This window comes from Aminobacter sp. UC22_36 (assembly GCF_044056035.1).
In the GTDB taxonomy this organism is placed as follows: domain Bacteria; phylum Pseudomonadota; class Alphaproteobacteria; order Rhizobiales; family Rhizobiaceae; genus Aminobacter.
Window position 1 is genome coordinate 624,366 of the sequence record NZ_CP171996.1, and the last position, 114,295, is coordinate 738,660.

The 114,295-nt window shown below is 62.8% G+C and carries 100 protein-coding genes, 2 tRNA genes and 4 pseudogenes (2 of these 106 only partly in view); 65 read left to right on the forward strand and 41 right to left on the reverse strand.

Annotation, left to right across the window (positions count from 1 at the left end; genetic code table 11):
• The 4 genes and pseudogenes from ACHMW7_RS06115 to ACHMW7_RS06130 form a co-directional block, all read right to left on the reverse strand.
• Window positions 1-1,457, reverse strand: the 5' portion of a protein-coding gene (locus ACHMW7_RS06115; protein ID WP_395449430.1) for a hypothetical protein. Its footprint begins 739 nt before the window's first position; 1,457 of the gene's 2,196 nt are visible here — the first part of the coding sequence; its start codon is at window positions 1,455-1,457; its stop codon lies off the left edge, out of view.
• A gap of 300 nt (window positions 1,458-1,757) precedes the next feature.
• Window positions 1,758-3,542 carry a DUF262 domain-containing protein gene (locus tag ACHMW7_RS06120; protein ID WP_182575972.1) on the reverse strand — a complete coding sequence of 595 codons (1,785 nt, stop codon included), beginning with the start codon at window positions 3,540-3,542 and terminating at the stop codon, window positions 1,758-1,760.
• Between the two features lie 227 nt (window positions 3,543-3,769).
• Window positions 3,770-4,733 (reverse strand): annotated as a pseudogene (locus ACHMW7_RS06125) (IS481 family transposase).
• A 365-nt stretch (window positions 4,734-5,098) separates the two neighbouring features.
• A complete protein-coding gene (locus ACHMW7_RS06130) occupies window positions 5,099-5,566 on the reverse strand; it encodes a MucR family transcriptional regulator (protein ID WP_182575973.1) in 468 nt (155 codons plus the stop codon).
• A gap of 313 nt (window positions 5,567-5,879) precedes the next feature.
• Between ACHMW7_RS06130 and ACHMW7_RS06135 the strand changes: the two genes are divergently transcribed.
• From ACHMW7_RS06135 to ACHMW7_RS06150, 4 genes are all read left to right on the forward strand, one after another.
• Window positions 5,880-6,146 (forward strand): hypothetical protein, encoded by a 267-nt coding sequence (locus ACHMW7_RS06135; protein ID WP_154387441.1) that lies wholly within the window; start codon window positions 5,880-5,882, stop codon window positions 6,144-6,146.
• A gap of 165 nt (window positions 6,147-6,311) precedes the next feature.
• Window positions 6,312-6,752 (forward strand): DUF3489 domain-containing protein, encoded by a 441-nt coding sequence (locus tag ACHMW7_RS06140; RefSeq protein WP_246341055.1) that lies wholly within the window; start codon window positions 6,312-6,314, stop codon window positions 6,750-6,752.
• A 22-nt stretch (window positions 6,753-6,774) separates the two neighbouring features.
• Window positions 6,775-7,317 carry a DUF2924 domain-containing protein gene (locus ACHMW7_RS06145; protein WP_395449431.1) on the forward strand — a complete coding sequence of 181 codons (543 nt, stop codon included), beginning with the start codon at window positions 6,775-6,777 and terminating at the stop codon, window positions 7,315-7,317.
• A 74-nt stretch (window positions 7,318-7,391) separates the two neighbouring features.
• Window positions 7,392-9,098 carry a recombinase family protein gene (locus ACHMW7_RS06150; RefSeq protein ID WP_395449432.1) on the forward strand — a complete coding sequence of 569 codons (1,707 nt, stop codon included), beginning with the start codon at window positions 7,392-7,394 and terminating at the stop codon, window positions 9,096-9,098.
• A 240-nt stretch (window positions 9,099-9,338) separates the two neighbouring features.
• Here ACHMW7_RS06150 and ACHMW7_RS06155 read toward each other — a convergent pair.
• A tRNA-Ala gene (locus tag ACHMW7_RS06155) sits at window positions 9,339-9,414 on the reverse strand.
• A 246-nt stretch (window positions 9,415-9,660) separates the two neighbouring features.
• Between ACHMW7_RS06155 and ACHMW7_RS06160 the strand changes: the two genes are divergently transcribed.
• Complete coding sequence (locus ACHMW7_RS06160; protein ID WP_395449433.1) at window positions 9,661-9,951, forward strand: YggT family protein; 291 nt, start codon at window positions 9,661-9,663, stop codon at window positions 9,949-9,951.
• 420 nt (window positions 9,952-10,371) lie between these two features.
• Window positions 10,372-10,965 (forward strand): hypothetical protein, encoded by a 594-nt coding sequence (locus ACHMW7_RS06165; RefSeq protein ID WP_395449434.1) that lies wholly within the window; start codon window positions 10,372-10,374, stop codon window positions 10,963-10,965.
• A gap of 63 nt (window positions 10,966-11,028) precedes the next feature.
• Here ACHMW7_RS06165 and ppa read toward each other — a convergent pair whose 3' ends face one another.
• The 5 genes from ppa to ACHMW7_RS06190 all read right to left on the reverse strand — a co-directional run bounded on the left by ppa (window position 11,029) and on the right by ACHMW7_RS06190 (window position 14,657).
• Window positions 11,029-11,565, reverse strand: coding sequence for an inorganic diphosphatase (gene ppa, locus ACHMW7_RS06170; RefSeq protein ID WP_395449435.1), 537 nt, complete (start codon window positions 11,563-11,565; stop codon window positions 11,029-11,031).
• A 106-nt stretch (window positions 11,566-11,671) separates the two neighbouring features.
• Window positions 11,672-12,178, reverse strand: coding sequence for a GNAT family N-acetyltransferase (locus tag ACHMW7_RS06175; protein WP_395449436.1), 507 nt, complete (start codon window positions 12,176-12,178; stop codon window positions 11,672-11,674).
• Window positions 12,179-12,326: 148 nt separating this feature from the next.
• Complete coding sequence (locus tag ACHMW7_RS06180) at window positions 12,327-12,965, reverse strand: TPM domain-containing protein (protein ID WP_395449437.1); 639 nt, start codon at window positions 12,963-12,965, stop codon at window positions 12,327-12,329.
• Window positions 12,966-12,971: 6 nt separating this feature from the next.
• On the reverse strand, window positions 12,972-13,796 hold the full coding sequence (locus tag ACHMW7_RS06185) for a TPM domain-containing protein (protein WP_395451275.1): 825 nt from the start codon (window positions 13,794-13,796) through the stop codon (window positions 12,972-12,974).
• Between the two features lie 225 nt (window positions 13,797-14,021).
• The gene (locus ACHMW7_RS06190; RefSeq protein WP_395449438.1) at window positions 14,022-14,657 is read right to left on the reverse strand and encodes a LemA family protein; all 636 of its coding nucleotides are present in this window, start codon (window positions 14,655-14,657) and stop codon (window positions 14,022-14,024) included.
• 102 nt (window positions 14,658-14,759) lie between these two features.
• Between ACHMW7_RS06190 and ACHMW7_RS06195 the strand changes: the two genes are divergently transcribed.
• Genes ACHMW7_RS06195 through ACHMW7_RS06210 form a run of 4 tightly spaced genes read left to right on the forward strand, consistent with a single transcriptional unit; the run spans window position 14,760 to window position 17,108 of the window.
• Complete coding sequence (locus ACHMW7_RS06195) at window positions 14,760-15,017, forward strand: hypothetical protein (protein WP_395449439.1); 258 nt, start codon at window positions 14,760-14,762, stop codon at window positions 15,015-15,017.
• A gap of 5 nt (window positions 15,018-15,022) precedes the next feature.
• Window positions 15,023-15,928, forward strand: a complete 906-nt coding sequence (gene pdxY, locus ACHMW7_RS06200) for a pyridoxal kinase PdxY (protein WP_395449440.1) — start codon at window positions 15,023-15,025, stop codon at window positions 15,926-15,928.
• Window positions 15,925-16,677: a DUF429 domain-containing protein gene (locus ACHMW7_RS06205; protein ID WP_395449441.1), complete on the forward strand. Its 753-nt coding sequence runs from the start codon at window positions 15,925-15,927 to the stop codon at window positions 16,675-16,677. Before pdxY ends, ACHMW7_RS06205 begins: the two co-directional genes overlap by 4 nt.
• 26 nt (window positions 16,678-16,703) lie before the next feature.
• Window positions 16,704-17,108, forward strand: coding sequence for a nuclear transport factor 2 family protein (locus ACHMW7_RS06210; protein WP_395449442.1), 405 nt, complete (start codon window positions 16,704-16,706; stop codon window positions 17,106-17,108).
• Between the two features lie 2 nt (window positions 17,109-17,110).
• Here ACHMW7_RS06210 and ACHMW7_RS06215 read toward each other — a convergent pair whose 3' ends face one another.
• Both ACHMW7_RS06215 and ACHMW7_RS06220 read right to left on the reverse strand, forming a co-directional pair.
• The gene (locus ACHMW7_RS06215) at window positions 17,111-18,361 is read right to left on the reverse strand and encodes a multidrug effflux MFS transporter (protein ID WP_395449443.1); all 1,251 of its coding nucleotides are present in this window, start codon (window positions 18,359-18,361) and stop codon (window positions 17,111-17,113) included.
• Window positions 18,358-18,834 (reverse strand): MarR family winged helix-turn-helix transcriptional regulator, encoded by a 477-nt coding sequence (locus ACHMW7_RS06220; RefSeq protein WP_395449444.1) that lies wholly within the window; start codon window positions 18,832-18,834, stop codon window positions 18,358-18,360. The genes ACHMW7_RS06215 and ACHMW7_RS06220 overlap by 4 nt, the downstream gene beginning before the upstream one ends.
• Before the next feature lie 133 nt (window positions 18,835-18,967).
• On the opposite strand from ACHMW7_RS06220, the gene ACHMW7_RS06225 reads away from it, so the two are divergent.
• The 3 genes from ACHMW7_RS06225 (at window position 18,968) to typA (ending at window position 24,085) form a co-directional block, all read left to right on the forward strand.
• Window positions 18,968-21,022 carry a M3 family metallopeptidase gene (locus ACHMW7_RS06225; protein ID WP_395449445.1) on the forward strand — a complete coding sequence of 685 codons (2,055 nt, stop codon included), beginning with the start codon at window positions 18,968-18,970 and terminating at the stop codon, window positions 21,020-21,022.
• A 141-nt stretch (window positions 21,023-21,163) separates the two neighbouring features.
• On the forward strand, window positions 21,164-22,123 hold the full coding sequence (locus tag ACHMW7_RS06230) for a small ribosomal subunit Rsm22 family protein (RefSeq protein WP_395449446.1): 960 nt from the start codon (window positions 21,164-21,166) through the stop codon (window positions 22,121-22,123).
• A 132-nt stretch (window positions 22,124-22,255) separates the two neighbouring features.
• The gene (gene typA, locus ACHMW7_RS06235; RefSeq protein WP_395449447.1) at window positions 22,256-24,085 is read left to right on the forward strand and encodes a translational GTPase TypA; all 1,830 of its coding nucleotides are present in this window, start codon (window positions 22,256-22,258) and stop codon (window positions 24,083-24,085) included.
• A gap of 70 nt (window positions 24,086-24,155) precedes the next feature.
• Here the strand turns inward: typA and ACHMW7_RS06240 are convergent, their stop codons facing one another.
• A complete protein-coding gene (locus ACHMW7_RS06240; protein ID WP_395449448.1) occupies window positions 24,156-24,470 on the reverse strand; it encodes a YciI family protein in 315 nt (104 codons plus the stop codon).
• 207 nt (window positions 24,471-24,677) lie between these two features.
• Between ACHMW7_RS06240 and ACHMW7_RS06245 the strand changes: the two genes are divergently transcribed.
• The 3 genes and pseudogenes from ACHMW7_RS06245 to ACHMW7_RS06255 all read left to right on the forward strand — a co-directional run bounded on the left by ACHMW7_RS06245 (window position 24,678) and on the right by ACHMW7_RS06255 (window position 31,866).
• The gene (locus tag ACHMW7_RS06245) at window positions 24,678-25,289 is read left to right on the forward strand and encodes a LysE family translocator (protein WP_395449449.1); all 612 of its coding nucleotides are present in this window, start codon (window positions 24,678-24,680) and stop codon (window positions 25,287-25,289) included.
• Between the two features lie 188 nt (window positions 25,290-25,477).
• A pseudogene (locus ACHMW7_RS06250) lies at window positions 25,478-30,273 on the forward strand (NAD-glutamate dehydrogenase).
• 216 nt (window positions 30,274-30,489) lie between these two features.
• The gene (locus ACHMW7_RS06255; protein ID WP_395449450.1) at window positions 30,490-31,866 is read left to right on the forward strand and encodes an MFS transporter; all 1,377 of its coding nucleotides are present in this window, start codon (window positions 30,490-30,492) and stop codon (window positions 31,864-31,866) included.
• 101 nt (window positions 31,867-31,967) lie between these two features.
• On the opposite strand, the gene purH is transcribed toward ACHMW7_RS06255, so the two are convergent.
• From purH to htpX, 4 genes are all read right to left on the reverse strand, one after another.
• Window positions 31,968-33,584, reverse strand: coding sequence for a bifunctional phosphoribosylaminoimidazolecarboxamide formyltransferase/IMP cyclohydrolase (gene purH, locus ACHMW7_RS06260; RefSeq protein ID WP_395449451.1), 1,617 nt, complete (start codon window positions 33,582-33,584; stop codon window positions 31,968-31,970).
• Window positions 33,585-33,681: 97 nt separating this feature from the next.
• The gene (locus ACHMW7_RS06265; protein ID WP_395449452.1) at window positions 33,682-35,424 is read right to left on the reverse strand and encodes a heparinase II/III family protein; all 1,743 of its coding nucleotides are present in this window, start codon (window positions 35,422-35,424) and stop codon (window positions 33,682-33,684) included.
• A 91-nt stretch (window positions 35,425-35,515) separates the two neighbouring features.
• Complete coding sequence (locus ACHMW7_RS06270) at window positions 35,516-36,919, reverse strand: RsmB/NOP family class I SAM-dependent RNA methyltransferase (protein WP_395449453.1); 1,404 nt, start codon at window positions 36,917-36,919, stop codon at window positions 35,516-35,518.
• A complete protein-coding gene (htpX, locus tag ACHMW7_RS06275; RefSeq protein ID WP_395449454.1) occupies window positions 36,916-37,932 on the reverse strand; it encodes a zinc metalloprotease HtpX in 1,017 nt (338 codons plus the stop codon). The genes ACHMW7_RS06270 and htpX overlap by 4 nt, the downstream gene beginning before the upstream one ends.
• A gap of 106 nt (window positions 37,933-38,038) precedes the next feature.
• On the opposite strand from htpX, the gene ACHMW7_RS06280 reads away from it, so the two are divergent.
• The 4 genes from ACHMW7_RS06280 to ACHMW7_RS06295 all read left to right on the forward strand — a co-directional run bounded on the left by ACHMW7_RS06280 (window position 38,039) and on the right by ACHMW7_RS06295 (window position 40,784).
• Window positions 38,039-38,251, forward strand: a complete 213-nt coding sequence (locus ACHMW7_RS06280; RefSeq protein ID WP_395449455.1) for a DUF1674 domain-containing protein — start codon at window positions 38,039-38,041, stop codon at window positions 38,249-38,251.
• A 90-nt stretch (window positions 38,252-38,341) separates the two neighbouring features.
• Window positions 38,342-38,611 carry a PepSY domain-containing protein gene (locus ACHMW7_RS06285; protein WP_395449456.1) on the forward strand — a complete coding sequence of 90 codons (270 nt, stop codon included), beginning with the start codon at window positions 38,342-38,344 and terminating at the stop codon, window positions 38,609-38,611.
• 61 nt (window positions 38,612-38,672) lie between these two features.
• Entirely contained in the window at window positions 38,673-39,131 is a 459-nt protein-coding gene (locus tag ACHMW7_RS06290; RefSeq protein ID WP_395449457.1) for a thermonuclease family protein, read from the forward strand.
• Window positions 39,132-39,626: 495 nt separating this feature from the next.
• Window positions 39,627-40,784 carry a hypothetical protein gene (locus tag ACHMW7_RS06295; protein WP_395449458.1) on the forward strand — a complete coding sequence of 386 codons (1,158 nt, stop codon included), beginning with the start codon at window positions 39,627-39,629 and terminating at the stop codon, window positions 40,782-40,784.
• Window positions 40,785-41,070: 286 nt separating this feature from the next.
• On the opposite strand, the gene ACHMW7_RS06300 is transcribed toward ACHMW7_RS06295, so the two are convergent.
• From ACHMW7_RS06300 to acs, 5 genes and pseudogenes are all read right to left on the reverse strand, one after another.
• A complete protein-coding gene (locus ACHMW7_RS06300) occupies window positions 41,071-41,466 on the reverse strand; it encodes a carboxymuconolactone decarboxylase family protein (protein ID WP_395449459.1) in 396 nt (131 codons plus the stop codon).
• Window positions 41,414-41,833, reverse strand: a complete 420-nt coding sequence (locus ACHMW7_RS06305; protein ID WP_395451276.1) for a MerR family transcriptional regulator — start codon at window positions 41,831-41,833, stop codon at window positions 41,414-41,416. Before ACHMW7_RS06305 ends, ACHMW7_RS06300 begins: the two co-directional genes overlap by 53 nt.
• Before the next feature lie 146 nt (window positions 41,834-41,979).
• Window positions 41,980-43,328: pseudogene (locus tag ACHMW7_RS06310) on the reverse strand (ABC transporter substrate-binding protein).
• 323 nt (window positions 43,329-43,651) lie between these two features.
• Window positions 43,652-44,404, reverse strand: coding sequence for a creatininase family protein (locus tag ACHMW7_RS06315; RefSeq protein ID WP_395449460.1), 753 nt, complete (start codon window positions 44,402-44,404; stop codon window positions 43,652-43,654).
• A gap of 595 nt (window positions 44,405-44,999) precedes the next feature.
• A complete protein-coding gene (gene acs, locus ACHMW7_RS06320; protein ID WP_395449461.1) occupies window positions 45,000-46,955 on the reverse strand; it encodes an acetate--CoA ligase in 1,956 nt (651 codons plus the stop codon).
• Window positions 46,956-47,263: 308 nt separating this feature from the next.
• On the opposite strand from acs, the gene ACHMW7_RS06325 reads away from it, so the two are divergent.
• Both ACHMW7_RS06325 and ACHMW7_RS06330 read left to right on the forward strand, forming a co-directional pair.
• Window positions 47,264-47,536, forward strand: coding sequence for an usg protein (locus ACHMW7_RS06325; RefSeq protein ID WP_184768056.1), 273 nt, complete (start codon window positions 47,264-47,266; stop codon window positions 47,534-47,536).
• A 201-nt stretch (window positions 47,537-47,737) separates the two neighbouring features.
• Window positions 47,738-48,844 carry a branched-chain amino acid ABC transporter substrate-binding protein gene (locus ACHMW7_RS06330; protein WP_395449462.1) on the forward strand — a complete coding sequence of 369 codons (1,107 nt, stop codon included), beginning with the start codon at window positions 47,738-47,740 and terminating at the stop codon, window positions 48,842-48,844.
• 111 nt (window positions 48,845-48,955) lie between these two features.
• Here the strand turns inward: ACHMW7_RS06330 and ACHMW7_RS06335 are convergent, their stop codons facing one another.
• On the reverse strand, window positions 48,956-53,578 hold the full coding sequence (locus ACHMW7_RS06335; protein ID WP_395449463.1) for a putative Ig domain-containing protein: 4,623 nt from the start codon (window positions 53,576-53,578) through the stop codon (window positions 48,956-48,958).
• A 546-nt stretch (window positions 53,579-54,124) separates the two neighbouring features.
• Window positions 54,125-54,787 carry a YggS family pyridoxal phosphate-dependent enzyme gene (locus tag ACHMW7_RS06340; RefSeq protein ID WP_395449464.1) on the reverse strand — a complete coding sequence of 221 codons (663 nt, stop codon included), beginning with the start codon at window positions 54,785-54,787 and terminating at the stop codon, window positions 54,125-54,127.
• 140 nt (window positions 54,788-54,927) lie between these two features.
• Between ACHMW7_RS06340 and leuS the strand changes: the two genes are divergently transcribed.
• Genes leuS through ACHMW7_RS06355 form a run of 3 tightly spaced genes read left to right on the forward strand, consistent with a single transcriptional unit; the run spans window position 54,928 to window position 59,263 of the window.
• Window positions 54,928-57,558, forward strand: coding sequence for a leucine--tRNA ligase (gene leuS / locus ACHMW7_RS06345; protein ID WP_395449465.1), 2,631 nt, complete (start codon window positions 54,928-54,930; stop codon window positions 57,556-57,558).
• Window positions 57,545-58,108, forward strand: a complete 564-nt coding sequence (lptE, locus tag ACHMW7_RS06350; RefSeq protein WP_395449466.1) for an LPS assembly lipoprotein LptE — start codon at window positions 57,545-57,547, stop codon at window positions 58,106-58,108. The genes leuS and lptE overlap by 14 nt, the downstream gene beginning before the upstream one ends.
• Window positions 58,109-58,132: 24 nt before the next feature.
• Window positions 58,133-59,263, forward strand: a complete 1,131-nt coding sequence (locus ACHMW7_RS06355) for an AAA family ATPase (protein ID WP_395449467.1) — start codon at window positions 58,133-58,135, stop codon at window positions 59,261-59,263.
• A gap of 6 nt (window positions 59,264-59,269) precedes the next feature.
• Here ACHMW7_RS06355 and ACHMW7_RS06360 read toward each other — a convergent pair.
• Window positions 59,270-60,161 (reverse strand): annotated as a pseudogene (locus ACHMW7_RS06360) (DMT family transporter).
• A gap of 161 nt (window positions 60,162-60,322) precedes the next feature.
• On the opposite strand from ACHMW7_RS06360, the gene ACHMW7_RS06365 reads away from it, so the two are divergent.
• The gene (locus tag ACHMW7_RS06365) at window positions 60,323-60,760 is read left to right on the forward strand and encodes an Lrp/AsnC family transcriptional regulator (protein WP_395449468.1); all 438 of its coding nucleotides are present in this window, start codon (window positions 60,323-60,325) and stop codon (window positions 60,758-60,760) included.
• Between the two features lie 64 nt (window positions 60,761-60,824).
• On the opposite strand, the gene fsa is transcribed toward ACHMW7_RS06365, so the two are convergent.
• Window positions 60,825-61,478 carry a fructose-6-phosphate aldolase gene (gene fsa / locus ACHMW7_RS06370; RefSeq protein WP_280225421.1) on the reverse strand — a complete coding sequence of 218 codons (654 nt, stop codon included), beginning with the start codon at window positions 61,476-61,478 and terminating at the stop codon, window positions 60,825-60,827.
• A gap of 90 nt (window positions 61,479-61,568) precedes the next feature.
• Between fsa and ACHMW7_RS06375 the strand changes: the two genes are divergently transcribed.
• A complete protein-coding gene (locus ACHMW7_RS06375) occupies window positions 61,569-63,752 on the forward strand; it encodes a primosomal protein N' (protein WP_395449469.1) in 2,184 nt (727 codons plus the stop codon).
• Here the strand turns inward: ACHMW7_RS06375 and ACHMW7_RS06380 are convergent.
• Window positions 63,665-64,276 carry an SAM-dependent methyltransferase gene (locus ACHMW7_RS06380; protein ID WP_395449470.1) on the reverse strand — a complete coding sequence of 204 codons (612 nt, stop codon included), beginning with the start codon at window positions 64,274-64,276 and terminating at the stop codon, window positions 63,665-63,667. The two genes, ACHMW7_RS06375 and ACHMW7_RS06380, sit on opposite strands and share 88 nt — an antisense overlap.
• A 123-nt stretch (window positions 64,277-64,399) precedes the next feature.
• Here ACHMW7_RS06380 and ACHMW7_RS06385 point away from each other — a divergent pair, with 123 nt between their 5' ends.
• From ACHMW7_RS06385 to ACHMW7_RS06410, 6 genes are all read left to right on the forward strand, one after another.
• Window positions 64,400-64,795, forward strand: a complete 396-nt coding sequence (locus tag ACHMW7_RS06385) for a DUF4345 family protein (protein WP_395449471.1) — start codon at window positions 64,400-64,402, stop codon at window positions 64,793-64,795.
• A 238-nt stretch (window positions 64,796-65,033) separates the two neighbouring features.
• Complete coding sequence (locus tag ACHMW7_RS06390; RefSeq protein WP_395449472.1) at window positions 65,034-65,594, forward strand: F0F1 ATP synthase subunit delta; 561 nt, start codon at window positions 65,034-65,036, stop codon at window positions 65,592-65,594.
• On the forward strand, window positions 65,594-67,123 hold the full coding sequence (atpA, locus tag ACHMW7_RS06395) for a F0F1 ATP synthase subunit alpha (RefSeq protein WP_108606391.1): 1,530 nt from the start codon (window positions 65,594-65,596) through the stop codon (window positions 67,121-67,123). The genes ACHMW7_RS06390 and atpA overlap by 1 nt, the downstream gene beginning before the upstream one ends.
• A gap of 16 nt (window positions 67,124-67,139) precedes the next feature.
• Window positions 67,140-68,024, forward strand: coding sequence for a F0F1 ATP synthase subunit gamma (locus ACHMW7_RS06400; RefSeq protein WP_395449473.1), 885 nt, complete (start codon window positions 67,140-67,142; stop codon window positions 68,022-68,024).
• Between the two features lie 65 nt (window positions 68,025-68,089).
• The gene (atpD, locus tag ACHMW7_RS06405) at window positions 68,090-69,637 is read left to right on the forward strand and encodes a F0F1 ATP synthase subunit beta (protein ID WP_395449474.1); all 1,548 of its coding nucleotides are present in this window, start codon (window positions 68,090-68,092) and stop codon (window positions 69,635-69,637) included.
• Window positions 69,638-69,741: 104 nt separating this feature from the next.
• Window positions 69,742-70,140, forward strand: coding sequence for a F0F1 ATP synthase subunit epsilon (locus tag ACHMW7_RS06410; protein ID WP_109574319.1), 399 nt, complete (start codon window positions 69,742-69,744; stop codon window positions 70,138-70,140).
• A gap of 103 nt (window positions 70,141-70,243) precedes the next feature.
• Here ACHMW7_RS06410 and ACHMW7_RS06415 read toward each other — a convergent pair whose 3' ends face one another.
• The 3 genes from ACHMW7_RS06415 to ACHMW7_RS06425 form a co-directional block, all read right to left on the reverse strand.
• Window positions 70,244-71,359, reverse strand: a complete 1,116-nt coding sequence (locus ACHMW7_RS06415; RefSeq protein WP_395449475.1) for a CaiB/BaiF CoA transferase family protein — start codon at window positions 71,357-71,359, stop codon at window positions 70,244-70,246.
• A gap of 84 nt (window positions 71,360-71,443) precedes the next feature.
• The gene (locus tag ACHMW7_RS06420) at window positions 71,444-71,914 is read right to left on the reverse strand and encodes a nucleoside deaminase (protein ID WP_395449476.1); all 471 of its coding nucleotides are present in this window, start codon (window positions 71,912-71,914) and stop codon (window positions 71,444-71,446) included.
• 11 nt (window positions 71,915-71,925) lie between these two features.
• Complete coding sequence (locus tag ACHMW7_RS06425) at window positions 71,926-72,519, reverse strand: ankyrin repeat domain-containing protein (RefSeq protein ID WP_395451277.1); 594 nt, start codon at window positions 72,517-72,519, stop codon at window positions 71,926-71,928.
• 275 nt (window positions 72,520-72,794) lie between these two features.
• On the opposite strand from ACHMW7_RS06425, the gene rfbA reads away from it, so the two are divergent.
• From rfbA to ACHMW7_RS06465, 8 genes are all read left to right on the forward strand, one after another.
• The gene (gene rfbA, locus ACHMW7_RS06430) at window positions 72,795-73,676 is read left to right on the forward strand and encodes a glucose-1-phosphate thymidylyltransferase RfbA (protein ID WP_395449477.1); all 882 of its coding nucleotides are present in this window, start codon (window positions 72,795-72,797) and stop codon (window positions 73,674-73,676) included.
• A complete protein-coding gene (gene rfbC, locus ACHMW7_RS06435; protein WP_395449478.1) occupies window positions 73,669-74,232 on the forward strand; it encodes a dTDP-4-dehydrorhamnose 3,5-epimerase in 564 nt (187 codons plus the stop codon). Before rfbA ends, rfbC begins: the two co-directional genes overlap by 8 nt.
• A complete protein-coding gene (rfbB, locus tag ACHMW7_RS06440; RefSeq protein WP_395449479.1) occupies window positions 74,229-75,308 on the forward strand; it encodes a dTDP-glucose 4,6-dehydratase in 1,080 nt (359 codons plus the stop codon). The genes rfbC and rfbB overlap by 4 nt, the downstream gene beginning before the upstream one ends.
• Window positions 75,305-76,189: a dTDP-4-dehydrorhamnose reductase gene (gene rfbD / locus ACHMW7_RS06445; RefSeq protein WP_395449480.1), complete on the forward strand. Its 885-nt coding sequence runs from the start codon at window positions 75,305-75,307 to the stop codon at window positions 76,187-76,189. Before rfbB ends, rfbD begins: the two co-directional genes overlap by 4 nt.
• 154 nt (window positions 76,190-76,343) lie before the next feature.
• Window positions 76,344-77,261, forward strand: a complete 918-nt coding sequence (locus ACHMW7_RS06450) for a glycosyltransferase family 2 protein (protein ID WP_395449481.1) — start codon at window positions 76,344-76,346, stop codon at window positions 77,259-77,261.
• Window positions 77,159-78,544, forward strand: coding sequence for a glycoside hydrolase family 99-like domain-containing protein (locus tag ACHMW7_RS06455; RefSeq protein ID WP_395449482.1), 1,386 nt, complete (start codon window positions 77,159-77,161; stop codon window positions 78,542-78,544). The genes ACHMW7_RS06450 and ACHMW7_RS06455 overlap by 103 nt, the downstream gene beginning before the upstream one ends.
• 82 nt (window positions 78,545-78,626) lie before the next feature.
• Window positions 78,627-79,712 (forward strand): P1 family peptidase, encoded by a 1,086-nt coding sequence (locus tag ACHMW7_RS06460; protein WP_395449483.1) that lies wholly within the window; start codon window positions 78,627-78,629, stop codon window positions 79,710-79,712.
• Window positions 79,713-79,739: 27 nt separating this feature from the next.
• Complete coding sequence (locus ACHMW7_RS06465) at window positions 79,740-80,606, forward strand: D-amino-acid transaminase (RefSeq protein WP_395449484.1); 867 nt, start codon at window positions 79,740-79,742, stop codon at window positions 80,604-80,606.
• 182 nt (window positions 80,607-80,788) lie between these two features.
• Here the strand turns inward: ACHMW7_RS06465 and ACHMW7_RS06470 are convergent, their stop codons facing one another.
• Window positions 80,789-81,583, reverse strand: coding sequence for a helix-turn-helix transcriptional regulator (locus tag ACHMW7_RS06470; RefSeq protein ID WP_395449485.1), 795 nt, complete (start codon window positions 81,581-81,583; stop codon window positions 80,789-80,791).
• Window positions 81,584-81,669: 86 nt separating this feature from the next.
• Between ACHMW7_RS06470 and ACHMW7_RS06475 the strand changes: the two genes are divergently transcribed.
• Window positions 81,670-83,250 (forward strand): MFS transporter, encoded by a 1,581-nt coding sequence (locus ACHMW7_RS06475; RefSeq protein ID WP_395449486.1) that lies wholly within the window; start codon window positions 81,670-81,672, stop codon window positions 83,248-83,250.
• A 228-nt stretch (window positions 83,251-83,478) separates the two neighbouring features.
• On the opposite strand, the gene ACHMW7_RS06480 is transcribed toward ACHMW7_RS06475, so the two are convergent.
• On the reverse strand, window positions 83,479-87,198 hold the full coding sequence (locus ACHMW7_RS06480; RefSeq protein ID WP_395451278.1) for an autotransporter domain-containing protein: 3,720 nt from the start codon (window positions 87,196-87,198) through the stop codon (window positions 83,479-83,481).
• 197 nt (window positions 87,199-87,395) lie between these two features.
• Here ACHMW7_RS06480 and ACHMW7_RS06485 point away from each other — a divergent pair, with 197 nt between their 5' ends.
• Entirely contained in the window at window positions 87,396-87,638 is a 243-nt protein-coding gene (locus tag ACHMW7_RS06485) for a hypothetical protein (RefSeq protein ID WP_395449487.1), read from the forward strand.
• A gap of 109 nt (window positions 87,639-87,747) precedes the next feature.
• Here the strand turns inward: ACHMW7_RS06485 and ACHMW7_RS06490 are convergent.
• Window positions 87,748-87,837 (reverse strand) — tRNA-Ser (locus ACHMW7_RS06490).
• 474 nt (window positions 87,838-88,311) lie between these two features.
• Here ACHMW7_RS06490 and rplU point away from each other — a divergent pair.
• From rplU to ACHMW7_RS06505, 3 genes are all read left to right on the forward strand, one after another.
• Window positions 88,312-88,743, forward strand: a complete 432-nt coding sequence (rplU, locus tag ACHMW7_RS06495) for a 50S ribosomal protein L21 (protein ID WP_395449488.1) — start codon at window positions 88,312-88,314, stop codon at window positions 88,741-88,743.
• Between the two features lie 25 nt (window positions 88,744-88,768).
• Entirely contained in the window at window positions 88,769-89,038 is a 270-nt protein-coding gene (gene rpmA, locus ACHMW7_RS06500) for a 50S ribosomal protein L27 (protein ID WP_055974797.1), read from the forward strand.
• Window positions 89,039-89,161: 123 nt separating this feature from the next.
• A complete protein-coding gene (locus tag ACHMW7_RS06505; RefSeq protein WP_395449489.1) occupies window positions 89,162-89,749 on the forward strand; it encodes a GNAT family N-acetyltransferase in 588 nt (195 codons plus the stop codon).
• Between the two features lie 9 nt (window positions 89,750-89,758).
• Here the strand turns inward: ACHMW7_RS06505 and ACHMW7_RS06510 are convergent, their stop codons facing one another.
• Window positions 89,759-90,652, reverse strand: a complete 894-nt coding sequence (locus tag ACHMW7_RS06510; protein ID WP_395449490.1) for an endonuclease/exonuclease/phosphatase family protein — start codon at window positions 90,650-90,652, stop codon at window positions 89,759-89,761.
• Window positions 90,653-90,733: 81 nt separating this feature from the next.
• Here ACHMW7_RS06510 and obgE point away from each other — a divergent pair, with 81 nt between their 5' ends.
• The 4 genes from obgE to ACHMW7_RS06530 all read left to right on the forward strand — a co-directional run bounded on the left by obgE (window position 90,734) and on the right by ACHMW7_RS06530 (window position 94,962).
• Window positions 90,734-91,771 carry a GTPase ObgE gene (obgE, locus tag ACHMW7_RS06515; protein ID WP_395449491.1) on the forward strand — a complete coding sequence of 346 codons (1,038 nt, stop codon included), beginning with the start codon at window positions 90,734-90,736 and terminating at the stop codon, window positions 91,769-91,771.
• Window positions 91,772-91,787: 16 nt separating this feature from the next.
• Window positions 91,788-92,930, forward strand: coding sequence for a glutamate 5-kinase (proB, locus tag ACHMW7_RS06520; RefSeq protein WP_395451279.1), 1,143 nt, complete (start codon window positions 91,788-91,790; stop codon window positions 92,928-92,930).
• Between the two features lie 3 nt (window positions 92,931-92,933).
• Complete coding sequence (locus tag ACHMW7_RS06525) at window positions 92,934-94,220, forward strand: glutamate-5-semialdehyde dehydrogenase (protein WP_395449492.1); 1,287 nt, start codon at window positions 92,934-92,936, stop codon at window positions 94,218-94,220.
• A gap of 145 nt (window positions 94,221-94,365) precedes the next feature.
• Window positions 94,366-94,962 carry a nicotinate-nucleotide adenylyltransferase gene (locus tag ACHMW7_RS06530; protein ID WP_395449493.1) on the forward strand — a complete coding sequence of 199 codons (597 nt, stop codon included), beginning with the start codon at window positions 94,366-94,368 and terminating at the stop codon, window positions 94,960-94,962.
• 99 nt (window positions 94,963-95,061) lie between these two features.
• Here ACHMW7_RS06530 and ACHMW7_RS06535 read toward each other — a convergent pair whose 3' ends face one another.
• The gene (locus ACHMW7_RS06535) at window positions 95,062-95,892 is read right to left on the reverse strand and encodes a helix-turn-helix domain-containing protein (RefSeq protein ID WP_395449494.1); all 831 of its coding nucleotides are present in this window, start codon (window positions 95,890-95,892) and stop codon (window positions 95,062-95,064) included.
• 337 nt (window positions 95,893-96,229) lie between these two features.
• Here ACHMW7_RS06535 and rsfS point away from each other — a divergent pair, with 337 nt between their 5' ends.
• From rsfS to ACHMW7_RS06580, 9 genes are all read left to right on the forward strand, one after another.
• On the forward strand, window positions 96,230-96,607 hold the full coding sequence (rsfS, locus tag ACHMW7_RS06540; protein WP_395449495.1) for a ribosome silencing factor: 378 nt from the start codon (window positions 96,230-96,232) through the stop codon (window positions 96,605-96,607).
• A gap of 17 nt (window positions 96,608-96,624) precedes the next feature.
• Window positions 96,625-97,107, forward strand: a complete 483-nt coding sequence (gene rlmH / locus ACHMW7_RS06545; RefSeq protein ID WP_395449496.1) for a 23S rRNA (pseudouridine(1915)-N(3))-methyltransferase RlmH — start codon at window positions 96,625-96,627, stop codon at window positions 97,105-97,107.
• A gap of 120 nt (window positions 97,108-97,227) precedes the next feature.
• Complete coding sequence (locus ACHMW7_RS06550) at window positions 97,228-98,547, forward strand: murein hydrolase activator EnvC family protein (protein WP_395449497.1); 1,320 nt, start codon at window positions 97,228-97,230, stop codon at window positions 98,545-98,547.
• Window position 98,548: 1 nt separating this feature from the next.
• Complete coding sequence (locus tag ACHMW7_RS06555; protein ID WP_395449498.1) at window positions 98,549-99,877, forward strand: S41 family peptidase; 1,329 nt, start codon at window positions 98,549-98,551, stop codon at window positions 99,875-99,877.
• Between the two features lie 221 nt (window positions 99,878-100,098).
• Entirely contained in the window at window positions 100,099-101,250 is a 1,152-nt protein-coding gene (locus tag ACHMW7_RS06560) for a divergent polysaccharide deacetylase family protein (RefSeq protein ID WP_395449499.1), read from the forward strand.
• A gap of 6 nt (window positions 101,251-101,256) precedes the next feature.
• Complete coding sequence (locus ACHMW7_RS06565) at window positions 101,257-101,775, forward strand: RNA pyrophosphohydrolase (RefSeq protein ID WP_395449500.1); 519 nt, start codon at window positions 101,257-101,259, stop codon at window positions 101,773-101,775.
• A gap of 293 nt (window positions 101,776-102,068) precedes the next feature.
• Window positions 102,069-102,485: a nucleoside diphosphate kinase regulator gene (rnk, locus tag ACHMW7_RS06570; RefSeq protein WP_395449501.1), complete on the forward strand. Its 417-nt coding sequence runs from the start codon at window positions 102,069-102,071 to the stop codon at window positions 102,483-102,485.
• A 77-nt stretch (window positions 102,486-102,562) separates the two neighbouring features.
• Window positions 102,563-103,105, forward strand: coding sequence for a nucleoside-diphosphate kinase (locus ACHMW7_RS06575; protein WP_395449502.1), 543 nt, complete (start codon window positions 102,563-102,565; stop codon window positions 103,103-103,105).
• 59 nt (window positions 103,106-103,164) lie between these two features.
• Window positions 103,165-104,421 carry a D-amino acid dehydrogenase gene (locus ACHMW7_RS06580; RefSeq protein ID WP_395449503.1) on the forward strand — a complete coding sequence of 419 codons (1,257 nt, stop codon included), beginning with the start codon at window positions 103,165-103,167 and terminating at the stop codon, window positions 104,419-104,421.
• A gap of 2 nt (window positions 104,422-104,423) precedes the next feature.
• Here the strand turns inward: ACHMW7_RS06580 and ACHMW7_RS06585 are convergent, their stop codons facing one another.
• From ACHMW7_RS06585 to ACHMW7_RS06595, 3 genes are all read right to left on the reverse strand, one after another.
• Window positions 104,424-104,825 carry a VOC family protein gene (locus ACHMW7_RS06585; RefSeq protein WP_395449504.1) on the reverse strand — a complete coding sequence of 134 codons (402 nt, stop codon included), beginning with the start codon at window positions 104,823-104,825 and terminating at the stop codon, window positions 104,424-104,426.
• Window positions 104,826-104,829: 4 nt separating this feature from the next.
• Window positions 104,830-105,459 (reverse strand): transcriptional regulator, encoded by a 630-nt coding sequence (locus tag ACHMW7_RS06590; protein ID WP_395449505.1) that lies wholly within the window; start codon window positions 105,457-105,459, stop codon window positions 104,830-104,832.
• 247 nt (window positions 105,460-105,706) lie between these two features.
• A complete protein-coding gene (locus ACHMW7_RS06595; protein ID WP_395449506.1) occupies window positions 105,707-106,588 on the reverse strand; it encodes a LysR family transcriptional regulator in 882 nt (293 codons plus the stop codon).
• A gap of 296 nt (window positions 106,589-106,884) precedes the next feature.
• Here ACHMW7_RS06595 and ACHMW7_RS06600 point away from each other — a divergent pair, with 296 nt between their 5' ends.
• A complete protein-coding gene (locus tag ACHMW7_RS06600) occupies window positions 106,885-108,381 on the forward strand; it encodes a CoA-acylating methylmalonate-semialdehyde dehydrogenase (RefSeq protein ID WP_395449507.1) in 1,497 nt (498 codons plus the stop codon).
• 51 nt (window positions 108,382-108,432) lie between these two features.
• On the opposite strand, the gene ACHMW7_RS06605 is transcribed toward ACHMW7_RS06600, so the two are convergent.
• A complete protein-coding gene (locus tag ACHMW7_RS06605; protein WP_395449508.1) occupies window positions 108,433-108,660 on the reverse strand; it encodes a helix-turn-helix domain-containing protein in 228 nt (75 codons plus the stop codon).
• 1 nt (window position 108,661) lies between these two features.
• Window positions 108,662-109,210: a hypothetical protein gene (locus ACHMW7_RS06610; protein WP_395449509.1), complete on the reverse strand. Its 549-nt coding sequence runs from the start codon at window positions 109,208-109,210 to the stop codon at window positions 108,662-108,664.
• A gap of 81 nt (window positions 109,211-109,291) precedes the next feature.
• Between ACHMW7_RS06610 and ACHMW7_RS06615 the strand changes: the two genes are divergently transcribed.
• The gene (locus tag ACHMW7_RS06615; protein ID WP_395449510.1) at window positions 109,292-109,888 is read left to right on the forward strand and encodes a hypothetical protein; all 597 of its coding nucleotides are present in this window, start codon (window positions 109,292-109,294) and stop codon (window positions 109,886-109,888) included.
• A gap of 173 nt (window positions 109,889-110,061) precedes the next feature.
• On the forward strand, window positions 110,062-110,382 hold the full coding sequence (locus tag ACHMW7_RS06620) for a hypothetical protein (protein ID WP_395449511.1): 321 nt from the start codon (window positions 110,062-110,064) through the stop codon (window positions 110,380-110,382).
• A gap of 16 nt (window positions 110,383-110,398) precedes the next feature.
• Here the strand turns inward: ACHMW7_RS06620 and ACHMW7_RS06625 are convergent, their stop codons facing one another.
• Window positions 110,399-111,046 carry a GntR family transcriptional regulator gene (locus ACHMW7_RS06625; protein WP_395449512.1) on the reverse strand — a complete coding sequence of 216 codons (648 nt, stop codon included), beginning with the start codon at window positions 111,044-111,046 and terminating at the stop codon, window positions 110,399-110,401.
• Between the two features lie 115 nt (window positions 111,047-111,161).
• Between ACHMW7_RS06625 and ACHMW7_RS06630 the strand changes: the two genes are divergently transcribed.
• The 3 genes in view from ACHMW7_RS06630 to ACHMW7_RS06640 are tightly spaced (at most 31 nt apart) and all read left to right on the forward strand, a layout consistent with a single transcriptional unit that may run on beyond the window.
• The gene (locus ACHMW7_RS06630; protein ID WP_395449513.1) at window positions 111,162-112,055 is read left to right on the forward strand and encodes a dihydrodipicolinate synthase family protein; all 894 of its coding nucleotides are present in this window, start codon (window positions 111,162-111,164) and stop codon (window positions 112,053-112,055) included.
• 31 nt (window positions 112,056-112,086) lie between these two features.
• Entirely contained in the window at window positions 112,087-113,340 is a 1,254-nt protein-coding gene (locus tag ACHMW7_RS06635; RefSeq protein WP_395449514.1) for an NAD(P)/FAD-dependent oxidoreductase, read from the forward strand.
• 18 nt (window positions 113,341-113,358) lie between these two features.
• A protein-coding gene (locus ACHMW7_RS06640) for a 4-hydroxyproline epimerase (protein ID WP_395449515.1) crosses the window boundary here: on the forward strand, window positions 113,359-114,295 show its 5' portion. It continues 65 nt past the right edge of the window; the window shows 937 of its 1,002 coding nt (coding positions 1-937); its start codon is at window positions 113,359-113,361; the stop codon falls past the right edge of the window.

The following is a 114,295-nucleotide window of genomic DNA, read 5'->3' on the forward strand; positions in this document are numbered from 1 at the left end:
TCTTCGGCAGACAAATATCGTAGCGCTACCTCCTGCAGTATACCGGCCATATCAACCTCAGCCCAAAATGTACCAGCTTGCAGTAGGCGTTGTTGCTCTGGCTCGGCATCCGCCATCTGGGCGGAGAGTGAGCCAAATCGGCCGAGCAGCAATCCCAATCTGAACAAAGCAGAAAAGGTCCACTGACCGTCGGTCAGCGGTGGCGCCAACGCGATCTCGTCGAGCAGAAGCACGCCGAGGATTGGATGGCGCCAGTCCATGCCTGGCCTGGCGCAGCTCGACATAAAATTCCGCATTCGGTCGACATGGCGAACGGCATCGCGCGCATAGTCACCCAACACGCCCCAGAAATCGACCGAAACCGGCATGATGTGCCGGTCCAGCGTCAGCCCCGGACAACGCCAGCGCTCGATGTTCCTGATGCTTTCCCAACCTGGGGTCAGAGCCCATTTTGGCGAGCCATATCCTTTCAAATACTCGACGGCAGCGCCGCCGTCACATGATAGCCAGGCCCAGGATGCCGATAGTTCGGCCGCACGATCGCCCGCCAGGATGTAAGCCGATATCGGCGAGCCGCTGTCCTCCAGAAACCCTTCGCTTTGCGCCCTCTGTAGAAAACTGAATGGGTTCACGACACCGGCTAGGATTAGATAGGGCGTATCGGCCATCCTCGGATAGAGGTGGTTGTAGGCCATGATCACAAAGCCAGAGCCCCCGGAACGCTCGGCCTCGCGGACCATCAGACTGGCAGCGGTCGAGCAGACCGCATAGACATTTTCTTCGTCCAGTTCCGGTAATGGTGTGAAGGACAGTGTTGCCGTCACAATTCCATTGGCAGTAAGTTTTTTTTGACCGATCGCGCTCCAGGCGGTCGGAACATGTACGACCAGGCGCGGGCCTTCTTCGCGATCCTCGAAGCGCAGACACAGAACGCGGCGCCGGGACCAACTGTTTAGTCCGGTTACGGCATGATCGAGAAGCGTCGAGAAATTGCGCGATACGATCACCATCATGACATCGTTCGCGCTGGAGAAAGGCGTGTGGTTCAGCGCCTCATGCTCATAGGCCATGATTTCCGTCACCGCTTCGCGGGCGCTGCCATCCTGATTCTTTATCTCGAACAGAATGAACTGTGAGGTCTCGCGCGCACAGTAGAGCAGATCGACAAAGAGTCTTTCTCCTTTCTCGCGAGAGATGCTGCGATTATTCTTGCTGACTAGTTCGAGGGTGTGGAGCGCTCCCAGCACATGCAGGGCCGCCCTGAGATTTCCCAGCCGCGTGAGATAATCGATGGGAAAATGCGGTTTAAATGCGGGCGATTCAGATCCGGCCAGCGATTCACGGACATTGTCAGCGCCTATGATAACGTCTGACAATTTGCCCTGCGCAATGACCGATTCAAGCCAGTCCTGAACCTTCTGCTCTTTGTCGAACTTCTGTTTTCCTGCCTGCGCCAACCGGCACCCCTCAACTCAAAATATGAATGCTATGAGGATCATTTCTGGAGGGCAATGTCCCTCAGTGGAGTAACTGTGCTTGGGATGCAGTCAGTCGGCAAAATCCCCCAGTCGGCCACTCGAGGCTGCTCAAAATGTGCATTCGGACCGTTAACAACTTTTCTCTATGACCAATATAAGGCCGTGTGCCGATCATCGGCTGCCCCCGTCTAAATCTGTCGCTCGAACGCAGACTATTGGCACTGATAGATCGATGACTGCCGCACCCCCGAGCGCGCTTCGTACTAAGTTCATGCACGTTCATGGTAAGGGCCAGTACTCGACGGCCAACTCAGCTAACTGCGATGACCGTGTTTCGACTTGTTTGAATCTGAAAGCCGGCATGGATGCCAGATCCTGAGTGACGAGGATGGAGGACTGCTTGTAAACCGCCTTCTTGGCGGCGAAAGGATTGTTCGAAGCCGTAATGTTCAGTTCACCCGCGAAGAGGGTCAGGTTGCCGATTCGGGACACGAGGCGCGGGTGGAGAACATCGATCTTCTCGCCCAGATAAGTGGTCCAGTCACCATGCTCGCGCTTGGATTTGGCCGTCTTTATTTTCTGAGGAATAATGTGCTCAACATGCACGTCTTCTGCTCCAAGCACAGCTAGCTCAGCATGCTTGCCGTGGTGCCTTATTTCGATCTGCTCCAGACAGTACCGCGCACGTTCGATGATGTTGGACGTGAAGTTGGCATTGGTGAATTCGTGTTTAAACTTCTCGTCGGTTGGGCAAGCGTCTCGATAAGCCTTTTTTGTGGCGACCAACGGGTTCGTGGGCTCCACTTCGCAAAGCCGGGCAAAGAGCGTCTCGGTTTCATTCGAGCGCTCACGGCAGATGTGGCGACGGAGAACAAAGCTTTCGGTGAGCTTGAGTATCTGGACAAAGGCCTTATCAGCGATGCCGCCAACGCGCAGGTGCATCAAGAAGCCATAAGTTTGAGCAGACTTTATCATCCTCAGATTGCGTAGATGTCGATCGATCTGCTTGTTTCCGGTTTTCACCAGCACCAACTGGCCAAACACTTTCGAGCTGACGACGAGGCGTTCCATGAACTTGGCGAACGGAATCTGCTCGCCGTCCTGCTCAGGTATCTCAACGTCGTCGATTTCTGCTTCTTCGTTCGGTTCCTCTTCGTCCGTCTGTTCCTCATCTACATAGAGATGCCGGTCGGGTAAGGCCTTGGCCTCAATCACTTCGTTCATGAACAGCGTCTTGAACTCGCGAACGACCTGATTTTTAGTTATCCGCCTTTGAGTGGAGGAAATCAGGAAGTATCTGAAGAAGCCGTCAGCGTCGGTGCCGTCGAGGTAGGAGATAAGTGTAGCCCACTCTTTCCGCGCATGCTGGAGTTGAGAGGCACCAAACCTGGCGGCGTTGCCGAGGACAAAATTCTTAATTATGTCGGTTGGACTTAGCCTTAGCCCGCGATTGTTGATTGTCTCAAAGAGCTTGAAGGCATCCTTCGCGTCGCTCACATCCAAGCGTACAACGAGCGCCTGGTTTTGAAGCTTAAAGGAAAACGCTGTCAGCTCTTCCATGGACTTTTCTGAAAGCCACTGGCGAATATTCAAGAAGGCCTTTGCGAGATGATGGTTCTGGTAGGCGTTGCAATCGATCTCTGTCTTCGTTGCCAGATCACGGAATTCATCACCATCAAGGGTGTTCAGTGCAATTTTGGGTACGGGCGTCCCGCCAGGGGCTTTCGCGGTGAGGAGTCGAATAACATCTCGCGCCTGATCTTCATCCCCGTCTTGAAGGAAGCGCTGTCGAAGACACTCCAGCAGCACGCAGATCGTTGATAGCCGCTGCTGTCCGTCGACGAGCTCCAGCTCATTAATTCCGGGTGTGTGATGTCCTGTCAGACATACAATGCTTCCTAGCAGGTGTACGTCCGCGCCTTCTAAAAGGTCAATGTCCTCAAGAAGCTCATAAACATGACGATCCCGCCAAGAGTACCGGCGTTGGTATGCCGGTATAACAAACTGCTCGTTCGCAGAACCCAGCAGTTGGTCAAGCTTCAACGCCGTAGGCGCAATTTTCATGAACGGCCCCCCAAATCTCTAGCATCAGGTCGTTTGATTGACCACTCTGCAGTGCCAACTAAATCGCTTGTGCCACAACACGTCTAGTGGCTATCGATGATGTAGGCTTGGATCTATTGGTAAGGTCATGCGGCGTTGGTATCCGCATTTACACTGGGAATGATCGGCCGCTTCGCTCGGCCTTGCTGTTTCTGGACTGGAAGCGCTTCAGATGCGTATCCGTTCTGCTAGGTGTTCAGTCCCGAGGTCAAGTGGACCGGGTCGAGCCGGAAGCGATCTGGCTGGTTTGCCCAGGCCGTACAGATGGCTTCGTAGGGTGTAAGACCGCGAAGGGTCTTGAGCCGTCGGGCGAAATTGTAACCGTCGAGGAAGGCGGCAAGGTGATCTTCGAGTTGGCGGTGGGTCTCGTAGTGATACCGCCGAACGGTTGCCTCCTTCAACGTTCGGTTCATCCGTTCGACCTGACCGTTGGTCCATGGGTGATTGGGCTTGGTGAGGCGGTGCTCGATGCCATGGCCCCAGCAGGCCCGGTCGAAGGGATGTCCGCGCCAGCTTGCGGTGGGGCCGTCCCGGTTCTTGGGCAGGTCGGCAAATTGGATGCCGTTGTCGGTGAGCACGGTGTGGATTTTGTAGGGGACGGCTTCGACCAACTCCTCAAGGAAAGTCCTGGCGGTGACGGTGGTCGCCTTCTGCACCAGCCGAGCGAAGGCGAACTTCGAGGTCCGGTCCACCGCCACGAAGAGATGGAGCTTGCCCTCCTCGGTTCGGACCTCGGCGATGTCGATGTGGAAGTAGCCGATCGGGTAGCACTTGAAGGGCCGCTTGGCGGGCTTGTCGCCGGCGACGTCGGGCAGGCGGCTGATCCCGTGGCGCTGCAAGCAACGGTGCAAGGACGATCGCGACAGGTGCGGGATCGTCGCCTGCAGCGCATAGAGGCAGTCATCCAGAGGCAGCAGCGTGCTTACGAAAGGCAACGACCATCGCCTCTTCCTCGGCGGTCAGCACGGTCGAGCGCACGGTCTTCGGACCCATCGGCGCATCGTGGACAAAAGCCCGTTTGCGCCACTTGGCAACGGTCTTCTGATTTAGGCCGTGCTGCACGGCTAGCTCTTTGAGCGAAGCCTTCGATCGCTGTATCGCTGCTCGGATGGCGTGCGTGGTCGTGGCGCTGCCGTGGAGTATCTGTCCCATAGCTTCTGCCGGAATGAAGGATCAGCTTGACTGATTCCCCCACACTCCGGGACCAGACACCTAGCGAATGGCGGTTTTGGGGGACTCGCATAAGTAGCTTGGGCGGGCGGAATGGAGGTGCAAAGCTGTTGTGCAGAACCTGAAGTCTAGTCGCCTCATCCCAGACATGAATCCTGGTTCAACGGAGGTCCAGGTTGGGTGCAGGTCAGCAGGATTGGGATATCCTTCGACTGTAATATGCTCGCTTTAGGGAGTCCGCCGTCGGACACGGACGCTGGTAATCGGCGTCCATTGCCCTAGATAACGGCGCGAAGCATTTCCCGTGCCTAGTAGCCAATACAGATTGCTCGTTGGCCGCGCGCGTATCACTTGCTCTTTGCGGTGCGGCTCGCCTTGGCGGGAGCTTTCTTGTTCTTGGTCGGCTTCCGCCCGAGTCCCAGCTGTTTGGCCAGTTCGGAGCGTGCCGCTGAGTAATTGGGAGCCACCATTGGATAGTCGTTCGGGAGACCCCATTTGGCGCGGTAGTCTGCCGGTGTCATGCCATACTTGGACATCAGATGGCGCTTGATAGATTTGTATTTCTGGCCATCCTCGAGTGAGATCATGTAATCCGGAGTGACCGACTTCTTAATGGGGACAGCGGGCTTCTGGACTTCGGTCGGTCCGGCTGGTTCGGTGCTCGAACCAGCGGACAATGCCTGAACTGAATGATGTACTTGATTGATCAGATCAGCAAGTTCGGTAGCGGGCACCGGATTGTTCGATACGTAAGCAGCAACAATATCTGCAGTTAGGGGCAGCAGCAGCGTGGTTTCGGCAATTTTGTCAGACATGGCCAGCCTTAATGAATAATGTTTGAGGGGTCACCACTGCTGTCTAATAGAAGCTACTGATGTCGGCAACTGAAAATGAGCCAAAGATTTTCTGAATAACACAATATTCTCCGTATGACGGTGTCATTCGCAAAATACAGCTGATGTGAGCTGATGGAGCGTATTTTTGCGCATACTGCTTAACTCCAATATGTGCGACTGAGGGTACCTATCCTTAGGTGTCAGAATTTGTTCTGCACATTTGGTCATCTCCCGCTGGACTTCCAGGCAACAGCAAGCATGTGTGGTGTCGAACGCAATGGCGGAGGCATTCATGCCGAAGGAAGAAGTAAAGACCCAGCTGAAGGATGACGGCGATGCCCGCCTCCGAGCAGTTCTGTCTGGAATCGAGCCGGAACTGCGACGGCTCAATGCGGTGATCTCAAATCTGACGGTCCTGGCGGTTGCACAAGACAACATTGAGCCGACAGCGCTTACCGTGCTGGCAGAGGTCGGCAGCGACGCAATTGGACGGGCATCGAGCAGTTGGCGAGATGCCTTCGACCTTGTGCATGCAGCGCAGCGCCGATCGGCAACCTGAGTGGACTTCCAGACCAAAGCAAGCATGGTTGCTTAAGACGGGGTGAGGCTTTTGCCCCGATGAGATGAGAGGCCACCCCGCCCAAAAGTTCTTCGCCCGCCAGATGCGGGCTTCCGTCAGTACCGGCGCCGAATGGTTCGGCGCTGTGATTTGCGGAGAAAGACTATGGCCATTTCCAAAACTTCGACCTCGGATGCAGTCGAGTTTAAGCGGGCAGAGGCTGCCAGTGACGTTATGATGGGTGAGGCAGGCGCGGGCGCTGCAAGCGACCCGGGCGCCGCTGCGAAACCGGCTCCGAAGAGCAAAGCACAGGTCGTGCGTGGGAAGACGATGCCGAAGGGCGCGCCTACATCCGAGACGTCAGTGACCAAGGTCAAGAAGACTCGGCCAACCGAGACCAAGGCAGAGATGGTGCTGAAGAAGCTACGGCTGACCAAGGGCGCGACGCTCCATCAGCTCATCGACGCCACCGGTTGGCAGGCCCATTCGGTGCGCGGCTTTCTCTCCGGAACCGTGAAGAAGAAACTCGGTCTGAACCTTATCAGCGAGACTAGCAAAGACGGCTTGCGCCGGTATCGCATCAATGACGCCGCCGCGGTGGTCTGACGCCATGAGAGCGGATGGCAACTTGGAGCAGGAGCTTGCGGAACTGGAAACCCTCTCGCGGGACGAACTTAGCGCTCGTTGGCAAAAGCAGTATGGCTCCTTGCCCCCGACCAGTGTGCGCCGCGTGCTCCTGATCCGGTCGGCCGCCTGGCATCTCCAGGCCAAACGTCTCGGCAGCTACTCCGCCGAGACGCGGCGCCGCCTCAAGTTCGCCATGGCGGACGTTAGTAAGACCTTGGCCGATCGCCGCGCCAATCAGCTCGCCCAGAAAACTGATGGTACCCAAGCTACCGTGCCTCTTGCCAGCACAAGTCGCCGTGAACAGCCGTTGGCGGCGGCTGGAGCCAAAACGGGCAGTGGAAGCTTATCGAAACCGAAGCGCCGCGATGCACAGCCGGGCGCAAGGTTGATACGCGACTGGAACGGCCGAACACATGTCGTCGACGTGATCGAAGGTGGTTATGTCTTCGAGGGTAAGCTCTACTCCTCGCTGACCGCAATTACCCGCAAGATCACTGGAACCCACTGGTCGGGACCAAGGTTTTTCGGACTGGTGACACGATGAGTGCGGCTTCAAGACGGTCACACAGTTACGGAAATGGCAGCACCCGGCAGCCATCGGATGAAGCCAGGCTGGGTATGTCGAAGCTGCGCTGTGCGATCTACACCCGCAAATCGAGTGAGGAAGGTCTCGATCAGGAGTTCAACTCACTCGATGCTCAACGTGAAGCATGTGCCGCTTTCATCGCCTCGCAAGTTGGGCTTGGCTGGAAACTGGTCGCTGACCGATATGATGATGGTGGCATCTCGGGCGGTACGATGGAACGACCGGCATTGCAGCGGCTGCTCCAGGATATCCGCGATCGCAAGATAGATGTCGTGGTGGTCTACAAGATCGACCGACTGACCCGCTCTCTGATGGATTTCTCGCGCATCGTCGAAATCTTCGACGACAGCAGTGTCTCGTTCGTCTCCGTCACCCAGCAGTTCAACACGACCACCTCCATGGGCAGGCTCACGCTTAATGTGCTCTTATCCTTTGCCCAGTTCGAACGCGAGGTCACTGCCGAGCGCATCCGTGACAAGATCGCCGCCTCCAAGAAAAAGGGCATGTGGATGGGAGGTACTGTGCCGCTGGGCTATACGGTGCTGCAGAGGAAGTTGGTGATCAAGGAGCCGGAAGCCGGTTTCGTGCGCGGCTTGTTCGAACGCTATGTGCAACTTCGGTCAGTGCCGGCGCTTGTAGCGGAGGTAAACCGGCAGGCAATCAGCATCGGCCAAACGCCCAACGTGGTCGGTGCCTATCCTTTCACCCGCCGGATGCATGCAGGCATGGTCTACAAGATGCTGGCCAATCCGCTCTACATTGGCAAGCTGCGCCATCTCGGCAACATCTACGACGGTGAACACCAACCCATCGTCGACAATGAGTTGTTCAACAAGGTCCAAGAACTGATGGCGCTGGGGGCCGTCCGCGCCAAGGGTTCGTCCGTTCATCCCGATACGCATTTGCTGTCAGGGATTGTCTTTGACGAAACTGGAGACCGGCTGCGGCCAACCCATGCGACCAATCGTGGCAAGCGCTATCGCTACTACATCTCGAGCCGACTCCTGCCGAAGGATCGTCGTGATGAGGGCGGCTGGCGCGTTTCGGCTTCGGAGCTGGAAAACGTCGTCCGCTCCTTCGCAAGGAGGCTACTGTCTGATCAGATCAAGCTCTCGGAGTGGATTGCTGCTGATATCGCGCCAGACATGGTTCTTTCAGGCTTGAGCGGCGCATCACAGATAGCCGACCGCTTGGCGTCCTGCCAAACGAATGTCCAGGCAAAGGCCATTCTGCAGATGTTGTTCAAACGGATCACACTCTCTGCAACGGAGATCTGCTTTGACATCGACCGTGCTGCCTTGATCCGAATGCTGATCGACGTCAGCGTTCAAACTGAATTGGTTGAGGCCAGCGCGACAGATCCCAGTACCGTTACCATAGAAACCATCGTCGTTCCGATCGTATTCAAGCGACGCGGTATTGAAGCGCGACTCATCCTGGATCCCGAAAATGCTCCAGCGCGGCAACCGGCCGCGCCGCTTGTAGCCCTCATTGCCAAGGCCCAACTCTACCTTGCAATGCTCACCGAGCGAGCCGGAATCACGCTCGTCGAAATCGCCGATCACTTCGACGTGCATCCGGCCGAGATTAGTCGCCTATTACCGCTGGCATTCCTCTCGCCGCAGCTTACCAATGAGATCTTGACGGGCTTGCAACCCGTCGAGCTGTCCGCACGTATTTTGGCGCGGCTGGATCTATCGATGGATTGGTCAGCGCAGGCCGCTCAGCTTCGCAGCTAACTCCAGCAACACGCTGTTCAAGCTCACAGTTATGCCTGCATCCTTGGGATGCAGGCATAATCATTTGTCCGGCGAATTGGTCACGGAAAACGGCCACAGAGACGGCGCCCGCAATTGCCCCAGAATTGCCGGTCTCAGGGCCCGGTGAGACCAGCCCTTGGGTCTCTCTCTGCGCTAAGCCACGGAAAAGTCGAGGTAATTCTGAGCGAGGGGAGAAGTGGTGGTTTGCCAATATTCCGCTGGTGGAGCTGAGGAGGATCGAACTCCTGACCTCGTCATTGCGAACGACGCGCTCTCCCAGCTGAGCTACAGCCCCGTCCAGCGGATGGCCGCATTTATTGGCGGTCGAAGCCGTCTGTCAAGCGAGCAGTTGACGTAGGGGCGATATCGTCCATTGGCTAAAGCGCGGGCGCGATACCCGTGCCAGCGTAGATGCGCTGACGAGACGTTGCCGACATAGCCGTGATGCGGTCGACGGATGCGGAAGGAGCCGGTTCGGTCACGCGGGGCTTGCCGCTCAGGCGTGCAATGGCTAAATGTCGGCAATTCATTGGAGAACGGCATGATCGCCTTGATCGCAACCATTGACCTTGCATTGAGCCTCTATTGGTGGGTCATCATCGCTTCGGCGGTCTTCTCTTGGCTCTATGCCTTCAACGTGGTCAATCCGCGCAACCAGGTCGTCGGCACGATTGGCAACATGCTCTACAGGTTGACCGAGCCGGTGCTTCGGCCGATCCGCCGATTGATGCCTGATCTAGGCGGCATCGACATTTCGCCAATCATCCTTTTGCTTGGCATCTATTTCTTACGCGTATTCCTCGCCACCAGTGTACGCCCTCTGTTTGGCTGACCATCGCAGCAGACGTATCCCAGCATCCGACGGCGGATTCTAACTATAGACGGGGCTGGTGGCTAAATCTTCGAGAGACGGCGCCGACCAGACGGCTGACGGGCGCTGCCGTCTGGCGGCCCACGCGTACGCGGTGCCGGAAAAGGGCGGAGCCAACGCTGCCTTTGAGAAGCTGCTTGCCGCCGAATTCGACATTCCCAGGAATCCATAAAAGTGGTCGCCGGTGACACGTCGCGGTTCAAGACCATTCGCAACACCAGCAATACCGGCGAACTGGCCAAGCTCATGATGGGGCTTGCCAGGAGCTGAGCCCGCGCTCTGGATTGCGCGGCTCCGGCGCGACATACTCCGGTTGCATGCGCGCGGGATGTTGCGCGCATCGCCGGCTTGGAGGGGAGGCTCGGAATGCGGAAGCTCGTTTTGGCACTGGCGCTGGCCATGCCGTGGCATCAGGCCGTGGCGGAAGAAATCTCCAGCGTCTATGTCGAGACCAAGGCTGAGACTGACTGCGTGGTCTTCGACAAGGCCGGCGCCGAGGACGGTGATTACGCCAACATGGTCTGCCCGGGATATCACGGCTATCCCGTGCTGATGTTTTCAGCTGATCTCCGGGAATCCGTGTTTTACGGTTTTCCGCCCGCTGATTTCATCGACATCCCCTGGCAGAGCTTCGAGACGTTCAACAGAAGCGCTGGCAAGTCCGAATGGCGCATTTCAAGCCATGACGGGGAGACGATCCCGTTCGCGACCATCCGCCGCTGGTACGTGCAGTCGGAGCCCGCAGAAGGGGACAAGGAAATCGAGGTGCTGGTGGTGGCGAAGGTCGGCCAGCCGGGCAAGGCGGATGGCTGCGTGGTCGCGCTGGTGCTGGCGACGGGCGAGCCCAAGGCCAATGAGCTGGCGCGCAAGATTGCCGACGAACAGGTGCGGGACTTCGCCTGCGGCTCGGACGAGAGGGTGATCGTTGGCGATCCGATGCCGGTGTTCTACTCGGAAGGCAAGACGAAAGACTAGGGCGCGGCCGGCAAAGCCGACCGCGCCCTATATTCATTGAACTGCGCTTAAAGCTGGAAGGCTTCAGGCCTTCAGGGTTTTGGCGCGCTCGATCGCCTCGACGATCATCTTCTTGGCGTAGGCGGCATCGTGCCAGCCGCCGATCTTGACCCACTTGCCGGGCTCGAGATCCTTGTAGTGGCCAAAGAAGTGCTCGATCTGCTGCAGCGTGATCTCGGGCAGGTCGGTGTGGTTGAAGACGTTTTCGTAGCGGCGGGTCAGCTTTGGCGAAGGCACGGCGATGACCTTCTCGTCCTGGCCGGCATTGTCTTCCATCACCAGCACGCCGATGGGGCGCACATTGATGACGCAGCCGGGAATGAGCTGGCGCGTGTTGCAGACCAGAACGTCGATCGGGTCGCCGTCGCCGGAAAGCGTGTGCGGCACGAAACCGTAGTTACCCGGATAGTGCATCGGGGTGTAGAGGAAGCGGTCGACGACGAGCGTGCCGGCTTCCTTGTCCATCTCATACTTGATCGGCTGCCCGCCAACGGGCACCTCGACGATCACGTTGACATCTTCGGGCGGATTGTTGCCGATCGAAATGGCGTCGATGCGCATTGGGAAAGCTCCAGGATTAAAGGTGCCTCCCGATAAACGCCTTGAGCCGCGTGTGCAATGCAATATTGATTCGACCAAAGGCGCGGGAGCCTCGGTCAGCCAGGGCTCATTCCCAGACGAAAGCGACTTTCTTCAGCGCCTTCTGGTCGAAAACCTCGACACCCTCGGCGATGTCGCGGCCGCCGGCGCCGGTGTAGAAGGCCAGCGCGTTGTCGTTTTCCTCGAGCGCCCAGACCACCATGCCCTTGAGGCCGTGGTCGGCAAGGCGCTGGCGGGCAGCGGCGAACAGCCGGCTGCCGAGGCCGATGCCCTGGCATTCGGGACGCAGGTAGAGCTCGTAGATCTCACCTTGCTGCTTGAGCTCGCGGGCGCGATTGCGGCCGAGCGTGGCATAACCGGCGATCTTGCCGCCGATCTCGATGACCAGCACTGTCGCGGCGCGGCGGATGGCATTGGCCCACCATTCGCCGCCGCGGCGGTTGATCATGGTGGTCAGCGCGCGATGCGGGATGATGCCGGAATAGGCACCGCGCCAGGCCTCGTGATGGACCTCGGCGATGGCGTCGGCATCGCGGGGCTCGGCTTTTCTGATGTCTATGGTCAGCGTGTTCATAGTTTCTTAACCATAAACCGCGTCGCGACTGTTGCAAAGAGTTCCGCCGGCATGTGGATCGGTGTTTCACATCATTGGGAATGATGTTCGAGCTAAAGTGTGTCCAAATGGACTCACCAGGACCACGCGATAGCGGTCCGGCAAATAGCTAGATCTCGACGAGGTGATCGTCGAGTTCGTTGGCATCGTGCTCAGACACCGGGAAATGGCGGGAAAGCAAGGCACCAACGGTGGCAATGGCCGCAACGAAGCCGTCGGCGAGGCGGTTTGCGCGGGCTTGCTGGGTGAGGTCGCGAACGATGTCGTCCCAGGCGTCCTGCGGCACCTTGGCGTGGATGCCGGCGTCGGCGACGACCTCGGCATAACGTTCGGCCAGGGAAACGAAGATCAGCACGCCGGTGCGCGCCGTCGTCAGATGAACGTTGCGGGCATAAAACTGCCGCAGCGCATTGGCGTGGGCGGCGCGGTAGAGCAGGCTGCGCGGGACGAGCCAGATGCGCAAACCGGGCATCCACCACAACAATGCGCAGGCGGCGGCAACCGCGAGCAGCTGGACGATGACGAAATGCGGCAACCGGACCGCGACCCACCAATATTCGAGCGCGAAGGCAGCTGCGAGGCTGACCAGCAGGATGCCAAGGGTTACGGCAAAGGCAGCAGTGAAGAAATAGCTGTCGCTGCGATGGGCGACGACGCAGTAGATCTCGCCAGCGGTTTCGGCTTCCGCAGCACGGATGGCGGTGGCGATGCGCTCATGGTCGCCGGCGTTGAGGGTGGTCTGGGTCATGTCGTCCTACCAGCTCCCCGAAGAACCGCCGCCGCCCGACGAGCCGCCGCCGCCGGAGAAGCCGCCGCCGCCTGACGACCATCCGCCGCCGCCACCGCCCGAAGACCAGCCGCCACCACCGGAGGTCCAGCCGCCTGACGACGAGCCGGAGCGCTGATTGTAGTTGAAGGTCATGCCGAGCCAGGTGTAACGGCCGGGGCCGAGCTTGCGGCCATAGATGCGCGGCAGGATCGCCATGGCGATGCCGCCGACGAACAGGGCTGCCCACAGCGCGATGAAGACGAAGAAGATGATGTCGTCTTCGCTCATGCCGGAGATGCCGGTCTGCTCGTTGCGCTTGGCGCGGGCTTCGAGCTCGGCGCCTTCGCCCTCGACGACCATGACGATGTCGTCAACGGCTTTGGAGATGCCGCCGGAAAAATCACCGGCGCGGAAGGCCGGCACCATGGTGTTTTCGATGATCAGCTTGGTGTGCAGGTCGGTCAGAACGCCTTCAAGACCGTAGCCAACCTCGATGCGCATGCGCCGGTCGTTGGGTGCTACGATCAGCAATACGCCATTGTCCTCGCCGGCCTGGCCGAGCTTCCAGGCGCGGAACAGGCGGTTGGCATAGGGCTCGATCTCCTCGCCGTCGAGGCTCGGGATGGTGGCGACGACGATCTGGTCGGAGGATTTCTGCTGGAAGGCCGCAAGCTTCTGGACCAGTTCGGCTTCGGTGGCGTCGTCGATAATGCCGGCATTGTCGACGACGCGGCCGGTAAGCGCGGGGAGTTCGGCGGCGATGGCGGCGAAGGGTAGCGACAGAATCAACAGACATGCACCGATGACCATCAGGCAGTGCTTGAACACCCCCCTCTGGCCTGCCGGCCATCTCCCCCGCAAGGAGGGAGATTGGCAGTGTCGGCCCTGACGCGGGATTTTCAATGCCTGTGATTGGCGCAGGCCGTGCGGCCGACTGATCTCCCCCCTTGCGGAGGAGATGGCCGGCAGGCCAGAGGGGGGTGACCAGAGGCCCACGCTCATTGCTGCACTTCGCTTGAGTCTAAGCCGCGCCGATCACCCGCCCTGCTTGGTGCCGAAATTCACCTTGGGCGCTTCGAGCTTGTCTTCGGCGACGGTGAAGTTCTGGAACGGCTGGTTGCGGAACCACAGCGAGTTCCAGATCATGGCCGGGAAGGTCTTGAGCGAGGTGTTGTAGACGCGCACGGTCTCGATGTAGTCGCGGCGGGCAACGGCGATGCGGTTTTCGGTGCCTTCGAGCTGGGCCTGCAGCGCGAGGAAGCTCTGGTTGGCCTTGAGGTCGGGATAGTTTTCGACGACGGCGAGCAGGCGCGACAGCGCGCTGGTGAGACCCGCCTGGTTGTCCTGGAACGCCTTGAACGCGTTCGGGTCGGTCAGCGTCTCGGGTGTGACCGTAACCTGGGTTGCCTTGGCGCGGGCCTCGACGACGCCTTCGAGCACGTCTTTTTCATGCGATGCGTAACCCTTCACCGTTTCGACGAGGTTGGGAATGAGGTCGGCGCGGCGCTGGTACTGGTTCAGCACTTCGCTCCAGGCTGCCTTGGCCTGCTCTTCCTGTGTCGGGATGGTGTTGTAGCCGCAAGCCGAAAGCAATGGCACGACCAGCGCCAGGAAGACGAAAGCCGGGAGCAGGCGGAAAGCAGGAAGTGCCGACGAAGCTTGCATGCGCATCTGATTGTCCTCGACAAAGCAACTGATGCGACAGCATTATCACAAACATGGCCGGAGAAAACCGGCGTTTGATTTGGCGCTGATGCCGGGAGAACTGTGACGATGGCGTCGCCAAGAGACAGCGACAGCGAAAAGGAATCACGCCGCATCCTCGACCGCATTGCGCGTGAGAGCGAGCCTGGCGGCGCTTCCTTTGTGTCACGCAAGACAGACAAGATGCGCGATCATCTTGCCGCCGCCGACGTCGACAAGGCTGACCCGATCGAGCATATCGGCACACGCATCGGTCGCATCCTTGGCTTCGTTTTGACTGTCGGCCTGCTTTTGTGGCTGATCAACTATCTCGTTCGAGGCGGATAAGTTTCATGACATCTGAAGCCGGGACAGGCGCGCCACGCGCGGTCATCGTCGTGTCGAGCCATGTCGCGCGCGGATCGGTCGGCAACCGCGCCGCGGTGTTCGCGCTGGAGACGCTCGGCCATCCTGTCTGGGCGGTGCCGACGGTGATGCTGCCATGGCATCCCGGCCATGGCCGCGCGACGCGCATCGTGCCGCCGACCGAACAGTTCGCCGCTTTCATGGCGGATCTCGAGCGGGCGCCGTGGCTGGGGGAGGTGGCGGCGGTGCTGTCAGGCTATCTCGGCGAAGCCGGCCAGGTCGAGGCCGTGGCCTCGCTGGTCGAGACGGTGAAGGCGAAGAACCCGAAGGCGCTTTATGTCTGCGACCCGGTGATCGGCGATTCCGGCGGGCTCTACGTTGCCGAGGCTCTCGCTGCTGGCATCCGCGACCGGCTGCTGCCCTTGGCCGATATCGCCACGCCCAACCGCTATGAGCTGGAGTGGCTGTCGGGCGCCAAGGCCGACGACATGCGCTCGACCATGGCGGCAGCGCTCGGGCTCGGGCCGGCAACGATGCTGGTGACGTCGGCGCATGCGATGATGGCCAATGGCACCGGCAACCTGCTGGTTACCCGGACGCAGGCGCTGCTGGCCGAACATCGCACCGTCGAGCGGCCACCGAACGGACTCGGTGATCTCAGCGCCGCGGTCTTCCTGGCGCGGCTGCTTGCCGGCCAGACGCCGGCCAAGGCGCTGCAATCGACCACGGCCGCGGTCTACGAAATCTTGGCGCGCACCTCCAAGCGCGGTGGCGACGAGCTGCAGCTCGAAACCGATGCGCAGAGCCTGTCGCACCCGATGGCGATGGTCGAGCTGCGCACGCTCATCCATCCCTCCCGGAGCCGAAAGCCCGGTCAGGAATCAGGGACGTGACCATCGTCGGTGTCGACGGCTGCAAGGCCGGCTGGATCGCGGTGATCCGCGACGGCACCGGGACGAACGCACGGGTCTTCGGCAGCTTCGCGGGACTTCTGGCGGTTGTGCCTCTCGATGCGGTGGTGGCGGTCGACATGCCGATCGGCCTGCCCGATTTCACGACCAAGGGCGGGCGTGGGCCTGAGATGCTGGTGCGGCCACTGCTCGGCCCACGGCAGTCGAGCGTGTTTTCGATACCGTCGCGGGCGGCGGTTCACGCCGAGACGGCTGATTTCACCGACCTCGAGGCTTGGTACGCGGCGCATCGGCGGTCAAGCGAAGTGGCGATGCAAACGTCGGAGCCGCCGCGCGGCGTGTCGATCCAGGCGTTTGGCATCTTCTCCAAGATCCGCGAGATCGACGCGCTGATGATGGCGCGGCCCGAATTGCGCGAACGGGTGATCGAATCGCACCCCGAAGTGGCGTTCTGGCGACTGAATGGCGGGCAGGCAATGCGCCTGCCGAAGAAGATCAAGGGCAGCATCAATCCCGATGGCATGGAAGAGCGCAGGACGCTGCTGGCACGCTCCGGCCATGACCGCAGCTTTCTCGACCAGCCGCCGCCGCGCGGCGCGGCTGCGGACGATTTCCTCGACGCCTGCGCGATGATGCTGATCGCCGAACGACATCGGCGCGGAGAAACCACAAGTTTTCCGTCGCCGCCGGGGCGCGATATCAATGGTATTCCTGTCGCGATCTGGGTTTAATGCCTCTGTCCGAGAGGAGGCGTGCGATGATGCCCATTCGTACGATGGTTGTGGCCTTGGCGCTGCTGGCGAGCGCCAGCGCCGTTGCGCAGGAGAGCATCGTCGACCGCTGGTATGCGGCCTTGCTCAAGGCGGACGGGCCAGCGCTTTCGGAACTGCTGGCCAACGATGCGACGATACGGCTCGACGACATCGGCGTGACCCAGAGCAAAGCCGAGTTCATAGCCTCGATGGACGAATGGCAGACAGCGGTGAAGGGCGCCAAGATCCGCCACAAGATCGAGGCGGAGATGGGTGATACGATCGCCGTGCGCACCTGCTACGACTTTCCCAACAACGACATGACGACGCGCGAGACCTTCACCACCAAGAACGGCCTCATCATTGCCAACACGCAGATGACCATCGGCGAGAACTGCGACGGGTTCTGAGGCTATTTCAAGCGTGTCATCAACGACGGTTCCGGCAGCCTTCGCCAGGCCAACCATGACAGGATGGCGATCAGGCCCATGATCGGGATGACGGTGGCAAGCGCGTTGACCGGGTCGCCCATCAATGCCGCGGCGGCGCCACCGACCATGCCGGCACCCATCTGGAAGAAGCCCATCATGGCGGACGCCGCACCGGCATTTTCCGGGAAAGGCGCCATCGCCGCCGTCATCATCGCAGGCGAGATCATGGCGATGCCGAAGGCGTAGATGCCGACCGGAACCATGACGAGCAGGAAGGTTGGCTCATACGTCCTGAGCAAAATGGCCATGGCTGTGGAGCCGATGGCCACGAAAACCAGGCCGACGGGCACCATCTTCGCGGCCCCGTAACGCTTCATGAACATGCGCATGACGACTGCACCAGCCATGAAGTTGGCGGTCTGCATCAGCATGCCAATGCCGAACTGGGTGGGCGTGAGGCCGACGCGCTCCATCAAGATGAAGGCGAGCACCGTGGCCTGGGTATAGATCGCGCCCGTGGTGCCGGCGATGACCAGGCAGCAGAGGACGAAATAGGGGCTGCGAAACAGCGAGCCGTATGAGGTGGCCAGTGCGGCCGGGCGGATGCGGCTGAGGTCGCGCGTCACCGTTTCGCGCAGGGCGAAGATCGCCACCAGCATCACGACGACGCCGAGCAGCACCATGACGATGAAGATGGCGTGCCAGCCGAAGAACTCCATGGTCAGACCGCCGAGCGTCGGCGCGATGGCCGGGCCAAGCGCCAGAAGGATGCCGATCATGTTCATGATGCGGGCGGAGCGCTCATGGGTGAAGACGTCGCGGACGACGGCGCGCGCCACCGAGACGCCGACGGCGGCGCCCACGCCCTGGAGGAAACGTGCAATGACCAGCGTTTCGATGTTCGGCGCCATCAGCGCGAGCACGCTTGCGGCGAGATAGATCGCCATGAAGACGAGCGTGATCGGGCGGCGGCCGAAACCGTCGGAGAGCGGGCCGCAGACAAGCTGGGCGAAAGCGAAGCCGCCGAAATAGAGCGACAGCGTCATCTTGACGGCGGCTTCGGTGGTGCCGAAGGCCTGGACGATCTCGGGCATCGCAGGGGTGAACAGCGCCAGCGAGATCGGGCCGATGGCGACCATCAGGCCGCCGATCAGCGACACGCGACGCTCGCTCATGATCGGCGCGGTTTCCAAGAGATCGATCGCCGGGCTTATGTCGGAGCGTATGTTCATGCCGCGGCGTCCTCGCCCGCAAGCGCTTCGGCACGATTGGCGATCAGATTGGCGCGGGCTGCCCGTAGCGAAACGAGAAGGCGCTGCCAGTCATCGGGATCGATGCCATGGGCGGCTTCGCTGCGGATCGCCGTGGCGATGGGCTCGATCTTGGTGACGACGGTCGCGCCGGCTTCGGTGAGGGTGACCAGCTTGGCGCGGCGATCGGCCGGATCGGGCTGGCGTTCGACAAAACCCTTGGCTTCGAGCCGGTCGACAAGACCGCTCAAGGTCATCGCCTCGACGCCGAGGCGCTCGGCCAGGGCCGTCTGGCGGACCGGCCCGGCGCGACGCACATTGAACAGCACGCGACCTTCGCCGGTCGTCAGGCCGAGGCCCGCCTCGGTGGTGCGACGGTCCATCTCGGCGCGGATGAGGCGCGACAGATCGTTGACGATGAAGCCAAAGGTGTCGGTTTCCGGGTTGGCAGGCATAATAGTAAGTAATCCTTATTATATGGCTTGCTTAGTTTAACGGAGGCGACGAGTCAATGCGGTTGCACAGCTTCCGGTCCGGCCCTACATCGAGGCTGTCCGCACATTGAATGCCAATCGAGGAAGCCATCTCATGTCCGCCAGCCAGAACATCGATCTCGCGCGTCATCCGCTGACCCATTGGGCCGGGCCGCTTGGCCTGCCGGATTTCACCAGGATCGAAGACGGAGATTTCGGGCCGGTGTTCGATGCGGCCCTTGCCGCGCACGCCGCCGAGATCGAGGTGATTGCCGCCAATACGGAGCCGGCGACGGTCGCCAATACACTTGAAGCGCTGGAGCTGGCCGGCGAGCCGCTCGACCGCGTGTCGTCGATCTTCTGGTGCCGCGCTGGCGCCCACACCAATGACGCGATCCAGGCGATGGAGCGCGAGATCTCGCCGAAGATGGCGAGGCATTTCTCGGCGATCTCGATGAACGAGAAGCTGTTTGCGCGCATAAATGACCTCTACTCCCGTCGCGACTCGCTCGGTCTCGACCCCGAGACGCTGAGGGTGCTGGAAAAGACCTGGAAGGGCTTCGTCCGTTCGGGTGCCAGGCTCGAGGCTGAAGGCAAGAAGCGACTTGCCGATATCAATGAGGAGCTTGCCTCGCTCGGCGCCAGGTTCGGCCAGAACGTTCTGGCAGACGAAAAGGAATGGGTACTGTTCCTCGACGAAGGCGATCTTGCCGGTCTGCCGGAGTTCGTACGAGGGGCAATGGCCCAGGCCGCGGAGACGCGTGGCCAGAAAGGCAAATATGCCGTTACCCTGTCGCGCTCGATCTACGAGCCGTTCACGACATTTTCCGAGCGGCGCGATCTGCGCGAAAAGGCGTTCAAGGCCTTTGCCGGACGTGGTGAGACCGGCGGCGAGACCGACAATACCGGTGTCGTGCGCGATACGCTCAGCCTGCGCGCCGAAAAAGCCAGGCTGCTCGGCTATGGCAGCTACGCAGCGCTTAAGCTCGATGACACCATGGCCAAGACGCCGAAGGCGGTGATGGAACTGCTTGAGCCGGTGTGGAACAAGGCGCGCGAGAAAGCGGCGGCCGACGAGGCCGACCTGCAGCGGCTGGCGGCCGCCGCCGGCAGCAACGACAAGCTTGCCGCCTGGGACTGGCGTTTCTATCAGGAGAAGCTGCGGGCCGAGAAATACGCCTTCGACGAGGCCGAACTGAAGCCCTATCTCCAACTCGAAAAGATCATCGATGCCTGCTTCGACGTCGCGACCAGGTTGTTTGGCGTAACCTTCAAGGAAAAGGCGGGCATCGCTGCCTGGCATCCCGATGCCAGGGTGTTTGAGGTGTTCAACGCCGACGGCAGCAAGCGCGGGCTTTTCCTCGCCGACTATTTCGCGCGGCAATCGAAGCGCTCGGGCGCCTGGATGAGCGCGCTGCAGTCGGGCTACAAGCTCGGCAAGGGCTCGACGCCTGTGATCTACAACATCATGAACTTCGCCAAGCCTGCGGCAGGCGAGCCGGCGCTCTTGTCGCTCGACGAGGCCAAGACGCTGTTCCACGAATTCGGCCACGCGCTGCACGGCATGCTGACCGACGTCACCTGGCCGTCGGTGGCGGGCACGTCGGTCAGCCGCGACTTCGTCGAGCTGCCATCGCAGCTTTACGAGCACTGGCTGACGGTGCCGGCGGTGCTGGAGAAGCACGCGCTGCACTACAAGACCGGCAAGGCGATGCCGAAGGAATTGCTCGACAAGATGCTGGCAGCCAAGACTTTTGGCGCCGGCTTTGCGACGGTGGAGTTCACCTCGTCGGCGCTTGTCGACATGGCCTATCACGCCCGTCCCGACGCGCCGGCCGAGCCGGCTGCGTTCGAGGCCGAGACGCTGGAGAAGCTCGGCATGCCGGAAGCGATCGTCATGCGCCACCGCACGCCGCATTTCCTGCACGTCTTTTCGGGCGAGGGCTATTCGGCCGGTTATTACTCCTACATGTGGTCGGAGGTGCTCGATGCCGACGCTTTCGCGGCCTTCGAAGAGACGGGCGACGCGTTCAACCCCGATATGGCCGAGAAGCTGCGCAAGCACATCTATGCAGCCGGCGGCTCGGCCGATCCGGAAGAGCTCTACAAGGCTTTCCGCGGCAAGATGCCGTCGCCGGAGGCGATGATGGAAAAGCGCGGTCTGGTGTAAGAGTGAGGCCGGCTTGCAAATGGCGGTTTCCTGCGCTTCCGGTGCTCACGTACCCAAATGTAGCTCCGCTCCGGTTCTCGGAACCCACCATTTTCAGCGCGGCCTGACCTGAATCTTGAAAGAGCTGAGTTCGGATAGTAGATGGAATTGCCAGGAGCATTGCGGGCGGCGGTCGACCGCGCATTGGAGGGCGTGCCGCTTGCCGAGCTGCAGCGTGCCGCCGACATCTTGTCGAGCCGCTATCGCGCCGAAACGCGCGACGGCAAGCTGCACCTCTCGGATGAGATGTTCGCCAGCGCCTATCTGGCGACACGCCTGCCGGCGACGTTTGCCGCTGTCCGGGCCTGCCTCGAAAGTGCCGCCGAGCTCATGCCGGCATTCGCGCCGAAGAGCCTGCTCGACGTCGGTGCCGGTCCTGGCACGGCGCTTTGGGCGGCTTCGGATTGCTGGCCGACGATAGCCGCCGCGACGATGCTGGAAGCGAGCCAGGCGATCCGCAAGGTCGGCGTGGGCCTGGCGGCGCATTCCAGCGTTGCACATGTCGAATGGCGCGCGGCGGATGCGAGCAAGAGTTTTGAGGCTGATAAAGCCGATCTGGTGACGCTTGCCTATGTGCTCGACGAGTTGTCGCCGGCCGAGGGGCTGGCGCTGGTCGAGCGGCTGTGGGCCGCAACTGATAGCCTGCTGGTGGTCGTCGAGCCGGGCACGCCGGCCGGCTGGCGGCGCATGATGGCAGTGCGCTCGCGGCTGCTGGAACTGGGCGCACATCTGGCGGCACCTTGCCCGCACAGCCAGGCCTGCCCGATCGTCGAACCCGACTGGTGCCATTTCTCGCGCCGCGTGGCGCGTTCGCGCCTGCATCGCCTGACCAAGCGCGGCGAGGTGCCGTGGGAAGACGAGAAATACATCTTCCTCGCGGCTTCGCGGCTGCCGGCGGAAACATTTGCCGCCCGGGTGCTGGCGCCGTCGCGCGGCGGATCGGGAAAGATCCACCTCAAGCTATGCCAGGAAAATGGCTCGATCGAAGAAAAGCTATTGACCAAACGCGACGGCGCGCTGTTCAAGACAGCGCGCCGTGCCGACTGGGGCGACATTTTGTAGCCTTGCCGGTCGGCGGAAAATCAGCCGATTTGCCCGCCCCCCTTTCGCATTTGCGAAAAAACCTGTATGAGCCCGCCCACACGAAACGCGGCGCGTCGACAGGCTGTGCCCGCAACGCTCCCGAGTAGACATATGAACCTCCGCAATATCGCGATCATCGCGCACGTCGACCATGGCAAGACCACATTGGTCGATGCACTTCTCAAGCAATCGGGCTCGTTCCGCGAGAACCAGCGCGTCGCCGAACGCGCGATGGATTCGAACGATCTCGAAAAGGAACGCGGCATCACCATCCTGGCCAAGGCGACTTCGGTCGATTGGAAGGAAACCCGCATCAACATCGTCGATACCCCGGGCCACGCCGATTTCGGCGGTGAGGTCGAGCGTATCCTGTCGATGGTCGACAGCGCGATCGTTCTGGTCGACGCCGCCGAAGGCCCGATGCCGCAGACCAAGTTCGTCGTCGGCAAGGCACTCAAGGTCGGCCTCCGTCCGATCGTCGTGATCAACAAGATCGATCGTCCCGACGCGCGTCATCAGGAAGTCATCAACGAGGTGTTCGACCTGTTCGCAGCGCTCGACGCCACCGACGAGCAGCTCGATTTCCCGATCCTCTACGGTTCGGGCCGCGACGGCTGGGTCTCCGAGAATCCGGAAGGCCCGAAGGACCAGGGCCTCGCGCCGCTGTTCGACCTCGTGCTCAAGCACGTTCCGGCGCCGACGGTTCACCCCGGCCCGTTCCGCATGATCGGCACCATTCTCGAGGCAAACCCGTTCCTCGGCCGCATCATCACCGGCCGTATCGAATCCGGCACGCTGAAGTCCAACATGCCGGTCAAGGTGCTGCATCATGACGGCACGCTGCTGGAAACCGGCCGCGTCTCCAAGATCCTGGCCTTCCGTGGCCTCGAGCGTCAGCCGATCGAAGAAGCGCAGGCAGGTGACATCGTCGCCATCGCCGGCCTTTCCAAGGGCACCGTCGCCGACACCTTCTGCGACCCGGCCGTGACCGAGCCGCTGCATGCGCAGCCGATCGATCCGCCGACCGTCACCATGTCCTTCATCGTCAACGATTCGCCGCTGGCCGGCACCGAAGGCGACAAGGTCACCAGCCGCGTCATCCGCGACCGTCTGCTCAAGGAAGCCGAAGGCAACGTCGCCCTCAAGATCGAGGAATCGGCCGACAAGGATTCGTTCTACGTTTCCGGCCGTGGCGAGCTTCAGCTGGCCGTGCTGATCGAAACGATGCGCCGCGAGGGCTTCGAGCTTGCCGTGTCGCGTCCGCGTGTCGTCATGCAGAAAGACGAGAACGGCGAACTGCTTGAGCCGGTCGAGGAAGTCGTCGTCGACGTCGACGAGGAGCATGCCGGCGTCGTCGTGCAGAAGATGTCGGAACGCAAGGCCGAGATGGTCGAGCTGCGTCCTTCGGGCGGCAACCGCCAGCGCCTGGTGTTCCATGCGCCGACGCGCGGCCTGATCGGCTACCAGTCGGAGCTTCTGACCGATACGCGCGGCACGGCGGTGATGAACCGTCTGTTCCACTCCTATCAGCCCTACAAGGGCGAGCTGCCTGGCCGCACCAACGGCGTGCTGATCTCCAACGAGCAGGGCGAGTCGGTGGCATTCGCCATGTGGAATCTTGAAGATCGTGGTCCGATGGTCATCGACGCCGGCGTGAAGGTCTATCAGGGCATGATCATCGGCATCCACAGCCGTGACAACGACCTTGAGGTCAACGTGCTGAAGGGCAAGAAGCTGACCAACATCCGCGCCGCCGGCAAGGATGAAGCAGTGCGCCTGACGCCGCCGATCCGCATGACGCTGGAGCGCGCTTTGGCCTGGATCCAGGACGACGAGCTGGTCGAAGTGACGCCGAAGACCATCCGCCTGCGCAAGCTCTATCTCGACCCGAACGAGCGCAAGCGCTTCGAGAAGTCGTCGAAGACCGCCGGCGCGGCATAAGCCACGCGGCATGAATCAAAAAGGGCGTCTCCGCTGGAGGCGCCTTTTTTGTTTGCGGCGGCTGGAAAACTCACATCTCGATGATCGGGGCAATTTCGACGGAGCCGCCGGCGACAAGGATCGGGCATCCCTTGGCGATGCGGGCGGCGTCGGCAGGATCTTTCGCCTCGAATACCGAGTAGCCACTGACCGGATTGGCGCCGCCGTCATTGCTGACTGCACCGTTGGCGGCAACCGTCTGCGACTTGCCGACCGGATTGCCGCCGTTGACGACGGCTGCCCCCAGCGAACCGAACCAGTCCATCCAGGCCTTCATCACCTTGGCGCCTTCTTCTTCCGACTGCGGCATCGCACCGCCGTGATAGACGAAGAGAAACTTGGCCATGACATCTCCTCCATGGCGTGCCGAGATGCCGGCCACCCGGCATCGTGCCAGCGCGCGGGCTATTCATTCGCCGCCAGTCCGTCATCGGCAACCTGGTTTCACGCCCGATCTCGCAAAATTGATGACGGAGTCCTGCCACTACGACTGTCAGTTGCAAGTTTGGCGGCATGCCGTAAGTTTCCTCGATCACCTATTCAGGAAACGATGATGGAACCGACTTCGCTTCTGATCTTTGCCGGCGCTCTGCTGGTTGCCGCCGGCTCGCCCGGCCCCTCGATCGCGGCCTTGATCGCGCGGGTGATCTCCAAGGGATTTCGCGACGTGTTGCCGTTCCTGGCAGCGATGTGGATCGGCGAGGCGATCTGGCTGTCGCTGGCGGTGTTCGGCCTCGCTTTCGTGGCGCAGTCGTTCCACATGGCCTTTGTGGTCGTGAAATGGGCCGGCGTCGCCTATCTCGTCTTTCTCGCCTGGAGGATGTGGACGGCACCCGTCGAGGCGGGCGAAGGCGAGATGCCGAGCCAGGATTCTCCGCTCAAGCTTTTTGCCGCCGGCATGGCGGTGACGCTGGGCAATCCCAAGATCATGATGTTCTACCTCGCGCTGCTGCCGACGATCATAGATCTCGCATCGGTGTCCATCGTCGGCTGGCTCGAACTGACGCTGACAATGGCGGCGGTGCTGATCGCCATCGACCTGACTTGGGTGTTTGCAGCAGCACAGGCGCGCAAGCTTTTGCGCAGCAAGCGGGCGATGCGAATCGCGAATCGGGTGAGTGCGACGACGATGGCGGGGGCCGCCGCGGCGATTGCCGCGCGGTGAAGGCGAAATTTTTGTCAGCCTGCACCGGCAGTATCCCTTATGGACGCTGCGTCAGCCTATTTTGCAGGCATTTTCTGCCTGCTGACTAGGCGTTTTTCCCAACCTTCCGTCAAACCTTTGTCGCTAAAGGCAGGCCATCTGCTACGATAGTCGTAAAAGCATGTGACGGGACGGGAGATACTAGCGTCATGGCCGCACCAATGAAGTCGAAGGCGAAATCCGCCAAGACTGCATCCGCCTCCAAATCCTCCAACAGACCTCCCCAGCTCCTCGAATTGCTGCTTGCCCGGGCCCCGGCCGAGGATGTGGCCGATTACGAGCCGGGCATGCTCGAACGCGCGGCGCAACTGGCCGAGCAGGCCGTGCTCAAGCACCGCAAGGGCTCTTCGGTGATCGACATCGAGACCGACGCCGGCGTCGTCCGCCACGGCCGGCCGGTGACTGTCGTCACCGTCGTCAACGACAACATGCCGTTCCTGTTCGATTCGGTGCTCGGCGAGATCACCGAGGCCGCCGGCGAACCGGTGCTGGTGACCCACCCGGTCATTTTGGTGCGTCATGGCCGCACCGGCGTCGACGAGATTCTGAGCGACAGCGGCTCGCACAAGGGCGAGGACGCGGCCGACAAGCTCAGCGTCATCCATGTCCACATTCCACCGCTCGGCAAGGACGCCGCCGAAGCACTGCGCGAGCGGCTGAAGAAGCTGCTCGGACAGGTGCGAGCGGCCGTCACCGACTGGAAACCGATGCTGGCCAGGCTCGACCAGGCGATTTCGGAATTCCGTTATGCGCCGATCCCGCTCGACAAGAATGCGGTGACCGAGGGCATCGCCTTCCTCGAATGGCTGCGCGACGACAATTTCACCTTCCTTGGCATGCGCGAATTCAAATATTCGGGCGGCGAAAAGAGTGGCACGCTGGAACGTGCCGACAAGCCGGGTCTCGGCATCCTCGGCGACCCCGACGTTCTGGTGCTGCGCCGCGATACCATCGACGCGACATCGACGACGCCAGAAATCCGCGCTTTCCTGCATGGCCCGGACCCGCTGATCGTCACCAAGGCCAATGCCAAGTCGGCGGTGCACCGCCGTGCCTATCTCGATTACATCGGCATCAAGACCTATGACGCCAAGGGCCAGCTTTCGGGCGAGTTGCGCATCGTCGGTCTGTTCACCTCGACCGCCTACACGCGCTCGGTGATGAAGATCCCGTATTTGCGCTCCAAGGCCGAGACGGTGGTGCACAAGTCGGGCTTCGACCCTGCCGATCATTCCGGCAAGGCGCTGATCAACGTGCTCGAATTCTTATCCGCGCGACGAGCTGTTCCAGATCGCCGTGCCAACGCTGCGCAAGCATGCCGAAGCGATACTCGGCCTTGTCGAGCGGCCACGGGTGCGTGCGCTGGTGCGGGTCGACCAGTTCGACCGCTTCGTTTCGGTGCTGATCTTCGTGCCACGCGACCGCTACGATTCCGTGGTGCGCGAAAAGATCGGCGCCTATCTCAAGAAGGTCTTCGAAGGCCGCTTGTCCGCTTACTACCCGGCCTTCCCGGAAGGCGGGCTGGCACGCGTGCACTTCATCATCGGCCGCTCCGGCGGCAAGACGCCGAAGGTCGAGCAGGCGGCGATCGAGGCCGCCGTCCGCGATATCGTCACGACCTGGGAAGACGGGTTGCGCGAGGCCTCGGCCGAAGCGGGCACGTCGGCAACATTGGTTGGTGTCGCCAACCAGTTCCCGGAAGACTATCGCAACAGCTTCTCGCCGGCGGCGGCCCTGCTTGACGCCGAGCGGATCGCCACGATCAGCCCAACCAATCCGATCGTCATCGACTGCTATCGCGATGCCAGCCAGAAGCCGGAACAGGCGTCGCTGAAAATCTACCACCATGGCGCGCCGGTGGCGTTGTCGCGGCGTGTGCCGCTGCTCGAAAACATGGGCTTCCGGGTCATCAGCGAGCGTACGTTCGAAATCGGCGAGAAGGGCGAAAGCCAGATCTTTATCCACGACATGGAGCTGGAAAACGCCTACGGCCAGCCGATCGACCTTACCGATGGCGGCTTGCTGTTCGAGGAAGTGTTCCTGTCGGTATGGACCGGCGACGCCGACAATGACGGCTACAACGCACTGGCCCAGACGGCGGGGCTCGGCTCCAACGAGATCGTCATCCTGCGCGCCTATGGGCGTTACCTGCAGCAGGCCGGCATCCCGCAAAGCCAGGACTTCATCGCCGCAGCGCTCAACCGCTATCCCGATATTGCGCGCGGCCTGCACGCGCTGTTCGTTGCCCGGCTCGATCCGGCTCAGGAAAAGGACGGCCTGGTCACAGCCAAGCATCTGAAGGCCAAGATCAAGGATGCGCTGGAAGCAGTTCCCAATATTGACGACGACACCATCATCCGGCGCTATGTCAACCTGATCGAGGCGTCGCTGCGCACCAACCACTTCGTCGGTGGCAAGAAGGAGCGTGGCCAGTCACTGGCGATCAAACTCGACTCGCGCAGCGTCGAAGGCCTGCCCGAGCCACGGCCATGGCGCGAGATCTTCGTTTATGGCTCCGAGGTCGAAGGCCTGCACCTGCGTTTCGGCGCGGTGGCGCGCGGCGGCCTGCGCTGGTCGGACCGTGCCCAGGACTACCGCACCGAGGTGCTTGGCCTGGTCAAGGCGCAGCAGGTCAAGAACGCCGTCATCGTGCCGGTCGGCGCCAAGGGCGGCTTCTTCCCCCAAGCGCCTGCCGGTGGGCGGCAGCCGTGATGCGGTGTTCGAGGCCGGCAAGGCGGCCTATGTCAATTTCGTCTCCAGCCTGCTGTCGATCACCGACAATCTCGACGGCGACAAGGTGGTGCCGCCGGCGGGCGTCGTCCGCCGCGACATCGACGACCCGTATTTCGTCGTTGCCGCCGACAAGGGCACGGCGACCTTCTCCGACACGGCCAACGGCATCAGCGACAAGCACGGTTTCTGGCTCGACGATGCCTTCGCTTCGGGTGGCTCGGCCGGCTATGACCACAAGAAGATGGGCATCACCGCGCGTGGCGCCTGGGAAGCGGTGAAGCGGCATTTCCGCGAGATGAACCGCGACATCCAGACGACGCCGTTCAGCGTCGTCGGCGTCGGCGACATGTCGGGCGACGTGTTCGGCAACGGCATGCTGTTGTCGGAACAGACGCGGCTGATCGCTGCCTTCGATCATCGCGACATCTTCATCGATCCCGATCCTGACATGGCGGCATCGTTTGCCGAGCGCAAACGCATGTTCGACCTGCCGCGCTCGAGCTGGCAGGACTACGACAAGTCGAAGCTGTCGGCGGGCGGTGTCATCGTTTCACGTGCCCAGAAGTCGGTGACGCTGCCGCAGGCGGCTGCGACCGCGATCGGGCTCGCCAAGACGACTGTTTCGCCGACCGAGATCATGAACGCCATCCTGCGGGCCCAGGTCGACCTGCTGTGGTTCGGCGGCATCGGCACCTATGTCCGGGCGACTGGCGAGACCAACCAGGAGGTCGGCGACCGCGCCAATGACGCGATCCGTGTCACCGCCACCGACCTCAGGGTCAAGGTGATCGGCGAGGGCGCCAATCTCGGCGCCACCCAGCGGGCGCGCATCGAGTTCGGGCTCAAGGGCGGGTGCTGCAACTCGGACGCCATCGACAATTCGGGCGGCGTCAACTCGTCCGACGTCGAGGTCAACATCAAGATTGCCCTGGCTTCGGCCATGCGCAAGGGCACGCTGGCCAGGCCGGCGCGCAACAAGTTCCTCGCCGAAATGACCGAGGAAGTGGCAGGCCTGGTGCTGGCCAACAACTACGAGCAGACGCTGGCGCTGTCGGTCGCCGCCAAGCGCGGCATCCAGGACATCGCACATCAGGGCCGCTTCATGAGCGCGCTCGAAGCGCGCGGGCTGCTCGACCGCGCGGTGGAGAACCTGCCCTGGCCACCGGCGCTCGCCGAACGCCAGACGCGCGGCGAACCGCTGACCCGGGCTGAACTCGGCGTGCTTTTGGCCTATGCCAAGATCGTGCTGTTTTCCGACATCGTCGCCAGCGACGTACCTGACGAGGCGCATTTTGAACGCGACCTGCTCGGCTATTTCCCCGAGCGCATGGCCAAGAAATATGCCGCCGAGATCGGCGGCCACCGGCTGCGCCGCGAGATCATCGCGCGTGTCGTCGCCAACGATCTCGTCAATCGCGGCGGGCCATCCTTCGTCAACCGTCTGCAGGAAGCGAGCGGCCGTTCGGCAGCGGATGTGGTGCGGGCCTTTGCCGTCGTGCGTGACGGTTTTGCCCTGCCGGCGCTGTATCGCGAGATCGACGCGCTCGACAACGTCGTTGACGGCACCATGCAGCTCGACCTCTACCAGGCAGTGAGCCGGCTGATCTTCGGCACCAGCGGCTGGTATCTCAGGAACGAGCACAGCGACGCGCCATTGGCGAGTCGCATCGCCGAGCTGCAGGAGGCGCGCGCAGCACTCGAGCCCAAGTTCTCCGGCATGCTGCCTGCCTTTACCCGCGACCGCATCCAAAACCGCAAGGCTGGCTTTGCCGCCGCCGGTGCGCCGGAGAAGCTGGCGGAACGGCTGTCATTGCTCGAAGTCGGCGAACTGGTGCCCGACATCGCACTGGTGGCGAAGACGGCAAAAGCCGACATATTGGCGGCTGCCAAGGCGTTCTTCGCCGTCTCCGAGGCGTTCCGCATTCCGCGGATCGAGGACGCGACGCATGCGATTGCCACCTCCGACTATTATGAGGGGCTGGCGCTGTCGCGGGCATCGGACACGATCGGCGCGGCACGGCGCGGCATTGCGGTTGCAGCGCTGGCGAGCTTCGGCACCGCTGCCGATCCCGTCGCGACATGGCTCGAGGCGGGCGGGGAGCGGATCAACCGCACCCGCGAAAGGCTGCAGGCCCTGACCGAGGGCGGCGACATCACCGTGTCGCGGCTGACGGTCGCGGCCGGGCTGATGAGCGATCTGTCGGGTCGATAGAGCCTGTTCCATTCCGATTGAATCGGAATGGGGTCTATTTTTTTGTTGGAGCATGATCTTTTCCGAAAACCGTTTCCACTTTTCGGGATCATGCCTTAGCGGCCCTGCAACATGGCCTGCCACTGACACCGTGGCAGGCATTTTCCTCAAGGACCACGCAAGCGAACTGCGCTATAGCTCCAGACAACGCGCTGATGCGGCGCGCGCGGAGGGATGATGGCTGACACGATGGTGGTTCAACGTACGCCGCGGCGCGGCGTCTGGGGCTGGATGTTTTTCGACTGGGCGGCGCAGCCGTTCTTCACCGTGGTCACCACCTTCATCTTCGGTCCCTATTTCGTCGCACGCATGGCAACCGATCCCGCCATGGGACAAGCGGCCTGGGGCTACGGCATCGCCGCCGCCGGCCTCGTCATCGCCGTCCTGTCGCCGGTGCTCGGCTCGATCGCCGACCAGACCGGCCCGCGCAAACCATGGATCGCCTTCTTCGCCGCGATCAAGATCATCAGCCTGTGCCTGCTGTGGAACGCGGCTCCCGGCTCGCCGCTGATACCGATCGTGCTGTTGTTCTCGCTCGCCTCGGTCGCTGCCGAATTTTCGATCGTCTTCAACGATTCGATGATGCCGCGCCTGGTGTCGAAGGAGGAGATCGGCAAGATCTCGAATATCGCCTGGGGGCTCGGTTATCTCGGCGGCATGATCGTGCTGATCTTCGTCGTCGGCTTGCTGGCGGCCTCTCCCGAGACCGGCAAGACGATCATCGGTGCGGCCCCGTTGTTCGGGCTGGACCCGGTGGCAGGCCAGGATGCCCGAGCGACAGGCCCGATTTCGGCGTTGTGGTACCTGATCTTCATCCTGCCGATGTTCTTCTTCACGCCCGACAGCGGCAAGGGCATCGCGATCCGCCCGGCCGTGCGGCTGGGGCTCAGCGAGCTCAAGTCGACGATCGGGGAAGTGCGTCAGCGCACGGGCATCTTCCGCTTCCTTGTCGCCCGCATGATCTACCAGGACGGCGTCAATGCGCTGCTCGGGCTCGGTGGCGCCTTTGCCGCGGCGATGTTCGGCTGGTCGATCACCGAGATCGGCATCTACGGCATCATCCTCAATGTCGTCGCCATCTTCGGCTGCCTTGCCGCCAGCCGCCTCGACACCAGCTTTGGTTCGAAGGCGGTTGTCGTGGTTTCGCTGGTGCTGTTGACGATCGCGACCATCGGCATCGTTTCGACCGGACCGGGCTATACGCTGTTTGGCCTGTGGCAGATGCCGGGCGTGGATACGAACGGACTGTTCGGCACTCCTGCCGAAAAGGCCTATATCGCCTTCGGCCTGCTGGTCGGCATCGCGTTTGGGCCGGTGCAGGCGTCGTCACGCTCCTACATGGCGCGCAGTGTCTCGGCCGACGAAGCCGGGCGCTATTTCGGGCTCTATGCGCTGTCGGGTCGGGCGACCAGCTTCGTCGCGCCCTTTGCTGTTGCGACCGTCACCGCATTGAGCGGTTCGCCACGCCTCGGCATGGCGATGATCATCGCCTTCTTCGTTGTCGGTCTGGCGGTGCTGCTGCGCACGCCCTATCCCGCCGATGAGGTGAAGTGAGCTTGCCACTCAACCTTTCCATGTAAGGACCGGGGCGTCAGCGTTGCGCCATCCCCTTCTCCCCGCATGTGAGGAGAAGGTCCCGGCGGGGCTTGCCGCCCTCAGTGCCTGAAATGCCTGACGCCGGTGAAGATCATGGCGATGCCATGCGCGTCGGCGGCGGCGATGACGTCGTCGTCGCGCATCGAGCCGCCCGGCTGGATCACGGCGGTGGCGCCGGCCTCGACCGCTGACAGCAAGCCGTCGGCGAAGGGGAAGAAGGCATCGGAGGCAACGACCGAACCCTTGGTCAGCGGCTCGGCAAGGCCGGCAGCTTCAGCTGCGTCCAGCGCCTTGCGGGCGGCGATGCGCGATGAATCGACCCGGCTCATCTGGCCGGCGCCGATGCCGACAGTGGCGAGGTCGCGGGCGTAGACGATGGCATTCGACTTGACGTGCTTGGCGACGCGGAAGGCGAACTTCAGGTCCTCGATCTCGCGCTGGGTCGGCTGACGCTTGGTGACGACGTTGAGGTCGATCGTATCGATGATCGCGTTGTCGCGCGACTGGACGAGCAAGCCGCCGGCAACCGACTTGACCGAAATGCCGGCACTTTCGGGATCGGGCAGGCCGCCGGTGACCAGCAGGCGCAAATTCTTCTTGGCGGCGACGATGGCCTGGGCTTCAGGCGTCGCGGCGGGCGCGATGATGACCTCGGTGAAGATCTTGACGATTTCTTCGGCGGCTTCGGCATCGAGGATGCGGTTGAGCGCGACGATACCGCCGAATGCCGAGACGGGGTCGCAGGCCAGCGCCCTGGCATAGGCTTCGGTGAGCGTGGCGCCTTCGGCGACGCCGCACGGGTTGGCGTGCTTGATGATGGCGACGGCCGCGGTCCGGACGGAATCGAACTCGCCGGCGAGCTCGAAGGCGGCGTCGGTGTCGTTGATGTTGTTGTAGGAGAGCTGCTTGCCCTGAAGCTGGGTCGCGGTGGCGACGCCGGGACGCTTGTCGCCGGTCAGGTAGAAGCCGGCAGACTGGTGCGGGTTTTCGCCGTAACGCATGACGCTTTGCAGCTTGCCGCCGAAGGCGCGCCAGTCGGGCGTTTCGATCTCGAGCGCTTCGGCGAACCAGCCGGAGATCGCCGCATCGTAAGCAGCGGTGCGGGCGAAGGCCTTGGCCGCGAGCTTCTTGCGGAATTCGTAGGACAGGCAGCCATTGTTGGCGACGATGGAGTCGAGCACGTCCTTGTAGTCGGCCGGATCGGTGACGATGGCGACATAGGCGTGGTTTTTGGCCGAGGCGCGGACCATGGCCGGGCCGCCGATGTCGATGTTCTCGACGATCGAGGCGTAATGTGCGCCGGAGTTCCGCACTTCCTCGAACGGATAAAGGTTCACGACCACGAGGTCGATCGGCTCGATGCCGTGTTCGGCCATGGCCGCGACATGCTCGGGATCGTCGCGTACGCCGAGCAGCGCGCCGTGGACGGAGGGATGCAGCGTCTTGACGCGGCCGTCCATGATCTCGGGAAAGCCGGTGAGTTCCGAGACGTCGCGAACCGTGATGCCTTCGGCTGATATGCTCTTGGCGGTGCCGCCGGTGGAGACGAGCTCGACGCCGACATTGGTCAGGCACTTGGCGAATTCGATCAACCCGGTCTTGTCGGAGACCGACAGCAAAGCGCGGCGGATCGGCACGAGGTCAGGTGCGGGGATCTTCTTGGAAACGACGGCCATGGGTGGCGGGCCCTTCAAAGTTGGGAGCGGAAACTTTGCTTGCGCGCGGCCTAGCATATGAGGCCCGGAAATCAAGGCGCGCGGCGGCGCATCGGGCCTATTTCGCTTGGTGATCGCGTTCGCTGTCGAGGCGGTTGATGATGCGGGTGCGCGAGAACTGCCAGTGCACCTCGGAGATTTCCGAGGCCTTGAACGACAGCACGATCTGGCGCGAGCGGCATGGGCCACCGAGACCGGCGAAATAGATCGATTCCTCGACTTCGGCCGGAATATCCGGCGAGATGAAGACCCAGGTGTCGATGTCTGGGCCGGTCAGCACCAGCCGCTCCTTCTGGTCGCGGAACAATTGGACGTCGGGGTGGACATGAAAGCGGATGGTGACGAGGTCGCGGCCATCGTTCTTGATCGGCGTCTTGCCGGCGCGCAGGATGCGGTCGCAACCTGACAGGATGCTGCCGCCGGCCGACAGGCTGAGTTCGCGCTCGTGATGGAGGCCGAAGCGCTGGGCGTAACCATCGTGGCGGGCGACGAAACCGTGGATGCCTGCCTTGTCGAGGCGCTGGGTCGGCACCGATTTCGGCCCGGCGAAAAGTGGGCTGCCGAGCATGCCGCTGACGCGCTGCGAATGGGCGAAACTTGCCGACGAGGTATCGTTGATGGTGACGGTGGAGTGGGCGGCGGTGGCACGCGCCAGGGGCCGGAGCTCGGCGGCGCCATAGGTGTCGATGCCGGCATTGACGATGTAATGCTGGCGGCCCGACGACATTTCGAAAGCCAGGCAGCCGGCATGGGCCTGGTTCGACACCTCGATGGGCGGCGCCGTACCGGTATCGGCGATGACTGTCGTGCCGCCCATGGCGAGGCGCTCGTAGCCGGAATGGGTGGCGTGCAGCGGCGGCGAGCCGGCGGTGTCGTCATGGCGCAGGATCGCCACGATGCGATCGTGGATGGTGGCCCCCATGCCGTTGAAGCGGGCAAGGCTGCCGTCCTGATGGCGGAAGAAGCGCAACGCCGGCAACATGCGCTCGACGGCGTTGATCAGCGCCAGCGGTGGCTGCTCGGCCTGGTTGGCATAGGTATGGCGCAACGGCAGGAGGTCGGCGAGGATTTCCAGCACCGCCATCGGGTTGCGCGAGATGTGGCCGCCGTCGGGCAGGATCTGGCGGTCGAGTTCTTCGGCGAGGTTGCGCGTGGCTGAACGCAGCGCCGAGACGGGTGCTGGCAAGGAGAGCGCGGCGAAGGCAAGCGCGACACGGGCCCTGAGCCGGTCCTTGCCGTCGTGCATTTCGGGCGACATCGACCTGAGGTAGCGGATCTGCATCGCCAGCGAGCGCAGGAAGGAGCGATAGAATGCGAACTCGGCGCCTTGCAGCACGACCGAGGAATGCTGCAGCCAGGCGATGATGCGCTTGGCGGTGGTTGCCGGTTCCCAGGCCGTGCCTGATATACGGTTGCCATGCAGCGTGATCCAGTCGGAGACCAGGGCGCGGGCGTTCGCCGCGGCAAGTTCAGTTCCGGCGGCACGCATGTGGCGCAGCCAGCGGAAGCCGTGCAGGCTGCGCTGCCAGCCGCGGTTGGGCACGTCGATGAGGAAGGGCGACTGGCCGCCGGTCTCGACCAGATGGCCCGAGAGCGGAAAGCGGCCATAGTAGATTTCGAGCGCGATCTGCGGATCGGCAAGGCGCAGGTCGGGCGGCGCGATGAGCACGCGTTCGGGCGTGCGCCCGGAGTAGCGCCAGCTGTAAGCCGGGCCGGCGCGCAAACGCCGGCGCGTCTTGCGCCAGAACTCCTTGGCGACGAGTGCCCAAAGGCGCGTCGTGCTGTCCGCCGCGATCGACAATAGCCCTCCTGACGCAACCCCACGTCGTCACACAAATTAGGTTGTTTCAATGGTGGGCGCGAGGGTGAATTTTCCGTAAACGCCGTTTGGGTCAGGCGGCGCGGCGGAACCTTGCAGCAAAGAAGCCATCGAGGCCGGAAATGACGGGATTGCCGCGGTCTAGGCCGGCAGGCGTGGTGCGCAAGAAGCCCGTCGCAGTGACGAAATCGTCGATGCCGGTAACCTCGCCGACACGAATCGGATCGAGTTCGACCTTGCCCTTGTGGTCGGCGAGGAAGCTGGCGACGAGCGCTTCGCCTTCTTCAGGATCGAGCGAACAGTTGGAAAAGACGATCCGGCCGCCTGGCTTCACCAGCTTGACCGCGCGGTCGAGCAGGGCGCGCTGGACACCCGCGAGCTTGGTGATGTCGGCGGGCGACTTGGTCCATAGCACATCGGGATGGCGGCGGACCGTGCCCGTCGACGAGCACGGCGCGTCGAGCAGCACGGCGTCGAACAGCTCTTCCGGCTCATAGCCAAGGATGTCGGCGTTGACCTTGTCGGCGTCGAGGCCGAGGCGCTCGAGATTGCCGGCAAGACGGGCAAGGCGGTTCTTCGAGGCTTCGACCGCCGTGACCTTGGCGCCGGTGAGCACCAGCTGGGCGGTCTTGCCTCCGGGCGCGGCGCAGAGATCGGCGACGCGCTGGCCGGCGACATCGCCAAACAGCTTGGCGGGCAAAGCGGCGGCGGCATCCTGGACCCACCAGGCGCCTTCGGCGAAGCCCGGCAGTTCGGCGACCGGACCCGCCAGTCGCTCGATGCGTATAGAGCCGGTCGGCAGCACCATGCCGCCCAGCTGCTCGGCCCATTTGGCTGATTCCGACTTGGCGGTGAAATCGACAGGCGCCTCAACGCGATGCGCGGCGAGGATCTTTTGGGCTTCGTTCGCGCCATAGGCGGCGGTCAGCCGCTCGACGAACCAGTCCGGCGCGTCGTTCGTCGCCGCCAGCATGTCGGCAAGTTCGGCCTCCTTGGCGCGGGCAAGGGTGCGCAGCACGCCGTTGACCAGGCCGGAGAAACGCACAGTACGCGGGTCGGCCTTGGCGTGCGTGACGGCAAGGTCGACGGCGGCGCTGTCGGGAATGTCGAGGAACAGGATCTGCGCTGCCGCGACATGCAGGATATGGGTCAGCACAGTGGCGTTGGCCGGCAGCGGCTTTTCCAGCCGGCGCGAGATCAGCTTGGAGATGGTGACGCGATGGCGAAGAGCCGTGGCCAGGATGGCGCGGACCAGGCCGCGATCGCGCATGTCCAGTGCGCGGAACTGCGGGTGGCCGTGCTCGTGATCGGTCAGGCCGTCGAGCGGGGTCCTGGCGTCGATGGTCGCGGCAAGCAGCCGGGCCGCCGCCATGCGCGCGGCGATGCCGGGGACGTCGGGCACGATGGACGGCCGGTTGCCCTTGCCGTCGCTGCTGCGTGCGCGGTTTCGCTTGGGGTCGCGCTGGTCGGCGCTCACGACCTCGGGCCTTTCGGCCCGGTCGGATTGCGGCCCCACGGACCGGACGGACGTGGCTGCTCGGGCGCTGCCTCCTCGGCAGGGCGGCCGCCCCATGGACCCTGCTGGCCGGAAGGCGCTGAACGCTGTGCTGTCGGCTGCGGTGCCGTGCGCTGGGCAGGACGACCGACACCCTCGTTCGCCATCGCCTGAAGGGCGGCAATGCGGTTTTCGGTATTGGGGTGGGTCGAGAAAAGATTGTCCATACGCTCGCCGGATAAAGGATTGATGATGAAGAGGGGAGCCATCGCAGGATTGCGCTCGGCTTCGGGGTTGTGGATGCGTTCGACGTTGCGGGCGATCTTGTCAAGGGCCGAAGCGAGCCAGAGCGGATTGCCGCAGATCTCGGCGCCGCGCCGATCGGCCGAATATTCGCGTGTCCGGCTGATCGCCATCTGCACCAGCATGGCGGCAAAAGGCGCCACGATCATCGCCACCAGCACGCCGATGAAGCCGAGCGGATTGTTGTTGTCGCGGTTGCCACCAAAGAAGAAGGCGAAGTTGCCGAGCATCGAGATGGCGCCGGCAAGGGTCGCGGTAACAGTCATGATCAGCGTGTCGCGGTTTTCAATATGGGCGAGTTCGTGCGCCATGACGGCCGCGACCTCATCGTGGCTGAGGCGCTGCAACAGGCCGGTGGAGGCAGCGACGGCGGCATTCTCAGGGTTGCGGCCAGTGGCAAAGGCGTTGGGCTGCGGATTGTCGATGAGGTAGACTTTCGGCATCGGCAGGCCGGCATTGGCGGCGAGGCCACGCACGATGGCGCAATATTCCGGCGCATTGCGCTCATCGACCTCGACGGCGTGGTTCATGCGCAGAACCATCTTGTCGGAGTTCCAGTAGCTGAACAGGTTCATGCCCGCCGCGATCAGGAAGGCGATGGTCATGCCGCCGGAGCCGCCGATCAGGTAGCCGACGCCCATGAACAGCGCCGTCATCGTCGCCAGAAGCATCGCCGTCCGCATCATGTTCATCGTTCACTCCGTCCTTTTCCGCTGGCGCCAGGGTCGATCCCGGCTCAGCGCTTCGCTATATGATGGGAGAGACGAGGGTGCGTTTCAATCATTTCCGAGGAATCCCATGGACGACACCAAACCGCAAACCGATCTGGAAACGCCTGCGCCAAAGCAACTTTCGCCGGCAGCCAAACGTGCCCTGGCCGAAGCCGAGGCGCGCCGCGAGGCCTATGAGGCTCAGCAGGCCAAGCTGCCGCGCGAGATCGGCGGCCGTGGCGGCAAGGAGCCCGGGCGCTATGGCGACTGGGAGATCAAGGGCCTGACCAGCGACTTCTGACGGCAGTGCGGCTTACGCGCTCCTCGCGTGGCCTGATGGAACCGAAATCGACGACCGTTCGTTTCGCTCCGTATTGCGAAAGGAACGATCATGATGAAGTCGGCGATATCGGGGCTGTTGTTTGCCACCTTGCTTGCTGTCGCGCCAGCTGAGGCGCAGACCAAGGAACCGGCGGTGCCGCCGCAGAATTCGCTCAAGCTGTCCGCGATCATCGCCAAGATCGAGCAGCGCGACCAGTTCCACTACATCTCCGAGATCGATTGGGAAAGCGGAGGCTATTACGACGTGGTCTATTACACGTCTGACAAAGCCAAGGTCGAGATCAAGATCGATCCGGTGAGCGGCGAGCCAAGGATGTAGTTCCACGATCCGCGCTCTCAGACGGGTTGCCCACTCAGCAGGATAGGAATAAATACCTTGAATGGATTCGATCCCGTTCAAGATCGCGGCAATGCTGGCGCTGGTCGGTGCCTTCCACCTCGTGGCGTTTCCGGCGGAGGCCAAGCGACGGGAGAATTTCGCCGGACCGGTCAGCGCACGCGTCGTCGAGGTGATCGACGGCGACACCTTCCTAGCTGAGGCGGAAATCTGGCCCGGCCAGACGCTGCGGGTGAACATCCGCATTCGCGGCATCGATGCGCCGGAGATGAAGAGCCGGTGTGTGGGCGAACGCGCGGCGGCGCTGACGGCGCGTTCGGCCCTTGCCCGGCTTGTTGCGGATCGCCCCGTGTCGCTCTCCAATATCGGCGGTGCCAAATATTATGGCCGCGTGCTTGCCGATGTCAGTTCCGAGACCGGCGAGGCGGTCGCCAAGGCCATGCTCGAGCACGGACTGGTACGTGCCTATGGCGGCGGCAAGCGGGACAGCTGGTGCGGGTGACCCGATCTGGCACAGGCTCGGTGTGCCGAAGTGAGGCGACGCCCGTGGTGCTGCAGCCACTATGGTGAATGAGCGGTAAACAAGCCCATCACCTTGCAAGCGGGTTAACTTTCCATTCACCATGTGGATCGGTGATCTCAATAAAAATCAATGACTTGATGCCGTGATGCCGGTTTGCCGGCCTGAACGGGCAGCCACGGCCAGTTTCCTGCTTTGTCCCTTGCCAGAGGCACAGAGGCGGCGGGGCGGAACATGCGGAAATTTCAGAAGCTGGTACGGTTGGCGCAATGTTTTGCTGGTGATCGCAGCGGCAATTTTGCCATTCTGGGCGGGATCACCATTCCCATGCTTGCCATGGCGGCCGGCTACGGCATCAACGTGGCCCAGCTTCACAATGTCAAATCGGGCCTGTCGCAAGCAGTCGATGCCGCCGTGACCTCGACGGCGCGCGACCTCACCACGGGCAAGATCAAGGCCGAGGACGCGGACCAGACAGTGGCCGCGTTTGTCGAATCCAATGCGGCGAGCCTGCTTGCGCCTGGCGAAAAGGTTGTTGTGGGCAAGACGCTCGTCGACCGCTTGGCGGGCACCGTCCAGGCGACCGCCTATATCGACGTCAACGTGTTCTTTCCGCTGTTTGGCGGTGCCAACAAGCAGCGCATTTCGGCCACGACCGCGTCGCTCTACTCCGACAAGCGCATCGAAGTGGCAATGATGCTCGACGTCACCGGGTCGATGAAAGGCCAGAAGATCTCGGATTTGAAGACCGCCGCCAAGAACGCGGTCAATACTTTTCTGACTGGCCAAGACGCGGCTAATCCGCGGATACGTGTCGCCATCGTGCCCTATGCTGAGGCGGTCAACGCTGGCAATCTTTCCGACGCCGTGTTCGTTGAACAGGAAGGCAAGTCTGACGTGCCGCCTGCGATAGATACACCGCAGGCAGCGTCGGCCAGCAGCGGAGGGGATGGCTGTGCAACTGAGCGCAAGGACAAGGACGGAGCTGCGGATTTCAGTGACGACGGCCCGTACACTGAACGCCAGAACAATAAGGGCAAGACCTACCTGGCAAGGGTAAATCGCGATGATCGGTTGGAGACATGTCCTACTGCGAAGCTTGTTGCGCTTACCACCGATGCGGCAAAGCTGACCGCGACCATCGACGGGTTCAAGGCCAACGGTGTGACGGCGGGCGGTATTGCCGCGCAATGGGGATACTACATGCTGTCGCCAAAATGGCGTACGGCCATCAAGGATGCTGGTCTTGGCGATGGGCCGGCGGACCATGATCCGCAGAAGGTTGCCAAGGTCGCCATCCTGATGACGGATGGCCAGTTCAACACAGCCTTTGCGGGTGTGGGCGACAAATATACTCCGCAAGGGCCGCAGGGTGCCAAGTCCAGCAGCTACGCCGAAAGCATCTGTGCCAACATGAAAAAGGACGGCATCGAGGTCTTCGCTATTGGCTTCGACCTGGACAACAAGGGCACTCCCAAGTCCGAGAGGGAGGCGGCCAAAGCAGTCCTCAAGAATTGTGCCACTGCGGATTCTGGCTCGTTGAAGCGCTATTTCGAGGCTGGGACGGGCGCCGAACTCGATGCGGCGTTTCAGACCATCGCCCGCAACATCGAACGACTGGCGCTGACCAAATGACGAAGCGCCCAAGAAAAAGGCCGCCCTTCTTGCGAAGGAGCGGCCTTTCCGTGTTTCCGTCCATGGCGCGGTCTCTGGCTTATGACCAAGAGGTCACCAGCCGCGCTTCTCGCGCCTTAACGGGAAGACTGCTTCCCGAAAGGGCAATCCGCTGAGGCCACGTTTAGGAAAACGAAATCACTCGACATCGGATCACCTCCTTTCAGTTCGTTGAACACATCAGCAAGGTGGGGCCTTTCCAGCGTTTTGGCAAGTGCGACCATCGCACTAGGCCGTTGGTACGAGATTATGCTGCCAGGCTGTGCTCTTGCTGAAACACCTCTTTGGCGGCGAACAGGCCGTTGAGCGCTGCCGGAAAGCCGGCATAGACCGCCATCTGCATGATGATCTCGACGATCTCGTCACGGCTCAAGCCGACATTCAGCCCGGCCTGGATATGCACCTTGAGCTGCGGGGCGGCATTGCCGAGTGCTGTCAACGCCGCGATCGTTGCGATCTCGCGCGACCTGAGGTCTAGGCCGGGGCGCGAATAGATATCGCCGAACGGAAATTCGATCACGTAGCGGGCGAAGTCGGGGGCAATGTCGGCGAGGGAATCGACGACCTTTTGGCCGCCTTCGCCGTCGATTTCAGAGAGTGCGCGTGCGCCGCGCTCGAAGCGGCTTTCGCTTGATTTGGTCATGTAGCGTCTCGATCCTTTTTTCTGCATCGGCGTAGCCCGATATCTTGGCGTCGAGAACGAGGAGGTTGGCCTGAAGGTCGGCGACATGGTCCCGCACCTTATGGCGATGCGCTTCCAGCAAAGCACGGCGCTCGGCGTCGGTGGCTGGGCCTTTCGCGCGGAGCGCCGCATAACGCAACATTTCGCGGATCGGCATGCCGGTGGCCTTGAGCCGGCCGAGAAATTCGATCCAGGTGAGGATCGACGCGTCGTAGTCGCGCTGGCCCGATGCGTCCTTGTCGGGCACAGGCAAAAGGCCGATCTGCTCGTAGTAGCGGATCGTGTAGGCGGTCAGGCCCGAGCGTTTTGCGAGTTCGCCGATCTTCATGAACAACCTTGTCTCGTTACGACGCTCACGATGCTAGGTGTTCGAGCGCACTCTAAGTCAAGGCCGATTTTTAGAAGGCTTTCGGGCGAAGATAGTTGCCCCTCGCATGGGTGGCGCGAGGGGCAAAGTCGAATGTCCTCGAACGGCTACTCAGCCAGATCGACAGTCTCGAAGCGGTGCGAACCCAGCGGGTCCATGACATAGCCGCTGACCTTCTTCGACATCGGCAAGGACACCGTCGAGTGGTCAAGCGTCGCCCATGGCGCCTGTTCCTTGAAGATCAGCTGCGCCTGTTCGTAGAGCTTGGCGCGTTCAGCCTGGTCGACCGTCGTGCGCGCCTTCTGGAGCAGATCCTCGAATGGCTGGTGGCACCAGTTGGCCATGTTGGCGCCGCCGACGCCTGAGCAGGAGAAGAAGTAGGACAGCAGATTGTCCGGATCGCCATTGTCGCTGGTGCCGCCGAGGATGATCGCACCATCGCGCTGCTTGTCGCGGGCGCGCTTCAGATATTCGGCCCATTCGTAGGAGACGACCTCGACGCTGACGCCGACCTTCTGGAAGTCGGACTGGATCAGTTCGGCAACGCGACGTGCATTGGGCATGTAGGGCCGGCTGACCGGCATCGCCCAGACCTTCATCTTCAGGTCCTTGACGCCGGCACCATCGAGCATCTTCTTCGCCGCCACCGGATCGTATGGATCATCGACGACGGCATTGTTGTATCCCCACATCGCCGGCGGGATCGGGTTCTTGGCGACTTCGCCGAGATCCTGGAACACCGCCTGGAGGATAGCCTTCTTGTCGATCGCCATGTTCAACGCCTTGCGCACCTCGATCTTGTCGAAAGGCGGGGTCAAGGTGTTGTAGGCGAGGTAGGCGACGTTGAGGCCCGGCTTTTCCATGACGACAAGGTTGGGGTCGGCCTTGAGGCCGGAACTTCCGCTGGCGCGGGATAGGCCGCGACCTGGCATTCGCCTGCCTTCAGCCGCTGCATCCGCGTGGTCTGGTCGGCGGTGATGGCGAAAACGAGTTCGTCCAGCTTCGGCTTGGCGCCCCAGTAGGTCGGGTTGGCCTTGAACCGCACCACGGCATCCTGCTGGTAGCCCACGAACTGGAACGGCCCGGTGCCGATCGGCTCCGAATTGAGCTTTTCCGGTGTGTCGGCCGCAGCGAGCTTATCGGCGTATTCCTTGGAGACGATCGAGCCCAGGTCCATTGCGAGGTTGGAGAGAATCGACGCGTTCGGCTGGCTCAGCACAAGCTTGACCGTGAGGTCGTCAACCTTGGAGATGTCCTTGACCGTCGCCTGCATGTCCATGCCGGCATACATTTCGTAGTTCGCACCGGTGACGTACTGATGCCAGGGATTGTCGGTGCGGTACTGACGGTCGAAGGAGAGCACCACGTCGTCGGCGTTCATGTCGCGCGTCGGCGTGAAATAGTCGGTGGTCTGGAACTTCACGCCGGGCCGCAGCTTGAACGTGTAGGTCAGCATGTCGTCGGAGACGCTCCAGCTTTCCGCGAGACCGGGGACAAGGTTCGTCGTGCCGTTTTCGAATTCGACCAGCCGGCTATAGATCGGCTTCGACGACGCATCCCAGGTGCTGTTGGTCGAGTAGAGCGCGGGATCGAAACCTTCCGGCGCCGCCTCGGAACAATAGACAAGCGTTTTGGCCGAGGCCTCGGCACCGAGAAAGCCAAGTGCGGCGGCTGCGACCGAAAGACAAAGGGCAGCCCGAACCGAGCCGCGTTTCAAGGAATTCATCGGGTTTTTCCCCTTCAGGTGTTCTTGGATGCGGACGTGTTGGTGCAATTGCGTCAGTCGGCACGTCCGGCGCGGATGTCGAGCCCACGGCCCGGCCGCCAGACGGCGTCGGGCTGCGTCCACAGGACCGGGTCGACGATCAGCTTGGCGAGTTCGCGGGCCTGAAGTTCGAGGAAACGTTCGCCCTTTTCCGCAGTGCCCTTGGCGGGAACGCCCCATGTGCCGGTGTTGGGCGCGCGCTCGGAAAATGAATAGAAGCGATGCGCGCCATGCGGCGCCTCGTTTCTGCCAGCCTCAATGGTGAAGGCCTCTTCGAACTTGTCTGATTTGACCGTATCGGGCGAGATCGCCAGCATCACCGACGCCTCGCCCTCGCAGGCGTGCTTGGGACCGTTGTCGGTTTCAAACAGCGCCGCCGTTTCCGCCGGCGCCAGCATCCATGGCGTCGTGTAGACGATCGGCATGGCGAACTCGACCGCCAGTTCGCGTGTCGACATCGCCAGCGGGTCGATGTTGCCGCCATGGCCGTTGACGATGAGCAAGCGCGTGAAGCCGATCGCTTTCAGCGACCGGACAATGGACTTCAGCACGTGGAAATAGGCGGTGTAGTCGAGGCTGATCGTGCCGCCGAATGGCAGATGATGTTCGCTCATGCCGAGCCAGAGGCCGGGAAGCACCGCCAGTGGGACATCATTGGCAACCAGGCGCGCGCCGCGCCTGGCGGCGGCCTCGGCACTTGCGGTGTCGGTGATGACAGGCAGATGCGGGCCGTGCTGCTCCAGCGAGCCGACCGGCAGGATGGCCATGGCATTTCCACGCGCGGCGATCTCGCGCAATTCGGGGGGCGGTCATGCGCGCCCACTCAACTTCCCGTGCCATGAAGCCTCCTGCCTCGTATGCGAAAATTATTATTCTATAGGAAAATATTTTTCTTAATTGAGCGAATTGTCAATAGCTGCGGAACGAGGGCGGGTTGGACCAAGGGCCGAAGCCCGCCTGAACGCCGCTTTTGGACGTCGAGATTTGATGCAGCGCTACCGGGATGCAGTCACGGCCCGGGCTTTGGCGGAATGGAATTGGGGCAGGCGTGCATGCGGATCGTTTCGATCCTGGGAATCCCGCTGACAACGTCAGCGGGGCCACGGCGGCATCACGGGGGGAACTTGATGTGAAGATGCCGGTCGAACTGGTGCAGGCCCGGACGTGCAAGCAGGTCAGTTCCTGCGCCGAGGTGGTGGAGCTTTGGTGCGGCGGCTACGGGTGGCCGACGCCGACAAGGACGGCATTCCCTGCGAGAACGTCTGTCCGTCGAAAGAACTGGTCGATGAGTTGCGCCATCAGATCGGCTGCTGAGCCGTAGGGAAATCCCCTCGCATCGTATGATGCGAGGGGATCGCGGACTTACGCCCGCTTGTTCTGCCTGTTGGCGACGAGGTCGTCGACGACAGCCGGATCGGCCAGCGTCGAGGTGTCGCCCAATGCGCCGAAATCGTCCTCGGCGATCTTGCGCAGGATGCGGCGCATGATCTTGCCCGAACGGGTCTTGGGCAGGCCCGGCGCGAACTGGATCTTGTCGGGCGAGGCGATGGCGCCGATCTCCTTGCGGACATGGGCGACGAGTTCCTTGCGCAGGTCGTCGGTGGCCTCGATGCCGGACATCAGCGTGACGTAGCTGTAGATGCCCTGGCCCTTGATGTCGTGCGGGTAGCCGACGACGGCGGCTTCCGAAACCTTGTCGTGGCTGACAAGTGCCGACTCGACTTCGGCGGTGCCCATGCGGTGGCCGGAGACGTTGATGACGTCGTCGACGCGGCCGGTGATCCAGTAATAGCCGTCGGCGTCGCGGCGGCAGCCGTCGCCGGTGAAATACTTGCCCTTGTAGGTGGCGAAGTAGGTCTGGATGAAGCGCTCGTGGTCGCCATACACGGTGCGCATCTGGCCCGGCCAGGAGTCGGTGATGCACAGATTGCCGTCGGCGGCACCCTCGAGCACATTGCCTTCGTTGTCGACCAGCTCCGGCTTGACACCGAAGAACGGCCGCGTCGCCGAACCCGGCTTGAGGTCGGTCGCACCCGGCAGCGGCGTGATCAGGATGCCGCCGGTCTCGGTCTGCCACCATGTGTCGACGATCGGCACCTTCTTGTCGCCGACGACGTTGTAATACCACTCCCAGGCTTCGGGATTGATCGGCTCGCCGACCGAACCCAGAACGCGCAGGCTCTTGCGCGACGTCTTCTTGACGTGGTCATCACCGGCACCCATCAGGGCGCGGATGGCGGTGGGCGCGGTGTAGAAGATGTTGACCTTGTGCTTGTCGACGACGTCCCAGAAACGCGATGCGGATGGATAATTGGGCACGCCCTCGAACATCAGCGTGGTGGCACCATTGGCGAGCGGACCATAGACGATGTAGCTGTGGCCGGTGACCCAGCCGACATCGGCGGTGCACCAGTAGATGTCGCCGTCATGGTAGTCGAAGACATACTGGTGGGTCATCGAGGCGTAGACGAGATAGCCGCCTGTCGTGTGCAGCACGCCCTTGGGCTTGCCGGTCGAACCCGAGGTGTAGAGGATGAACAGCGGATCCTCGGCCTTCATCTTCTCGGGCTTGCATTCGGCTTTCACCGAGCGGACCTCGTCATGGTACCAATGGTCGCGGCCCGGCGCCCAGCCGATCTTGCCGCCGGTGCGGCGCACCACCAGCACGTCCTTGACCATGACATGATGCTTGGCGGCGATGTCGATCGCCTTGTCGGTGTTTTCCTTGAGCGGGATGGCCTTGCCGCCGCGCAGACCTTCATCTGATGTGATGACGAAGGTCGACTCGCAGTCGACGATGCGGCCGGCGAGCGCGTCGGGCGAGAAGCCGCCGAAGACGATCGAATGGATGGCGCCGATGCGCGTGCAGGCGAGCATGGCGTAGGCTGCCTCCGGGATCATCGGCATGTAGATGGTGACGCGGTCGCCCTTCTTGACGCCGTGCTTCTTCATCACGTTGGCGAGGCGGCAGACGTGCTCGTAGAGCTCGTTGTAGGTGATCTTCTTGTCGTCGTAGGGGTTGTCGCCTTCCCAGATGATGGCGGTCTGGTTGCCGCGCTTCTTCAGGTGGCGGTCGATGCAGTTGTAGGAGACGTTGGTCAGGCCGTCCTCGAACCACTTGATCGACACCTTGCCGTCGAAGGAGGTGTTCTTGACCTTGGTGTAGGGCTTGAACCAGTCGATGCGCTTGCCGTGCTTGCCCCAGAACTTGTCGGGGTTCTTGACGCTCTCTCCATACCATTTCAGGTAGGTGTCGTTGTCGATCAGCGCATTCTTCTTCCACGCCGGCTGGACGCGGTGGACACGGACTTCGGACATTTTTCTCCCATCCTCCCGGAAACGATCCGACGGCTCCTTGCGTCCGGCGGACGGCGGCGTTGGAGCCGCGTTGGCGCGCATTATTAGCAATTCGCGCCGCCTCACAATATTAGACCTTGGATTTGGCCACGGTCTTTCCGTAGCGGCAAATCGCCGCCGCTATATAGCTATCAGCAATGCCAGAGGTCGAGTGCTAAAGTGCTGATTTCTTGGAACTATCATATGCGCATTCCGTTGTTTTAGCAGGCGGTTAACCATCACGGTTCAGATTCATGCCGTGGAGGAACTGTTCGACACGGAAGGCCAGCATGCGCGACGCTTCTGAACTTGAACTGATGCTCAAGGGCTACGGCCTGACGACGGCCGAGATCCTCTATCACCTGCCTGATCATCCCCATGTGCTGCAGACTTTCATCTGGCAGGACTACGACCTGGCGCCGAAATTTCCGATCCTGTTCAGCTTCATCGATTTCTGGCGCGCCAAGCTCGATGGACCGCTGCACTCGGTGCATTATACCCACCGCAAGCTGATCGCGCCCAATGAGTGGCGCAAGGTCGACGGCGAGTTCGTGCTGCACTGAGCCTGTTCATGGCGACGGTGCCAACGTCCTGATCGGGCGTGAACTTTCCCGTGTCGCCGCCTCCTGGCGCGCTGGGCTGGCACAAATCAATTGCGGCTTTCGGGACGCTGGGCCGATTGCGGCCAGCTCGCGGGGCGGGTATTCCCGCCACCAGAGCTTCCGCTGCGCCTTCGAGGCCGGCGGGTAAAAGGGAGAACTATGATGAACATGAAGATCCTTGCGGGCGTCTCGCTTGCAGCACTTATGGCCTTCGGCTCCACCGCGCACGCCGATATCACCATCGGCCTCGTTGCCCCGCTGACCGGTCCTGTTGCCGCCTATGGCGATCAGGTCAAGAACGGCGCCCAGGCGGCTGTAGATGCCATCAATGAAAAGGGCGGCATCCTTGGCGAAAAGATCGTGCTGAAGCTTGCCGACGATGCCGGCGATCCCAAGCAGGGCGTTTCGGCGGCCAACCTGCTGGTTGGCGAAGGCGTGAAGTATGTCGTCGGCCCGGTGACTTCGGGTGTGGCGATCCCCGCTTCGGACATCTTTGCCGAAAACGGCATCCTGATGGTGACGCCGACCGCAACCGCGCCGGACCTGACCGCACGCGGCCTGACCAATGTGCTCAGGACCTGCGGCCGTGACGACCAGCAGGCTGAAGTCGCCGCCGCCTATGTGCTCAAGAACATGAAGGACAAGCGCATCGCGGTGATCGACGACAAGGGCACCTACGGCAAGGGCCTGGCCGAAGCCTTCAAGAAGGCGATCAATGCCGGCGGCCTGACCGAAGTCCAGCAGAACTCGCTCAACCCGGGCGAGAAGGATCTGTCGGCGCTGATCACCCGTCTCAAGGCCGACAATGTCGACGTCATCTACTTCGGCGGCTACCACCCTGAGGGTGGCCTTTTGGCGCGCCAGCTGAAGGACGGCGGCGTCAACGCAGTGATCATCGGCGGCGAGGGTCTGTCGAACACCGAGTTCTGGGCGATCGGCAACGAAGCCGCCGCCGGCACGCTGTTCACCAACGCAACCGATGCACTGAAGAACCCGGCCTCGGCCGATGCGGTCAAGGTGCTGAAGGACAAGGGCATCCCGCCGGAAGCCTTCACGCTCAACGCCTATGCCGCGGTTGAAGTGCTCAAGGCTGGCATCGAGAAGGCCGGCAAGGCCGACGACACTGCAGCGGTTACCGCAGCGCTCAAGTCAGGCGAACCGATCGCCACCGCCATCGGCAACCTGACCTACGGCGAAAGCGGCGACCTGACCTCGCCGAGCTTCTCGCTGTTCAAGTGGGAAGGCGGCAAGATCGTCGCTGCGGAGTAATTTCCGGGATAGGTGAAGCAAAAGGCCGGGACGCAAATCCCGGCCTTTTGTATTCTGCTTGGGCAGCTCGTCGCACCTTGGTCACAGGACCGGCTGCAGCCCCAGTTCTTTTCAGAACCGGTGGTCGAAGCGCAGCTTGCCGCCCCAAGACTGGAAGTCCTCGTTGCCGAGACCGTCATAGAAGACCGAGCTGGACACTGACGACGCCGATTGGGACGACGCCGATTGGCCGGCAAGCCTGAAGCCGATCTCGCCGCGGCCGCGCAGGCCGGTTTCGCCGAGGCCGGGCGTGGAGGTTGCCGCCGTTGCGGTGTTTTCCTGCTTGAAGGTCCAGATGCCCTCTAATGTCGCGAAGGGCTCGAACAACATGCCGTTGGCAAGTTCCATTCGGTAGCTCAGGCTCGGGCCGAACTCTAGGGTTCCCGTGGCGATCGCAATCGCCGGGATGTCGAGACCAAGGCCGTCGACATAGGATTCGGTCTCTTCCTCGAAATAGGCGAGCTTGGCTTTTGGGGTGATGCGCCAGCGGTCGATGTCGTACTGGCCGATCAGGGCGAGCGAGACCAGCCAGCGGGTAGCGTCGAGCTTGTCGGTGTAGGTGCCGAATGGCGACACGTCATTGGCCGACTGGCCCCAGGCAGCGCGGCCGTCGAGGAACAGGTTGTCGGTCAGCCGGGCGGTGACATACGGTCCCAGAAGATAGCCGGTGCCCGATATCGTGCTTTCGTCCGATCCGTCCATGTCGGTCCAGTCGAGCTGGGCGCCGAGGCCGATCAGGATGCGTGGCGTCACCAGATAGTCGACGCCGGCATGCATGATGCCGAAGCGGCCGTCGCCACCATTGGCGTCGAAGCGGGCGAGCTTGCCCTCGATCCAGATATCGAAGGGCGCGGCCATCGGGTCGGTCGCAGCACTGGTTTCAGCTACGACACCCTGTTTGGTTTCGAGCGGCCAGGGCCTTGCCGGCGGCTGGGCGTTTTCGCCGAATGCCGTAACTGGCATCGTTTCGGCCATCCCCCTGCGCGGTCCGATGGGCAGGTTGTGTGCGGAGGCGACGCGGGCATCGGCCGTGCCTTGTGCCTGCGCGCGGCGCAGGCTGTAGCCGAAGGAAGCCTCGTTTTCGGAGAAGGACAGCGCAAACGGCATCCGTTCATCGGTGAAGCCGAGGCCGAAGCCCGAAACGCCGCCCTGGCCGGTATAGGCGCCGGTCAGCCGCTCGATGCGGCGGTTGGCGTCGGGCTCGTTGGCGAGGATCAGTTCCGAGCGCGCTTCAAGGAAGCTGCCGATCAGGCCTGTCGTCTGGGCCGGATCGGCACCCGAGATGGTGCAGCTGATGACGGCACCCGCCGTGACCGAAATCGTGCCGGACAGCGTTGATGGGTCGATGCTGCTCGCGGGGTCCGTGCAACTGACAGACGCGATCTCGACGCCCGCCGGCACGGAAACGGCGATGCTGTGATTGCCAACTGGCACCGTCAGTACGCCCGAGGTGCCGCTGCCGGATGCCGTGTTGACCGTGACGTTGAGTGCCGGCTCGCTCGAGGTGAAGCCGAAGGCGCCGTCGGTGGTGCTGCTGATCAGCATCGTTACCTGGCCGGGCAGGCGCTGGGTGACAGTGACGGTGAAGCTGCCTGTCACGGTGTTGTTGGCGACGTCGCGCGCTTCGTAGCTGTTTGTCGTTGTGCCGAGCGGGAAGGTCGCACCCGATGCCAGGCCGGCGGTCTGGGTCACTGTCGTGCCTGCCTGGTTGTCGGTCGCGGTCGGCAAGGTCCAGGTGGCGATGGCGCCGGTGACCGGAAAGTCGACCTCGATGACGATGTTGGCGGGCATGCCGACGAGGGCCGGCGGCAAGGTGTCGGTGACGGTCAGGCTGTAAGCGACAGCTGCGCTGGTGAACGGTCCGCCGGGTGTCGGGCTGGCATCCGTGGCCGTGACGCTGAAGTTGAATGTTCCAGTCGCTGTTGGCGTTCCCGACAGGACACCTGATGTGCTCAGGCCAAGGCCGACTGGCAGCGCCCCGCTGGCAACCACGAAGCTGTGGCTGCCCTGGCCGCCGCTGGCGGTGAAGGTCAACGCGCTGTAGGCGACACCCGGTTCGGCGTTGGGCAAGGCACCGCTCGCCGGCGACGTCACGGTGACGACCGGGTCGGCGACCGTGATCGAGTAGGCCTGGCCGCCGGTGAAGCCGTGCGCGTCGGTGGCCGTGATGGTGAAACTGGACGTACCAGCAGCCGTCGGCGTTCCGGAGATGTCGCCGGTGCCGCCGAGGATCAGGCCATTAGGCAACGTTCCGGCCGAGACCGAATAAGTGTAGGGCGCCGTACCGCCCGAGGCACTGACGCTTGTCGTGGCATAGGCAAGCGCCGTCGTGCCGGCCGGCAGCGTGGTCGGCGACAGCGTGATCGTCGGTGCCGCGACCGTCAGGCTGTAGGCGACCGGCGTGCTGCTGAACGGCCCGCTTGGCCCAGGGCTGGCGTCGGTGGCGGTGACGGTGAAGTTGAAGGTTCCCGCTGCCATCGGCGTGCCGGACAGGACCCCGGCCGGAGACAGGGTGACGCCCGCAGGCAGCGCGCCGGTCTCGACGAAGTTGTGGCTCCCTTGCCCTCCGCTGGCGGTGAAGGTCTGGCTGTAGGCGGTTCCGCCGGTGGCTGGTGGCAACGCACCAGCCACCGGCGAGGTGACGGTGATCACCGGGTCGGAGACCGTAATGGCGTAGGCCCGGGCGCCGGTGAAGCTGAGCGCATCGGTGGCGGTGATCGTGAAGTTGTAGGTCCCCGCTGCCGTCGGCGTGCCCGAAAGCACCCCGGCGCTGGTAAGGGTCGTCCCGGTCGGCTGTGTGCCAGCGGTGATGGCGAAGGTGTGAGGTGTCGTGCCGCCGGTGGCGGTGATCGTCTCGCTATAAGCAAGTGCGGTTGTCGCGTTCGCAAGCGTGGTCGGACTGACGGTGATCGTCGGCGCGTTGATCGTCAGGCTGTAAGCGACGGGCGCGCTGCTGAATGGGCCGCCGCCGATCGCCGGGCTGGCGTCGGTTGCGGTGACGCTGAAATTGAACGTTCCAGCGACAGTCGGCGTGCCGGACAGAACCCCTGCCGGGGAAAGAGTGATGCCGGAAGGGGTGGCTCCGGCGGTCATCGCGAAGGTGTGGGTTCCCTGTCCGCCGCTGGCGGTGAAGGTCTGGCTGTAGGCGACCCCGCCCGTCCCCGCCGGCAAGGCACCGGCCGAGGGCGATGCTATCGTGATAACCGGATCGGAGACCACGAACGTATAGGCGGTGGCGGCCGCGAAGCCGAGCGCGTCGGTGCCGACGATCGTGAAGTTGAAGGTCCCAGCCGCCGTCGGCGTACCCGAAAGCACCCCGGCGCTGGTAAGAGTCAAGCCGGTCGGCAGTGTGCCAAGGGTGGTGAAGCTGTGGGGTGTCGTGCCGCCTGTCGCCGTAACTGTCTCGCTGTAGGCCACGGCCGTCGTACCATTCGGCAATGACGCCGGGATGACGGAAATCACCGGTGCAGTGACGGTCAGGGTGTAGGCGACCGGCGCGCTGTTGAACGGCCCGACCGGTCCAGGACTGGCGTCGGTGGCCTGCACGCTGAATCCGAAGGTTCCCGCCTCCGTTGGCGTACCCGACAATAGCCCGGCGCCGCTGAGGGTCACTCCGGCTGGCAGAGTTCCCATCGTGAGAGCGAAGCTGTGGCTGCCCTGGCCGCCGCTGGCGGTGAAGGTCTGGCTGTAGGCGACGCCGCCAGTCGCCGCCGGCAAGGCACCGGCCGCGGGCGCCGTCACCGAAATGGTCGGAGCCAGGATGGTCACCGTGTAGACTTGTGTGATGGCGAACGGCGCCGAAGGACCGGTGCTCGAATCTTGCGCCCGGACGGTGAAGGTGCTCGCCCCCATGCCAGTGGGCGTTCCCGAGATCAGTCCAGTTCCCGAATCGATGGCGAGGCCGGCCGGCAGCGTGCCGGATGAAATGCCATAGCTGTAAGGTGCTGCGCCGCCCGACGCCGTTGTTGGTTGGCTGTAGGCGACGCCATAGGTCCAGTTGGGCAGGCTGGCTGGGTTTAGCGCCAGGGTGGGCGGGCTGACTGATATCGTCACTGTCGCCGGTGCCGAGGTTCCGGCCACGTTGGTGGCTGTGTAGGGGAAGCTATCCGGGCCGGAGTAGCCCGCTGTCGGCGTGTAGGTGATTGTCGTCCCGGAGGCTGTGGCTGAGCCGTGACTGGCCGCAGTCGCGACCGCAACGCTGGTCGGTACGCCACCCGCTATGTTCAACGTGATCGGGTTGGCGGAACTGCCATAGGCCACGGTTGCGCCGACATCATTGGCAACCGGTGTACTGGGTGCGACGGTGAAGCTGAAGTCCTTGAAACCGCTCAGCGGGACGTTGCTGAGGCTGCGGGTCGAGTCGCTGACGGTGACCCGGAAATTGAATGTTCCCGCCGCGGTCGGCGTGCCGCTCAAAACGCCAGCGGTCGACAGGGTCATACCAGTAGGCAGCGCGCCGCTGGTAATGGCATAGCTATAGGGGCCGTAGCCTTCCGTGGCCGCCAAAGTCTGCTGGCTATAGAGAGTTCCCTGTGTGCCGTTTGGAACATTGGCATTGGTGATGTTGATCGCCTCACCGCCGACGGTCACGGTGACGGTGGCGATCAGGAAATCGTTGCCAGGGCAGTTCGTGACGTTGCAGAACTTCAACGTGAAGGTGTCGGGGCCGGTCCAATCGACGGCGGGCGTGTACACAATTTCATCATAGGTGGATTCTGTGGCCGCCCGAAAAGTGGCGCCACCTGAAGTCCCAGGCCCCGGGAAGCTGTGGGTGGTGGGATTTGGGAGTATTCCACTGCTAATAGCCGGGTAGTTTGGGTCGCACGCTGCGAACGTGGCAGCGTTTTCGGTTGCGCTCATCGTGTAGGTAAAGGCAGCTGATTGATATGGCACCGAGAAGTTGATGGTGCACGTGCCTCCGGCCTGCGCTGCCTTTGGCGAGGCGATCAGCAGCAAAGCTGCAATTGTCAGTGATGCCAGAAAGAAAATGGTCGAAAATGCCAGAAGCGCGCGACCGCACGCAGCAGTTGCCTTCGCAAATCCAGTCATTGCCCCCTCTAACTCCTTCGGGCAGAAGGCGTCAGAACCCATGCTGTATTTTCTAATTTAGGGCATGATTTATTTCAGATATGGAATCAATCGCCAAAGTTGTGGATTTCAGCCTGCTTGGCCGCAAAGCTTCGGCATTCGAGCATTTACTGAGTGGTTGTAGCAAATCGGCAACGACTGCTTGAGTGCTACTCAACGGGTCCCGAAGATCGCCGATCCGACCCGAACGCTGGTGGCGCCGAATGCAACCGCAAGTTCAAAGTCGCCCGACATGCCCATCGACAGCTTTTGCAAGCCGGCTTCGCGCGCCAGTTTTTCCAGCAGGGCGAAATGCGGACCGGGGTTATCGTCGGCGGGCGGGATGCACATCAGGCCTTCGATGGCGAGGCCGTGGACCTCGCGGCAGCGCTTGACGAAGGCAACGGCTTCGCGCGGCTCGATGCCGGCCTTCTGCGGTTCGGAGCCGGTATTGACCTGGACGTAGAGTTTAGGCGACCGGCCCTGGCGTTCGATCTCCCTGGCGAGCTCGGCGGCGATCTTCTCGCGGTCGACAGTCTCGATGACGTCGAACAGGGTGACGGCTTCCTTGGCCTTGTTGGATTGCAGCGGGCCGATGAGATGCAGCTCGATGTCGGGGAATTCGACCTTCAGCTCAGGCCACTTGCCTTGCGCTTCCTGGACGCGGTTTTCGCCGAAGACACGCTGGCCGGCCTCGATGACCGGGCGGATGTGCTCGGCATCGAAGGTCTTGGAGACCGCCACCAGCACTGCCGAACCCTCGGGCCGGTTGGCCTCGCGCTCGGCCGCACCTATCTTATGCTTCACCAGAGTGAGCTGTTCGACCGACTTTTCCATGCCGCTGGCCCTGCTTTTTGCCCGCCCCCTGCCTGCCGGAGTTGACGGGTCCGGGAATCCATGATGAACACCCGGCAACGATTTCCTGAACCGCGGGTTTTCGCCCCGGTCCATGCACGCTTTTAAGTGAAAAACATCCGATGGCAACCGAACGATATAATCCGCGCGCGTCCGAACCCAAATGGCAGAAGGCCTGGGGCGAGGCAAAGCTCTTCGAGACCGAGAACGACGATCCGCGGCCGAAATATTACGTGCTCGAGATGTTCCCCTATCCGTCGGGACGCATCCATGTCGGCCATGTCCGCAACTACGCGATGGGCGATGTCGTTGCGCGGTTCCGCCGGGCCATGGGCTACAACGTGCTGCATCCGATGGGCTGGGATGCCTTCGGCATGCCAGCGGAAAACGCCGCGATGAAGAACAAGGTCCATCCCAAGGATTGGACCTACCAGAACATCGCCACGATGCGCACGCAGCTGAAGTCGATGGGCCTGTCGCTCGACTGGAGCCGCGAGTTCGCCACCTGCGACGTCGATTACTACCACCGCCAGCAGATGCTGTTCATCGACTTCGTCGAAAAGGGTCTGGTGACGCGCAAGTCCTCCAAGGTCAACTGGGACCCCGAAGACATGACCGTGCTCGCCAATGAGCAGGTCATCGACGGGCGCGGCTGGCGTTCGGGCGCCCTGGTTGAACAGCGCGAACTGACGCAGTGGTTCTTCAAGATCACCGATTTCGCGCAGGACCTGTCGGATGCGCTCGATGGCCTCGACGAGTGGCCCGAGAAGGTCAAGCTGATGCAGCGCAACTGGATCGGCCGGTCGGAAGGCCTGCTGATCCGCTGGCCGCTGGCCGCTGGCACCGCGCCCACGGGAGAGAGCGAGCTCGAGGTCTACACGACGCGCCCGGACACGATCTTCGGGGCCTCGTTCATGGCGATCTCGGCCGACCACCCGCTGGCCAAAAAGGCTGCCGAAGACAAGCCCGAGCTTGCCGCCTTCATGGACGACGTGCGCCGCATGGGCACGTCGGTCGCAGCGCTGGAGACGGCCGAGAAGAAGGGCATGGACACCGGCATCCGGGTTGTTCATCCGTTTGACCCGAGCTGGACGCTGCCGGTCTATGTCGCCAATTTTGTGCTGATGGACTACGGCACGGGCGCCATTTTCGGCTGCCCGTCCGGTGACCAGCGCGACCTCGATTTCGCCAACAAGTATGGCTTGCCGGTGGTCCCGGTGGTGATGCCGGAAGGTGGCGATGCCAAGACCTTCCAGATCACCGAAGAGGCCTATACCGACGATGGCGTGATGATCAATTCGCGTTTCCTCGACGGCATGAAGCCCGATGACGCGTTCAACGATGTCGCCAACAGGTTGGAGCAGATCTCGATCGGCAACCGCCCGATGGGCGAGCGCAAGGTGCAGTTCCGCCTGCGCGACTGGGGCATTTCGCGTCAGCGCTATTGGGGCTGCCCGATCCCGATGATCCATTGCGACGATTGCGGCGTGGTTCCGGTGCCGAAGGCCGACCTGCCGGTCAAGCTGCCCGACGACGTCGAATTCGACCGTCCGGGCAACCCGCTCGACCGCCATCCGACCTGGCGCCACGTCAACTGCCCGCAATGCGGCAAGGCGGCACGGCGCGAGACCGACACGATGGACACCTTCGTCGATTCGTCGTGGTATTTCGCGCGCTTCACCGCACCTTGGGAAAACGAGCCGACCGATCCGAAGGCCGCCAATGAGTGGCTGCCGGTCGACCAGTATATCGGTGGCATCGAGCACGCGATCCTGCACCTGCTCTATTCGCGCTTCTTCACCCGCGCGATGAGCAAGGCCGGCCATCTCGACCTGTCCGAGCCGTTCAAGGGGCTGTTCACCCAAGGCATGGTCGTGCACGAGACCTATCGTCTCGGCAGCGGTCCCAACGGTGAGTGGGTTGCGCCGAGCGACGTCAAGGTCGAGGAGATCGACGGCAAGCGGCGGGCGACGCTGCTTGCGACCGGCGAGCCGGTCGAGATCGGCTCGATCGAGAAGATGTCGAAGTCGAAGAAGAACGTTGTCGACCCCGACGACATCATCGCCAGCTATGGCGCCGACACGGCGCGCTGGTTCGTGCTCAGCGATTCGCCGCCCGAGCGCGATGTCGTGTGGACCGAGGCCGGCGTCGAAGGCGCGCATCGTTTTGTCCAGCGCGTCTGGCGCCTGGTGTCCGAATCGGCCGACGTGCTGGCCAAGGCGCAAGCCAGGGCGGCAAGCGAAGGCGATGCCGCTGCAGTCTCCAAGGCTGCGCACAAGGCGTTGAAGTCGGTTGGCGAGGACATTGGCAAGCTCGCCTTCAACAAGGCGGTCGCGCGCATCTACGAACTGACCAACACGCTGCAAGGCCCGCTCGCCGATGCCGCCGCCGGCAAGGCCTCGATGGAGATGGTTTCGGCACTGCGCGAGGCGGTGGACATCCTGATCGTGATGATCGCGCCGATGATGCCGCATCTGGCCGAGGAGTGCTGGGCAGCGCTCGACGGCGACGGCATGGTCGCCGATCGAGCATGGCCGAAATTCGATCCGGCGTTGATCGTCGACAACGAAATCACCTATCCGGTGCAGATCAATGGCAAGAAAAGAGCTGATTTGACAATCGCCCGCGACGCAGATCAATTTACCGTCGAAAAAGCGGCGCTGGCACTGGAAGCAGTGCAGAAGGCGCTGGATGGGAAGTCACCGCGCAAGGTGATTGTTGTGCCGCAGAGGATCGTCAATGTCGTTGCCTGATGCGCGGAATTCTGCCGGTACATTGCGTATTGCTGCACGCCTGGCCCTTCTGGCTTCGCTTGCACTGGCATCTGCCTGTTCGGTGCGTCCGCTTTATTCGGACGGCCCGGTTCAGGCAGGGGTCGAAGCAGGTGCTGCAACGCAACTGGCCTCGATCAACATCAAGCCGGTCAGCACCCGCTACGGCCAGGAAGTCCGCAACCATCTGATCTTCATGTTCAACGGCGGTGCCGGCCAGCAGGCCGCAGCGCCCTACACGATGGATCTGGCGGTGACGGCGTTGAACGAGGCGGCCCTGCTTGCCCAGGTGACCAGCAAGGACGACGAGCCGACCTCAGGCACGATGACCCTGAGCGGTGTCTATGTCATCACCGACATCAAGACCGGCAAGCGCATCACTGCCGGCAAGCGCAGCGTGTCGGCGTCGTTCGACCGGCCACGGCAGGAGTTCGCCCGCTTGCGGGCCGAGCGCGACGCCGAAAACCGCGCGGCGCGCGAGCTTGCCGAACTGCTCAGGCTGGCGATCGCCCAGGACATGTCCAAGGGCTGAGGTCGCTTTCAGGGGGATGGGTCGATGCGGCTGACGTCCTTTTCAGCTGCTGGCTACCGCTCGCTGCGAGCGATCCGGCTCGACATTGGCCAGGTCTCGGTCTTTGTCGGCGAAAACGGGGTCGGCAAGTCCAATCTCTATCGTGCGCTGCAACTGATCAAGGCTTCCGCCGAGGGATCGCTCGCCCGCGAGATCGCCGGCGAGGGTGGCATGAATTCGGCGCTGTGGTCGGGCAAGAGGCGTGTCGGCCAGCCCGTTCGCGTCATCATCGACGCGCATTTCGTCGACGACGAAACAGCAGCGAAGTACACCTACAAGGTCGAGATCGGCCTGCCGCCACCGGTGTCGGCAGGCTTCGCCTTCGAGCCACATGTCAAGGAAGAGACCCTCACCGTCGAAGCCGGGCGGCGTCCGGTCGAGATGCTGACCCGCAAGGGCCAGGCGGTGTTCGCCCGCGACGGCGATGGACGCCGGGTCGAGCACCCCGAACGCATCCTCAACTCGGAAACGGCACTTGCCCTGCTCGGCGGTGCCGGGCGTTATCCCGAGGTCGGCGACCTGCGTGCCGCGGTTGCCGGCTGGCGTTTCTATCATGGCTTTCGCACCGACGCCGAATCGCTGGTGCGCCGCCCGGCCCTGGCGACAACGGCGCCGATGCTCGACGAGGATGGCGCCAATCTGGCCGCCGTCTTTGCCACGCTGCGGCACATCCGGGGCGACACCGTCGATCTCGACCATTGCATTGGCGAAGCTCTCGGCGGAGCACAGCTGGAGGTTCCGGTGCCGAGCGAAACCGCGACGTTCGGACTTGTGCTGCCCGAATTTCCGCAACGGGTGTTTCGGCCGCAGGAGCTGTCCGACGGCCAAATCCGTTTCCTGGCGCTGGCCGGAGCGCTGATGTCCTACCGTCTGCCGCGGCTGATCGCGCTCAACGAGCCGGAGGCGAGCCTGCATGTGCGCATGCTGCCGTCGCTGGCCGATATGATCGCGCGCGCCGCCGAGCGCACGCAGGTCTGGGTGGTGACGCATTCGCGCGAACTTGCCGATCTGGTGCACGACCGCACCGGTTCGCGGGCACTGACTGTCGTGCGTCTCGAAGGCGCGACAATGATTGAAGGCATGCGCTCGACAGGACTGATGCCCGACGACGACTGACGACGTTCAGGCCTGCGCGATGCGTGGCTTCACCAGGCTCCAGCCCAGCGTCATGCCAGCGGCGGCGATCAGGATCGCGGCGGCGCCGACCATTTGCAGCGGCTGCAGGCGATGGCCGAAGGCCAGGAAGTCGGCGAGGATCGCAACGACCGGATAGATGAAGGATAACGAACCCACGAGGTTGGTCGGCAGCTTCTGGATGGCGCCATAAAGCAGGATGTACATCACGCCGGTATGGACGACGCCGACGGCGACGAGCAGGGCCCAGGTGTATGCGTCTGTGGGAAGCTGTGCGAAGTTGGCGAAGGGCGCGAGCATCGCGATGCCGACCGCCACCTGGATCAGCGCGATCAGATGTGGCGGCACGCCCTTGAGCTTCTTGGTGATGATCGCGGCAATCGCGTAGAAGAACGCCGCTCCCAGAGCCAGCAGAATGCCCGAGAGATAGTCGGTTCCAACAGCACCGGCGCCGGGCCTGGACTGGACGATCAGCAGCATGCCGCCAAAGGCGATGCCGAGCCATGTCAGTTTGGTCAGCGTCAGGCGCTCGCCGAACAACATTGCCCCCAGCGCCACCAGCATGAAGGGCTGGGTGTTGTAGACGGCAGTGGCGATCGAGATCGAGGCGCGCGGGAAGGCGGCGAACAGCAGGATCCAGTTCGACACGATGGCAACGCCACCCCACAGCCGCCCAGGCGATCTGCCGGCGGGTCATCACCTCTGGTCGAAACAGTCCAAGTGCAGCGCAGACGATCAAAAGCGTGATCGCGCCGAAGGCGCAGCGCCAGAACACCACTGACATGACCGGCTGGCCGGACAGGACGACGAACAGCCCGATCGTTCCCGAAATTACCATTGCAGCGGTCATTTCGACCGTGCCGCGCATCTTGTCCGACATTGCCACACCTCTTTGGCCACGCCTCTTTGGGCCACGCCCATTTGGTTCAGGGCTGTATTTGTACGCGTGCGATCGGCGGGAATATATGGATATTGGAAGGAGATTGCCGCGTTCTGGCTAATCTTGTAAGGTAATCGGATTAGAATACCTAAGAGGTTCGCATGCTGGACGACCTGGACAGGCGCATCGTCGGAATTCTCGTCGATGATGCCCGGATTTCGCTGAAGGATCTGGCGCAGCGGGTGAACCTGTCGTCGCCAAGCACGTCGGAGCGTCTCAGGCGGCTGGAGGAGCGGGGTGTCATCCGCGCCTTCACTGTCGACATCGATCCGGCTGCGCTCGGCTACACCTTGCAGGCGATCGTGCGCATCCGGCCACTGCCCGGCAAGCTGCATCAGGTGCAGAGGCTGATCGAAGACATTGCGCAGTTCTCGGAATGCGACAAGGTGACGGGCGACGACTGCTTCATCGCCAGGCTGCACATCCGCTCGATCGACGAGCTCGACAAGATCCTCGACCAGATCACCGACAAGGCCGAGACAAACAGCTCGATCGTCAAGGCGCAGCCGGTGAAGCGGCGCTTGCCGCCGCTGGCGTGAGATTCCATCAGACACAAAAAAGCCGGCGCTTGTGGCGCCGGCTTTGAGTTTGGGCTGAAGAAGATCAGCCGATCTTCTGGCCGGTCTTGGCCCAATCGGACAGGAACATCTCGAGGCCCTTGTCGGTCAGCGGATGCTTGACCAGTGCCTTGAGCGTTGCCGGCGGGATGGTGGCGACGTCAGCGCCGATCATTGCAGCGCGCTTGACGTGATCGACGGTGCGGATCGACGCCGCGAGGATCTCGGTGTCGAAGCCATAATTGTCATAGATGTGGCGGATCTCGGCGATCAGTTCCATGCCGTCGACACCCATGTCGTCGAGACGGCCGATGAACGGCGAAATGAAGGTCGCGCCCGCCTTGGCGGCGAGCAGGGCCTGGTTGGCGGAGAAGCACAAGGTGACATTGACCATGCGACCTTCCGAGGTCAGCGCGCGGCAGGCCTTGAGGCCGTCGAGGGTGAGCGGCACCTTGATGCAGATGTTGTCGGCGATCTTCGACAGCACGGCCGCTTCCTTCATCATCTCGGCATATTCGGTGGCGGCGACTTCCGCCGAAACAGGGCCTTCGACGATGTCGCAGATTTCCTTGGTCACTTCGGCGATGTTGCGGCCGGACTTGAGGATCAGCGACGGATTGGTGGTGACGCCGTCGAGAAGGCCGAGCTCATTGAGTTCGCGGATGTCCTTCACGTCGGCGGTGTCGACGAAAAACTTCATGGTGGTCTCCTTGGCAATGAAAGGGTGCCCCTGGGACACCGCATGTCTCGGCCTTTGCTCTAAACCAAGTTCGGGGCAAGGTCACGCGTCATGACCGCCGATTCGCCAAGAACCAGGGCCGCACCCGTGCTGGTGCCGATGCCGGCCGAGCGCGCCTATTCCTATGCCGTCCCCGATGGCATGCAGGTGGTGCCGGGCTCGATCGTGCGCGTGCCGCTGGGGCCGCGCGAAGTGGCAGGCATCGTCTGGGACGGACCGGTCGAAGCTGTCGACCCAAAGAAGCTCCGCCCCATCGCCCATGTCTTCGATTGTCCCCCCGTTACCGATCACATGCGGCGCCTGGTCGACTGGATCGCGCAATACACCTTGTCGCCGCCCGGCATGGTGGCGCGGATGATCCTGCGGGCGCCCGAGGCCTTCGACCCGGAGCCGTGGACCGAAGGCATCAAGCGCAGCGATGGCGAGCCCGACCGGATGACGGCGGCGCGCGCCCGTGTGCTCGAGATGGCCAATGACGGCATGGCCTGGACGCGCTCGGGGCTGGCGCATGCCGCCGGCGTTTCATCCACCGTCGTCGACGGGCTGAGAGCGCAAGGCGTCTTCGAGACGGTGATGATCCCGCCACGTCCGGTGGTGGCGGCGCCAGACACGTCCTACGCCACTGCCGAATTGACGGGCGACCAGGTAGCGGCGGCGGCAGGCCTGCGCGACCAAGTCGAAGCCGACCGATTCGGCGTCACCCTGGTCGACGGCGTCACCGGTTCGGGCAAGACCGAGGTCTATTTCGAGGCTGTTGCGGCAGCCCTCGACAAGGGCAAGCAGGTGCTGATCCTGCTGCCTGAAATCGCGCTGACCCAGGCCTTTCTCGAACGCTTCCAGAATCGCTTCGGCGCAAAACCCGCCGAGTGGCATTCGGACCTGCCGCCGAGGATGCGCGAGCGCGTCTGGCGCCAGGTGGCGGAGGGTGGCGTGCGCGTGGTGGCCGGCGCACGCTCGGCGCTGTTTTTGCCGTTCAACAATCTCGGCCTGATCGTTGTCGACGAGGAGCATGACCCTGCCTACAAGCAGGAGGACCGTGTCTTCTACAATGCCCGCGACATGGCCGTGGTGCGCGCCCATATCGGCGGCTTCCCGGTGGTGCTGGCTTCCGCCACGCCTTCCGTCGAAAGCCGGGTCAACGCCGAGCAGGGCAAGTATGCGCGCTCCGTGCTGTCGGCGCGTTTCGCCGAAGCGGCACTGCCCAAACTTGCCACCATCGACATGCGACGCTCGCCGCCGGCGCGCGGTGGTTTCCTGTCGCCGGTGCTGATCGGCAAGATGCGCGAGACGCTTGGCCGCCAGGAGCAGTCGCTGCTGTTCCTCAATCGTCGTGGTTATGCGCCGCTGACTTTGTGCCGGGTCTGCGGCCATCGCTTCGGCTGCCCTGTCTGTTCGGCATGGCTGGTCGAGCACCGCTTTCGCGGCCAACTCGTCTGCCACCATTGCGGCCACAATGAAAAGCGCCCCGAAGCCTGCCCGGAATGCGGCACGTTCGATCATCTGGTCGCCTGCGGTCCCGGCGTCGAGCGAATCGCCGAGGAGGTGGTTTCGCATTTCCCCGACGCGCGAACGATCGTGCTGTCGTCGGACATGCTGGGTGGGGTGAAGCGGCTGAGGCTCGAGCTGGAGGCGATCGCCAATGGCGACGCCGACATCGTCATCGGCACCCAGCTTGTCGCCAAGGGGCACAACTTCCCCAACATGACGCTGGTCGGTGTGGTCGACGCCGATCTCGGCCTCGCCAATGGTGACCCACGCGCCGCCGAGCGCACCTACCAGTTGCTGTCGCAGGTGACCGGGCGGGCAGGGCGCACCGGCAAGAAGAGCCTTGGCCTGCTGCAGACCTTCCAGCCCGACCATCCTGTCATGCGGGCGATTGTCTCGGGCGATTCGGAGGCCTTCTACGACCGCGAGATTTCCGAACGCGAGAAGGCAGCCTTGCCACCCTTCGGTCGGCTCGCAGGCATCATCGTCAGCGCCGCGACAAGGCCTGAGGCTGAGAGCCATGCACGTGGGCTCAGGCGTGCGGCGCAGGTGGCGCAGGACGTCCACGTGCTCGGCCCCGCCGAAGCGCCGCTGGCGCTGATCGGCGGTCGCCACCGCTTCCGGTTGCTGGTACAGGCCGACCGCAAGGCGGATATCCAGGGCTACATCCGCGCGCTGCTCGCCGCCGGACCTAAGGTACGCGGCTCGGTGCGCGTGCAGGTCGACATCGACCCGCAAAGCTTTTTGTGACCGGTTAGCTCAACGGCCTGGCGACCATGCCGAGCAGCGGCGGCTTTGGACCTGTTCCGTGCATCGTCTTTTCCAGCGTGTATTTGGCCGCTGCCAGGCGCACGGTAATGGCGTGCTCGATAGTCGGAATCTGACCAGCACTTGGCGGCTCGAAGAACAGGAACATCCGGCCCTCGGGGGCGAGCAGGGGAACGGATCAGCTTGAGCTCGCGCGCCGCCTCGAGCCAGAACAGGTTGACGTTGATGGCGAAGATCTTGTCGAAGGGCCGGCCCGCGCCCTTCCAGTCCACGAAAGCGCCCTGCACAAGGGCAGCCTTGCCGGCGGTGACCGCCGCGCGGTTTCGTTCCCCGGCCGAGCTTATGGCGCTGTCCGAGCGATCCAGCCCGGTGATGTGACCGTCAATCAGCAGCGGCGTGATCTCGGCCATGGCCACGCCGCGCCCGCAGCCGATTTCCAGCAGCCGGTCGCCGGGGTGAACGGCGAGGTGGTCGATTGCCCAGACTATTCGCTCCGGTATGGCCATGGTCGTCTCCACTGCCGACACACATCATACTTGTTCCGGCCGCCCTCGCCAGTTGCATACTGGCGCTCAGCACGCCGTTCGCTATGATCGCCACGGATTCACGGCCTAGCCGGAGGGGGATAAATGGAATTCGCATTTCCGTGGCCGACGAGCCAGGGCGAGTGGCTGGCGTGGAGTTCGGCGGCGGTCACGCTGCTGTTCGGCGTGATCCTGTTCTTCGCCCCGAGGATCGCCTTCCGCCTGCTCAGGCTGCAGGCCCGGCCCGACTATCCGGAAGCCATCGCCCAGGGGCGTGCCACCATGGCCGGCTTCTTCCTTGGTGTCGGGCTGTGCGCGATTCTGCTCGCCCAGCCCTGGCTCTACATGGCGCTTGGCGTGTCGTGGCTGTTCACAGCCTTTGGCCGCATCGTCGCCATGATGTCGGACGGCGCCAACACCCCATACAACTGGGTAGCCATCGTTATCGAACTGGCGCTTGCAGCCCTACCCCTCGGGTTTGTTTTCGGCTTCTGGCCGTGAATCGACGTCAAGCCACCGCTTCAATGCATGAGATGCGACAATAGTGCCTGAAATGGCTGTTAGAGGACGTGTTGCGGTCCTCAAAAGCCTGTGCTAGACGGCAATCGACTTTCGGCCGGAGGGATGCGGCTGCCGCGAACTCCGGGGTCAAAAAACGCAGTAAGGTCAAAGATTTAGCTAGAGTCTCACGCTCGCGCCAACAATCTTGCGGCCTGTCAGACAAGAGAAAAGACGGTCCGTGACCCAATCTTCCTCGCCAATCTCCGGTGTTGCTGAGCGCTATGCGGGATCGTTGTTCGATCTCGCGCTCGAAGCAGGCGCTGTTGCAAAGGTAGAAGCCGACCTCGGTCGTTTCGCTGCGCTGCTCGATGGCAGCGCCGATCTCGACCGCCTGATCAAGAGCCCGGTCTTCTCCGGCGAAGACCAGGAGAGGGCCATTTCGGCAATCGCCGACAAGGCCAAGATCACCGGCCTGACCGGTAACTTCCTCCGCCTCGTGGCGCGCAATCGCCGCCTGTTCGCACTGCCCGGCATGATCAAGGCGTTCCGCCAGATCGCTGCCGAGCATCGTGGCGAGACGTCGGCCGAGGTGACTTCCGCGCATGCGTTGACCGCTGCGCAGGAAACAGAACTCAAGACGGCGCTGAAGAGCGTCGCCGGCAAGGACGTGGCGATTACCGTCGCCGTCGATCCTTCGCTGCTCGGCGGCCTGATCGTGAAGATGGGCTCGCGCCAGATCGATACGTCGCTCAAAACCAAACTCAATTCGCTCAAGCTTGCACTGAAAGAGGTCGGCTGATGGACATCCGCGCCGCGGAAATTTCCGCAATTCTGAAAGACCAGATCAAGAATTTCGGCAAGGAAGCCGAAGTTACCGAAGTCGGTCAGGTTCTGTCGGTGGGCGACGGTATCGCCCGCGTCTATGGTCTCGACAACGTCCAGGCGGGCGAAATGGTCGAGTTCCCGGGCGGCATCCGCGGCATGGCGCTGAACCTTGAAAGCGACAACGTCGGCGTCGTCATCTTCGGTGCCGACCGCGACATCAAGGAAGGCGACACCGTCAAGCGTACCGGCTCGATCGTCGACGTCCCGGTTGGTCCGGAGCTGCTCGGCCGCGTCGTCGACGCGCTCGGCAATCCGATCGACGGCAAGGGCCCGATCAAGGCGAAGGAACGCCGCCGCGTCGACGTCAAGGCGCCCGGCATCATCCCCCGCAAGTCGGTGCACGAGCCGATGTCGACCGGCCTCAAGGCCATCGACGCTCTGATCCCGGTCGGCCGCGGCCAGCGCGAGCTGGTCATCGGTGACCGTCAGACCGGCAAGACCGCCATCATTCTCGACACCATTCTGAACCAGAAGGCTATCCACCAGTCCGGTCCGGACAAGGAAAAGCTTTACTGCGTCTACGTCGCCGTCGGCCAGAAGCGCTCGACCGTCGCGCAGTTCGTGAAGGTGCTCGAAGAGCGCGGCGCGCTCGAATACTCGATCATCATCGCTGCCACGGCTTCCGATCCGGCCCCGATGCAGTTCCTGGCGCCGTTCGCCGGCTGCGCCATGGGCGAATATTTCCGCGACAACGGCATGCATGCGCTGATCGGTTATGACGATCTGTCCAAGCAGGCCGTCGCCTATCGCCAGATGTCGCTGCTGCTGCGCCGCCCGCCGGGCCGCGAAGCTTACCCGGGCGACGTCTTCTATCTGCACTCGCGTCTGCTCGAGCGTTCGGCCAAGCTGAACGACGAAAACGGCTCGGGTTCGCTGACCGCACTTCCGGTCATCGAAACGCAGGCCAACGACGTGTCGGCCTACATCCCGACCAACGTGATCTCGATCACCGACGGCCAGATCTTCCTTGAGACCAACCTGTTCTTCCAGGGCATCCGTCCTGCCGTGAACGTCGGTCTGTCGGTGTCGCGCGTCGGTTCGTCGGCCCAGATCAAGGCGATGAAGCAGGTTGCAGGTTCGATCAAGGGCGAGCTCGCGCAGTACCGCGAAATGGCGGCGTTTGCGCAGTTCGGCTCCGACCTCGACGCGGCTACGCAGCGTCTGCTCAACCGCGGTGCGCGTCTGACCGAGCTGCTCAAGCAGCCGCAGTTCTCGCCGCTCAAGACCGAAGAGCAGGTCGCGGTGATCTTTGCCGGCGTCAACGGCTATCTCGACAAGCTGGCCCTCAACAAGGTCGGCAAGTTCGAGCAGGGCCTGCTGGCTTACATGCGCTCGGAAGGCAAAGACGTTCTCGACGGCATCCGTACGGAGAAGGCGCTCAGCGACGACCTCCGCGGCAAGCTCAAGGGGCACATCGACGCTTTCGCGAAAAACTTCGCCTGACACTGACGGATAAGGCATGGCCTCGCTAAAAGACCTCCGCAACCGTATCGCCTCGGTCAAGGCGACGCAGAAAATCACCAAGGCGATGCAGATGGTCGCCGCGGCGAAGCTGCGTCGCGCCCAGGAAGCTGCGGAAGCCGCGCGTCCCTATTCGCAGCGCATGGGTGCGGTTCTCGCGAACATCGCCCAGGCTGTCGGTGGCGGTGGCGATGCTCCGGCGCTGATGACCGGCACCGGCAAGGACGACGTGCACCTGCTCGTCGTCTGCACCGCCGAGCGCGGCCTTTGCGGCGGCTTCAACAGCCAGATCTCGCGTCTGGCCCGCGACCATGTCCGCAAGCTCCAGGCCTCGGGCAAGACGGTCAAGATCATCACCGTCGGCAAGAAGGGCTACGATGTCCTGCGTCGCGATTTCGCTTCGCTGATCATCGACCGCGTCGAACTGCGCGATGCCAAGCAGGTTGGCTTCGTTCATGCCGACATGATCGCCAAGAAGGTGATCACCCTGTTTAGCCAGGGTGGCTTCGACGTCTGCACGCTGTTCTATTCCGAGTTCAAGTCGGTGATCAGCCAGGTTCCAACCGCACAGCAGGTCATTCCGGCTGCGGCGCCGTCAGTCGGCACCGACACCGCGACCAGCGGTGGCGCTGTCTACGAATACGAGCCTGAGCCGGGCGAAATCCTCGGCGATCTCATTCCGCGCAACATCTCGGTGCAGATCTTCCGTGCTCTGCTCGAGAATGCGGCCGGTGAGATGGGTGCCAAGATGAGCGCGATGGACAACGCCACGCGCAACGCAGGCGACATGATCAACAAGCTGACGATCACGTACAATCGCCAGCGTCAGGCCCAGATCACCAAGGAACTGATCGAGATTATTTCGGGCGCCGAAGCGCTCTAGCCGCGTGATGGCTCGCCGCCAGGTGGGCTCGCGTGAAACAACGAACGGACACAGAGGTTAGAACGATGGCTAAAGCAGCTACTCCGAAAGCCGCTCCGGCGGCGGAAAAGGCCCCGGCAGCAAAGAAGGCGGCGCCTGCCAAGGCAGCCGCTGCCAAGGTCGAAAAGTCGGCGGTCGTCGCCACCGGCGCTGGCCGCGTCTCGCAGGTCATCGGCGCTGTCGTCGACGTCCAGTTCGAAGGCGAGTTGCCGCCGATCCTGAACGCGCTTGAGACGATGAACGGCGGCAACCGCCTCATCCTCGAAGTGGCGCAGCATCTCGGCGAAAACACCGTGCGCTGCATCGCCATGGACATTTCGGAAGGCCTCGTTCGTGGCCAGGCCGTTCGCGACACCGGTTCGCCGATCATGGTTCCGGTTGGCGACGAAACGCTCGGCCGCATCATGAACGTCATCGGTGAGCCGGTCGACGAAGCCGGCCCGGTCAAGACCAAGTCGAAGCGCGCCATCCACCAGGAAGCGCCTGCCTATGTCGACCAGTCGACGGAAGCGCAGATCCTCGTCACCGGCATCAAGGTCGTCGACCTGCTGGCGCCTTACGCCCGCGGCGGCAAGATCGGCCTGTTCGGCGGCGCCGGGGTCGGCAAGACCGTTCTGATCCAGGAACTGATCAACAACGTCGCCAAGGCGCACGGTGGTTACTCGGTGTTCGCCGGCGTCGGCGAGCGCACCCGCGAAGGCAACGATCTCTATCACGAAATGATCGAGTCGGGCGTCAACAAGGACCCGCACGAGAACAACGGCTCGACCGAAGGTTCGAAGTGCGCCCTGGTGTTCGGCCAGATGAACGAGCCGCCCGGCGCGCGCGCCCGCGTCGCCCTGTCGGGCCTGACTATCGCCGAGCATTTCCGCGACCAGGGCCAGGACGTGCTGTTCTTCGTCGACAACATCTTCCGCTTCACGCAGGCGGGTTCGGAAGTGTCGGCTCTTCTCGGCCGTATTCCTTCGGCAGTGGGCTATCAGCCGACGCTGTCGACCGACATCGGCCAGATGCAGGAACGCATCACCACCACCAACAAGGGCTCGATCACGTCGGTTCAGGCAATTTACGTGCCCGCCGACGACTTGACCGATCCGGCGCCGGCAACCTCGTTCGCGCACCTTGACGCGACGACGGTTCTCAACCGCGCGATCTCGGAAAAGGGTATCTACCCGGCCGTGGATCCGCTCGACTCGACCTCGCGCATGCTCGATCCGCTGATCGTCGGCGAAGAACACTATTCGGTCGCCCGTCGCGTCCAGGAAATCCTCCAGCGCTACAAGTCGCTGCAGGACATCATCGCCATCCTGGGCATGGACGAGCTGTCGGAAGAGGACAAGATCACGGTCGCCCGCGCCCGCAAGATCGAGCGCTTCCTGTCGCAGCCGTTCTTCGTCGCCGAAGTGTTCACCGGTTCGCCCGGTCAGCTGGTTCCGCTCGAAGACACGATCAAGAGCTTCAAGGGTCTGGTCGACGGCGAGTACGATCACCTGCCGGAAGCTGCCTTCTACATGGTTGGTGGCATCGACATGGCCATCGAAAAGGCCCAGCGTCTGGCTGCGGAAGCGGCATAACCATAAAGCCACAGCGCGGGCCGCAACGCCCGCGCTGTCGCCCGATCACTGCCCTGTTGCGGGCAGGTCTGCTCGGAACTCCGTCCAAGCATTTGTGAGACACCATGGCTGAAGCTTTCAAATTCGAACTGGTCTCGCCCGAGCGTCTGCTCGTTTCGGAGCAGGTCGAGTCCGTCGTCATTCCGGGTGCGGAAGGCGAAATGACTGTCATGGCCAACCATGCGCCGGTCATGACCACGATCAAGCCGGGTGTCGTGACGGTGAAGACCGTTGCCGGCAAGGAAGAGCGTTACGTCGTGTTCGGCGGTTTTGCCGACATCGTTCCGGCCGGCTGCACGCTGCTCGCCGAATCGGCGACGCCGGTCAAGGATATCGACCGCGCCGAACTGCTGCGCCGCATCCAGGAAGCGCGCGAGGACGTCTCTGACGCCAAGGAAGATCAGGCCCGCACCAAGGCGGAGGCCTATCTGAACCATCTTTCGACGCTGGAAGCCGCGATCTAAGCTTTTCATAGCGGGCTGCGGCCTGCGCTTTCAGAACCGCTTCGAGCCGCCGGTCATTCCGGCGGCTTTTTGTATTGTGGGCCTTGCGGTAAGCGGGCGGCGCCTAAGTTGATACGGCGTGAGCTGGTTTGGCGGTCCAGGCATCAACCGCCTCAGCCAGTGACGGCAAGTTATGAGGTCGGGCGCGTGCTTCTGTCGGCGTCACGGAGAACCGTGGTGCAGGTGTCGGCTGGATGAGCCCGTCGAGTTCGACGAAGCTTTGCCGGGCAACCAGATGCGGGTGTTTCGCGGCCTCATGAAGGTCGAGCACAGGGGAAACACAAGCGTCGGAATGTTCGAGCAGGGCGAGCCATTCCGAGCTTGGGCGTGTCAGGATGCGGGCTGCGATTTCTTCGCGGAGCGCCGGCCAGTTGCGAGGATCCGCGCGTAGCGCGTGTGCGTCATCCGTCAGTCCGATTGCTTGGCGGAACAGTTCGAAGAACTGCGGTTCGATCGGGCCGATGGCGATGTGGACGCCGTCGGCGCATGCGTAAGCACCGTAATAGGGCGCGCCACCATCGAGCAGGTTGGCCTCGCGCTGGGCGCGCCAGTGGCCGGCCGCCGCCATGTCGTGGGCCATCGTCATCAACTGGATGGTGCCGTCGCAAATGGCGGCGTCGACAACCTGTCCCGTGCCCGTGCGCTGCACTGACAGAAGGGCCGCCAGCATACCGGAGACGAGGAACATGGCGCCGCCGCCGAAGTCGCCGACGAGGTTGAGCGGCGGCATGGGATTGCCGGCCGGACCTATGGCTGCGAGCGCGCCGGTGATGGCGATGAAGTTGATGTCGTGTCCGGCATGGCTGGCCAGCGGGCCCGTCTGTCCCCATCCCGTCATCCGGCCGTAGACGAGGCGCGGGTTGCGTTCCAGCAGGACATCAGGACCCAACCCCAGCCGTTCCATGACGCCCGGCCGGAAGCCTTCGATCAGGGCATCGGCACGGTCGCAGAGCTTGCGGACCATCTCGGCCTGGTCGGGATCCTTGAGGTCTGCCTCCACAGTCGGCCGCCCGCGTCCCGAAATCGGATCGGGAATTGTCGGCGTGGCATCTGGGCGTGCGATGCGAACGACATCCGCTCCCATGTCGGCGAACTGCATGGCGGCGAAAGGCGCAGGTCCGAGACCGACGAACTCGACGATGCGAAGCCCGGCAAGCGGGCCGGTGGCGGGTTTCGACATGTTGCGCACTCCCTGTGGCGGAGACTGGAGGATTGCGGATGTGCCCGTGAAGTCATCCGCCTGGGATGGTGTGGCAGATCCAGTCTAGGATTGGGACTGTACAGCCTTCCACTCGGCGTAAAGATGCTGGCTATCCTGCGGGCGTACCGGGCGATATGCCACCTTCATGGATTGCTCGTGCGCAGGTCGCGCAAGGTCGGCATAGACCGCCGCCGTGGACAGGCCATAGGGCTCGCCGTCGTCGTTCGAATAGGCGTATGCGACTTCGGCAATGCCTGCCATCCGCATGGCGCCCATGCACATCGGGCAAGGATGGCCGCTCGCATAGACCGTACAACCGTCGAGCTGCGGCGAGGCCAGGACCTGGCTTGCCGCGCGGATGGCCGACATCTCGGCGTGGGCAGTCGGATCGTTCGACGATAGCACTTCGTTGACGCCACTGGCGACAACCTCTCCGTCCCTGACCACCACCGCTCCGAAAGGACGGCCGCCTCTCGATATGTTCGCGCGCGCCAGCTCGATTGCCTGGCAAAGGAAATCACTCGACTTGTCCAATTCGGCCTCCTTCAGCGGGCGCCGGCAGCAATCAGGACCTTCTCGATCTCGTCGAAGCCGTGCTTGCGCGCGTTCTGCAGCGGCGTCACGCCGTCGCCATCGGCAAGGTTGACGTCAGCGCCGGCGTCGACGAGCAACTTGACGATCGCGACATGGCGGGGGCCGCCGTCGCCGAGCACGATGGCCTCCAGGAGCGCTGTCCAGTTGAGCTTGTTGACATGGTCGACGTTGACGCCGGCTTCGATCAGCGTGCGCACCGTGTCGACATGACCGCGTTCGGCGGCGGGAATGAGTGCGGTGCCGCCATAGCGGTTGGTGCTCTTGAGGTCGGCGCCATGCGCCAAAGTCATGCGCAGGATTTCCAGATGTCCGCGCGCGCCGGCATAAAGATACGGGCTGTCGTTGATGGCATCCTTGGCGTTGACGTCGGCGCCGGCTTCGATCAGCACCTTGGCGGCCTCGACCTGATTGGCATGGGCGGCGAGCAGCAGTGCTGTGCGACCACTGTCGTCGCGCGCATCGATGCTGGCGCCCTTGGCCAGGAGGCCAAGGATGGCGGCGGCATCACCCTTGGACGCCATTATGTGCAGTTCGCGTTCGAGCATCTCGTCTCCGGCAGCAGGTGCAATCCATGCCATGGCGGCGAGGATCAGGACATAGGCGACTTTGGGCAATGCGCTGGTCATGTTCATATCTTTCAATGCGCGTGGAAAGCCCTGCATGGATCGTGGACCGTTGCTCCGCAAGTTTTACCTTTTGAAACCAAATCTGTTCGTGATTGTGGCGGAACACGTTGGTGTCTTGTTTGTGCTTGTCATACGGTCTATTGCGAATTGTCAGCCGGGACGGGGGTCAAAGGCAACGACATCAGGAATCCACCGTGAAGGGAATTATTCTAGCTGGCGGCAGTGGCACGCGACTATACCCTGCGACGCTTGCAGTATCGAAGCAGATACTACCGATCTATGATAAGCCGATGATCTATTATCCGCTTGGCGTTCTTATGCTGGCAGGTATTCAGGACATCCTTATCATCTCGACGCCGCGCGACTTGCCGCAATTCCAGCAGCTTCTTGGCGATGGCTCGGCTTTCGGGGTGTCGTTTTCCTACGCTGTTCAACCGTCTCCCAACGGTTTGGCCGAGGCGTTCATCATCGGGCGCGACTTCATCGGCACCAGTCCGGTGGCACTCATCCTTGGCGACAACATCTTCTATGGCGACGGCCTGTCGGAGCGTTGCCGGGCTGCAGTGGCGCGCACGAACGGCGCTTCGGTGTTTGCCTATCAGGTCGAAGATCCGCAGCGCTACGGTGTCGTGACATTCGACCGGACGACCCAACGTGCCTTGTCGATCGAGGAAAAGCCTGAGGAGCCGCGCTCCAACTGGGCGGTGACCGGCCTCTATTTCTACGACAATTCGGTCGTCGACATTGCCGCGTCGATCAAGCCGTCGGTGCGCGGCGAGCTGGAGATCACCGACGTCAACCGCACCTATCTGGAGCGCGAGACATTGCATGTCGTGCGGTTGGGCAGGGGGTATGCCTGGCTTGACACCGGCACGCATGACAGCCTGCACGAGGCATCGTCCTTCGTGCGCACGATCGAGCATCGCCAGGGCATCAAGATCATGTGCCCGGAAGAGATCGGCTTTGAGCTGGGTTGGGTCAGCGAAGAGGACGTGCTGCGCCGCGCTGCCGCGCTTGGCAAGACCGACTATGCGCGCTACCTCGAGCGCCGGGTCAGGGAAATCGGCCATGGTTGAAGTCAGCAATCTGGGCCTGGACGGCGTTTGCGAAATACGCGTGCCCAGGTTCGAAGATGCGCGTGGTTTTTTCTCCGAGACATGGAATGCCGACAAGCTGGCGCAGGCCGGCGTCGTTGTCGATTTCGTGCAGGACAACCACTCGCTGTCGCGGGAGCGCGGGGTGCTGCGCGGGTTACATTTCCAGCTGCCGCCCTTTGCGCAGGACAAGCTGGTGCGCGTGCTGCGCGGTTCGATCTTCGATGTCGCAGTCGACATCCGCAAGGGTTCACCAAGCTTTGGCAAATGGGTCGGGCTGACACTTTCCGCCAAGGCGTGGAACCAGATCCTGGTGCCCAAGGGTTTCGCGCATGGCTTCGTCACGCTCGAACCCGACACCGAAGTCGTCTACAAGGTGTCCGCACCTTATTCGCAGCCGCATGATCGCTCGATCCGCTTCGATGACCCTGCTATCGCCATCGCTTGGCCGGTGGCTGCCGCTGAAGTGATCCTGTCGGACAAGGATGCAGTGGCGCCTTTGCTGGCTGATGTCGAAACCGGATTCGTCTACCCGTGAAAAATGTTCTTCAAACTGTTCTGGTCACTGGCGGTGCCGGCTTCATCGGCTCGGCTGTCTGTCGGCATCTGGTCGGCACCGGCAACTACCGCGTCGTCAATCTGGACAAGCTGACCTATGCCGGCAATCTGACATCGCTGCGCGATCTTGAAGGTCAGCCGAACTACGCCTTCCGGCATGCCGACATCTGCGACACCGACAAGGTGCGGCGGATCCTGGCGGACGAAAAGGTCGATCTGATCATGCATCTGGCCGCCGAAAGCCATGTCGACCGGTCGATCGACGGGCCGATGGCCTTTGTCACCACCAACGTTGTTGGCACGGCGAGCCTGCTGCAGGCGACGCTCGATCATTGGCGCAGCCTTGGCGAGGAGGCACGCAGGCGCTTCCGCTTCCATCATGTCTCGACGGACGAGGTGTTTGGCGACCTGCCTTTCGATTCAGGGGTCTTCACCGAGGAATCGCCCTACAAGCCGTCGTCGCCCTATTCGGCGTCGAAGGCCGCGTCCGACCATTTCGTGCGCGCCTGGCACGAGACTTATGGGCTGCCGGTCGTCCTTTCCAATTGCTCCAACAATTACGGGCCCTACCACTTTCCGGAAAAGCTGATCCCGCTTGTCATCGCCAATGCGCTGGATGAGCAGCCACTGCCGGTCTATGGCAAGGGCGCTAACATCCGCGACTGGCTGTTCGTCGAAGACCACGCCAGGGCGCTGGAGGCGGTGATGACCAGGGGACGTGTCGGCGAGAGCTACAATATCGGCGGTCGGGCCGAGCGCACCAATCTCGAAGTCGTCGAGACCATCTGCGCCTTGCTTGATGTGCGCTGCCCTCGTGCTGGCGGCCGCTCTCATCTCGAGCTCATCACCTATGTCACCGATCGGCCCGGGCACGACCGGCGTTATGCCATCGACCCGACCAAGAGCGAACAGGAACTGGGCTGGACACCGCTCGAAACCTTCGAGACGGGGCTTGCCAGGACTGTCGACTGGTATCTGGCAAATGGCTGGTGGTGGCGGCCGATCCGCGAGCAGCGTTTCGACGGGAGCCGCCAGGGACTGGTCAGCGCCAAGTGAAGATCCTGGTTACCGGAACATCGGGCCAGTTGGCTCGCTCGCTTGCCGCGCGCGCCCAGGGCCAGGCGGAGATCGTGCTTGTCGGCCGGCCTGATCTCGATCTTGACAACCCGGCGACGTTCGCTCCGGTTCTGAAATCGGTCGCGCCAGACATGGTCATCAATGCGGCGGCGCATACCGGCGTCGACCAGCAGGAAGACGAGCCCGAGCGCGCCTTTCGCCACAATGCCGAGGCGCCGGCCGAATTGGCCCGGCTGACCAGGCTTGCCGGCATTCCGATCGTGCAGATCTCCACCGACTACGTCTATGACGGCACATCGACGCGGCCTTATGTCGAGACCGACATGCCCAATCCGCAGACGGTCTATGGCCGCAGCAAGCTGGCTGGCGAAGAGGCGGTCCGCGCCGGCAATCCCGACCACCTGATCGTGCGTACCGCCTGGGTGGTCAGCCGCTATGGCCGCAACTTCGTCAAGACGATGCTGTCGCTGGCGGCAACGCGCGACCGGCTGCAGGTCGTGGCGGACCAGTTCGGTAATCCGACCGAAGCGCATGATCTCGCCGATGGCCTGCTGGCAGCGGCAGCGTCGTGGCAGCAGCGGGGCGGCTTTCCGCAAAGGCTTTATCATCTCGCCGGCCAGGGCCGCGCCAGCTGGTATGACCTGGCAAGCCACGTGTTTGCGATCAGCGCTTCGGTGGGCGGACCATCGGCGGTGGTCGAGCCGGTCGGCAGCGATCAATGGCCGGCGAAAGCTGCGCGACCGGCAAACTCAGAGCTGAGTTCCGAAGCCTTTTCGCGCGATTTCAACTTCCGCGCGGGGCAATGGCGAGAGCAAGTCGGGGCTTTGGTGACGGAATTGATCGGGACGCCAAGCAGATAAGCCAAGTTCCTGGTCGGAAAGCAGGCTGCGGCGGCGCAACGGTACATTTGCGAATGCCATAGTAGTTTCCCGCCTGGGTTGATCACGCCGTTGGCGCGGCGGAAAGAAGCCGTGATTGTTAAAGAGTTGTCCGAGATGCAGTTTCCCTGCATAGATGCTGGACGAGGGAAAGTTCGTTGCTTCGCGTAGGAACCAACACTTACGTCAGGTCAAGTTGTATGCGGGCATTATGAAACCAAGCGTGGATTTGATTGTCGTTACGCACAATAGCGGCTCAGTCTTGCCCATGTTTTTGGAGACTGTGCCGAGCGGCGCAAACATTGTTGTCGTCGACAACGCCAGCGCCGATGATTCCGCGGCCATTGCCGAGGCTGCCGGTGCTAAGCTCATCGAAATTGACGAGAACGTTGGCTACGGCAGTGCCTGCAATGTCGGCGCAGCCGCCGGCGACGCGCCCTTCCTGCTGTTTGCAAACCCTGACGTTCGCTTCGAGGCCGGCGCGGTCGAGGCGCTCTTGGCGTCGGCGACAGCCTATCCCGCCGCTGCCTTCAATCCGCGTTTTTTCTCGGGCGCGCGTCGGCGCTTCAGGCGGTGGTCGAGGCTGCTACCGGCCTCGGACTTTTGGCATGGGGCGCCGCCCGACCACGATTGCGCCATTCCGGTTCTGCATGGCGCCTGCATCTTCATCAAGCGCGAGCATTTCGAGCGGGTTGGTGGATTCGACCAGAAGATTTTCCTGTTTCATGAAGACGACGATCTGAGCATCAGGCTCTTGCAGGCCGGCATCGAGTTGCGCCTTGCCGCCAAAGCCGTGGTCGACCATGCCGAGGGACGCTCAAGTGCGCGTTCAACTGAGTCGGGCCGCATCAAGGGTGAGGCCATGGGGCGTTCGCTCGTCTATGTCATGGACAAGCACCGCATGCCCTTGGACGTACCGGCCGAGCGCTATCGAACCTGGCTGAAGTTGCTGTGGCCGCATGTGCTGTTCAGCAGCGCGAGGCGTTCCAAGCTTCTGGGGTTTGTGAACGGGCTGAATGGCGGCCCAATGAACAGCCTTGGGAAGCGTCAGTGAACGCGCTGCCAGGTACCTCGTGGCGCGAAAGATCATCTTTCTTACGCAAAGTGTGGGGCAAGTTGCGCCGCATCGCGCAACCAGCCTCCTGGCTGACAAAAGCGGGGCCGGCGGACAGGCTCCACGACGCCCATGTCAGGAATCTGCTCAGCCGTTATCCGGCAGGCGAATTCAAACCGATATCGAGCGAGACGCCTGCAAAGGCCGATGTTCGGCTGGTGGCCTATTACCTGCCGCAATTCCATCCGACCGCTGAAAACGACGAGTGGTGGGGCAAGGGTTTCACCGAATGGCGCAATGTGGCGCGGGCGTTTCCTGTTTTCGAAGGCCACTACCAGCCGCGCATGCCGGGCGAACTGGGATACTACGATCTGCGCTTGCCTGACGTCATGAGCCGGCAGGTCGAACTCGCCAAACTCTACGGCATCTCAGCCTTCTGCTTTCACTTCTACTGGTTTGGCGGCAGACGGCTGCTCGAAGGCCCATTGGACCACTACTTGGCAACCGCCGATCTCGATCTGCCGTTTTGCCTGTGCTGGGCCAACGAAACCTGGTCGCGACGTTGGTCCGGTCGCGAGCAGGATGTGCTTTTGGCGCAACGGCATTCGCCCGAGGATGACATCGCGGTCATTGGTGGCCTCGACAAGTATTTCCGCGATCCCCGCTATCTGACGATCGACGGCAAGCCGGTTTTCACCGTCTACCGCGCCAGCCTGTTTCCCGACATGAAGGCGACCATTGCCCGCTGGCGCGCCGAGATGACTAGGCTGGGTTATCCCGGGATCTATCTGATTGCCACGAATGCATTCGACTTTACTGGTCATGGCGAGGTTGGCTTCGATGCTCTGTCCGAATTTCCGCCGCATGGCATCCGTACCCCGAATGTCGAAGGCGGTATGGCCGTTGCGCCGATCAAGACAGGCGGGCGGATCCGGCGATATTCGGATGTCGTCGCGGCCGAGAAGGCGAAACGCAGCGGCAGCGACGTGGTCCATCCCGGGGTCATGCCCTCATGGGACAACAGCGCCCGCCAGCCGACTTCGGCGCAGATTTATGATGGCGCCACGCCCGCCCTGTTCGAAGAATGGCTCGGTCACGCGATGCGGCGCGCGCAGGCAAATCCCGAGGCCGAACGCATGGTTTTCATCAATGCCTGGAACGAGTGGGGCGAGGGGGCGTATCTCGAACCCGATTTGAGATACGGCTACGCTTATCTCTCAGCCTGCGCCGATGCCATTCGAACCTATTCAGAACAGTCGAAAAGCCGGGATATCGCGACCTGACTTGTTTGCGCTGCGGTCGAAGACTGCCCTTCATCACATTTCGACCTTTGCCATGTCTTCGGCCGGCATTATGGATGTCCCCATGATGTATGGCTCGACAGACACCCCTGAAGCATCGCCGCGTCGCAGGCTGCGCAACCTCGGCATCGAGCCGGGTGTTTTGAGGCCCGGCCCGCTCAATGCCATCACCGATGTCACCGGCGTTCTGGTCGGGCACGCAACGGTCATGGAAGGCACAGCCATCCGCACCGGGGCCACCGCCATCCTTGCGCATGGCGGCAACATTTTTCGCGACAAGGTTCCGGCGGCCATCGCCGTGTTCAATGGCTACGGCAAGTTCGCCGGCTCGACCCAGATCGAAGAGCTGGGCGAAATCGAAACCGCTATTGTGCTCACCAACACGCTGGCGACCGGTCGCGCCATCGAGGCGATCCATGCCCACACGCTGGTGCAGCCCGGCAACAACCGCGTTGTGTCGATCAATGCCGTGGTCGGCGAGACCAACGATTCCCGCCTCAACGACATCCGTGCCGGCCGTCCCAACATTTCGGAAATCAGAGCCGCGATCGATGCCGCCAGCGGAGGTGCTGTGGCCGAAGGTGCTGTTGGTGCAGGCACTGGCACTGTCGCCTTCGGATTGAAGGGTGGCATCGGCACAAGCTCACGGCGCGTGCCCTTAAAGGGCGAAGTCTTCACTGTCGGCGTGCTGGTGCAGTCGAATTATGGCGGGCGCCTCCTGGTCGATGGTGTGCCCTGGAATGCCAGCCCGGCCTCCGAGGACAAGGACGGCTCCATCGTCATCATCGTTGCGACGGACGCTCCCTTGTGCGAGCGCAATCTGAAGCGCCTGGGCCAGCGCGCTTTCGGCGGCCTGGCTAGGACGGGCGCAGCACTGAGCAACGGCTCAGGCGACTATGCGCTGGCGTTCTCGACCCATGAAAGCGTAAGGCGCACGCCCGAGCGGCGTGCTGGCATTGTCATGACGCCGGCACTGCCCAACGAACTGGTGTCGCCGCTGTTCGAGGCGGTGATCGAAGCGACGGAGGAAGCCATCCTCAACTCGTTGTGCATGGCGCACGCCGTCGAGGGCTATGACGCCGGCAGCGGCAGGCCGTCTCGCGTCGAGGCAATTTCATTGGAAGCGCTGGCCCGGCACAAGGCGCGCTGACGACTTACTCAGAATTGGAGAGTTCTTATGACCAGTGGACAAAACCGCATCGTCTGGCTGAATGGCAGCTACCTGCCGGCCGCCGAGGCAAAACTGTCGATCTTCGATCGTGGCTTCCTGTTTGCCGACGGCATCTATGAGGTCACGGCAGTTCTCGACGGCAGACTGGTCGACAGCAGCTTGCACATGGCGCGGCTGGAGCGCTCGGCCCGTGAACTTGGCTTGCGCCTGCCAATCACCACCGAGGCAATCGAGGAGATCGAGCGCGGTCTGGTCGAGCGCAACGGCTTGCAGGAAGGACTTGTCTATCTGCAGCTGACGCGCGGTGCCGAGGAGCGGAATTTCCTGTTTGGCGAGGAACTGGAGCCGACGCTGTTGCTGTTCACGCAACCGAAGGTGCTGGTCGACGTTGCCGCCGCCAAATCTGGCATTGCCGTCAAGACATTGGCCGATCAGCGCTGGGCCCGGCGAGACATCAAGAGCGTGTCGCTGCTACCGCAGGTGCTGGCCAAGCGCGATGCAAAGGCGGAAGGCTGCGACGAGGCGTGGATGGTCGAGGATGGTCATGTCAGCGAGGGTGCGTCCTCGACCGCCTACATCATCACCCACGATGGCAAGATCGTTTCGCCCGCCAACAGCCAGCGCACGCTGCCCGGCTGCACGCGGCAGGCGCTTGTCCAACTGGCGGAGGAAGGTGGCCTGACGCTCGAGCAACGCCGCTTTACCGTAGAGGAAGCCCTGGGCGCGGCGGAAGCCTTCATCACCAGCGCATCGACCTTTGTCATGCCGGTGACCCGGATCGACGGCAAGCCGGTCGGCGACGGCAGGCCGGGTCCGGTCGTCACGCGGCTGCGCCAGATCTATGTCGACCATGCGCGCAAGACTGCAAGCTGAGCGGGCGGGCTTAAACCTCGCCGAGGCTGCCATCGACAAGCAAGACGCATGGGCACCCGCATCCAGAGCGGGTGCCTTGGCGTTGGCAGTAAATTTTGTCAGCAGGCGATGGCGGGCAACGCCCGATGACGATGACCAAATCGACGCTGTAGCACTCTGATTTGAAGCATTTTCCAATGCGGTCACTGCTGCGTGAAATACACGACCATCTTGAGGTGCCGGTACTCATCCACAGTTAGCGTCTCGTGCATGAAGCCGAGTTGGGTGCCATCTGGATCAAGGATGGCACCGATGCCCCGAGCGTGGTTTTCGATGCCCGGCTGCTCGAGCCATCGCCGGAAATCCGGCGACAGCTTTTTCAGTTCGTCGACCAGCGCAAGCATCGCCGGATCGTCAGGAGCCGTTGCCAGATCGTAGCGAAACTGCGCGAGCAACTGCGGCGCTTCATCGCGCCAGTGCGGAAGGCGGCGGCGGAACTCCGGATCGGCAAAAACCAGGCGCAGGATGTTGCGGTCCAGTTGCTCGCGGTTCGTGAAGCCGAACAGAGCGTCGGCAGCCGCATTCCATGCAACGACATCCCAACGCAAATTGGCGACATAAGCGGGCCGCATGACGAGATCATCCAGCAGATTCTGGATGAGCGGGCCAACGGATGGCCATTGATAGGCTTCAGGCGGCGGCGGCCGTCTGTGCGCCAGTAAAAAAAGATGGCTGCACTCGGCATCGTCCAGCTTCAGCGCTTTCGCTACCTTGAGCAGAAAGCTTTCCGAGACCTGGATGTCCCGACCCTGCTCGAACCATGTGTACCAGGTGAGGCCGACACCGGCGAGCGCGGCAAGTTCCTCGCGCCGGAGACCCGGCGTGCGGCGATGGCCGGTCGAGGGCAGGCCCGCATCGACCGGCGTCAGCTTTTTCCTGTGGCGCATCAGGAAGTCGGCAAGGTCGGTGCGCGTGCGCGCGAGCGTTCGGTCGGACAAGACTGGTGCCTAGGGTAACAGGATAATTTGCTATATTGTAACAGGATGATGCTGCCTCGAAAGTCCTTCCGCGACAAGGAGGCAGCATGATTTCCCAAAACGAACTCGAACTTCCACTTTCCACAATGGCGGCTGACCTAGCCCCTTCACCGGCCGCGGCGGCAGGAGCCCGCGAATGGCTGGGGCTCGCGTTGCTGGCCTTGCCGACTGTCTTGCTCGGCCTGGATCTTACGCTTCTCCATCTGGCGCTTCCGGCACTGGCTGCCGATTTGCAGCCGACCAGCATGCAGGCGCTGTGGATCATGGATGCCTACGGCTTCATGATCGCAGGCTTCCTGATCACCATGGGCACGCTCGGCGACCGTATCGGACGCCGCAAGCTGCTGATGATGGGTGCGGCCGCCTTCGCCGTCGCCTCGGTGCTCGCGGCTTTCTCGACAAGTGCTGTCATGCTGATTGCGGCTCGGGGTCTGCTCGGGATAGCCGGTGCAACGCTGATGCCATCGACACTGGCGCTGATCACCAACATGTTCGCTGATCCACGGCAGCGCGCCCTTGGCTTTGGCATATGGGCGACCATGTTCGCGCTCGGCATGGCGCTGGGACCGATTGTGGGCGGCGTGCTGCTGACGCATTTCTGGTGGGGTGCGGCATTTCTCATAGCCGTGCCTGTTGTCGGCCTGCTGCTTCTGCTGGCGCCTGTCCTGCTGCCGGAGTATCGCGCGTCACAAGCCGGCAAGCTGGACATGCCAAGCGTTGGCCTTTCACTCGCCGCCATGCTGCCTGTGGTCTATGGCATCAAGCAGGTTGCCAAGGATGGCTTTGGACTTCATCCCGTCGGTGTGATTGCGGTGGGACTTGTCTTCGCCGTGCTGTTTGTGCGCCGACAGAAGCGGCTCGCCGATCCGCTGCTCGACATGTCGTTGTTTGCCAACAAAGCCTTCAGCGTGGCGCTAACAGTGCTTCTGTTTGGCCTCGTCGCGGTTGGCGGCACAATGCTGTTGGTCACCCAGTATCTGCAACTGGTGGCCGGATTTTCTCCGCTTGTCGCGGGTCTTTGGATGGGGCCGCCAGCGCTTGCCATGGTCGCTGCCGGCGTCACAGCACCGCTCATTGCACGGCGTGTTCGGCCCGGCTTCGTGGTGGCGGGGGCATTGGGCTTGTCGGTGGTGGGTTATCTGATGCTGACCCAACTGGATAACGGCGCCTCCGGCTTGGCCATTGTCGTCGCCGGCTTCTCGTTGGCCTATCTCGGGCTTGGCACCATAGCTGCGCTGGGGACGGACCTCGTTGTCGGATCGGCTCCCGCCGACAAGGCCGGCTCGGCATCGGCGATGTCCGAGACGGTGCAGGATCTCGGCATATCGCTCGGCATCGCCGTGCTTGGCAGCCTCGCCACTGCCATCTATCGGCGAACGATGCTCGACCGCATAGCTGAAAGCCTCGGCCGCGAGGCGCACGAGGCAGTTGGCGACAGCTTGTGGGCGGCGTCTTCGGTGGCGTCGGAACTGCCCGCCGGCCTTTTGGCAGAGGCGCAAGCTGCGTTCACCGCAGGGTTCGGCGCCGCGGCGATGGTCAATGCCGCCGGCGTTTCCATCCTTGCCGTCCTCGCTGCCGTTTCGCTGCGGCATATCGGGGCCATTGACGGCCGCGAGCCGCGGCAGTGAAGTTCGAGATAGCGTTATGGGGCAACCCAGTGGGCACGCCCGCGCTGCCCGGCGTTGTGATCCAGGTTTCGAGCGTTTGCTTGTTCGTGGCTGTACTCACATTTGGCGCCCTCCTGGGGCGGACCAGGACCGCGGCAACAGCGCGGAGCCGCTGGCCCATGCCGCGCACCCACCGATATCGTGGGAGGCGGCAGAGATAGCCGGCTTTTGGCTGGTGCTCTTCGATGGTCAGAACTGCACCGCAAGGTTTGCCTTGAAGCCGTGATCCTGTGCGTTGGATGCCAGTTGGCCATGATACGACAAACCGATGCTTGCAGCCGGAGAGATGTCGAAGTCGAGCCCGGCTTCGGCAATGGCACTGTCTCCGGCGATCGGTGCACCCGCGACAGAGAAGGTGCCGGATCCGCCAAAGGCATTGACTGACAAAGGCGTCGGGTTGCCGAAAGCGTGCCGCCAACCAAGCATGCCGCGCGCCGTCGCGTCGATACCTGCCAGCGTAAAGCGGGTCGATGCGCGCAGCCCGATCGTGGAGAAGGTGACGTCGGTTGAGCCCCCTGCAACGGTGAGGGCCGCAGCACCGCCTTGTTCGGCAAAGCCATCCGTGTGGAGATTGATGTAGGCGAGATTGGCGAAAGGTTCGAAAGCACTCTGGCCGGCCTCGATGCCATAGCCCAATTCGCCGAAGGCCTGCGCAGCGCCGGCGTGATAGCTGTACCGCAGCGCATCGGAGAAGCCGGGGAAGCCAACCGTCCGGCTGCCGTCGATGTCGCTCAAGGTATAGGCAAGACCGCCCCTGAATGCGACAGCGCCCCATTTGGTGCCGCCATAGACGCCAAGATGGTAATTTTCGCTGCTGCCCTGGGCGGCACGCGCTTCGGTGTTGAAGCTCGAATGGCTGTAGCCGGCAGTCAGGCCAACGCGCCAGTCGCCGACAAGGATGTCGGTTCCGCCAAGAACGCCGCCGGTCGAACTGTCGAGCCGGGCAGCGTTGCCGTCGCCGCCGGTCGAACCCCAGGCGCCGAAGCCCTGGCTCCAGAAGACCGGGCCGGAATGTGTGGCTGATACCGGGGGCGCCACTGCTCCAGGACCATAGGCGAGTACCGGCACTGCAGCGGTACCAGCTGTTTCGAAGGCGGCGCGCAGACGGTCGTTGACAGCATTGCGGACAAAACGGCTGTCTTGGATCAACGCGGTCTTGGCGCTGGCATGGAATTCGCCCGAAAGCTGATCGAACGCCGCCCGCGCTGCGTTCGTGCTCGTCGAAACCACGACCGCCTTCCATACAGCACTTGTCGTGGGCAGCGCCTCGATCGCTGCGCCGGTGGCGATCTGGTTGGAAGTCCGGCCGATGCTGGCGAAGGCCCTGCGGTCAAGCTTAAGTGTCACGTCATTGCCGTCGCCGCCATTGTAATCAACCGTCGGGGCGAGGAAGATGAGGTCGCTGGTCACCTGGCCGAACACGCCGGTAATCGCACCGGCACCTTGCTTGTCGATGAGCGTGAACGGGCCGTTGCTGATGTCCCAGCTGGCAATTGCCATTGGCGACAACAGCAAGTCCAGCGTGGCGCCAGAGATGTCGACGCTGCCGGCGACGATCAGCTTGTCGGCATTCGTCGGCGTGGCCTCGATCTGCAATGTGCCATGGTTGACGTAGTTGCCGGCAACGGTCTGGGTGCCGATCGATTTGCCGGGCGCATGCGTCGCACCCGAAGCGATTGTGACGGTCGACCCGGCACTGCCGAGCGTGCCAATGCCGCCGAGGATGCCTCGGCCCGAAATGGTCACGCCGCCCGAGCCAGCCAGCAAACCGTCGACCTGCAAAATGCCCTGGGTTACGGTGGTTGCGCCGGTGTAGGTGTTATCGCCGGTCATGATGAGCTTGCCGGAGCCCTGCTTGGTCAGCGATCCGGCTCCGGAAATATCGGCGCTAATTGTCGTGCTGTCGGTGAAATCCGCGACGATCCGCCCGTGGTTGGCGATTTCTGGGGCGATGATGGTGCCAGCAAGCTGCCCAGTGCCGATATTGATGACAGACGTATCGCCGACAGAGATCATCCCGGACACATCGACGATGCCACCATCGGCGACGGTGAGCGTTGACGTTGGGTCGCCGCAGAAGCATTCGATGCCAATGGCGAGCTCGTCAGCGACATTAAGCCTGGAGCCAGTGCCCGTAACGATGACGCTGGAACCTGGAACGCCTGGGCTCGGACTGAGATCGTAGTAGAGCGAACCGTCAAGATTGACCGTGCCGCCGGCGGAAATGACGAGAGCGCCGTTCCCACCGTTCCATCTGTTGCCGAGAAACATGTGTTGGTCGATATTCCAGGTCGATCCCGGTCCGGTCACCGTCACCGTGGCCAAGCTGCCGCCGTGGCCTTCGATGATCGCGCCTGCCTTGCTGTTCATGACAGCACCACCCTTGATCGTCAGGGACGCTTCGGAAGTGCCGCCAATATCGGTGTAGCTGTCGTTGTTGACGGTGGAATTCGCTCCAGAGACCTCCATGGCCGATTTGACCGACAAGGTTCCCATCGGATCGAGCAGGTTCAATGTCCCGCCATTGGTCACGCGCAGCAAGCCGCTCGCCACTTCGTTGGTGGCCATCGCCCAGCCCGACGACGTGCCCAAGGTGAGTGAGCCGCCATCGATCTCCACGGTCGGGCTCGCATTGCCCTCGAGCTTGAGGCTGCCCTCAAGCACGCTTGTTCCCGTCAGCGAGAGTTTGCCCGCGCCAATCATCGACAGCGAGCCGGTGCCAGAAATTGTGCCTGAAAAGACCGTCGAGGCGTTGTTCTTTCCGATTGCCAGGGTCGAGTTGGCGCCGCCGATCTTGAGGTTGCCTGCGCCTGCCAGCGATCCGATGGTGGCAATATGCCAATCCGGCGCGGCGAGTTCGAGCGTCGCGCCGCTAGCGATCGTGTAATCGGAACGCTCGGAAAGGGCCGTATCCCTGGTGGCGATGAGCCGGCCTTCCGTGACATGCGTCGCACCGGAATAGGTGTTGGTGCCCGAGAGCGTGAGGTCGCCAGTACCGGACTTGATGACCGCGCCGGCACCACTGATGGCACTGCCTAGGACGACATTGCTGGGCTGCGCGAAGGTCAGCGTGCCGGTGTCCACGACGATTCCGCCGGTGAGGCCGGATGTGGCGTTGCCGAAGGTCAGCGTGTTGGTGCCGCCGGTAAAGCGGATCGCAGCCGCCTGGGTGGCGCCATCACCCGCAAGCCCGCCGGTGATGGTGCCAAAATTGGTGATGTTGAGATTCGCTCCAACGATGCCAGCGCCCCCAGCGCCCGCAGCGCCGTCGTGGCTGCCAAAGCTGGAGCCGGCCCCGCCATCGCCGCCCCTTATCGCACCATTGACAGAGACTGTGCTGGTGCTGCTGCCTTCGGTGAAGGCCAAGCCGATGCCGCCGGAACCGCCCGAGCCGCCGTGATGGGCTCCATTGCCATTGCCGCCGGCACCACCGTTACCAGCCGTAATGCTGCCGGAGACGATCCCGGCCGTCCCGGTTCCGGTGACCACGGCTCCGTAACCGCCTGCGCCGCCGCCACCACCACCGAGTCCAGCGCTGCCGGCGGCTCCGGAAGAGCCGGTGGCCGCGCCGACTGGCAAGGTCGCGCCGACATGGCCGTGGACACCGCCCACGCCACCCGCGCCACCGGGCCCAGCACTCCCTCCCGCACCCCCGCTTGACGCACCGGCGCCGCCGCCGCCACCCCCGGAAGAAGCGTTACCGTTGCCGCCAGCACCACCAGCGCCAGTCGGGTTGTCGACACCGCTGGAACCACCTGAACTGGGCTGGCCGACCTCGTCTCCGCCACGCCCGCCACCGGCATGAGCAGCACCGGCGAGGAGCACCATGGCGGTACCCGCGACAGCCAACAAGCGGCCGGCAAGTGCGGTCGTCGAGAGCAGACCACGCCTCGAAGTGTTTTTAATCATGACCAAGAACAGATCCCCGATACCATTGGCGTATTCTGAAATTATCGCTGGCAGGTAAGACAATTTATAGCAATAGGATTCTGATGAAAGAAAACAAAAGGTATTTGTACGACGACATTCCCAGATTGTTTATATTAGTTGCTGCTGAATAAATGACAAATGCTCTCCCGTTGGGGCACACGTACTGGTGAGCGACCATGGCCATTTTGCCGCTTCCGGGCGTTTCGGAGCATGTTGTGAGCCTGGGCTCGGTGTCCGGACGTCTCGGCCATCTTCTCTGCGAGGCGCATCTTCGGCTGGAGACGGTGCCGAAGGCAGAGTTCAGTCAATTCCGCTGTTGGGATTTGCTCACCCGGGTCGCTTTGACCGATGTGCGGCGCAAAGCCGACATGCAGGGGAGCTGTCTGTACGGGTCGTGTTCGGACTATTTCGCGGTTTGAGCGGCCGAGGTGATCCACCGCGATCCGACAGCAATGTAGGTCAATATGTGGGGTCGCCAAACACTCAGCAGAAAAGACACCCCAAAATCAATAGCATAAGGAAAGTGTCTGGCGGAGAGGGAGGGATTCGAACCCCCGATGGGCTTGCACCCATGCCGCATTTCGAGTGCGGTGCATTCGACCACTCTGCCACCTCTCCGCGGTCGTGATCGGCCGTTGCCGGCGCGGCGCACTAGATAACGGCTCATGGCCTGTCGCACAAGGCCAAATGTGACCGCGATCGTGGATCTTTTCCGCCGGTCCGGAAATAGCTGCAGGACGCTGCGTCAGCTCGGCTGCCGGCGCGGCAGTTTCACGCCAAATTTAGTCGAAACGCTCCGGCTGTCGCAGAAACGTGCTCGATGGTCTTGGCTCGGTTGTCGACCCTGGCCTAAGCCTGTATTCGAGGGCTGACCTCAGTGCCTTCGTGGCAGGAGGAAAGGCTGGGCAGCCGCAAAACGGCAGGGCCGCCGGCGTGTTCGCCTTGACTCCATGGCAACCTTCGGTTACGGGACCCCTGCATTCGGCGTGGGGGATTCTCTGCGCCGTTTGTTTGAACCCGTACGACTGACAAAAAGACGGCCGAACCGCCCAGGTGGTTCAACAAGGCCGACCGAACAGCGAAAGGCATAAAATGTTCGCAGTCATCAAAACGGGCGGTAAGCAGTATCGCGTTGCCGCCAATGATGTGATCAAGATCGAAAAGCTCGTCGGCGCCGCCGGCGACACCGTTGAATTCGTTGAAGTGCTCGCCGTTGGCGAAGGCGACAACGCCGAGATCGGCGCGCCCTTCGTGGCCGGTGCAGTGGTGACGGCCGAAGTCGTCGAGCACGGTCGTAACAAGACCGTCATCGCCTTCAAGAAGCGTCGTCGCCAGAATTCGCGTCGTGCGCGCGGTCACCGCCAGCACCACACCACTGTCCGGATCTCCGAGATCCTGACCGGCGGTGCGAAGCCTTCGAAGAAGGCCGCTGTGAAGGCCGAAGCCGCAGCTGACGTGGCTGCAGAAAAGCCCGCGAAGAAGGCAGCGCCGAAAAAGGCTGCAGCCGTCGCGGAATCAGAGTAATCAGAGCGACTGAAGGAGAACATCCATGGCACATAAAAAAGCTGGCGGTTCGTCGCGCAACGGTCGCGATTCAGAGTCGAAGCGCCTTGGCGTCAAGAAGTTCGGCAGCGAATCCGTGATTCCGGGCAACATTATCGTTCGTCAACGCGGCACCACCTGGCATCCCGGCGTCAACGTCGGCATGGGCAAGGATCATACGCTTTTTGCGCTCGAAGCAGGCGCCGTGACCTTCAATAAAAAAGCCAATGGCCGAACCTACGTATCGGTTAATCCGATTCTCAAGGCCGCGGAGTAGCCGGTTCCGCACTACAACACCGGCGCCCCATCTCGGGAACCGGTGTCTGGCCATGCCAGGAAAAGGATCAGGGGAGATGGGTTACCATCTCCCCTTTTTCATTTTTTCCTGGAGGATTTTGACATGGTTGCCGAGAAGGAAGACAGCGAAGACGAGAGGCTGTCGATCGATTGCCCGATATTGCTGACCGAGCGGCTGGTCCTGCGACCGCCGCACGAGGACGACATCCCTGAACTGGTGCAGCTGGCTGACAACCGCCACATCGCCGAGATGCTGTCGCGGATGCCGCACCCCTATGGCGAGGCCGAGGCGCGCGCCTTCCTGTCGATGGCGCGGGCGCGGCGTGGTGGTGCTGTCTATGCCATCACCATCGCCGACACCGGCGCCTTCGTCGGATCGGCCGGGCTCAATGTCACCGATCGCGGCCTCGAGCTGGGCTACTGGATCGGCGAACCCTACTGGAAGTCGGGCTATGCCACCGAGGCCGCGCACGCGCTCGTCGATCTCGCCTTCCGGGCGACCGACGTCGCCGTGCTCAACGTCTCGTGCCGGGTCATCAACCCGGCGTCGCGGCGGGTGATCCACAAGTGCGGCTTCCAGTATGCCGGCCAGGGCATGCTGAACTCGATCGTCGCCGGCCAGGTGCCGGTCGAGCGCTACCGGCTCGACCGCAAGACCTGGGCGAGCCTCAGGTCGTGGGCGCGGTTCTAAGCTAACTGCTTAGTTCAGCTCGACCCACACCGGCTGGTGGTCGGAGCCTGTCGCATCGCTGTCGATGCGGACGGATTTGACCTTGGCGGCAAGGCTGGCCTGAACGAAGACGTAGTCGATGAGCCGGGTTTTTTCCGGGTGGGTCGTGTCGGTCCAGGAGACCGATCCATCCGGAACACCACCCGCCAGTGCGTAGGCATCGACAGGGTGATGGGCGACGATCTGGGCGCCTTCGACAGGGTCGGGCACGCCGGTCATCGCAAGGTGCTCGGGTGAGCCTGGCACCATGTTGAAGTCGCCCAAAAGTGCGAATTCCTCGGGGCAGGGGAGCTCGGGGAAACCGTATTCGGCAGCGCCCGAAATGACACCGCCTTCCATCGGATAGGCGTAGACCCGCTCCTTGAGGTGACGGATCTGCGCCACTCGCTCTTCGAGATTGATATGGTCGAGATGCACCGAATAGACGCGCAGCGGACCGGACGGCGCCATGATGAGCGCTTCGAGGGCGGCGCGTTGCAGGTTGCCGCGGTTGAGACGGCGGGTGCGCGGCAAAAGCAGGTTACGCGACGCGACGATCGGCCAGCGCGACATGACCATGTTGCCGAACTGCAGCCGCTTGTTGGCTGGCTTGCCGTTCTCGAGCAGGCCGAAGTCGATGTCCATGGCCACGCCGTAAATGTGGAAGTAGTCGGGCAGCAATTCGGCGAGCCCGGCGACCATGTCGGCGCCATTGTTGCGCATGAAATTGCGGGTCACCTCCTGCAGGGCGATGATGTCGGCGCCCGCAACGCCGGCAGCAATGCGCTTGAGGTCGTAGCGACCATCACGGCCGATGCCGTACTGGGTGTTGTAGGTGACCAGCTTCACTGTCGAAATCTCCCCGTCATTCCAGGCGGTTTCCAATCCGCTCTCGCCCTTAGCCACGCCTTGCGTTATGGCAGGTTCGCTGAAACAACCAAATAGCAACAAGAAACGAACAGTCCGATGAAATTTCTCGACCAGGCCAAGGTATACATCCGCTCCGGCAACGGCGGTGCCGGTGCGGTGTCGTTTAGGCGCGAAAAATTCATCGAGTTCGGTGGACCCGACGGTGGCGACGGCGGCCGTGGCGGCGACGTCTGGCTTGAGGTCGTCGATGGCCTGAACACGCTGATCGACTATCGCTATCAGCAGCATTTCAAGGCGCAGACCGGTATTCACGGCATGGGCCGCAACATGACCGGTGCCAAAGGCGCCGACATCATCCTGAAAGTGCCTGTCGGCACGCAGGTCTATGAAGAAGACAACGAGACGCTGATCTGTGACCTGACCCTTGTCGGGCAGCGCTACCTGCTGGCCAAGGGCGGCAATGGCGGCTTCGGCAACCAGCATTTCAAGACCTCGACCAACCAGGCGCCGCGCCGCGCCAATCCCGGCCTGGATGGCCAGGAAATGTGGGTCTGGCTCAGGCTCAAGCTGATCGCCGATGCCGGCCTCGTCGGCCTGCCCAATGCCGGCAAGTCGACTTTCCTCGCCTCCGTCACCGCGGCCAAGCCCAAGATCGCCGACTATCCGTTCACCACCTTGCATCCGGGCCTTGGTGTCGCGCGCATCGACGCGCGTGAATTCGTCATTGCCGACATCCCCGGCCTGATCGAAGGCGCGCATGAGGGCGTCGGCATCGGCGACCGTTTCCTCGGCCATGTCGAGCGTACGCGTGTGCTGCTGCATCTCGTTTCGGCGCAGGAAGAAAACCCTGGCAAGGCTTACAAGGTCGTGCGCGGCGAGCTCGAGGCCTATGGCCACGGGCTGACCGACAAGATCGAGATCGTGGCGCTCTCCCAGGTCGACACGCTCGACCCGGATGAACGCAAGAAGAAGGTCGCGTCGCTGAAGCGCGCCGCCGGACGTGCGCCGATCCTGCTTTCGGCTGTTACCCGCGAGGGCGTCGAAGAGACGTTGCGTTCCCTGATGAGCGTGGTCGAGGAAGCGCGGCAGGCCAGCGGCGACGTGGCCCCCTCCGACGCGCGCTGGACCAAGTAGGCCGACCCCGATGACGATCCCTTCGCTGAAGACCTACAAGCGGATTACCGTCAAGATCGGCTCGGCGCTGCTTGTCGACCGAACAACCGGCCTGAAGCGGGAATGGCTCGCTTCGATGGCCGACGACATCGCGACGCTGGCAGAGGCCGGCGCCGACGTGCTGGTGGTGTCGTCGGGGGCCATCGCGCTCGGCCGCACCATCCTCGGCCTTGGCAAGCGCGCGCTGAAACTCGAGGAGAGCCAGGCTGCGGCTGCCGTCGGCCAGATCGCCCTTTCGGGCGCCTGGGCCGAGGAACTCGGCCGCAAGGGACTGAAGTCGGGCCAGATCCTGGTGACGCTCGGCGACACCGAGGAGCGCCGGCGCTATCTCAATGCGCGCGCCACCATCTCGACGCTGCTCAAGATGAATGCGGTGCCTGTCATCAACGAAAACGACACGGTGGCGACGAGCGAAATCCGCTATGGCGACAATGACCGTCTCGCGGCACGTGTCGCAACGATGATGGGTTCGGACCTGCTGGTCTTGTTGTCCGACATTGACGGGCTCTACACCGCCCCGCCGGCTCGTGACCCGAATGCGAAGTTCATTCCCGTCGTCGACCGCATCACGCCTGACATCGAGGCGATGGCGGGTGCTGCGGCTTCCGAGCTGTCGCGCGGCGGCATGCGCACCAAGCTCGATGCCGGCAAGATCGCGACTGCCGCGGGCACCGCGATGATCATCACTGCCGGTACGCGGCTATCGCCCCTGATGGCCATCGAGCGTGGCGAGCGCGCCACCTATTTTCGGCCCAGCGGCAATCCGGTCAAGGGCTACAAGACCTGGATCGCCGGCCAGCTCGAGCCGGCAGGACGGCTGACGGTCGATGCCGGCGCGGTCGGCGCCCTTCTTTCGGGCAAGTCGCTGCTGCCGGCCGGTGTGAAGCTTGTCAGCGGTAATTTCTCGCGCGGCGACACGGTGGCGATCCTGTCGCCCGAGGGCCGCGAGATCGCGCGCGGGCTGGTTGCCTATGACGCTGCGGATGCCGTAAGGATCGCTGGGCTGAAGACGACTGAGATCGAGACCGTTCTCGGCTATGAGGCGCGCTCGGCGATGATCCATCGCGACGACCTCGTGGTCAGCCACGCGGATAAGGTTGCGGTGCAAGCGGAAGGGTAAGACATGCTGAAGGCGCATGAGAAGTCCCATGAGGATACGGCGCGGCTGATGGCTGAGATCGGCCGCAAGGCTCGTGCCGCCGCCCGCCCACTCGCCATCGCCTCCGCCGAACGCAAGCATGCTGCTCTCATCGGCATGGCCGAAGCCATCCTGCACCGCGAGCACGAGATCCTCGACGCCAACGCCATCGACGTCAAGAACGGCGAGGAGGCTGGCCTTAGCGGCTCTTTCATGGACCGTCTCAAGCTGACGCCCGGCCGCATCCGCGACATGGCCGACGGCATCCGGGCGATCGCCGAACTCAGGGATCCGGTCGGTGAGGTCATCGCCGAATGGGACCGGCCCAACGGGCTGCATATCGAGCGCGTGCGCACGCCGCTTGGTGTCATCGGCGTGATCTATGAGAGCCGCCCCAACGTGACAGCCGATGCCGGTGCCTTGTGCCTGAAGGCCGGCAATCCGGTGATCCTGCGCGGCGGTTCGGACTCGCTCAATTCGTCGCTGGCGATCCATGCCTGCCTGGTCGAAGGGCTGAAGTCGGCGAAGCTGCCCGAAGACGCGATCCAGCTCGTGCCGGTGGCCGACCGCGCAGCGGTGGGCGAAATGCTCAAGGGCCTGTCGGGCAATCTCGACGTCATCATCCCACGCGGCGGCAAAAGCCTGGTCGAGCGCGTGCAGAACGATGCGCGGGTGCCGGTCTTTGCCCATCTCGAAGGCATCTGCCATCTCTATATCGACAAGTCGGCCCAGCTCGACATGGCGGTGGGCATTGCCGTCAACGCCAAGATGCGCCGCACCGGTATCTGCGGTGCCGCGGAAACGCTTCTGGTCGATCGCGCGGTGGCTTCGACACATCTGGTTCCGGTGCTTGAGGCGCTGCGCAAGGCAGGTTGCGAGATCCATGCCGACGAGCAGGTCCTTGCGGCCTTCACTGACGCCAAGCCCGCGACCGACGCCGATTGGGTGACGGAGTATCTCGACGCCATCATCTCGGTGAAGCTTGTCGACGGTGTTTCAGGCGCCGTCGAGCATATCGAGACGTTTTCTTCGCATCACACCGAGGCGATCGTCGCCGAGGACGCCAAGGCCGTCGAACGCTTCTTCAACGAGATCGACTCGGCGATCCTGCTGCACAATGCCTCGACGCAATTCGCCGACGGCGGCGAGTTCGGCATGGGCGCGGAAATCGGCATCGCCACCGGCAAGATGCATGCGCGCGGGCCGGTCGGTGTCGAGCAACTGACCTCGTTCAAATACCGCGTGCGCGGTTCCGGCCAGGTGCGGCCGTGATGGGATTACCCTCCCCCTTGTGGGGAGGGTGGCGAGCAAGCCGGGTGGGGGTAATAAACTGACGTCAGAGGCACCCCCACCCCGCTCCGCTGCGCGGATCGACCCGCCCCACAAGGGAGAGGGTGTCGCTTCGCAATATCTGCGCATGCCGCATGCGATGAAGGGCATGCAGGTCGGGCTGTTCGGCGGTTCGTTCAATCCGCCGCATGCCGGTCATGGCCTCGTTGCCGAAATTGCCATGCGCCGCCTGCAACTCGATCAACTCTGGTGGATGGTCAGCCCAGGCAACCCGCTGAAGAGCACGCGCGAGTTGGCGCCACTGGCAAAGCGCATCGAGCTGTCGCAGGCGATCGCCGAAAACCCGCGCATCAAGGTGACTGCCTTCGAGGCTGCGCATCATGTGCGCTACACCGCCGACACGCTGGCGCTGATCAAGGCGCGCAATCCGGGCGTCGATTTCGTCTGGATCATGGGGGCCGACAATCTGCGCGACTTCCATCGCTGGCAGCGCTGGCGCCAGATCGTGATGACCTTTCCGATCGCCGTCATCGACCGCCCTGGGGCGACGCTGTCGTTCCTGTCGTCGGTTGTCGCCAAGACCTTTGACTATGCGCGTGTCGACGAAGGCGATGCGCCGCGCCTGGCGCGGATGAAGGCCCCGGCCTGGACCTTCATCCACGGACCGCGTTCCCTACTGTCGTCGACAGCGCTGAGGAACGGGACCGCCAAGGACAAGTCCTAAAGTGTTTCGGTTTTTTCTTCGAAACGCGAAAACACTCTATCTCTTTGTTTTGCGCAATTCCGGACGGAAAACCGCTGCACACTTTTCCCTGGAATTGCGCTAGCTCTTGATCGGAATCCAGAGTTCGTAGCCGCCATTGCCCGTCGCCGGGTCGAAGCTCTCGGGGTAGAGTTCGAAGTTGGGGCCGTCGGCGGCTTCATGTCCCGATGTGGGCAACCACTTGCTCCATACCGTGTGGGTAATGCGGCGGATCATCGAGATGTGGTCGGTGGTGGCGAACACGGCATAGCGCTGCGGGGCGATGCGCAGGCGGCTGTATTCCGATGTCAGATCCGCGAAATCCTTGACCTCGACGCCGGCGATGTATTCGAAGCTGTCGTCGTCGAAGTTGCAGCAGACGCCGTAGCCGACATAGCTCTTCTGGCCGGGCACGCTGCCGAAATGCGGGCCGAAGCGCTGCCAAAGCGACGGGATCGCCAGGCTCGTCTCGCTGGTGTAGCGCTGGCCGAAGCCGGCGATGAGCAAGGGGCCACCGTCGACAAAGCGCGACGGGGCAAGGTTTTCGACAAAGGTTTCGTCCATTTTGAGAGGCTCCATGCATTCGGGCTGGGAAACGGTGCCGTGCGCGCGCACCTCCTCGGGCGTCTGCCCGAAGCGGTCGCGGAAGGCCCGGGTGAACGCCTCATGCGAGCTATAGCCGGCGTCGAGCGCGACTGCCAAAATGTCGGGCGCGCCCTTGGCCAATGCGTGCGCCGCGTCTGTCAGGCGGCGGGCTCGGATGTATCCCATGACCGAATGGCCCGTGGCTGCAGCGAAGGCGCGAGACATGTGGAAGCGCGAGACGCCGCCGGCTGTGGCGATCTCGTCCAGCCCGATGTCGCTGAGGTAGTGGCTTTCGATGTACCAGATGGCTTTTTGTACGGGGGTCATTGGTCTTTCCGGCATGAGGACGCCCCCGATATGCCTGCTGCCGGGGCGGTCCATTTGATCGCGCTTGCTGCACAGCGCTTTTTTTGCGCCGATGTCGATGTCAAAACGAGGCCCTTCGCCTTGATCCAGCTCGCCTTGTTGGCCAAGCCAGTCGTGCGTTGACCCGCAGGAAAGTCGTGCACGGGCACCCCTGAGCGATCAACTTGTTGGCGCTTGTCTTGAAACTGTAGCCCAACTCTGCCTATCTAATTGGTGTCGCCCGAGTTCAGGGTGATTTGGTTGTTCCTGTCGGAAAGGAAAGACACTGAGAACAGCACTGCGGAAGAAGGCGGAAATCATGCCTTCGCCGGCCGGGATAGGCGAATTCGACGCTGTCGCCCGCGCCATCAAGACAGTCCTTGACAGTCTGGAAGACTCCAAGGCCGAAAACATCGTCTCCATCGACATCCAGGGCAAGTCGAGCCTAGGCGACTACATGGTCATCGCCTCGGGTCGATCGCACCGTCATGTCGCGGCGGTTGCCGATCATCTCCTCACAGCGCTGAAGGATGCCGGTCTCGGCACTGCCCGCGTCGAGGGGCTGTCGGGCGCCGACTGGGTGCTGATCGATTCAGGCGATATCATCGTCCACATCTTCCGGCCTGAGATCCGCGAGTTCTACAATCTTGAAAAGATGTGGCAGGCGCCGGATCTCGAAGAAGAAACGGTTCACTGAACCGTTAGAAGCCAGGGATGAAGATAGCGATACATGCCGTGGGCCGGATGAAAGCCGGCCCTGAGAAGGAACTCGCCGATCGCTATCTCGACCGGTTTTCGAAAAGTGGCGGCCCGCTTGGCTTCGACTTTTCCGGGGTCACCGAGATTGCCGAAAGCCGCGCGCAGAATGTCGATGAGCGGCGGCGCGAGGAAGCCGACCGGCTGCGTGCCCAGATGGCGCCAGGAACCGCGCTGGTCCTGCTCGACGAGCGTGGCAAAAATCTCTCCTCGCAGCAGTTTGCCGACAAGATCGCGTCGCTGCGCGACGGCGGCCAGCGTGGGCTGATGATCGCCATTGGCGGCCCCGATGGGCATGACGAGGCGTTGCGCAGCGAGGCCCAGTTGCTGATTTCCTTCGGTGCCGCGACCTGGCCGCACCAGATGGTCCGCATCATGCTCGGCGAACAGCTTTATCGCGCCGCGACGATTCTTTCGGGACATCCCTATCATCGCGCCTGAACGCCCGGAATTCGACAAAATGCATGGCAAGTTTGCCGGCGCGGCGACCGATGCCAACATGGTTGATGGTTCGTTAACGGTGGCGCCGCTAAGGTGGCAGGCATACAACCGGATCATTGCATGGCGCGGAATTCTCCAGTGAAGGCGTGGCTATCGCCGTGTCGTGGCCTCGCCGCGGCAGGGCTGATCGCGCTTGCCTGCGCAGCAGCTTCCGCCCAGGTCGGCCCGCCGGTGCCTGATCCGGCGCTGACAAGGTCGGTCTACGAAAGTGTCGCGCGTGACATAGAAGTATCTGCCGAGCGGCGCGAGAAGCTGGCGGCCGAGATCGCCCAGGTGAAAAAGGACCATGCCTCGATCACCGCAGCACTGATCCAGTCCGCCAAGACCGAACGCAAGCTCGGCCAGGACATCGAAGACATCGCCAGCAAGCTCGAAGGGCTCAAGGAGCAGGAATCGGGCATCCGCACCTCGCTCAACATGCGCCGTGGCGTGCTGGCCGAGGTGCTGGGCGCGCTGCAGCGCATGGGCCTCAATCCGCCGCCGGCGATCCTGGTCAAGCCGGAAGACGCATTGTCGTCGATCCGCAGCGCCATCCTCTTGGGTGCCGTGGTGCCCGAACTGCGTTCGGAGACCGAGATATTGATGGCCGATCTCAAGGAGCTGTCGCGGGTGGTTGCCTCGATCGAGGCGGAGCGTGACCGCCTGACGACGGCAATGACGGCGCAGGCTGGGGAAAAGGCGCGACTCGACCTGCTGCTCGAAGCCAAGAGCCGGCTGCGCGGCGAATCCGAGATCGCACTTGCCGAAGAAACGAAAAAATCCACCGAACTTGCGGCGCGGGCCGAAAGTCTCAAAGATTTGATTGCCTCGCTCGACAAGCAGGCAGCGAAGAAAGCAGCCGACGCGGAGGCTGCAAGAAAGCAAGCCGAAGACGCTGCCAAGGCAGCAAACGAACCTGTCGTGGCGGTGGTGCCCGAAGCCAACCAACTTGTTGCTTCCGCACCGTTTTCCGTGCTCCAGGGGCAGGTCGCCCTGCCGGTCACCGGGCGTATAAAACGCCGCTTCGGGGCCGATGACGGCATCGGCGGAACCATGCTTGGGGACATGGTTGCGACACAATCCGGCGCCATCGTGACCGCTCCGGCGGATGGAAGTGTTCTTTATGCGGGGCCTTTCCGCTCCTATGGTCAACTCTTGATCCTCAACGCCGGCGACGGCTATCATGTCGTCTTGGCGGGGATGAGCAGAATCAGCGTCGCGCCGGGTCAGTCCGTACTAGCAGGCGAGCCGATCGGTGCGATGGGTGAGGCGAGGGTGGCGAGCACCTCTACCTCCGACAATGCAAATGCGACGCCGGAGCTCTATGTCGAGTTCCGCAAGGATGGAAAACCCGTCGATCCGACCCCGTGGTGGGCGGACCGCACCTCTGGAAGGACATGAAATGATGCGTAAACTGTCGCTTCTGCTTGCCGGAGCGCTGATGGGAGGCTCAGCCATGAGCCTGGTGTACGGTGCACCTGGCTCGACGGCGAATGCGGCAGGCTCCGAGACCTACCGCCAGCTCGCCATCTTCGGCGATATCTTCGAACGGGTGCGCGGCCAGTATGTGACCCCGCCGGACGAAAAGGCACTGATCGAAAACGCCATCAACGGCATGTTGACCTCGCTCGATCCACATTCGTCATATCTCAACGCTGAAGCCGCCAAGGACATGCGCGTCCAGACCAAGGGCGAGTTCGGCGGCCTCGGCATCGAGGTGACGATGGAAAACGAACTGGTCAAGGTCATCACCCCGATCGACGATACTCCGGCCGCCAAGGCTGGCGTTCTTGCTGGCGACTACATCTCCAAGATCGACGGCGAAGAGGTTCGTGGCCTGACGCTGAACGACGCGGTCGAGAAGATGCGCGGCCTGATCAACACGCCGATCAAGCTGACGATCCTGCGCGAAGGTGCTGACAAGCCGATCGAGCTGTCGATCATGCGCGACGTCATCAAGGTCAAGGCGGTCAAGTTCCGCGTCGACAACGACGTCGGCTATCTGAAGGTGACCTCGTTCACCGAAAAGACCTTCGATGACCTGCAGAACGCGATCTTGACGATCAAGAAGCAGATCCCGGCTGACAAGCTGAAGGGTTACGTGCTCGACCTGCGCCTCAACCCCGGCGGCCTGCTCGACCAGGCGGTCAGCGTGTCCGACACCTTCCTTGACCGTGGCGAGATCGTTTCGACCCGTGGTCGCGATCCGAAGGACATCACCCGCTTCGACTCGCGCCCCGGCGACGACATCGGCGGCAAGCCGCTGATCGTGCTGATCAATGGCGGTTCGGCGAGTGCGTCGGAAATCGTGGCCGGTGCGCTGCAGGATCTTCGCCGCGCGACGGTGGTCGGCACGCAGTCCTTCGGCAAGGGTTCGGTGCAGACCATCATCCCGCTGGCCGAGAATGGCGCGCTCCGGCTGACGACGGCGCTCTATTACACGCCGTCGGGCAAGTCGATCCAGGGCAAGGGCATCACGCCCGACATCAAGGTCGACCAGCCGTTGCCGGCAGACCTGCAGGGCCGCGACGTGACGCGTGGCGAATCCGAGCTCAAGGGCCACATCAAGGGCGCCGAGGAGAGCGACAAGGGTTCGGGCTCGGCAGCCTATGTGCCGCCGGAGCCAAAGGATGACTTGCAGCTCAACTATGCGCTGGAGCTGCTGCGTGGGCAAAAGACCGATCCGGCCTTCCCGCCCAATCCCGACAAGGCGGTGATGAACCAGCAGTAAAACCGCTCGGCGCCAGCCCTTTGGGCTGGTTGCTCGATCGATGCAATGCGATGCTGCCGGGACCGCAAGGTTCCGGCAGTTTGATTCGGGGAGGCTGGCATAGAGCGCCGTGCGTCCGAAAGGACGCACAAAGGATGCTCTAAGTGATTGAATCTGCGCATCGTGCTTCCCGAGAATCGGATCCGATTTTCGGGCCGATGCGCTAGGCCACAGGGCGCGGCGTGGTGCAGATCGAAAAAGAAATCGACCGTCCGCTCGGACAAGCATCTCGCCGCCCAGCTGGCAAGCGCTTCGGCTGGCTACGCAAGGGGCCGCTGTTCGCTGGCCTGTGCGTCGTGGTGCTGGTGGCGGCGTCGGCTTCGATCGCGCTTCGCCAAAAGCCCTTTCGCACGCCAGAAGTCGTTGCGGTTTCAACGCCCGAGACCGTCGCAGCACCTCAGCCCGTGGCCAAGCCGAAACCGGCCACAGCACCGACCACTGGCGGCCCGGCAATCATCCGCGTCAATCCGCCGGCAGGCGAGGGCGGGGCCGTGGTGATCCGCGATCCATCCGCTGTCGGACAGAATGTGCGCATTGCCCATTTGCCGGAAAAGGCGCTGATCGAAGACAGTGCGAGCGGGCCGCTGCCGATCCGGGCAGCCGACGGGCGACGCCCGTTCGATGTCTATGCCAGGGCCTGGTCGGGCGCGCGCGGGGCGCGGGTGGCGATCGTCATTGGCGGGCTCGGCCTGTCGCAGACCGGAACCCAGACGGCGATCGGCAAGCTGCCGCCGGAGATCACGCTCGGTTTTGCGCCGCAGGGCAACAGCCTCGGCCGCTGGATGCAGGCGGCGCGGCGCGAGGGCCACGAGATCGTCATGCAGGTGCCGCTCGAGCCGTTTGACTTTCCCAACGTCAATCCGGGTCGCAACACGCTGACGGTCGAGGCAAGTTCCGACGAAAACCTCAAGAACCTGCGTTGGACGCTGTCGCGGACGACCAACTACACTGCTGTCATGAACTACATGGGCGCGCGCTTTTCGACGAGCCCGGAGGCGATGGGCGCGATGATGGCCGAGCTCGGCAAGCGCGGCATCGGCTATGTCGACGACGGCTCCTCGGCGCGCAGCCTGGCGCCCGAGCTGGCGCTCAAGAACGGCGTGCCGTTCGCCGCCGGCGACGCCATCATCGACGGCGTGCAGGATCGCGGCGCGATCCTCAACAAGCTCGACGAGCTGGAACGCATAGCGCGCGCCAAGGGCATTGCCATCGGTACCGGCAACGCATTCGACGTCACGGTGGATGCCGTGACCTCATGGGCAAGCGAGGCGCGCAAGCGCGGCATCGAGATCGTGCCGATCTCGGCTGTCGCGAGCGACCCTGAACGAGGATAGGAATTGATGTCAAAGACCAGGATCGCACCTGAAGATCTGCCTTATCGGCCTTGCGTCGGCATCATGGTGCTGAACGCCAAGGGACTGGTCTGGGCCGGGCGCCGCATCGCCGAGCCGGACAGCGAACTGTCGAACACCGATCAATTGTGGCAGATGCCGCAAGGCGGCATCGACAAGGGCGAAGAACCCTATCCGGCAGCGGTGCGCGAGCTTTACGAAGAAACCGGCATGCGCAATGTGACGCTGCTTGCCGAGGCGCCCAACTGGATCAATTACGACCTGCCGGAGCATTTGCTGGGCATTGCCTTCAAGGGCAAGTATCGCGGCCAGACGCAAAAATGGTTCGCGTTCCGTTTCGAGGGCGAGGAAGACGAGATCGCCATCGACCCGCCTCCCGGCGGACATTCGGCCGAGTTCGACCGCTGGGCCTGGAAGCCGATGTTTGAGCTGCCGGAACTGATCGTGCCGTTCAAGCGCAGGGTTTATGACGAGGTCGTTGCGGCCTTCAGGCATCTGGCGGGCTAGTCGCAAAGCCACCGCCCTTGACAAGCCCTCCCGGGTCGGCGACCCTTGGGCATGTGCATTTACGCTCATATTGGCAGCTTTGCCCTGTTTCGGGTCTGCCCCATCGCGGGATCTTAGCCCCAGCTCGGTCGCTATGCGACGTCCGAGCCTGCGGGGCCTTCTTCAATGCATGAAATCATGACAACCGGGCCGCGTAGCGGAACGGTCTGAACCTTTGGGCACGTCCGCTTGCGCGGACGGACCGGTCGCGCGCTTTTCATGCGCTGGCCGGATGAGAATCTATGAGGCATCCATTGCGCCAGAATATCAAGCCGCGCCGCGAACATGAGATCGTGGTGAGCGAAAGCGACTATGCCAGGCTGACCGGCCTTGCCGAGTCCAGCCTCGAACGCCTGCCAGGCATTGCCGAGGAGCTGCTCTCCGAAATGGAACGCGCTAAGGTCAAGCCGTCGAGCCGCATTCCGGCTAACGTCGTCCGCATGGGGTCGACGGTGACGTTCCGCAGCGGCGATGGCGAGGTCAAGACGGTGACGCTGGTCTATCCCGGCAAGGCCGATATCGCCGAAGGCAAGGTCTCGATCCTGACGCCGGTGGGTGCTGCCCTGATCGGCCTTCGCGAAGGCCAGTCGGTTGCCTGGACGTCGCGCGACGGCCGCCGTCTCGAACTTGAGATCGTTGCCGTCGAAGCACCGGGCGCCGACGCCAATTGACGGGCGCAAGCCTGCTCTAGCCAAATTGCGAACCATGCCAGTGCAGTGGCAATGCCCGGCACTTGCGGAGATATGTCATGTCCAAATGTCAGTTGACGACCAAGGATTTCGCCATCGTCAAGACGATGCTCGACCGCCTGGCCTGGTCGGGCGGTCCGCTGGTCGCACTGTTGCGCCGCAAGCTCGCCTCGGCCCACGTCGTGTTTTCGAACGAGGCCGATGCCGACGTGGTGACGCTGAACAGCCGCGTCACCTTCAGCGTCGACGGTGGCGCGCCCCACACCCGGATCGTCGCGCATGGGCCGATGGACGGCATGGTCGGCCAGATCATTCCAATCACCGTGCCGCGTGGCCTGGCGCTGCTTGGCCTGCGTAAGGGCCAGTCGATCATTGTCGACTGCGGCCGTGGCGCGACCGAGACCATCCGCGTCGACGAGATCCACTACCAGCCGGAGGCGGCGCGACCGGGAATCGCCGCACCGGACGTCCAGCCCGGCACGTCGGAGCGCCGTTTCCCTGTGCTGGTGTTCAGTGCCGGTGAAGCACAACCTCTTGGCGTGCCGAGAAAAATCCGGCACATCTCAGGCAATGGCGACGACCCAGGCCCCACGGCGGCCTGACCGGCGTCTGCGAGTTTGTGCATGCCCCCACTAGCTGGGGTGATGCATCTGGGGGCGCAATGAAGGTCATAGTCGTCGGCGGCGGCGTCATCGGGGTGACGACCGCCTATTATCTCGCCGAGGCCGGGCACGAGGTGGTCGTCTACGACCGTCAGAAGGGGCCGGCGCAAGAGACCAGCTACGCCAATTCAGGCGAGATTTCTTCCGGCTGTGCCTCGCCGCTGGCGGCACCCGGCGTGCCGCTCAAGGCGCTGAAATGGCTCGCCATGAAGGACGGCCCATTTTCCGTCCGGCCAAAATTCGACCCCAAGATGTGGATGTGGCTGGCCAGGATGCTGCGTAACTGCACGACGGAACGTTACGCCACAAACAAGTCGCTGATGGTGCCGCTCGCCGAATACAGCCGCGACATGCTGCGGGTGCTGCGCCAAGGCACCGGCATTGCCTATGACGAACTCAGCCATGGCACGCTGCAGCTGTTTCGTACCCAGGAACAGCTTGACGGCATCGCACCGGACATTGCCGTGCTCGACAAGTTCGAGGTGCCATACGAGATCCTTGACGCTGCCGGTTGCATTGCGGCCGAACCTGGCCTTGCGGGTGCGCGCCACGACATCACCGGTGGCCTGCGCCTGCCTGACGACGAGACCGGCGACTGCCGATTGTTCACCGAGCGTCTGGTCGCGTTGTGCACCGAGCGTGGCGTCGTCTTCAGGTTCGGCAAGAATGTCTACTCACTGCCGCAGTGGGGTGGGAGGTTACATCAGGCCGTCACCGACGATGGGATCGTTCCGGCCGATGCCTTTGTGCTGGCGGCGGGCAGCTATTCCGAACGCTTCATGCGCAAGCTGCACCAGCGTGTCCCGCTCTATCCGCTCAAGGGCTATTCGTTGACGGTGCCGATCGCCGATGCAGGGGCCGCGCCTGTTTCGACCATCATCGACGAAACCTGCAAGGTCGCCATCACGCGGCTTGGCGACCGCATCCGCGTCGGCGGCACGGTGGAGATGTCCGGTTTCGACCTGACCCTGCATGAATCGCGCCGCGCGCCATTGGAGCAGTCGCTGCGCGAGCTGCTTCCCGGCGCTGGCAACCTGCGCGAGGCGCATTTCTGGTGCGGCTTGCGGCCAATGACGCCGGATGGTCCGCCGATATTGGGCCGGACGAAGCTGCCGAACCTGTTCATCAATACCGGCCACGGCATGCTTGGCTGGACCATGGCCTGTGGCTCGGGAAAAATCCTCGCCGACATGATCTCCGGACGCGAGCCGGAGATCGACATCAGTGGGCTTGGCCCCGAGCGCTATTGGGCCTGAGCCTACGCGACCTTCTTCAGCGACCGCGGCGCTTCCGCCGACTGGTACATCGAGATGGCGTGGCCGTCGGGATCGGCGAATTCGGACGACCAGCCGCCTGGCGCGTGACTCACCGGCGTGACGATGGTCACGCCCTTGCCGGCCAGCGCCGCGACGATGTCGTCGATGCCGCCGTTGGCGATCTCGAAGACGATGATCGGTGAGTTGCCCGGCCGCGATTCCATCTCGAAGAAGATCAGGTCGACGCCGTTGGCGGTGTTGGCAATGAGCCAGTCGCCTCCTGTATCGGCGTCGCCTTCCATGCGCTTGATATCGAGGCCCATGACGTCGCGATAGAACGCTTCCGTCTTGTTGATGTCAGAGACGTAGTAGCAGATGTTGCCGAGTTTGCTTTTGCCGAACATTTGGTCACTCCGTGATTTCGGTTGCACGTCTGTTGAGTTGCCGTGCGGCCGGGTTTCGTGAGGTGCCGATGACAAAAAGATGCCCGTCGGGATCATGGCTGGCGAGCAGGGCGCCTGGTTGCTTGGCCAGGGCGAGCAGGGAGCGCCTGATGCTGCCGAAGGCCAGCGCGCCGGTCAGGCCGGGAATTTCTGCAACGGGCTCACCGCCAAAGGCCAGCCAGCGCTTACGAATTTCGGCAATGCGCTGCCGAAGCGCCGGATCGGCCAAGTTCTGCAGCCAGGCGATTTCCTGCCTGGTGTGACCAGTCAGAGCTAGCAGCGTTGTCGTGCGCAGGCTGGGCGGCAGGGTCGCGACGAACCGCACCGGCGCGGTTTCGCCGTGGGTTGATTCGCAACTGCCGACTGCGAATGGCGCCTCACGCCTCCGGCGCCGGAGCGCCGAACGCGCGTCAAAGGCGGCGCGGCGACGTAGCGCGCCTTCGAGCCAGCGCCGGTTTTCTATCTTCGACAGGTCGGTGCGCCCCGCTTCGACCGCCGCGACAAGGACCGTCTGCAGCAAGTCCTCGGCCTCGTCGGCGCGTCGTGTGGCGCGCCGGGCCTTGCGCAGCAATTCTGCATAGGGGCGGGGCAGCAAAGCCGTTTCCTCGTATGGAGCACGTGCATGACCCGAAAATCGGAGTCGATTTTCGCTGGGATCATGCACAGTTCAAAATGCTACAGCGTCCTTTGCGCGTCCAGTTGGACGCGCGGCGCTGTAATGTTAGCGGATGTGCGAGATTGTCGGAAGGGCTTCGAGTGCTGGGCCTGAATGGACGCGCTGCGCTCCGAATTTTTTGCGGTGCATCGGCCCGAAAACCGGAGCCGATTTTTGGGCGGATGCGTCAGATAAACAGCGCCCGTTCGCGTTCCACCGACTTGGTGATGAAACCCGCCACTGTCTGGATACGGCGCAGCGGCCGGACGGACTCGTGATAGACCAGCCAGTAGGCGCGGCGGATCGGCGCAATCGCCGTCACCGGCACGATCTCTGCAATGGTGCGGGCAATGAAGGTGTGCAGGATGCCGATGCCGGCGCCCGAGCGCACCGCCTCGACCTGGCCGAGCGCGGACGAGATCGAAAAGGCGGATTCCCACAAAGGGCTGAACTCGGCAGCGTAGTCGAGCGAGGGGCTGACCACGAGGTCGGGCACGTAACCGATCAGGCGATGGCCGGACAGTTCGTTGCGCGAGGTGGGCAAGCCGTGTTCTTCGACATAGGCTCGAGATGCAAACAGGCCGAGCGAATAGTCGACGAGCTTTGCCGCCACCAGCCGGCCTTCGCTCGGCCGTTCGGTGGTGATGGCGATGTCGGCCTCGCGTCGGGACAGTGAAAAGGTGCGCGGCACTGGAACGAGTTGAATGCGCAAGTCGGCATGCTGGGCGGTCAGCGTCCCCAGTCGCTGCGCCAGGAAGGCGACGCCGAAGCCGTCGGGCGCGCCGATGCGCACGGTGCCCGATACCTCGTCGCCTTCGCCTGAGATCTCGGCGCGGGCGGTCAGCATGTCGGCTTCCATGCGCTCGGCGACTTCGAGGAAACGCTCGCCGGTCGGCGTCAGCTCGCTGCCGGTGGTCAGCCGCCGGAAGAGTTTTGTCTTCAAGGCCTCTTCGAGTGCCGCGACGCGCCGCGAAACCGTTGCGTGGTTGAGCTCCAGCCGGCGCGCCGCGCCAAGGATCTGGCCGGTGCGCGCCACCGCGAGGAAGATGCGGACGTCATCCCAGTTCATCGAAGGCCTCCATTGCGGACGTCGTTCCTCGCCCGCTTACGAAGAGAGGATGCCGGCAGGCAGGTGAGGGGGCAAACCTGGTCTTGCCAGAAAGCGCTGCCCTTCATCCGGCCCTTCGGGCCACCTTCTCCCGGTAAGAACGGGTCAAGGAAAGACCGCACCCTACTATGCATGAAATCGCATTCAAGATCCTCTTGGTGTTTATTTTCTGCACAACGGTTGCGTTCGCCCTCGCGTTGCATATGCGCGCGTTAAGCGGGACAATGAGCCATCAACAAGCAACTGGGAGAGAGACGATGGTCGATTACGGTCATTTCATCGGCGGCAAGCATGTCGCTGGCACCAGCGGACGCAAGCAGGACGTTCTGCAGCCGATGGACGGCTCGGTGCGCGCCACCGTGGCGCTTGCCTCGGCGCAGGAACTGCGCGCCGCTGTCGAAAACGCCAAGGCAGCGCAGCCCGCCTGGGCCGCCACCAACCCGCAGCGCCGCGTACGCGTGCTGATGCGCTTCCTCGAACTGGTCAACAAGGAATACGACGCGCTGGCCGAGCTGCTGGCGCGCGAGCACGGCAAGACCATCGCCGACGCCAAGGGCGACATCCAGCGCGGCCTCGAAGTGGTCGAAGTCTGTATCGGCGCCCCCCACATGATGAAGGGCGAGTTCACCGACGGCGCAGGCCCCGGCATTGACGTCTACTCGATGCGCCAGGCGCTCGGCGTGGTCGCCGGCATCACCCCGTTCAACTTCCCGGCGATGATCCCGCTGTGGAAGATCGCACCGGCGATCGCCTGCGGTAACGCCTTCATCCTGAAGCCGTCCGAGCGCGATCCGGGCGTGCCGATGCGCATCGCCGAACTGTTCCTCGAGGCGGGTCTTCCGGCCGGCATTCTCAATGTCGTTAACGGCGACAAGACGGTCGTCGACGCGATCCTCGACGATCCCGACATCAAGGCCGTCGGCTTCGTCGGCTCGACGCCGATCGCGCAGTACATCTACAGCCGTGGCTGCGCCAACGGTAAGCGCGTGCAGTGCTTCGGCGGTGCCAAGAACCACATGATCATCATGCCCGACGCGGACATGGACCAGACCGTCGACGCGCTGATCGGCGCCGGCTACGGCTCGGCCGGCGAGCGCTGCATGGCGATATCGGTTGCCGTGCCTGTCGGCCACGACACCGCCGAGCGTCTGATGGAAAAGCTGATCCCGCGCGTCGAGAGCCTGAAGGTTGGTCCCTCGACCGACTCGTCGGCCGATTTCGGCCCGGTGGTGACGCGTGAGGCGCTCGAGCGCATCAAGGGTTACGTCGACATCGGCGTCAAGGAAGGCGCCAAGCTCGTCGTCGACGGCCGCGGCTTCAAGATGCAGGGCTACGAGAACGGCTTCTACATGGGTGGCTGCCTGTTCGACAACGTCACCGCTGACATGCGCATCTACAAGGAAGAGATCTTTGGCCCGGTGCTGTCGGTCGTTCGCGCGCCAAACTACGAGAACGCCATCAAGCTCGCCAACGACCACGAGATGGGCAATGGCGTTGCCATCTTCACCCGCGACGGCGATGCGGCCCGCGATTTCGCATCGCGTGTCCAGGTTGGCATGGTCGGTATCAACGTGCCGATCCCGGTTCCGATTGCCTACTACACCTTTGGCGGCTGGAAGGCTTCGTCCTTCGGCGACCTGAACCAGCATGGTCCGGATGCGTTCCGCTTCTACACCAAGACCAAGACGGTCACCTCGCGCTGGCCGTCGGGCGTGAAGGACGGTGCCGAGTTCGTCATCCCGACGATGAACTGATCGTCTCGTCGCCATCGAGACAAAGAGAGCGGGCGCCCTTGGGCGCCCGTTTTACGTTTCGTCTTCTTCTTCCGGCCCCGGTTTGTATTCCAGCAGGTCGCCTGGCTGGCAATCGAGTTCGGCGCAGATGCGCGCCAGCGTCGAAAAGCGCACGCCGCGCACCTTGCCGGATTTGAGCAGCGACAGGTTCTGTTCGGTGATGCCGACCTTGGCGGCGAGCTCCTTCGAGCGCATCTTGCGGCGCGCCAGCATGACATCGAGATTGACGACGATCGGCATGTCAGACGAACCGCTTGTTGTCGTCGTCGATCTCCGAGGCCACTGAGAGCAGATGGCCGAAGACGATCAGTATGCCCGACAGGATCACGGCGAGCAGTTCGTGGGTGCCGAAGCTGATCGCCAGGAAACGCTGACCGACAGGCATGTCGAGGCTGACGATCAACGAAACCAGAGGCGGTGCCAGCATCATCGCAATGGCATTGGCAAGGAAGGCGACGCCCGAGAGCCGCATCAAGCGTGCGCTCTCGGCACCGACGATGTCATGCAGTGCGATTTCGCGGAACGCCCGCCGCAGCGTCTGCAGTGCCCAGATCAGCAGCCCTGCCTGAGCGAGAAACGCCGTCGCCAGCAGCAGGACAGTTGAAGCCGACAGCTGCGCCGGCTTGGGAAGCGCGAGCCTTTCGATGACGAAATTGCCGATCCAGGCCGGGTCCGACCAGGCCAGCCACAGGCCGTAGGCGACAAACAAGGCAGCGATGCCCATCAATGCCGAGATCAGCATCTCCATCCGTCGGCTCAGCAGCCGGGCACGTTCGCGTGCAGCCTTCATTTCTCGCCTCTTCAAATTCTGTTTGCAAAAATTATCGTAAAACAATAAGTCAACGCTGTCAAACAACCATGTGGAGACGGCATGACCACTCATAGACGTTCGATTGCAGCGCTGGCCGGGCTGCTGGCGCTGTCGGGCTGCGCCTCGCTCAACCCGATGGCACTGACCAAGCTTGCGGGTCTTGATCCACTGGAGATCGCACCGGAACAGATCAGCGTTGCGGCCGTGATGCCGGTTCCGCTCAGGCTGCGCACCGGCGATGTGGTGCTGCATTTCGTCATGGATGCGCCAGCGCCCTATGGTCCGATCAACGAAACGCTGCCGCTCGAGATCGTCGCCGGCGACAATGCGCCAGGGGTCTCGGCCAGTCCTTCCTTCGAACGAATCCAGGTCGCCCGCGTCGCCGAGGCCGATAGGGCCCGGCTGGCTGCGGCGCAGGCCAAGGCGCGCGCTTTCAAGGCGACTGGCAGGAAAGACGGCAAAGGCAGCATATCGGTGACGATCGCTGGCGGTTGCCGCGACGGTGCAGTCAACCCGGGGCCGCTGATGGCGGAGATCTACATGCGCAGCAAGACGGACGAACGATACTTTCCGCTGATGTCGTCTCTGAACCTCAGGAAACTGGTGAGCGACGCGGCCATCGCCAAAATGCCAGCCTGCGAAGCCGCGAAAGGCTGAGGTGCCGCTGCTTGTCCCCGGCGTTGGCGTGTCAGGCTGCCGGAGCTACAGCTTCATGTCTGTTTGTCAGAGCAAGCGATTGATCAGCCCCATGCGCCGGGCCTTCTGCGGGTCGTTCGTGTTAGAATGTGCCGTTACCTTTCCGCACAGATGCGGCGGCAAGGAGGTGCCGAATGGCACTCGTGGTTGCATGTCGTCGAAGCTGGCTGGGAGCGTTCAGCACGGTGCTGATGTTGTCGGCCACTCCAGCCGTCGCCCAGCTGTTTTGCAGCGACCACGACGCGATCGTCGCGGGTCTGACGGACGATTTTCATGAGCGACGCCTTGGATACGGCGTTGCCAGCGACGCCGCCATCATCGAAATCTACGTCTCTGACGATGGCACCTGGACCGTGTTGATGTCGGACGTCAGGGGACGCAGCTGCGTGCTCGCCGCCGGTGATGGCTGGGAGAACTCAGCAGATGCCGTGCGCGAAGCCTACCCCAGGCATTGATTTGCCACATGCGGCATCACCGCGTTGCTGCCGCTTCGGCGTGGGCGCGCAACATCGACATCAGCCGTTCGGCCTCCTGGGCGGCGCCGTCCTCGTCATGCTCGAGAATGGAACGGATCAGCGCGACATGATGTTCGGCCGACGCGGCGAGCCCGGTGTCGCGCTGGTAGCGGAACCAGAAGCGGCGGCTGTGGGTCTGCAAGGGGGCTGCGAGGCGCGCGGCGAAGTCGTTGTCGGCGGCGAGGGCGAGTGCCTCATCGAGCGCCTTGTCGGCTTCGAGGAAGCCGAGCACGTCGCCTGACAACACCGCCTTCTGCATCGCAAGTGCTGCGGCATGGAACTGGTTGGCGGCGTCGCGGGTGACGAAACGGGCCGCCGAGCGGGCAAGAACCTGCTCGATGCCGCGGCGTGCGTCGAGCACGCGCAGCCAGTCGCCGGGGTGCAGCGGTGCGATCGCCAGCCCGGCGCGCGGCCTGATTTCGACCAACCCTTCCCAGGCCAGGCGCTGTATCGCTTCGCGCACCGGTGTGCGGCCGAGACCGAGCCGATCGATCAGTCCGCCTTCAGTGGCAATGCTGCCGGGCGCGAGTTCGAGGGTAACGATCAGCCGTTCCAGCTCAAGATAGGCTCTCGTCGCAGCCGGTTCCAGTTTCTCAGCTTGCATGACCGAATCTCTTGAAAGCGCAATGATATATTTTTGATATATCAGATGCGAATGCCAATTGACAACGTTGGCCGCTTCGTCATATATCAGTGATATATCAGACGGAGAAAGCGCTATGTGGGCCGGAGTCATCCCAGCAGTCACCACCAAGTTCACGGCGGACGATCGCCTCGACCATGCCGAAATGGAGCGCTGCTTTGCGCTGCAGATGGAGGCCGGATGCGACGGCCTGATCGTCGCCGGCTCGCTCGGCGAAGGCCCGATGTTGTCGCATGACGAGAAGATCGAAGTCCTGAAGACGGCCCAGAAGGTCGCCGCCGGCAAGCCGGTGCTTTTGACCGTCAACGAGGCCGGCACCCGCGAAGCCGCAGCCATCGCCAAGCGTGCCGCCAAGGAAGGCGCATCCGGACTGATGGTCGTACCGAGCCCGATCTACCACACCAATGCGGAAGAGACGGTTGCCGCCCTTCGCGCCGTTGCCGAAGCTGGCGATCTGCCTGTCATGATCTATTCCAACCGGCTCGCTTATCGCGTCGACGTCACCGTCGACCAGATGGAAGAGCTGGCGTCGGACAAGCGCTTTGTTGCGGTCAAGGAATCGTCCGACGACATCCGCCGCTCGACCGAGATCATCAATCGCCTGGGCAATCGCTACGACCTTTTCACCGGCGTCGACAACCTTGCCTTCGAAGCACTTTCGGTCGGTGCCATCGGCTGGGTCGCCGGCCTGGTCGTTGCCTTCCCGCGCGAGACAGTTGCGATCTACCAGCTGATGAAGCAGGGCCGGCGTGAAGAGGCACTTGCCATTTATCGCTGGTTCCGTCCGCTGCTCGACCTCGATGTGTCGACCTATCTGGTCCAAAACATCAAGCTGGCGGAAGTGCTGGCGATCGGCTCCAATGACCGCGTGCGTATGCCGCGCAAGCCGCTGTCGGGCGAGCGCCGCAACGCGGCCGAAAAGATCATCAAGGACGCCCTGGCCGTTCGCCCGGTGTTGCCGAAGTTCTGATCGGGGAAGAACGCTTCGGGGGAGGCATGGCATGAATACAGCAGTCGACGAGATCGACATCGCCATCATCGGTGCCGGCATTGTCGGCATCGCCGCGGCTGCCTATCTCGTCGATGCTGGTCGCAAGGTGACGGTGTTCGATCGCACCGGCATCTGCGAGGAAACCAGTTCCGGCAATGCCGGTGCCTTCGCCTTCTCCGACGTGTTGCCGCTCGCCCACAAGGGCATGATGCGCAACGTGCCAAAATGGCTGGCCGATCCACTCGGCCCGCTCACCATTCCGCCCGCCTATCTGCCAAAACTCGCGCCATGGCTCTACCGCTTCTGGCGCGCCGGGGCGCCCGCCAACTACGAGGCGAGCCTCGCCGCGCAATCCGGGCTGATGAAACTCGCCGAGCAGGAATGGGCCTCGCTGATGGCGCGCTCCGGCACCGGCGCGATGCTGCGCGAGGATGGCTCGCTCGAACTCTATGAGAGCGAGGCGGAATTCAAGGCGGCGTTGCCAAGCTGGGCGGCGCGTGACCGTTTCGGCATTGCCTACCAGCATCTCGAAAAGCGCGAGCTTGCCGGCTATCAGCCCGGGCTCGCCGACCGCTTCATCCGTGGCACCTTCGTGCCCGGCTGGAAGACGGTGTCCGACCCGAAAGATCTCGGCAAGACGATCTGGCGCCACGCCGAAGCCAACGGTGCGGCCTTCGTCAAAGGCGATGTCGGGCTTGTCAGGCTGACCGGCGACCGGATCCTGATCCAGCTCAAGCAGGGCCGAACGCTGTTCGCCCGCCAGGTGCTCATCGCCGCCGGCGCTTGGTCGCATCTGCTGGCGCGCCAGCTTGGCGACGTCGTTCCGCTCGAAACCGAGCGCGGCTACAACACCACACTTCCCACTAGTGCCTTTGACGTGAAGCGCCAGCTGATCTTCTCAGGTCATGGCTTTGTCATCACCCCGCTCGCCACCGGTGTGCGCGTTGGCGGCGCGGTCGAACTCGGCGGACTAGCCCGCGCGCCGAACTATGCCCGCTCGAAGGCGATGCTGGAGAAGGCAAGACAGTTCCTGCCGGGGCTCGATCCCTCCGGTGGGCGCGAATGGATGGGTTTCCGGCCGTCATTGCCCGACTCGCTGCCGGTCATCGGTGGCTCGCGAAGCCATCCCAATGTCCATTACGCTTTCGGCCACGGCCATCTCGGTCTGACTCAAGCGGCGGCCACCGGCCGGCTGGTGCGCGACCGCATGCTCGGCCAGAAGCCGGCTCTCGATCTCGCCCCCTTTTCGGCACAACGTTTCTGACGCAAGGTATCTCCCATCATGGCGCGCCATTCCTTCTTCTGTATCGACGGCCATACCTGCGGCAACCCGGTGCGGCTGGTGGCTGGCGGCGGCCCCCGCCTCGACGGCTCGACGATGATGGAACGGCGGGCGCATTTCCTCGCCGAATATGACTGGATCCGCACCGGGCTGATGTTCGAGCCACGTGGCCATGACGTGATGTCGGGCTCGATCCTCTATCCGCCGACGCGCGAGGATTGCGACGTCGCCATCCTGTTCATCGAGACTTCTGGCTGCCTGCCGATGTGCGGCCATGGCACCATCGGCACGGTGACGATGGCGATCGAGCACGGGTTGATCAAACCGAAGACTCCGGGCACGCTGCGCCTCGACACGCCAGCCGGCCTCGTCATCGCCGAATACAAGCAGGTTGGCGATTATGTCGAGGAGGTGCGCATCACCAACGTGCCGTCCTTCCTCTATGCCGAGGGGCTTTCGGTCGAGTGCCCGGTGCTTGGCGAGATCAAGGTCGACGTCGCCTATGGCGGCAATTTCTACGCCATCGTCGAGCCGCAGGAAAGCTACCGCGACATGGCCGACCATACGGCCGGCGACTTCATCGCCTGGAGCCCTGTCGTGCGCCAGCGCCTCAACGAGAAATACTCGTTCGTCCATCCTGAAAATCCCGGCATCAACCGGCTCTCGCACATGCTGTGGACGGGTGCGCCGAAGCATGCCGAGGCGCATGCCCGCAATGCTGTCTTCTACGGCGACAAGGCCATCGACCGCTCGCCTTGCGGCACCGGAACGTCGGCGCGCATGGCCCAACTCCATGGCAAGGGCAAGCTCAGGGCGGGCGACGATTTCGTGCACGAATCGATCATCGGTTCGCTGTTCAAGGGGCGGGTCGAACGCGAGGTTGAAATGGCCGGCAAGAAGGCGATCATTCCGTCGATCGGCGGGTGGGCGCGGATGA

Bases quoted from the DNA above. Each gene is read 5' to 3' on its own strand.
- ACHMW7_RS06160 (WP_395449433.1), top strand. From the start codon at position 9,661: ATGATCGCCTTGATCGCAACCATTGACCTTGCATTGAGCCTCTATTGG.
- leuS (WP_395449465.1), top strand. From the start codon at position 54,928: ATGGCAACCGAACGATATAATCCGCGCGCGTCCGAACCCAAATGGCAG.
- ACHMW7_RS06385 (WP_395449471.1), top strand. From the start codon at position 64,400: ATGGAATTCGCATTTCCGTGGCCGACGAGCCAGGGCGAGTGGCTGGCG.
- ppa (WP_395449435.1), bottom strand. From the start codon at position 11,565: ATGCGCATCGACGCCATTTCGATCGGCAACAATCCGCCCGAAGATGTC.
- ACHMW7_RS06135 (WP_154387441.1), top strand. From the start codon at position 5,880: ATGCCGAAGGAAGAAGTAAAGACCCAGCTGAAGGATGACGGCGATGCC.
- ACHMW7_RS06400 (WP_395449473.1), top strand. From the start codon at position 67,140: ATGGCCTCGCTAAAAGACCTCCGCAACCGTATCGCCTCGGTCAAGGCG.
- ACHMW7_RS06480 (WP_395451278.1), bottom strand. From the start codon at position 87,198: ATGATTAAAAACACTTCGAGGCGTGGTCTGCTCTCGACGACCGCACTT.
- ACHMW7_RS06225 (WP_395449445.1), top strand. From the start codon at position 18,968: ATGTCCGCCAGCCAGAACATCGATCTCGCGCGTCATCCGCTGACCCAT.
- ACHMW7_RS06415 (WP_395449475.1), bottom strand. From the start codon at position 71,359: ATGTCGAAACCCGCCACCGGCCCGCTTGCCGGGCTTCGCATCGTCGAG.
- rfbC (WP_395449478.1), top strand. From the start codon at position 73,669: ATGGTTGAAGTCAGCAATCTGGGCCTGGACGGCGTTTGCGAAATACGC.
- ACHMW7_RS06465 (WP_395449484.1), top strand. From the start codon at position 79,740: ATGACCAGTGGACAAAACCGCATCGTCTGGCTGAATGGCAGCTACCTG.
- ACHMW7_RS06290 (WP_395449457.1), top strand. From the start codon at position 38,673: ATGGATTCGATCCCGTTCAAGATCGCGGCAATGCTGGCGCTGGTCGGT.
- acs (WP_395449461.1), bottom strand. From the start codon at position 46,955: ATGTCCGAAGTCCGTGTCCACCGCGTCCAGCCGGCGTGGAAGAAGAAT.
- ACHMW7_RS06365 (WP_395449468.1), top strand. From the start codon at position 60,323: ATGCTGGACGACCTGGACAGGCGCATCGTCGGAATTCTCGTCGATGAT.
- ACHMW7_RS06450 (WP_395449481.1), top strand. From the start codon at position 76,344: ATGCTGGACGAGGGAAAGTTCGTTGCTTCGCGTAGGAACCAACACTTA.
- atpD (WP_395449474.1), top strand. From the start codon at position 68,090: ATGGCTAAAGCAGCTACTCCGAAAGCCGCTCCGGCGGCGGAAAAGGCC.
- ACHMW7_RS06485 (WP_395449487.1), top strand. From the start codon at position 87,396: ATGGCCATTTTGCCGCTTCCGGGCGTTTCGGAGCATGTTGTGAGCCTG.
- purH (WP_395449451.1), bottom strand. From the start codon at position 33,584: ATGGCCGTCGTTTCCAAGAAGATCCCCGCACCTGACCTCGTGCCGATC.
- ACHMW7_RS06325 (WP_184768056.1), top strand. From the start codon at position 47,264: ATGCGCGACGCTTCTGAACTTGAACTGATGCTCAAGGGCTACGGCCTG.
- ACHMW7_RS06340 (WP_395449464.1), bottom strand. From the start codon at position 54,787: ATGGAAAAGTCGGTCGAACAGCTCACTCTGGTGAAGCATAAGATAGGT.
- ACHMW7_RS06625 (WP_395449512.1), bottom strand. From the start codon at position 111,046: ATGCAAGCTGAGAAACTGGAACCGGCTGCGACGAGAGCCTATCTTGAG.
- ACHMW7_RS06140 (WP_246341055.1), top strand. From the start codon at position 6,312: ATGGCCATTTCCAAAACTTCGACCTCGGATGCAGTCGAGTTTAAGCGG.
- ACHMW7_RS06175 (WP_395449436.1), bottom strand. From the start codon at position 12,178: ATGAACACGCTGACCATAGACATCAGAAAAGCCGAGCCCCGCGATGCC.
- ACHMW7_RS06600 (WP_395449507.1), top strand. From the start codon at position 106,885: ATGGTCGATTACGGTCATTTCATCGGCGGCAAGCATGTCGCTGGCACC.
- typA (WP_395449447.1), top strand. From the start codon at position 22,256: ATGAACCTCCGCAATATCGCGATCATCGCGCACGTCGACCATGGCAAG.
- ACHMW7_RS06555 (WP_395449498.1), top strand. From the start codon at position 98,549: ATGATGCGTAAACTGTCGCTTCTGCTTGCCGGAGCGCTGATGGGAGGC.
- ACHMW7_RS06505 (WP_395449489.1), top strand. From the start codon at position 89,162: ATGGTTGCCGAGAAGGAAGACAGCGAAGACGAGAGGCTGTCGATCGAT.
- ACHMW7_RS06375 (WP_395449469.1), top strand. From the start codon at position 61,569: ATGACCGCCGATTCGCCAAGAACCAGGGCCGCACCCGTGCTGGTGCCG.
- ACHMW7_RS06630 (WP_395449513.1), top strand. From the start codon at position 111,162: ATGTGGGCCGGAGTCATCCCAGCAGTCACCACCAAGTTCACGGCGGAC.
- ACHMW7_RS06255 (WP_395449450.1), top strand. From the start codon at position 30,490: ATGGCTGACACGATGGTGGTTCAACGTACGCCGCGGCGCGGCGTCTGG.
- ACHMW7_RS06220 (WP_395449444.1), bottom strand. From the start codon at position 18,834: ATGCCTGCCAACCCGGAAACCGACACCTTTGGCTTCATCGTCAACGAT.
- lptE (WP_395449466.1), top strand. From the start codon at position 57,545: ATGTCGTTGCCTGATGCGCGGAATTCTGCCGGTACATTGCGTATTGCT.
- ACHMW7_RS06615 (WP_395449510.1), top strand. From the start codon at position 109,292: ATGACCACTCATAGACGTTCGATTGCAGCGCTGGCCGGGCTGCTGGCG.
- ACHMW7_RS06605 (WP_395449508.1), bottom strand. From the start codon at position 108,660: ATGCCGATCGTCGTCAATCTCGATGTCATGCTGGCGCGCCGCAAGATG.
- ACHMW7_RS06150 (WP_395449432.1), top strand. From the start codon at position 7,392: ATGTCGAAGCTGCGCTGTGCGATCTACACCCGCAAATCGAGTGAGGAA.
- ACHMW7_RS06130 (WP_182575973.1), bottom strand. From the start codon at position 5,566: ATGTCTGACAAAATTGCCGAAACCACGCTGCTGCTGCCCCTAACTGCA.
- ACHMW7_RS06315 (WP_395449460.1), bottom strand. From the start codon at position 44,404: ATGGCCATCCTGCCGGTCGGCTCGCTGGAGCAGCACGGCCCGCATCTG.
- ACHMW7_RS06180 (WP_395449437.1), bottom strand. From the start codon at position 12,965: ATGACCCAGACCACCCTCAACGCCGGCGACCATGAGCGCATCGCCACC.
- ACHMW7_RS06620 (WP_395449511.1), top strand. From the start codon at position 110,062: ATGGCACTCGTGGTTGCATGTCGTCGAAGCTGGCTGGGAGCGTTCAGC.
- ACHMW7_RS06300 (WP_395449459.1), bottom strand. From the start codon at position 41,466: ATGACCAAATCAAGCGAAAGCCGCTTCGAGCGCGGCGCACGCGCACTC.
- ACHMW7_RS06190 (WP_395449438.1), bottom strand. From the start codon at position 14,657: ATGCGCATGCAAGCTTCGTCGGCACTTCCTGCTTTCCGCCTGCTCCCG.
- ACHMW7_RS06195 (WP_395449439.1), top strand. From the start codon at position 14,760: ATGGCGTCGCCAAGAGACAGCGACAGCGAAAAGGAATCACGCCGCATC.
- ACHMW7_RS06595 (WP_395449506.1), bottom strand. From the start codon at position 106,588: ATGAACTGGGATGACGTCCGCATCTTCCTCGCGGTGGCGCGCACCGGC.
- ACHMW7_RS06120 (WP_182575972.1), bottom strand. From the start codon at position 3,542: ATGAAAATTGCGCCTACGGCGTTGAAGCTTGACCAACTGCTGGGTTCT.
- ACHMW7_RS06185 (WP_395451275.1), bottom strand. From the start codon at position 13,796: ATGGTCATCGGTGCATGTCTGTTGATTCTGTCGCTACCCTTCGCCGCC.
- ACHMW7_RS06475 (WP_395449486.1), top strand. From the start codon at position 81,670: ATGATTTCCCAAAACGAACTCGAACTTCCACTTTCCACAATGGCGGCT.
- ACHMW7_RS06230 (WP_395449446.1), top strand. From the start codon at position 21,164: ATGGAATTGCCAGGAGCATTGCGGGCGGCGGTCGACCGCGCATTGGAG.
- ACHMW7_RS06535 (WP_395449494.1), bottom strand. From the start codon at position 95,892: ATGACCCCCGTACAAAAAGCCATCTGGTACATCGAAAGCCACTACCTC.
- htpX (WP_395449454.1), bottom strand. From the start codon at position 37,932: ATGAACATGATGCGGACGGCGATGCTTCTGGCGACGATGACGGCGCTG.
- ACHMW7_RS06280 (WP_395449455.1), top strand. From the start codon at position 38,039: ATGGACGACACCAAACCGCAAACCGATCTGGAAACGCCTGCGCCAAAG.
- ACHMW7_RS06460 (WP_395449483.1), top strand. From the start codon at position 78,627: ATGATGTATGGCTCGACAGACACCCCTGAAGCATCGCCGCGTCGCAGG.
- ACHMW7_RS06380 (WP_395449470.1), bottom strand. From the start codon at position 64,276: ATGGCCATACCGGAGCGAATAGTCTGGGCAATCGACCACCTCGCCGTT.
- rplU (WP_395449488.1), top strand. From the start codon at position 88,312: ATGTTCGCAGTCATCAAAACGGGCGGTAAGCAGTATCGCGTTGCCGCC.
- ACHMW7_RS06355 (WP_395449467.1), top strand. From the start codon at position 58,133: ATGCGGCTGACGTCCTTTTCAGCTGCTGGCTACCGCTCGCTGCGAGCG.
- ACHMW7_RS06330 (WP_395449462.1), top strand. From the start codon at position 47,738: ATGAACATGAAGATCCTTGCGGGCGTCTCGCTTGCAGCACTTATGGCC.
- rsfS (WP_395449495.1), top strand. From the start codon at position 96,230: ATGCCTTCGCCGGCCGGGATAGGCGAATTCGACGCTGTCGCCCGCGCC.
- ACHMW7_RS06585 (WP_395449504.1), bottom strand. From the start codon at position 104,825: ATGTTCGGCAAAAGCAAACTCGGCAACATCTGCTACTACGTCTCTGAC.
- ACHMW7_RS06525 (WP_395449492.1), top strand. From the start codon at position 92,934: ATGCTGAAGGCGCATGAGAAGTCCCATGAGGATACGGCGCGGCTGATG.
- ACHMW7_RS06240 (WP_395449448.1), bottom strand. From the start codon at position 24,470: ATGGCCAAGTTTCTCTTCGTCTATCACGGCGGTGCGATGCCGCAGTCG.
- obgE (WP_395449491.1), top strand. From the start codon at position 90,734: ATGAAATTTCTCGACCAGGCCAAGGTATACATCCGCTCCGGCAACGGC.
- ACHMW7_RS06550 (WP_395449497.1), top strand. From the start codon at position 97,228: ATGGCGCGGAATTCTCCAGTGAAGGCGTGGCTATCGCCGTGTCGTGGC.
- ACHMW7_RS06245 (WP_395449449.1), top strand. From the start codon at position 24,678: ATGGAACCGACTTCGCTTCTGATCTTTGCCGGCGCTCTGCTGGTTGCC.
- ACHMW7_RS06410 (WP_109574319.1), top strand. From the start codon at position 69,742: ATGGCTGAAGCTTTCAAATTCGAACTGGTCTCGCCCGAGCGTCTGCTC.
- ACHMW7_RS06530 (WP_395449493.1), top strand. From the start codon at position 94,366: ATGCCGCATGCGATGAAGGGCATGCAGGTCGGGCTGTTCGGCGGTTCG.
- ACHMW7_RS06580 (WP_395449503.1), top strand. From the start codon at position 103,165: ATGAAGGTCATAGTCGTCGGCGGCGGCGTCATCGGGGTGACGACCGCC.
- pdxY (WP_395449440.1), top strand. From the start codon at position 15,023: ATGACATCTGAAGCCGGGACAGGCGCGCCACGCGCGGTCATCGTCGTG.
- ACHMW7_RS06425 (WP_395451277.1), bottom strand. From the start codon at position 72,519: ATGCTCGAACGCGAACTGCACATAATGGCGTCCAAGGGTGATGCCGCC.
- ACHMW7_RS06575 (WP_395449502.1), top strand. From the start codon at position 102,563: ATGTCCAAATGTCAGTTGACGACCAAGGATTTCGCCATCGTCAAGACG.
- rlmH (WP_395449496.1), top strand. From the start codon at position 96,625: ATGAAGATAGCGATACATGCCGTGGGCCGGATGAAAGCCGGCCCTGAG.
- ACHMW7_RS06215 (WP_395449443.1), bottom strand. From the start codon at position 18,361: ATGAACATACGCTCCGACATAAGCCCGGCGATCGATCTCTTGGAAACC.
- ACHMW7_RS06285 (WP_395449456.1), top strand. From the start codon at position 38,342: ATGATGAAGTCGGCGATATCGGGGCTGTTGTTTGCCACCTTGCTTGCT.
- atpA (WP_108606391.1), top strand. From the start codon at position 65,594: ATGGACATCCGCGCCGCGGAAATTTCCGCAATTCTGAAAGACCAGATC.
- ACHMW7_RS06610 (WP_395449509.1), bottom strand. From the start codon at position 109,210: ATGAAGGCTGCACGCGAACGTGCCCGGCTGCTGAGCCGACGGATGGAG.
- rpmA (WP_055974797.1), top strand. From the start codon at position 88,769: ATGGCACATAAAAAAGCTGGCGGTTCGTCGCGCAACGGTCGCGATTCA.
- ACHMW7_RS06305 (WP_395451276.1), bottom strand. From the start codon at position 41,833: ATGAAGATCGGCGAACTCGCAAAACGCTCGGGCCTGACCGCCTACACG.
- ACHMW7_RS06565 (WP_395449500.1), top strand. From the start codon at position 101,257: ATGTCAAAGACCAGGATCGCACCTGAAGATCTGCCTTATCGGCCTTGC.
- ACHMW7_RS06210 (WP_395449442.1), top strand. From the start codon at position 16,704: ATGATGCCCATTCGTACGATGGTTGTGGCCTTGGCGCTGCTGGCGAGC.
- ACHMW7_RS06635 (WP_395449514.1), top strand. From the start codon at position 112,087: ATGAATACAGCAGTCGACGAGATCGACATCGCCATCATCGGTGCCGGC.
- fsa (WP_280225421.1), bottom strand. From the start codon at position 61,478: ATGAAGTTTTTCGTCGACACCGCCGACGTGAAGGACATCCGCGAACTC.